A 115,343-nucleotide genomic window follows, 5' to 3' on the forward strand; every position below is an offset into this window, starting at 1 on the left:
GTCCAGACGACGTCGGCGGGGGCCAGTTCAGTCGAGGTCATGGGTGATCACCATCGTTCCGTCGGGATGGATTTCCGCGTGGTGGCCGGCATCGAGATAGGTCGTCGCCGTCTCCTCGGTGACGATCGCCGGACCGGCGAGCCGCTCGCCGGGCGCCAGCGTGTTCCTCGCCACCACCGCGAATTCGATGTTCTCGTTCCGGTGGAAGGAGAACGCGTCGGCCGTTCCCGGCCGCGGACCGCCGGTCACCGCGTGCGCACCGGGAATCCGAGGCGGGAGCAGGCACCGGCGTACCTGGCGGACAGCCACCGTCTCCACCGGGTCGTCGAGCGAATGGCCGAACGCCGTGGCGTAGGCGTTGTCGAACGCCGCGCGCACCACGGCGGGGTCGCCGGTATCGGGGAACGGGACGGTGAGCGAATGCTCCTGACCGACGTAGCGGGCATCGACCAGCCGCTCGGTGATGACGGTCTCGTCGCCGGTGCCCTGCCCGGACAACCGATCGGTCAAGCCGTCCAAAGTGGACCGCAATACCGGCATGCCGTGCTCGTCGAGCCGCGTGACGATCGTCTGCGAAGCGGCGTACACGCGGTCCTGGCCCAGCAGGCCCCACGCCGAGAAATTGCCTGCATGCACCGGGACGAGCACGTGCGAGCAACCGAGCTCGTCGGCGATCAGGCTGCCGAACAACGGCCCGGCGCCGCCGAACGCCACGAGAACGTGCTCGCGCGGGTCGTGTCCACGTTGCAGCGACATCTCCCGCACCGCGTTCGCCATCGCGGCGTTGGCGATCGTGATGATGCCGCGGGCAGTGTCCGCTGTGGACATCCCCATCTCGTTCGCGAGCTTGCCGACGGCGCGTTCGGCCGCAGCGACATCGAGGTCGAGGTTGCCGGCGAGACTGCCCGCGGCCAGCAGGCCCAGCGTCGCGGCGGCATCGGTGACCGTCGGCTCGGTGCCGCCGCGGCCGTAGCACGCCGGCCCCGGCTGGGCACCTGCGCTGCGCGGACCGACCCGCAACAGCCCACCGGCGTCGCGGTACGCGAGCGAACCACCGCCGGCACCGATCGACCGCACATCGACGAACGGTGCCTGCAGCGGCATCCCGGCGATGTGCGTCTCGTAAGTCATCGCCGGCTTGCCGTCGGCGACCAGGCACGTGTCGAAGCTGGTGCCACCGACATCAGCCGCGATCCCGCGGGGGAATCCGAGCTGTGCACACAGTTCCGCAGTCGCGACCGCACCGGCGACCGGACCCGACTGGATGGTCAGGTACGACCGCGTCTCGCCCTCGGTGAAGCTCATCGCCCCGCCGCCGGAGTTCGTGATCAAGGCCTCGCCCGCCATGCCGAGGTCGCGCAGCCCCGCCGACAACCTCTTCAGATAGCCGGCCATGATCGGGCGGATCGACGCGTCGACGACCGTCGTGGACGTGCGTTCGTACTCCTTGAACTCGCGCGAGATCGCGTGCGAGAGCACGATGTCGCCGGTGAATCCGAGGGCCCGCAACCGTTCCCCGGTGGCCACCTCGTGCTCGGGGTTGGCGTAAGCGTTGAGGTAGACGACCGCGATGACCTCCACTCCGGCGGCCGTGCACGCGGCGAAGGCGGCATCGACGTCGCCGAGACCGAGCGGGGTCGCCGCGGTGCCGTCGACGAGCATCCGCTCACGGACGTCGAACCGCAACTGGCGCGGCACCAGCGGCTCCGGCGGTCGCCAGCGGTAGTCGGTCATCCGCGCCCGGTCGCCGCGGCGCAGCTCCAGGGTGTCGCGGAACCCCGCCGTCGACAGCAGCCCCACGGTGACGCCTTTGCGTTCGAGCAATGCGTTCAGCGCGACGGTCGATCCGTGGAGGAAGTACCGGGTACGCGCGATCGCATCGGGGTCGAGCGTGTCGCCGACCACGTGCAGCACCCCCCGGTCGGGTGCGTCCGATGTGGACGGTCCCTTGGCGATCCGGACCTCACCGGTGTCACCGTCGTAGAAGACGAGGTCGGTGAACGTCCCACCGACGTCGACCCCCATCCGTGTGGCCATTTCTGCTCCTTCCGATGTTCGGTCACAAGTCGAGGACGAGCGCCGGCGTGCGGGCTCGGGAGACGCACACCATCAGCACCTCGCCCGCAGCGCGTTCCTCGTGGCTGAGAACGCTGTCGCGATGGTCCGGCTCGCCGTCGAGCACCGCGGTCTCGCACGATCCGCAGGTGCCCTGCCGGCAGGTGGACGGCACCAGAACCTCCGCGCGCTCCAGTGCCTGCAGGACGGTTTCGTCCGCGCCGACCCGCAGCCGCCGTCCGGATTCGTGCAGCACCACGTCGAAGCTCCGCTCGCCGGCGCGCAGCACGTTCTCCGCGCCGCCAGGAAGCGCGAAGCGCTCGACCCGCACCGGCGGCAAGCCGCGCGCGGCAGCGAACGCTTCGACCGCGCTCACCAGCGACGGCGGGCCACAGCAGTACACGGCGGTGCCGTCCGCCGTCACCAGCTCCTCATGCAGGTCGGGCCTGCCCCGCTCACCGGTCAGCCACACCCGCGCGTGTTCGCCGTACGCGCGCAGCTCGTCGGCGAACGGCATGCCCGACTCCCGCCCGACATACAGCAGCTGCCACGGCACACCGCGCGCGTCGGCAGCGGCGACCATCGCCCGGATCGGGGTGATGCCGATACCACCGGCGACGAACAGGTAAGCAGGGGCGTCGCCGAGCCCGAGGTGGTTGCGCGGCCCGGTAATCTCGAGGTGGTCGCCGACCCGGAGCGAGGCGTGGAGCCACGCGGAGACGCCCTTTCCGTTGTCCAGCACGGCGATGCGCCACCCACCGGCGTCCTCGGGGTCACCGCACAGTGAGTACTGCCGTACCCCGGCCGGGGTGTGGACGTCGATGTGCGCGCCCGGCGCCCATTCCGGCAACGCGGCGCCGTCCGCGGGCACCAGCCGCAAGCCGAGCACGGTCGCGCATTCGCTGGTGCGCTCGGCAACGACCATCGCGCGCGTGGCCGCAACCGGCTTCCGCTGCCGCCGAACCAGCGTCGTGGGTGGCCATCGAACAGGCAACGCCGCGCGACCGCGGAATTCCCAGCCGTGCGCCGCGCCGTCGCCGGCGAGTTCCATGTCCGGCGCCATCCGCAGCAGCGCCGCCACCGCGGTCGTCGCCTCCAGCCGGGCGAGCGGAGCGCCGACGCACGCGTGGAATCCGCCGCCGAAAGCGAGATGCCGCAGATCCTGCCGCAGTGGGTCGAACCGGTCCGGATCCACCCAGCGAGCCTCATCCCGGTTCGCCGATGCCAGCACCGCCGCCACCACCGTGCCCGGGGCCAGTTCGGTGCCGCCGATCTCGACCGGCTCGGTCACCCGCCGCGTCGCGGTGCCCACGGGCGAACCCCAGCGCAGCGCCTCCTCCACCAGATGCGCTTCGGTGGCGCTGCCGTCCGCGACGGCCGCCCGTACCCGGGAATCGGTGCAGTACGCGTACATCGCCTGCCCGATCAGGTCCCGCGGCTCCTGCATGCCGCCGACGATCAGCAGCTTGACGGTCGCGGAAATCTCGGCGCCGGTCAGTTTCCTGCCCTCGACCTCGACGCCGGGGAGGGCGGCGAGCAGGCTGTCCGGCGGCGCACCCCGGCGCAGCTGCGCGGACACCAGGTCGTCGATCTCCCCGCTCGCGGCGTCGGCCACGGCCTGTTTCCCGGCGTCCCGGTCGAAGTTCGCCGCACCCACCGCGATCGCGGTGAACCAGCCCCGCATCGTCTCGGCCGGGAGCGGCGGCAGGCCGGTGATTTCGCACAGCGCGCCGACGGAAAGCCGTTCGGCGAACTCACCGACCAGGTCGGCCTCGCCCCGTTTGCGCAGCCCGCCTGCCAGCTCCCCGGCCAGTTCCCCCACCAGCCCGGCCATCGTCTTCCGCACCCGCGACGGACGCAACGCGGCGGCCAGCGGCGCCCGGACCGCGGCATGGTAATCGCCATCGCTGTGCAGGAGATTCCTGCCGATCGTCATCGACAGCGGTGAGCCGGCCAGCTCGGCGCTGAAAACCCGGTCGTCGCCGATCACCCGGACGACGTCCGCCCAGCGGGTGACGAACACCGCGCGGGCAACCGGCACCCAGCACACCGGCTCGCCGCGCCGCAGCCTGGCGTACCAGGGATAGGGATCGGTCTCCAGATCCTCGAGGGTGATCGAACCGCCGAGCGACATCGCGGGCTCCTGTCCGGCCAGGTGACGAGATGCGAACAGCATCAGCGAGCACTGCTCCAGGTGTACAGTTCTCCGGGCGAAGTCCAGACTCAGTTCCGGAAACTTCTTCGATCGGCAGAATTCAGCCCACCAAAAGAGGACAGCGCGATGAAATTGGACGACATCGACCTCCGGCTGCTGCGTGCCCTCGAGGGCAACGGCAGGGCAACCGGCGCCGAACTCGCCGAAGAAGTCGGCATTTCCCGCGCCACCGCGTACACCCGGGTAGACCGGCTCACCCGCGAAGGCGTCATCGACACGACCACGATCCGGGTACGCCCGGAAAAACTCGGCCTCCCGCTGACCGCCCTGATCCTGTTGTCCGGCGGGCAGCAAAGCTCGGGCGACCTTCGCGAGATGCTGCCGCACATCCCCGAGATCCAGTACGCGGCCTACCTGGCAGGCTCGTTCGACATCATGGTGGTGATCAGAGCCAGGGACATGGACCACATCCGCGACCTCTGCCTGGAACGCTTCCGCGCCCTGCCCGGCATCCGCGCGACACAGACGATGTTCGTGATCGAGGAAGTGGTCAACCGGCCGAATGTCTGGCTCTGACCGGGCTCACCCATCAGCACCCCGGTGAAGCATCCGCCGCAGCCGACGATACCTGCCGGGCTGCCGTCACGCGCGAAGCCACGACGCTCACAAGCTACCTCGCCGGCGGGCAGGTCAGGCCGGATTGCCCACGGTGAACTCAGTGGCCAATTCGAACGGGTTGGTCCCGTGGGTGTCGGCGAGGGCGGAGAGGGACGGGTGGCGGAGGCGGGCAAGCGCTGCATCCCCCTGCCCTCGTTCATCCAGGGTCGCGGCCAGCATGGTCGACGACGCGGTGTCGGGATGGACGTCGTGGCGTACCTCGATTCCCATCGGCGCTGGCCCGGTCGAGCATCTCCAGCACCTGTGGCATCGAGCCCCGCTGTTGCCGTCCGGCGACCTTGAGGTGGGAGGCATGGACCGCGCCCGCTGCGAGGGCGTCCGCCAGGGCATCCATCAGCAAAGCACCTTCGCTGCACACGTGACGGATGTACGGCCGGTCCGCAGGCAGACGCCGGGCCGATGCAGCCAGCTCGCCGGAGCCGGAGAAGATTCCCGGCGGGTAAGCCAGTCCGGTGGAGAGACCAAAGGCACCGGTGTCGAGCGCTTCCTCCATCAGCGCACCCACCGCCTCGACCTCGCCGGTGAAGGTCGACATCTCGTCCGCCACCGGGCTCGCCCTCGCGCCTGCCCGAACCGGGTACCGCCCCGTGCAGCCGCAGGGTCTCGTCCACGCCGAGTTCGCGCAGTTCTGCCAGCATGCAGCCGAGTTCGGCGTCGCTCAGGCCGATCCGCAGTGTCGCTCCGAAGCACCCGGTCCGAGGCGAGCGCGGCGAGTTCGGCTGCTCCGTCGATGGAGCCACCGGCGAAATGAGCCCGGTGCACCCCGAGATTCACCGGGTGCAGCAAGAGTGCGGAAGCATCGTCGTCCGGATTGCTCCACACCAAAGCAGAAAGCCGACCGGCCCGGCGACCGATTCGCGCGCCGGTTTTCGTTCTGTCATCAGCAGCGCCTCGTTAGATACCCGGCCGCACGAGGTTCCGCCCGGCGGGAGCTGCATCGTGGAGGTCGCGTAGCAACTACGTATGCGTCGGGTGCCTCAGTGCGCCGCGGGCCAGGGCGGGCCACAGGGCATCAGCGCCGCTGTCGATCAGGTACTCGCCCAGGCGTACCGACCACATCCGGTCGCCGCCGTACTCGTCTCGCCATGACCACAGCCGTCTGGTCAGCCGGCCGAGTTCGTATTCCCGGGTCATCCCCATCGCGCCGGTTGCCTGGTGGGCGGCCGCCGCGATCAGGCCCGCCGCTTCCGACGCGACCGTCTTTGCTGCCGCAACGTCCGAAATGGACGGTTCACCGGTACCTGCATTGGCTGCGGCGGTCCGGCAGGCCATCGCGGCCGTCTCGGCGGCTTCGGCGATCCGGACCAGATGTGCCGCCACCGCCTGGAACTTCCCGATCGGACGTCCGAACTGGACTCGTTCCCCGGTGTACCGGACGGTGATCTCCCGGATCCGCGCCGCCGCACCGGCGATCAGTGCGGCCCGGCTCAACGCGCCGCGCACGAACAGGTCGTCCTCGGTGACGTCCACTGTGGACACCGCGGACGGAACGACCCCGTCGAGGACGAGCGTGTCCCGCGGCTCACCGGCCAGGTTCGCGCCTGGCCGGATGGGCACCGTCTTCGGGTCGACGGTGACGACCTGGTCACCGGTCAGCATCACGAGCTGCCCGGCTGCGCGCGCCCAGGGAACCCGGTGGACGACCCCGCGCAACCGTCCGGCCTGCAGCGTCACGCCGGGCGCGGGCGCGGTGGTCACCGGTTCCGGCGGCACGGGCAATCCCGCGGCGGCGAGGAGCCAGCCGCCCAGCAGGCCCGCTTCGGCGACGGGAAGCGGCGCTCCCGCCCGGCCGACCTGTTCGAGCACCGTGCACGCATGCGCGACCGTGCCCCCTTCGCCGCCCGCGGACTCGGGTACCCCGATCCGGCAGTAGCCGTGCGCGGACAGCTCCGCCCACAATTCCGGGGCCCAGCCGACGCGTTCGGCCTCGTCAGCCGCCTCCGCGGTACACCGGTCCCGCAGCAGCTCCCCGACCGCCTCGGCGATCAGCTCCGTCTCGCTCATCGGCCCAGTCCCTTCGCCGCGATCCCGCGCAGCACCTCGGTCGTGCCCCCGCGCAGGGTGAAGACCGGCGACGTCAGCACGCATTCCGCGAGCAGCGCCTCGAACATCCCCGCCGCGCCGGGATCGATCTCCTGGCCGGCCACGTACCGGAGCAGCTCCACCACCTCCTGCTCGAACGTGGTCCCGACGTCCTTCACCAGCGCCGCTTCGACGGCCGGCGCAGCACCGCACTCCAGCGAACGCGCGACCGCGAGCGACAGCTGCCGGATCGTCCACAGCTTGGCACCGATCCGGCCGACCGCGGCACGGGTGAAATCGTCGCGACCGGCTCCGCGCTCGGCGACGAAGTGCTTCAGCAGCCCGAAAATCGAGAGATAGCGGTCCGGGCCCGAGCGCTCGTAGGCCAGTTCCGCGGTCACCTGGTGCCAACCGGAACCGACCTGCCCGAGCACCCGCTCGTCCGGGACGAACACGTCGTCGAGCACCACCTCGTTGAAGTGGTGGGACCCGTCGGGGAACAGGATCGGCGACACCCGCACGCCGGGCGCCTGCAGGTCGACGATGAGCTGGGACAGCCCGTCGTGCCGGTCCCCGGCGGCCGAGGTACGGCACAGCACCACGAAAAAGTGGTTGACGTGCGCGCCAGTGGTCCAGACCTTTGTGCCGTTGACGACCCAGCCGCCCGTCCGGCGGGTCGCGGTGGTGCGCACCGCGGCGAGGTCCGACCCGGCGTCGGGTTCGGACATCCCGAGCGAGAACCAGCATTCACCGGCCGCGATCCGGGGCAGGAACCAGCTCCGCTGCTCGTCGGTGCCGAAAGTGAGCAGCGTCGGCGCGGTCTGCCGTTCGGCGATCCAGTGCGCGGTGATCGGTGCGCCTGCCTCGAGCAGCTCCTCGACGACGACGAACCGCTCGACCGGCGACGCGCCCGCACCGCCGTACCGCGGCGGGATCATCATCCCGACCCAGCCGCGCGCGGCCAGCTTCCGCGAGAACTCCGGGTCGTGCCTGCCGCCGAGGCCGAGCCCGGGCCGGTGCCCCGGCGGCAGCTCCTCGGCGAGGAACCGGCGGACCGCACCGCGCAGGCGTTCCTCCGCGGCAGTCAGCGGGGTGGGGCGGAAAACCATCCAGTACTCCTCGAAAACTCGCCGGGCCAACACTCGGCACTCCTGCGCTGCGACCAGATCTGACTCGCCCGCTCAAACTCCACCGCCACCTCCCACCCCAACCCAGGCGGCCCCAGCTCGATACGGAACCGCACCACCACTCACCGGCCTAACGCTCCGCACGCCGGCGTTGCGACCACATCTGCGTCGCCCGTTCGAACTCGACCGCGGCGTCCCAGCCCAGTGCCGGCGGCCCGAGTTCGGCGCGGAACGACCGCACTGCCTCCCGAGCCAACGCGGGGTCCTTCGCCGGACGGGCGGCCAGCCGCAGCGCGGTGTCCTCCACCTCGGCGTCCGGCACCGCGGCCCATGCCAGGCCGATCTCGACCGCGCGGGGGCCGTCGATTTCCTCGCCGAACAGACCCATCGCTGCGGTTGCCTCCCGTCCCGCGGTCCGGCCGGAGATCGTGAAATAGCCGCCGCCGGGGTGCAGTCCGATGCGCAGGAAACCGGCCAGCAACCGGGCATTCACCGCGACCACGCGGAGATCCGCGGCCAGTGCGAGGTTGAGCCCCGCGCCGACGGCGGCCCCGCGCACCGCGGCGACAGTCGGCACGGCCAGCTTCCCGAACCGCACGAATGCGCCATACACTGCACCGTTCTCGCGGAACGTGGTGTCCTCCGCCTGGTCCGCGCCGGGGTTCCAGCGACGGCGGTCGGCGCCGGAGCAGAAAGTGCCCGCGGCGCCGCGGATCACCGCCGCGCCGATCGCCGGGTCACCGTCGATGACGTCGCACACCTCGGCGAGCTGGAGGCCCATCTCCGGGGTGAGCCCGTTCTTCACCTCCGGCGCATCGACGGTCACGACGGCGATGCCGTCGGCGCGGTCGAGCCCGATCACGCGTCCTCCAGCGGCTGTTCCGGAGTCTGCCGCACTGCCCCGCCGCGGGCGCCGCCGCGTCCGGTCCAGGTATCGCCGAAGCCGGGACGCTCCTCGTCCGCAGGCGCCGCCGGGGAGCAGTGGAAGTGCCACAGCTTCCAGACCCGGTTGCCCTCGCCGTCGTCGCGGCGGGCGATCGACGTTTCGCGGAACCGCACCCAGGTGCCCTCCCCAGGGCCGTCGAGGTCCAGGTTGCTTGCGCCCCAGCCCTCCTCGCCATCCGCGTGCACCGGGAAGAAGCCCTCGCAGGTGAGGTACGCGAGATCCCCCTCGACGTGGATCCGGTAGTCCCACAGCTGCGAGTAGTCGGGGTGGCCGATCGCGCCGGTGTAGTAGTTCCAGCACCGGACCATCTCGCCGAGCCCGTAGTACGTGTGCCCGTTGAGGTTGAACATCAGCGTGTCCGGCGCGAAGTTCCGCCGGGCGCGGGCGACCTCCTGGGTGAAGTTCGCCGCCCACCAGTCGCGGTGCGCCTTGCGGATTTCCTCGATGTCCTCGGCGGGACCGGTGAAACGCGGCTGGTCGCTCGGGTACAGCTCGGTCGGCATCGTTTTTCCTTTCGTCTTCACGGAGTTCGGGGTTCGAGCCAGCGGGCGGCGGTCGCCGCACCCAGTGCGGACGGACCCGGCAGATCGCGGGGATCGGGCGCCGGGGAGCCGGAAAACCTGACGGCCGGCCGCGCCGCCAGATACCGCGTACCGGACTCGCCGCGGACTTCCTGAAAGAAGCCGACCTCGGCGAGATGGCGGTCGTCGAAGACCTCGTCGAGCGATTTCACCGGCACAGCAGGGACATCGATGCCCGCGAAAAGCTCGAGCCAGTCCTCCGTCGTGCGTTGCGGCAGCAGTCCGGCGAGCATCTCGTAGAGGTCGCCGATGTGGTGGTTGCGGGCTTCGGCGGTGCGGTAGCGCGGATCCGACAGCAGTTCGGCGCGGCCGACGGCCGCCAGGAACCGGCTCCAGTGCCCGTCGTGGTACACCACCACGGAAATCATGCCGTCGGCTGTCCGGTAGGGACGCCGGTGCGCAGAACGGAGCCGGGCGTACCCGGTGGGCCCGGCCGGTGGGGTCACCGCCCGGCCACCCCATTGTTCGAGCAGCGTGAAACCCACCATCGTCTCGTACATCGGCACTTCGATGCATTGCCCGCGCCCGGATTGCGCCCGCCAGTACAACGCGGCCAGCACCGCATGCGACAGCATCAGGCCCGCGACCTTGTCGGCGATCGGGGTGGCGACATACCCGGGCTCGGGTTCGTTCAGTCCCTGCAGCCACGCCAGGCCGGACATCGCCTGGATCACGTCGTCGTAGGCGGGACGATCGGCGTACGGGCCGTCCGAGCCGTAACCGGTGATGCTGGCGTACACCAGCCTCGGGTTGATCTCCGTCGCGGTGGCCGCGTCGATCCGCAGCCGCGCGGCCGCCGCCGGCCGCATGTTGTGCACCAGGCAATCCGCACGCGCGACGAGGGCGTGCGCGGTCTCCCGGCCGGCCGGGTCTTTGAGATCGAGTACCACGCTCGCCTTGTTGCGGTTGGCACCGGCGTACACGCTGCCGATGCCGGGCGCCGTCGCGGTGCCGAGTGCACGCGTGACGTCGCCGTGCGGCGCTTCGACCTTGAGGACGTCGGCACCGAGTTCGGCAAGGAGATGAGTGGCGTAGGGGCCGGAGAACGTAGTGGAGAAATCCAGTACCCGTACTCCGGCGAGCGGCCCTGCGGGATCAGGCACGTTTCAGCTCCCCGGAAACCGGCGCGGTACCCGAGACTTCCTCGAGCCGCAGCTGCAGGTGCGCGACCAGCGCGGTGGTCGGATCGGTCACGTCGAGGCCGGACAGCTCCCGGATGCGTTCGAGCCGGTACCGCACGGTGTTGCGGTGCACCCGCAACCGGTCGGCGGTGCGCTGGACGTCCTGGCGCAGACCGAAGTAGGCCCGCAGGGTCGCCAGATAGCCCGTGCCGCGCGCCGCGTCGATCCCGGCAAGCTGCCGCACCGGCCCGTCCAGCACGCCCGGATGCTGCCGGGCGAGGTCCGCGAGCTGCCCGAGGACGAGCAGGCCGCGCTGGTCCCGCACGGTCGCGGCAGCCGGCCCGCCGACCCGCTGCACGACGTCCAGCAGCCGGTCGACGTCCGCCCTCGCTTGCCCCAGGTCGTCGCTGAACGGCTCGCTCGCGGCGGACTGGGCCGACCAGGCCCGGCCGTCGAGCGGAACGCCGGCCCCGGTGAGGGCATACACCCGCCCGCCGGTCCGGGTGACGGCGATCGGCTGCCCGGTCTCCAGCCGCAGGAGCTCACCGAGCCGCCGGGCGCCGTCCCGGGAGTGCGGACGGAATGCCGTCAGCTGCATCCGCCGCGGCAGGCCGGCCGCCTCGCGGATCCGGCCGACCGGTTCGTCCCTGGTCAGCGCCGCGGCAAGCAACTCCGCCGCGGTCTGTCCCGACGTGTTTCGCGGGGTCAGATACGACGCGGCCTGGCCGACCGCCCGGCGCAGCGGCGCATCGCGCCACGCAAGCGTGTCCGCGCCGAAGGTCCAGATCGCCCCGGTGACGGCATCGCCCGCCCGGATCACCGCGACAGTCCATCGGCGGTTGCGCGGTCCGGCAAGGGCCGGGAACCCGCCCGGCGACCACAGCTCCGCCAGCCCGCCGGCAGGCAGCAGCCGGCGCACCGATTCCGGCGCAGAGCGGCGGAGAATCCACTCCCGTGCTTCGGCGGTGACGGTCCCGTCCACCACGTGATGAGCGAGCACGTCCAGCCGGGCGTCGGCGAGGATCACGGTCGCCCCGAGCGTCTCCGAAACCGCATCGGTGAGCGCACGCAGATCGTTGTCCGGGAACGGGATCACCTCGGCCGACGGCTGCTCCAGAGCCGCGCGCAGCCGGCCCAGCGCGGCCTCCCAGCCCCCGCCCGGCACGGTCAGGACCACCAGGCCGGCCTCGGCGGCCGCCGGAAGCCACGACGGGTGCAGGTCGTCCTCCCGCACGACCAGCCCGGCAGCTCGCTGCTCGATCGCCCGTGCCACCAGCTCCGGTGTCGGCGCCGCCGATGCGAAGAGCAACGTCCCCGGGCGAGCGTGGTCCCACGGCTCGACGCCGCACACCACGGCTTCCGGGTCACCGCACGCGACGCGGGCGGGCGCGAGGCTCAGGAGGGTGTCGACTCGGCTCATGGCGACACCGTGACACGGCGGGGCCGGCCAGGGCGTCGCGGTGGATACGTACCGGCTACGTACGTGGGGTCAAGCGGACTCGTGCCACCACGCGGCAATCTGCGCCCGATGGCTGAACCCGAGCTTGGCGAGGATCCGCCCGACGTGCACTTCCGCGGTACGCAGCGAGATCACCAGCCGGGCGGACACGGCCCGGTTGCTGAGCCCGGCCGCCACCAGTGCGGCCACCTCGGCCTCGCGCGGCGTGAGCAGGCCGTCGCCGGCCGCGGGGACGGTCGCGCGGCCGCCGTCCGGCTCGCCCCTGGCCAGCCGGACGATCTCGGCGACACCGCCCGCACCGCCCCCGCCGGTGACGGATTCGTACCGTGCCCGGCCGAGGCCGTCGACGATCCGCTTGCCCCACAGCGCCCGCTGCGTGGCCAGGTAGCCGAAGTCCTGCAGCGGCACAAAACTCCGCCCGCTGCGGCGCTGGATTGCCGCGTACAACTTGGCCGCCTCGGTCAATTTCCCGCCGGCGGCTCGCGTCCAGCACAGCACTTCCGCGACAAGCACGATCCCGGCACCGTCCGCGAGCGCGAGCTTGAGCTCCAAGCCTTCCCGGGCGGCCTGCTCCGCGTCGGCGTACCGGTCGCTGAGGCAGAGCGCGAGCGAGCGGACCCACAACACGCAGGAGAGACACCACAATTCGCCTGCCGAGCGGCAGACACGTTCGGCTTCGGCACAGCAGCGCAGCGCTTCCTCGATGTCGCCGCGAGCGGTATGGATCTCCGCCAGCAGCATCACCATGATCGCGAGCCCGGCCTGATCGCCCGCCGCCTCCCGGCTTCCCGCCGCGGCCCGGCAACGGCGGATTGCGTCGTCGAAGGAACCCTCGAACGCATCGGCAGCGGCGAGCAGGGCGCCGGCGAGATCGCGGGCCGCCAGGTCGGCGGCGGCTTGCCGCTGCGCGTACCGCAAGGTTTCCCTGGCACTCGCCAGTTGTTCCGCGGTCAGCTGGATCCAGCCGTGCACCCACAGCAGGCGCCCGGTCGGCGGGGCCGCCGCGCGGGCGCGGGCCATCCAGATCTCACCCTCGCGCTGGCGGCCGAGGCACACCCACAACGGCCACAGCGCGGCCGCCATCGCCAAGCCGCGCTCCGGTTCGGAGCCGCTCAGCAGGTGATCGAGCGCGACCCGCAGGTCGGGCAGCGAACTGCGCAGCTCGGCCGACACCGCCACCTGGTCCGGGCCGAACCAGCGCTCGGCCGCGCGCGTCGCGAGCCCTTCGTAATGCTGCGCATGCCGCTCCGCGAGCAGGTCATGGCGGCCGAGACGCGAGCGGCCGTACCGGCGGATCGCCGACAGCATCCGGAACCGCGGCCGGTCTCCTTGCTCGCACACCACGATCGACTTGCCCACCAGGCCGTCCAGTACGTCCGGGAGGTCGGCGGCGGCCAGGTCCGGCCCGCCGCAGACCACCTGGACCGCCTCCAGGTCGGCCCAGCCGGCGAAGACGCTCGCCATCGCCCAGAGCCGCCGTTCCTCCGGCGAGCACAGGCGGAAACTCCACGCCAGCGTGTCTTCGAGGCTCGCCTGCCGCGCCGGCTGGGCACGCGGCGCCGCTCGCAGGATCCGGTCCTGGTCCTCGAGATGATCCGCGATCTGCCCGATCGACATCGAGCTGAGCCGGGCCGCGGCCAGTTCCACGGCGAGCGGCAGACCGTCGAGGTTCCGGCACAGGCGGGCGACGTCGGCGGCGTTCGCCGCGGTGACGGCGAAGCCGGCGTGCACCGCGCGAGCACGTTCCACCAGCAGCTGGACCGAGGCGACGCCGGACAGCGCCTCCGGCGGCAGTGGGTCGAGGTCCTCGTCGGGTACCGGGAGCGGGCCGACCTGCAGCACGTGCTCGCCGATGACGCCGAGCCGTTCGCGGCTCGTGACGAGCATCCGGACCTGCGGGCAGGTCTGCAGCACCTCCTGCACCAGGTCCGAGCACGCGGCGACGAGGTGCTCGCAGTTGTCCACCACGAAAAGCGCGTGCCAGTTCCGGATCCGCTCGGCGACCCCGGCCACGCCGGGACCGTCTTCGCCGACCGCGGCGGCCAGGGTCGCGGGCACCAGCGCGGGATCGCGGACCGCCGACAGATCGAGGTACCAGACCCCGTCCGGGAACACCCGGCCCGCGGTGCGCGCGGCCTCCCACGCGACGCGGCTCTTGCCTGCCCCGCCGGGCCCGGTCACCGACACCAGCCGCGCCCGGCCGAGCGCCGTACGCACCTCACGCACTTCCCGGACCCGGCCCACCAAGCCGGTGAGGGCAGCGGGAAGGCGACCCGCACCAGCCAATGCAGTACCTCCGATCGCGGCGCCCCGCCGAGCCTACCTTCCGGTCCCGGCAGGACACCGCGGTCGGCGGGGCTACCCCGGCTGCTCCGCGGGGGCCGTCATGCCGAAGCCGGCACGGCCCGCCGTGCGGGCGATCACCATCCGGCCGAGCAGCACGCCGCACACCGACAGCGCGGCCAGCCCGAGCATCAGCACGACGATGCCGGTCGAACTGCCGGACGCGCTCTGCACCGCGACGCTGATCGTCGGCATCAGGCCGCCGGTCATCGCCCCGACGTTGTACGCGATCGACAGACCGGTGTAGCGCACGTCATCGCCGAACAGCCGCGCGACCACCATCCCGAGCACCCCGAACTGGGCAGGCAGGATCGCGACCCCCAGCACGATGCCCAACGTCACCAACGTCGGGTTGCCGGTGTTGACCAGCGCGAACATCGGGAACGGCACGACCGCGGCGACCAGGATCGCGACGAACAGGACCGTGACCGGCCGGTACCGGTCGCCGAGGAAGCCGACGACGATGATCGCGCCGGCCTGCAGCACTGTCCCGATGGCCAGGGCGGTGAGCACCACGCTCCGCGTCGCACCGGCCGTCGCGGTGGCGTAGTTGGTGAGGTAGGTCGACACGAGGTAGTAGCCGCCGAGGTCCAGCTGCACGATCAGGACCGCCGCGACGAGCGCGACCCACGACGTCTTGAGCATCGCCACCACCGGCACCTTCGCCAGCCGGGCCTCTTCCCTGGCCTGCTCGAAGACCGGCGACTCGGCGACCTTCAGCCGCATGTACAACGCGAAGAGCACGACCAGGAACGAGATCAGGAACGGAATCCGCCAGCCCCAGCTCAGCAGCTGCGCCGTCGAGAGCCCGCCCAGCGCGGCGAAGGCGCCGGTGGCCGCGAGCGACCCGATCGGCGACCCGAGCTGCACGCACATCTGCAGGCGCGACCGCTTCTCCGGCGGCGCGTGTTCGAGCACCATCGTCGTCGCCCCGCTCCACTCGCCGCCGATCGAGAACCCCTGCACGAGCCGCAGGAACACGAGCAGCAGCGGGGCGAGGTACCCGATCGAGGCGGCGGGCGGGATCAGGCCGATCGCGCCGGTCGCCAGTCCCATCCCGGTGATCGTCACGATCAGCACCCGGCGGCGGCCGTACTTGTCGCCGAAGTGCCCGAGCACGATCGCGCCGACCGGGCGCATCACGAACCCGACCGCGAAGGACGCGAACGACAGCAGCGTCCCGAGCGCCGGCGGGAGGCCGGGGAAGAAGATCTTGTCGAAGACCAGCGCCGCGGCGAGGCCGTAGACGATGAAGTCGTAGACCTCCAATGCGGTGCCGATCGTGGACGAAACCACGACCTTGCGCACGTGCGCGAAGGCCGGGCTGGTCACTCCGGGCGGCTGTCCCGTACGCACTTCCTCGGCCATGTCCTGCTCCTCCAACCTGTTCGGTGGGGGAAAGAGTCGGCGTACCCGGGGACGCGGGCAATTGGCGGATCCGTCAACTCCGGCGCGCGGCGAGGTAGGTGGTGCGTACGTAGTCGCCCTGATGCGCCGATGCGGTCGTCCGGCGAATCCTTCGCAGCATGCCGAACGGGAAAGCGTCATGACCTACTCCGTGGTGGCCAGGGACCCGGCGACCGGGGAGCTGGGGGTCGCCAGCCAGTCGCACTACTTCGCGGTCGCGCGGGCGGTGAACCACGCCGAGGCGGGCACCGGCGCGGTCGCCAACCAGTCGTTCATCGAACCGGCACACGCACAGCGTGGCCTGGCCGCGATGCGAGCCGGTGCTTCGGCCGAGGAAGCGTTGCGCGCGACGCTGGCCGCTGACCCGGAGCCGGACGTGCGGCAGGTCGCGATGGCCGACGCACGCGGCGGGCTGGCCGTGCACACCGGTGCCCGCTGCGTACCCACCGCGGGCAGCCGGGCCGGGGACGGCTATCTCGTGCAGGGGAACATGCTCGCGTCCGAAGCGGTGCTGGACGGGATGGCCCGCGCGATGGACGAAAGCGGCCCGCTCGCCGACCGCATGCTGCGGGCACTCGCGGCGGCCGACTCCGCCGGTGGCGACCTGCGCGGACGGCAGGCGGCAGGCATCCGCATCGTCAGCGGCGAGCCGGACGGGGCCGTCGTGGTTGACCTACGCGTGGATGACGCCCCCGATCCGGTCGGCGAGCTGACCCGTCTCGTCCTCGTCCAGCGATCCACCACCGCGCTCCGGCAGGCCTTGCGCGATGCCGGAGTGACCGGCGAAATCCGGCCGGACGCGGTGGATCCCGCGCTGGACACGCTCGGGGCGATCGCCGGGGAGGACTCCGAGGCCGGGGTCGAAGCCGAACTGTGGCGGTGCGTGCTGCTGGCGAGGGCCGGCCGCGACGCCGATGCGGCAGTACGAGCGCTGGTCGCCCGGCGGCCGTCGATGGAGACCTTCCTCGCCAACCTCGCCGCCGCGGGAGTCCTGCGATGACCACGCGGTTCACTGTGGACGGGCCGGCCGGGCCGATTTCCGCGCTGCACTGGCCGGGCGAGGGGACACCGGCGCTGCTGCTGCACCCGGTCAACACTGCCGCCGCCGTATGGGCCGAGGTCGCCCCGGCGTTGTCCCGCGAGGTCGTGGCACTCGACTACCGCGGCCACGGCGCTTCCGGGCCCGGACCCTCGTATCTGCCCGGGGACTACGCGGCCGACGCACTGGCCGTGCTGGATCACCTCGGCTGGGACCGGGTGCATCTGGTGGGCGGGTCGATCGGCGGTGCCGTGTGCGCCGAGGTCGCCGCCCGGCGGGCGGAGAAGGTCCGCAGCATTGCCTGTTTCGGCTCCGCCCTCCGGATCGGCATGCCGGAAACGGACCTCGAACCGCTGCTCTCCGAACTGGGCAGGCTGGGTACCGACGCCTGGTTCCGGCAGCGCGGACCCGGCATGCTCGGTCCCCTGGCCCGTCCCGGCTCCGCCGAACGGCTGGCCGCGCTGGCGGGCGGGCGCGACCCCGCGATGGTCGCGGACATCGTGCGGGCGACGTTCTGCCAGGCCGATTCCCGCGCAGTCGCCGCGTCGCTGCCCCGGTATCCGGCGTTCGTCGCCGTCGGTGCCTACGACTCGACCTGCCCGGCGCCGATGGCTTACGAGCTGGCCGGCGCGCTCGGCACCGGCGTGATGGTGCTGCCCGGGATCGGCCATCTGCCGATGCTCGAGGCACCCGAGGAGGTCGCTGCGCTGCTGACGGCGTTCCACGACCGGGTGGAAGCCGATGCCCGGCAGGCGATGGATCGTCCGGCATGAGCACCGGCGTCGGGCTCGTCCTCGCGAGCAGCACTCCCCCGGAGCTGATCGGCTCCACCGCGAAACTGGCCGAGGACCTGGGTTTCGCCGAGCTGTGGATCCCCGAGGACTACTGGTGCCTCGGTTCGGCGGCCTGCCTGGTGCGGGCGCTCGCCGCGACCGAACGGATCCCGGTTGGCGTCGGGGTGATGTCGGCGCTGGTGCGGCATCCGGCGGTCGCGGCGATGGAAATCGGCTGTGCGGAACGGATGTTCCCCGGCCGGACGCGGCTCGGGATCGGTGTCGGCGTGCCACCGCTGATGGCGCAGATGGGCTACCGGCCGCCCTCGCAGCTGGCGGCGCTGCGGGAGAGCGTCGAGATCCTGCGGACCCTGCTGTCCGGCCGGGAATGCACCACGACCGGGGTGTTCGAGGCCGACAGCATCCGGCTGGCGCACCCACCGGCCACCCCGCCCCCGATCTACACCGGGGTGCTCGGGCCGAAAATGCTCCGGCTGTCCGGGGAAATCGCCGACGGGACCGTGGTTTCCGCCATGGCGAGCCCGGCGTACCTGCGGTGGGTCCGCGAACACGTCGGCGGGCACCGGGTCCCGGCATTCGCGATGTACTGCGTCGACGACGACCGGGACAAGGCACGGGCGGCGGTCCGGCCACTGGTCGCGCGGTACCTGTCGCATCTCTCGAAAAGCCCGCTGGTCACCGTGAACGACTTCGGCGCGCAGGTCGCGCAGCTCTGCGCACGCGGCGGCGCGGACCTGATCGAACGCGAGATGCCCGACGAATGGCTCGACGAGCTGACCGTCGCCGGTGACCCGCAGACCTGCGCAGCAGGAATCAAGCGGCTGCACGAGGCAGGTGCCGATTCCGTCGTCCTGATGCCGGTGCTCGCCGAAGACGTCGAAGCGACCCTCCGGACCACTGCGGCCGACGTGCTGCCGAAGCTCGGCTGAACATGGTGTCGCTCAAGGGATTGCGTGAGGACGCAGGCGAGCTCGGGCTCACCGGGCTGCGGCACGCCCTGCACCGGGAGCCCGAGGTCGGCCTGGCTCTCCCGCGCACGCAGGAGAAAGTGCTCGCCGCGCTCGACGGACTACCGCTGGAGATCACGACCGGACGCGCACTGACGTCGATCACGGCGGTGCTGCGCGGTGCGTCGCCCGGGCCGTCCGTGCTGCTGCGCGCGGACATGGACGCACTGCCGGTCACGGAACGCAGCGGCGTCGCCTATGCGGCCGAAGGTCCGCGGATGCACGCGTGCGGGCACGACCTCCACACCACGATGCTCGTCGGTGCGGCCCGGCTGCTCGCGAGCCGCCGCGCGCAGATTTCCGGCGACGTCATCCTGATGTTCCAGCCGGGCGAGGAAGGCTTCGACGGCGCGCGGCACATGCTCGCCGAAGGGGTACTGGACGCCTCCGGCACCCGCCCGGCCGCCGCGTACGGCCTGCACGTGATCGCCGCCGGAATCCCGAACGGCGTCGTGACGACGCGGCGCGGGCCGTTCCTGGCTGCCGGAGACATCGTACGGGTGACCGTCCGCGGCGCGGGCGGGCACGGCTCGGCGCCCCATCGGGCACTGGACCCGGTTCCGGCAGCCTGCACGATGGTGACCGAGCTGCAGACCATGGTGACGCGGGGTTTCGACGTGTTCGATCCCGTCGTGGTCAGTGTGGGCCGGTTCCGCGCCGGGACGCAGTACAACATCATCCCCGATGTTGCGGAATTCGAAGCGAGCATCCGGTCGTTCTCCGCCGCCGCGCACCTGCGGGTCAAGGACGGATTCCTGCGCGTGTGCCGCAACATCGCCGCGGCGCACGGCCTCACCGTCGAGATCGAGTACACCGAAGCCTTTCCCGTGACGTCGAACGACGACCACGAGGCCGAGTTCGTCGCCGAGACAGCCGCCGAACTCCTCGGCGAGGAGCGGTTCGCCTGGGCACCACAGCCGCGTATGGGTTCCGAGGATTTCTCCTGTGTGCTCAACGAAGTGCCGGGCGCATTCGCGATGCTCGGCGCGTGCCCACCCGGCGCCGATCCGGCGGAAATGGCCAACAACCATGCGCCGGAAGCAATCTTCGACGACGGGGTACTCGCCGGCGGCGCAGCCCTGTACGCAAGCCTGGCGCTGCGGAGGCTCGGCTCGTGAGCGAGTGCCGGTTGGATCGCATCCCGGTTGATCATGAGAGCAATCGGTGATTGAGGGGGCATGGAAGAGGATCGAGCCGGTCGGCGAGCTTGGCACCCCGCCTTGTCTGCATTATCGACATCACCCAGCGCCTCGCTGGTTCAACGCCGACACCGCGGCCATCCCGCGGCTGCGACTGAACGGAGGGCCGCCGACGGCATCTCGGCTTCCCAAGGAGCCGGATCCGCGGCGCAGGTGTCAAGCTTGCCGACTGGTGGCTCTCCGCCCAGGCCGCCGGCTCATCCGAACCCACCCCGCGGCAGGCCGGGACGAACGCGGCTGCCGGCACTCGCCCGGTTGATCCCGCTGCCTGCCCCGCTCACCAGCCCGGCCTTGCCTGCGAAGCCGCTCACGTGAGTGCCTCGTGGTTCACCCAGACCACCCGGTCCCCGGTAGTCGGGTGCGTCCCGGTCACCGACCCGGACCCGGACCTCGCCTGGTCCCGGCTGGACCGCAGGCAACTGGTGGCCTCGTTCGTCGAAGCGGCCCTTTCCGCGCAGCAGCACGCGCGCCGCTGACCTCCGCGCGCACGGACCCGGCGGCGCCTGGATTTGCCGAGTGACAAGGCGGTGGCGGCACCGGAACCGTTGCCCACCGCAACCTGCCGCAGCCGCAAACGTTCTGGGTCCTCAAGAGGTGGTACCCGGCCCATCTCGCCACGAGCAGGATGGTTCCTCCGGGGCCGGGTCAGTTGCGCGGGTGCCAGCCGTCGGGGTCGATCTTCAGGTGTTTCGGGAACGCGTTCGCGACGGCTTCCCACGGCACGTACTTGAAGTTGGTGCTCGTGCGTACCTTGCCGTTCTCGTCGACCTGGTGCGGGGTGTTGTCGCCGTCCTGGACGACCATCAGGCCCTGGCGGAACTGTCCTACCGGGACGTTCGTCACGAAGAAGCTGTCGGTGTTCTGGGTTCCGTCCACGCTCGGGCCGTCGCCGATGCGGAACTGGCCGACGTAGTCGTTGTCCGGCACCCGGTCGTACACGGCAAACGTGCTGTCGCCCTGGCTGGACGCGATCAGGTAGCCCTTGCCGTCACCGCGGTGGTAGATCGACAGGCCCTCGACGTCCGCCCGCAGGTGCTTGCCTCCGTAGCCGGGATCGGTGCCGGGCACGCATTTGCGTTTCGCCGCGTCATAGGTTGCGGGTACACCGTATTCCTTGACCTTGTCGATCAGGACCGGCTCGAACGACTTCAGATCCGCGCGGGCCCGCCAAATTCCCACGCCCTCCTGGGCAAGGTAGACCAGACCGCGGTCCTCGTCGACGGCCATCCCTTCCGCCTGCGGCCCGCGGCCGGGCTTGTCGCACGGCGTCCACGAACTCCCGTCCGGCAGCGTGAACGAGGACGGCAGGGCCGCGCGGCGCACGAGCTCGTACCCGACTGTGCCGTCCTCCTTCGGAATCAGCTTGAACAGCGCCAGATCCGTGCGGTGCTCACGCGTGGCGATCACGTACACGGTGCCGTCGCCGGCTTTCCACGTGGTGACGCCGTAAGCGGTGTTCTTACTGTTCACCTCGTCCTGATCGGCGGAGAACAGGTACGGGGTGTCCGCCGCGGTGATCTCGGTGACCGGCTTGGCATGTTTCGCCTTCCGGTCGATCTTGAACACGTGCAGCTTGTCGAGACCGCGGTCGCTCACCACCGCGATGTCTTCGTGGTGGCCGCCGATCGGGACGTCGTAGAGGACGTCGAGGTTGTTCAGCCGTCCCGCCTCGTCCCCCGGCCGCGGTGGCGGGGCCGCCGGGATGTGCTGCACGACCGCGCCGTGCAGATCGAAGACGCTCATCCCGGCCGTCTTTTCCGCGCCGAGCACCAGGCTGCGCGCGGTGTCGTCCGGGTTGATCCACACCTCGGGGTCGTCGGAATCGACGTTGCCACCTGCGTCGTCGTCGAAGGTGGCCGGGGTTTCGACGGTCGGGTACGCGGTGACCACGGTGTCCGCGTGCCCGAGCGACGCGGTCAGCAGCGGCACCGCGAGAACGAGCACCGCGGGCAGGGTCCAGGATTTTCGGTACCTCATGGTAGAGCGCTCCAATCCTTGCCAGGCAACCAATGGGGAACTCCGGGTGGTGCGTTTCGCAGGCAGTGCCTACGGGTTCGTGGCACTCATGTGGACGGCATAAAGCGAGGCGCGGTAAAGATCCCGGCCGCATTCGACCGGGCGGCCCGCCGCGTCGTGGGCAGTACGCTCGACGGTGAGCAGCGTCGCGTCCCGCTCCTCACCGAGCAGGGACGCCTCGGCGACGCTCGCCTTGCGTGCGCCGATCATCTGGTCGATCGACTGCACCGCGCTCCCGAGGTCACGCAGGATCTGGTACAGCCCGCGCTCGGCCAGCGCATCCTCGGTGACGCCGAGGTCCGCCCGCAGGTGGTTGCGCAGGATGGCGAGCGGCTCCCCGTCGGCGAACCGGAGCCGCCGGATGGACAGCACCTCGGCACCGGCAGGCACGGCGAGCGCGTCGGCGATCTCGGCCGCGGCGGGCACCACCTCGTACGACAGCACCTGCGTGCTCGGGATGCGCCCGGAGCGTTCCAGATCCTCGTACAGGCTGGTGAGCGGAGTCATCCGGCGGACGCGCGCGCTGACCACCGTGGTGCCGACGCCTCGTTTGCGGCTGAGCAGCCCTTGTTCGACCAGCAGCTGCAGCGCCTGGCGCACGGTGGGCCGGGAGAGCCCGAGCTGGGTGGCGATGTCCATCTCGTTGTCGAGGCGGTAGCCCGGCTCCAGCAGGCCGGACTCGATCAGCTCGCGGATGGAGCCGGCCACCTGGAAATACAGCGGCACCGAGCTCATCCGGTCGATCTTCATCCTGCTGCTCAGTGCGGTCACCACGGCCTCCCGAGCCCGGCGCCCGCCGCCGGGCGACGGGAACCGAATGTACTGGACCGCGGCATCCGGCCTCCTCTCCACCACATGGTCAGTGCCCGCGTTTCTGCATCGCGTCGGACAAGGTCGCTGCGCATTCGCCGAGCCGGAGCCCCACGATGTCCAGGCGCCGCAGCAATTCCCGGCGCTTGAGCACGTCGTGGGTCAGCTCCGCCGAAAACAGCGCGGCCACCGAATGCTGGTAGTGCTTCCGGACCCGCACCGCGCACTTGCGCGCGGCCAGCACCTGGCCGATCACCCGGCCGGGATGCGGAATCAGGTCCTCGACGGCCCGGCGCAGATGATCGAGCCCCCCGGCGATCGCGAGCACGGCCGCGGTGTCGGCCGGGTCGGGGACCGCCTGGTAAAGATCGGTCTCCCGCACGAAATCGCGCACGTTGTCCAGCACGTCATCGACCGACCGGGACAGCCGGTAGAGATCCTCGCGGTCGATCGGCGTGGTCAGCGCCGCGGAGATCTCCGCGACCAGGCGGGCCCGCAGCGCATCGCCGGCGTGCTCGGCGTCGACCATTCCGGTTCGCGCCTGTGCCGGCGTGAGTTCCCCCGACGACATCCGCGCGGCCAGCCTCACGCCCTCCACGGTCGCCGACACCTGGTCGGCCAGCACCGCCACCGCCCGCCGCTGCGACCGGCCGGTGAGGTCGGCCAGCACCCGCCGCACGCCTGTCACGCCATCCACTGCATCATCCCTTCCAAGCCGAGACCGGCGAGCAGCCCGGCGCCGAAGCCGGCGGGCAGCGTGACCAGCCACGCGACGAACATCGGCACGGTGAACTGCCACCGCACCCGTCGAGGGCCCTCGGTGAGCGCGGTCCCCACGAGCCCGCCTGCAGCCGACTGCGTCATGCTCACCGGCATCCCGAGCATGCTGGAACCGAGGACCGCCACCGACGACGCGACCTCGGCCGACGCCACGTGCCACGGCCGGGCCGGGATGAGCGACAGCGTGGCGCCGCGCCCGATCCGGCGCAGGCTCACGATCGAGCCCGCGGTGAACACGACGGCGATCGCCAGCGACGTCGCCGCGAGCGGAATGTCGGCCGCCGAGCCGAGTGCGGCCGTCGCGACCGCCACGACAGCGAACATCTTCTGGCCGTCGTTGGCCGCGTAGGCCAGGCATTGCCCGGCGAACGCCAGCCCTTGCACCAGCCGGACCCGGCCGGGCATCGCCGCGGTGCCGGGCACGCGCCGCGCGGCGAGCCCGAGCAGGTATCCCACCAGTACTCCGCAGAACGGGGCGGCGATCCCGATGCCAAGCACCACAACGAGATGGCCCCAAGCGGGCGCGGCGCCGAGCCCGAGCGCAGCGCCGGAGAGCGCGCCGAGAAGCGCCAGCGTCATGCTCGTCGGAATACCGCGCGCGGTCAGCCGGACCACGAGCAGGGTCGCCGCCGCCACTCCCGCGAGGAACACGAGCGGCAGGTACCCGGCGGAACCGGCGAACAGCCGGTCGGTGAACGTCCGGGCGACGGTAAGCCCGAATACCGCCGGTGCCATGGCGACCGCGACCCCCAGCAGGAGGAGCACCGCGACCCGTCCCCGCGCCCGGTGCGCCACGGCGACGGCCAGCAGCGCGCCGCCGTCATTCGCCCCGCACAGGAACACGAACGCCACGGTCACGCAGAGCAGGCTCACCGGCAGCAGCACCGAACCACCTCTCTCCAGGTAAGGACATTCGAATGTCCCCTCCACGTTGTCCAACAGCAGGTTTACCAGTAGTTGGCCAGCTTGGGAAGCAGTTTGCCCGAATCATTGGAGCCCGTATGTCTTGACATATGCGCCCATGCTGGTCCATCGTTCATCCGGTCCCGGACCGCCGCACAGGAGGTGCCGATGTCCAGGTCGTCCTTCACCACTCACCGAATGCGATTCGGCGCGGCCGTGGTCCTCGCGCTCGCCGCGTCGGCGTGCGCTCCCCCGCCACCGGCGCAGGACCTTGCTGCCGAACAGGCGGCTTTGCCCGCTCCCGTCGTCGACCAGCACATCGACGTCGCCGCGCTCGTGGCGGCGGCGAAGAAGGAGGGGTCGGTCACCGTCTACGACTCCAGTGGCGACATCGTCAAGGTGGCCAAGGCATTCACCGCCAAGTACGGCATCAAGGCCACCGGCGTGAAGGCGGATGTCGGTGACACACAAGAGAAAATGACCCGCGAGGCACAAGCGGGCAAGAGCACCATCGACCTGACGCTGTACGAGAGCGGGCCGACCCTGGTCGGTGAGCTCCTGCCGCAGAAAGTGGTCTACACCTATCTTCCCAGTGACCTGCTGCCGCACCTGCCGCAGGCCAACCGCAATCCGCTGACCGTGCTGTCCAAGGCCATGGTGTGGGTCTACAACCCGCAGGTGTTCCCGCACGGCTGCCCGGTCGACAACATCTGGGACGTCACCACTCCGGAGTGGACGGGAAAAACCGTGATGCAGGACCCGCTCAGCAAGCCCTATCTCATCGAGTGGTTCACCCAGATGGCCGCCGGCTACGACAAGCAGCTGCGCGCAGCGTACGAAAAGAACTTCGGCAAGCCGCTGGACACCTCCGCGGAGTCGGCAGCACACGAGTGGGTCGCGCGGTTCGCCGGGAACCGGCCGGTGCTCACCTCCGCCGACGACGACGTCTCCGCCGCGGTCGGCGCGCCGAACCAGACCGCGCCCCGCTTCGGCTTCGTGTCCATCGCGAAGTTCCGGGATGTCCGCAACAGCGGCTACCACCTGGCGGTGTGCGACACGATGGCGCCCTTCACCGGTTTCCAGTACCCGAAGTTCGGCGCGATCGCGACCGGGTCCGCCCATCCGAACGCGGCGAAGCTCTTCCTGCACTTCGTGCTCACCGAGGAGGGCATTGCGCCGGAAATGTCGTCCGGCGGAATCTCCGGCAATGCCACCGTGCCGCCATCGAAGTACAACCCGCCGGGACTGACCGACTGGGACCGGCAGCTGGTCCGGTTCGACCGGGACCAGCTGCTGGCCGATTTCCGCGGCACCGAACCCATGCAGGACCACTGGCGGCTGAGCAGGAGCTGATCCTCCGGACACGGGAGAAGGACCGGTCATGACGCGGACACTCCGCAGCGCTGCAACCCATCCACCGTCCCGGGACGATCACCCGGCACGCACCGGCAGGCTCGCCCGGCTGCGTTACCGGCTCGGCGTCGCCCGGCACGAGCCGACGCTGTTCCTCGGCATCGGGCTCGTACTCGTGCTGCTGTACCTGGTGATCGCCCCGCTGGTGTCGATCTTCTCCGACGGTTTCACCGTCCACTTCGGCGACGCTTTCAAGGCCGGGACGTCCGTCGGCTCGATCACCAGCTACTACCTCTGGCGGGTGTTCCGCTCGCCGGTGAGCGGCCTGCTGTTCTGGCAGCCGCTGGCGAACACCCTCCTCGTCGCAGCCGGCGTGACGGTGGTGGCGCTGGTACTCGGCTGCACTGCCGCGTTCCTGCTCACCCGCACGAACGTCAAGGGACGGCAGGCACTGGCGAACGCATTGGTCGTGCCGTACATGCTGCCGTCGTGGACGTTCGCGCTGGCCTGGCTCGCGCTGTTCAAGAACGGCCGCTCCGGCGGGCAGGTCGGGTTGCTGCAGGCGTGGGGCATCGCCACCCCGGACTGGCTCGCCTACGGCGCGTTCCCGATCATCATCTGCCTCGGCCTGCACTACTTCCCGTTCGTGCTGCTGCTTTTCGGCAATGCACTGCGCCGGGTCGACTCCCAGCTGGAGGACTCGGCCCGCATCCTCGGGGCGTCCCGCGCCACAGTGCTGCGCCGGATCACCCTCCCGCTGATGCTGCCGTCCCTGTCGTCGTCGACGCTGCTGGTGTTCGGCCGCATCCTCGGCACCTTCGGCACGCCCTACATCCTCGGCCTGCCAGTCGATTTCAACCTGCTGTCCACCTCGTTGTTCTCGGCAGTGCGCAGCGGGCAGCACGGGATCACCGCAGTGGTGGCCACGGTGATCGTCGTGATCGGGGTGGCGGTGGTGTTCGCCGACTCCCGGCTGGTGCGGCAGACCCGCCGGTTCGTGACCGTGGGTGCGAAGGGCGCGATGGAGCGCACCATCGCGCTCGGCCGGTGGGGCGGGCTCGCCTCGGCCGGGGCATGGACGCTTTTCGTGCTGGCGGTCGTAGTACCGGTGGGAACGCTCGCGCTGACCACCGTGACCATCACGCCCGGGGTGTTCAGCGCGGACAACTTCACGCTCGCCTACTGGATCGGCGAGCACCTGCCCGGCGCACCCGGTTTCCCGCACGGGGTCCTGCGCGGTACCGAGTTGTGGTCGGCGGCGTGGAACAGCCTGCGGATCGTCGGCATCGCTGCCCTCATCTGCGGTTTCGCCGGGCTGCTGATCGGCTACGTCGTGGTCCGCGCCGAACACTCCCCTGTCGCCAAAGTGCTGCGGCAGGTGAGTTTCCTGCCCTACCTCGTACCCGGCATCGCGTTCGCCGCCGCATTCCTGTCGCTATTCGCGGTCCAGCGCGGGCCGGTCCCGGCGCTGTACGGTTCGGTCGCGCTGCTCGTGCTCACCCTGGCCGTCACGCACCTGCCGTACTCGTCCCGGTCCGGGATCAGCGCGATGACCCAGCTCGGCCGGGAACCGGAGGAAGCGGCGCAGGTCGCGGGTGCCCGGTGGCTGACCCGGATCCGCCGGGTGGTCGTGCCGATCCAGCGCGGCCCGCTGATCACCGGGATCGTGCTGCCGTTCGTGTCCGGGATCAAGGAGCTGAGCATCGTCATCATGCTCACCACCGGCGGCACGCAGCTGCTCACCACGCTGTCGATCAACCTGATCGACTACGCCTACACCCAGATGGCCAACGCGGTCATCCTGATCATCGCACTGCTCAGCTTCACCTTCACCTACCTGACCCAGCGGCTCACCCGGACCAACCTCGCGTCCGGCCTCGGAGGTTGACCGATGGCACCCACCATCTCGCTCAAGAGCGTCAGCAAGAGCTACGGCACCGGCCCGCTCGCCGTGGACAACCTCGACCTCGTCATGCCCGCGAGATCGTTCACCTGCCTGCTCGGCCCGTCCGGCTGCGGGAAGACCACCACGCTGCGGATGATCGCCGGACTGGAGAACCTCACCGACGGCTCGATCACGATCGGCGACCGGATCGTGGACTCCGTGCCGGACGGGGTGTTCGTGCCACCGGAGAAACGCGGCTTGGGGCTGGTGTTCCAGAACTACGCGCTGTGGCCGCACCTCACCGTGCGCGCGAATGTCGAGTTCGGGCTGCGGCTGCGGAAGATCGGTGCCGCCGAGCGCCGCAGGGTGGTGGACAAGGCGCTGGCGACGATGCAGATCGACGGCGCTGCCGACCGGTACCCGTCGCAGCTTTCCGGCGGCCAGCAGCAACGGGTGTCGCTGGCCCGGATGCTCGCGGTCAACCCCGAGGTGCTGCTGCTCGACGAACCACTGTCCAATCTGGACGCCCGGCTGCGGCTGGAGATGCGCGCGGAGCTCAAGCGGCTGCACGACGAGACCGGGCACACCGTCGTCTTCGTCACGCACGACCAGCTGGAGGCGATGACCATGGCCACCCACGTGGCCGTGATGAAAGACGGGGTGCTGCACCAGCTCGCTCCCCCACTCGAGGTGTATCACCGGCCTGCCAACACCTTTGTGGCGGCGTTCGTCGGCAGCCCGCCGATGAACCTGGTCGGCACCACCACCGCCCTCGGCGCACGACTGCGCGCGTCACTGGGCGAATCCGCCGGGATCAGCACGGTCGGGGTTCGGCCCGAGCACGTCCGCGTGCTGTCCGGGCCACCACGCGACCACGAGTTCTCCTTCGATGCCAAGGTGAAAGCAGTGCTGCCGACCGGCGCATCGTGGACGGTTTCCGTGCTGGCCGACGAAACCGAGCTTTACCTCGTCTCGGCCGAGCCGGTCACGGCACACCGCGGCGAGGTGCTCCGCTGTGCCGTCGCGGCAGGCAACCTGCACGCGTTCGACGCGGAAGGCTCGCGGCTCGCACTCGAATCGGACCCGGAACAGGAGCCGGAATGGGCGAGCTGACCCGGCCCCGCGCACTGCTGCTCGACTTCGGCGGCGTCGTCGTGACCACGACCGGGAAACCCGGCTGGCACGAACGGCTCGCCGGCGAAATCGCCGGACGGCTGGACCGGATCCCCGGCGTCGGGCTTCCGGCCGGCCGGATCGCGGTCGACATCCGGAACGGTGCGGACGCCGATTCCCGGTGGAAGGACGCGATGTCGCGGCCCGCGGAACCGCGGGAGCTCACCCACCGGGAGTTCTGGGCCGACTTCGTGGCCGCTGACTGGCCGGCCCCGGCCCGGGCATGGGTCACGGTGGAAGCCACCGCACTGTGCCGCCGGATGGGCGAGCTGCGCCGGGACCGGGAATTCCGGCCCGGCCTTGCCGGGCTGCTCGACGCGGCCGACGCGCACGGAGTGCCGGTGGGGGTGGTCAGCAACGCGCTCTGCGGGATCGTGCACCGCGACCACCTCGAGCACGGAGGGCTTTCCGGCCGCTTCGCCGTGCAGGTCTACAGCGACGAAGTAGGGATTCGCAAACCGAACCCGCGGATTCTCGGCCTCGCCGCCGAGGCACTCGGCGTGCCGGTCGGTTCCGCGTGGTACGTGGGCGACAACTACGACCGCGACGTGCTCTGCGCCCGCCGCGCCGGAGCCGGCGCGGCCATCCTCGTCGAGGACGACGGCACCTTCTGCCCGCCTTACCCACCGCAGGTGGCGCCCGACGTCCAGGTACCGGACCTGGCCGCGCTGCACCGCCTGCTCGACACCACGTGCAAGGGACGACCGTGAACGAACTGCTCGACCTGTCCACGCATCTGGCCGACGTCGCCGTGCAGGCGGCCACCTCCGTCGCCGGCCAGTTGCGCACCGCCTTCCGCAGCGACGTCTCGGTGGATTACAAGCGGGATGTCCACGATCCCGTTACCGAGCACGACAAACGAGCCGAAGAGCAGATCCGCACCCACCTTGCCACTGCGGTGCCCGACAGCGTCGTCGTCGGGGAGGAAGCGGGCGCGTCCGGCACCGACGGCCGGGTGCACTGGTATGTGGACCCCATCGACGGCACTGCCAATTTTGCCGCCGGGCTGGCGTTCTTCTGCACCTCGATCGGCGCGGTCGTCGACGACCGGGTGGTCGCCGGTGCGATCGTCGACCCGATCGCCGGCACCGTTTTCCGCGCCGACCTCACCGGCGCGACCTGCAACGGGAAACCCTTGCACACCAGCGATGTCATCGACGAGACGAAGGCATTCCTGATCACCGGCTACCCGAATGCGCGCGACCTTGCCCGCGACGGCGAGCAAGGCCTGGCCCGTTACGCCGACCTCGTCACGACCTTCGCGACCGTCCGCCGGCCCGGCAGCGCGGCGCTGTCGATCGCACACGTTGCCGCCGGATGGGCCGACGCCGCACTCGGTACCTCGGTCAGCTCCTGGGATGTCTGCGCCGCGCAGCTCATCCTGACCAACGCCGGAGGCACCTACGTGCCGTTCGGCGGCGACGGCGGCTGGGACCAGCCCGCGTACCTCGCGCACAGCCACGCACTGGAACCGACCGCACTGCGCCGCTTCGTCCGGACGCACCTCCGCGGAGGTGACGCGTGACCGACCCGGCTTTCGCTTGGCTCGTCACCGATCTGGACGGAACGCTGGTCGACCGGCAGCTGCGCATCGTGCCCCGCAGCGCGCGAGCCCTCGAACGCTTCCGCCGGGCGGGCGGCACGGTGGTGATCGCCACCGGCCGCAACGAAGAGTCAGCCGGGCGATACCACCGCGAACTCGAGCTGGACACGCCGATGATCCTCTACAACGGAGCCCGGGTCGTCGCCCCCGGCACCGGCGAACGCCTGCTCGACCTGCACCTTGGCGACCGCTGGCCCCTGCTGCGCGGATCGGTGCTCCCGGCGCTGCCACAGGGAATCGGCGCCGTCGCCTTCAGCGGGCAGACTGCCCATGTAGTCCGCTACTCGCCCGCGCTGGCCGACTACACCCGCCGCGACGGCATCGAACTGTCCGGCGCACCGGTCACCGGCCCGGTCACCAAAGTCATGCTGATCGGCTGCCCGGACGGGCTGGCCGGCTTGGTCCGCAAGCACGTGCCCGACGTGCGGCTGCTGCGATCGGAGCGCACCTACCTGGAAGTACTGCCGTGGAACGCAGGCAAGGGCGGCGCACTGCGATTCCTCGCCCGGCGCCACGGCGTCCCGCTCCACCGCATCGCCGCCATCGGAGACAACCCGAACGACCTCGACATGCTCCTGACCGCAGGACTCGGCGCAGCAGTCGGCGACGGACACCCCAGCGTCCGCGAACAAGCCGACCTGGTCGTCTCGCCCTGCGCGCAAGGCGCCGTCGCGGACCTCGTGGACCACTTGCTGGTGACAGCCTGAGGCCGTCGCGGCGTCGGAGCAACCGAACTCTCCCGGATGGCGGTTTCACCCCGTCGTCGCACCACAATGACGGATCTCATCCGGTCAGCCCGGATTCGAACCCCAGAGCCGCGGTTCGCCACCCGGGAACCCTTCGTGGCCGCCTGACGCCCGGGCCGAGGGCGTCGAGGTGCCCCGCACCGTCGTGACCGGGGGTCCGGAATCCGTCCGTATCTATACACGACGTCGTGTATAGATACGGACTTGCGCAATACACGACGTCGTGTATTGTTTTGGACCATGCCACTCGATCAAGCCGCCGCAGCCTTCATCGAGAACGCCGCAAACAAGCCGGCCAAGCCACTGTCCGAGACCTCGGTCGCCGAGATGCGCGAGTCGGTCGAGGCGCTGATCCCGCTCGGATTCGAGCGGGAGGACGTCCACGCTGTCGACGACTGGGCGGTGGACGGTGTCGCCGTGCGGAGCTACGTTCCCGGCCTTCAGCCGCTGGGGAACGTGGTCTACTTGCACGGCGGTTCGTTCACGCGATGTGGGCTGCACACCCACGACACGCTGTATCGCCGGTTCGCCAACCGCTCCGGGTGCACGGTCGTGGCCGTCGACTATTCCCTTGCCCCGGAAGAGACCTACCCTCGTCAGCTCGATGAGATCGCCGAGGTCGTGGACGCTGTCGCGCGCGCCTCCCCCGGCGCGAAGCTGTTCATCGCGGGAGAGTCCAGCGGCGGTTGCCTTGCCGCCGCGACAACGCTGCGGATGCGCGACGGCGGCCCCTCCGGCCTGGACGGTCTCGTCCTGCTGCTTCCCGTCCTCGACCGGGATTCCGCAACGGAGTCCCGGCGCACATTGGCCAAGGACTACCTGCTCACGGGCGAGCAGATGGACTGGATGTTCGAGCAGTACGCCCCGGACGCGGACAACGACGACCCTCTCGTATTCCCGTTCCGTGCCACCGATCTTCGCGGATTCCCGCCCACCGTCGTCGTCACCGCCGAGTTCGACCCGTTGCGGGACGAGGGGCACGCCTTCGCCGAACGCATCCGCGAGGCAGGCGGCCAGGCCGAGGATGTGTGCGTTCCCGGCATCATCCACCACGCGCCACTGGTGCCGAAGCGGATTCCCGCGGGTGCACGCGTCATCGACGACGCCGGCGACCTGCTCCGCAAGCTCGCGAGCTGCAGCGAGGTCGTCCGATGATGCTCGTCGACTATCTCGACCGCGGTGCAAGAACCGCTCCGGATGCACCGTGTTTCCTCGACCCGGACGGAACGACCGTCATGACACACGGCGAGTTCCGGACCCTGACCCATCGGATCGCGGGTGCGCTCATCCGGGACGGGGTGCGGCCCGGGGATCGCATCGGCATCCTCAGCACCAACCATCCGGTGGCTCTCGCGGGTGTGGCCGGGATTCTGCGGGCGGGGGCGGTCTGGACGGCGATCAACGTCGCGTCCGGATCGGCGGACCAGGCTCGGTTCCTCGCCACGGCCGGCTGCCGGCGGATCATCTACCACCAGGATCTGGCTGAGCGCGCTGGCGGGCTCGAGCGGCAGGCCGGCCTCGATCAGACCCGGTGCTTCAGCCCGGAGCCCAGCGGCGGCGACGTCTTCCTCGATTGGCTGGCGCCACCGGACTACCGCGCACCGGACCCCACCCCCGAGCCCGGACGCGTCGTCGCGATGCTCCCGACCGGCGGAACGACGGGCCTCCCGAAGGCGGTTCCCATCACCGGCCGCCAGATCCACCTCATGTGCCTGGCGTTCCAGATCCACCTGCGCGAGGCAGCTCCACCCCGATACCTCTGCGCCACCCCGATGACCCACGCCGCCGGTCTGGCCTGCCTCCCCGTCCTCGCGCAGGGCGGCGCGGTGATCGTCCACAACGGAGTGCTGCCGGAGCAGATCTTCAGCTCGATCGAGCGCAACCGGGCCTCGACGATCTTCCTGCCCCCGACCGCCCTCTACAAGCTGCTGGCCCACCCCCGCATCCGCGAGTACGACTACTCCTCCTTGCGCCGGTTCCTGATCGCCGGGGCCCCACTGGCGCCCGACCGGCTCGCCGAGGCGGTCGAGGTGTTCGGGCCGGTGATGACGCAGAGTTTCGGGCAGGCGGAGGCCCCGATGATCTGCACCGTGCACGAGGCATCGGACATCGCGGCCGCGGCTGCGGACCCTTCGCTGGCCGGACGGCTGGCTTCGTGCGGAAGGCCGTCGGCGGTCGCCAGGGTGGAGATCATGGACGACGACGGCACCCTGCTCGGGCCGGGTTTGCGGGGCGAGATCGTCGTGAAGTCGGATCTGGTGTTCGGCGGCTACTGGCAGGACCCGGAAGCGACGGCGCAGACCGTCCGGCCCGGAGGCTGGTACGGGACCGGGGACATCGGCCTGCGGGACGACGATGGCTTCCTCTACATCGTCGACCGCAAGAAGGACATGATCATCACCGGCGGATTCAACGTCTTCCCCTCCGAGGTCGAGGCGTTCCTGCACACCTTCCCGGCCGTCGGCGACTGCGCCGTCATCGGCCTGCCCGACCCGAAGTGGGGCGAGGCCGTCACCGCGGTGATCGAGCCGAAGCCCGGCTTCCGCATCGACGAGCAAGCCCTTGTCGCAGCGTGTAAAGCGCACCTCGGCCCGGTGAAGGCGCCGAAACGCATCATCGTGCGCGAACTCCCGCGCTCCGGGGTCGGCAAGGTGCTCAAGCGGACCCTGCGCGACGAGTACTGGGCGACGACCACGCGCCGGATCTGACCCGGCCGCTTCGCATTCCTGCCGCTGACCCGGCGGCATTTTCACCACCCACCACAGGAGATCAATGATGATCGACGGCAATTTCGTGATCAACGCGGTAGCGCATGCGTACAACCTCGAGCCGGCCAACATCCGGAACCGGCCGGGACAGCTGTTGTGCGACATGCTCTGGGGGCTCCACGAGTCGTGGTCCCCGCCGCACGCCCGGATGACGCTCGAGGAGTTCACCTCCGACTGGACCGTCGACGCCCTCGCGCAGGCGTTGTTCGTGGAGTCCGATGTCGATATCGCCGCGACGCACACCCTCCGCCTCGACTCGTATTTCGGCGACGGGCTTGCCGCACGGGAGAAGACCGTCGAGGCGGCGACCAAGTACCCGGACCGGTTTCTCGCCTACGTCGGAGTGGACCCGACCGCGGGCCTCGACACCTGCCTGCGTGAGCTGGACGAACAGATGGCCGAGCTGCCGCAGGCGGTCGGCCTGAAAATGTACCCGGCGCAGGTCGAGCCTGACCGGTCGTGGCGGCTCGACGACCCGGATCTCGCCTTCCCCTTGATCGAGCGGGCGATGGCGCACGGCCTGAAGACCGTCGCCATCCACAAGGCCGCACCGCTGGGGCCGGTCCCGATGAACCCGTACCGGATCGACGACGTGGACGGTGCGGCCGGGCGCTACCCCGAGATGAACTTCGAGATCATCCACGCCGGGCTGGCCTTCACCCGGGAGACCTCGCTCGCCTTGGCCCGCTTCCCCAACGTCTACGCCAACCTCGAAGTGACGAGCCTGCTGTTGCTCAAGGCGCCGCAGATGTTCGAGGAGGTCATGGCCGACTTCATCATGTGGGGCGGCCCTGACAAGATCATCTTCTCCGACGGCGCGATGTTCGCACACACCCAGCCCTTCCTCGAAGCGTTCAGCGAGTTCCAGTTCTCCGAGGAGACCTGCGCCCGGATGGGCGTCGAGCCGCTGACCCGCGAGGACAAGGCCAAGATCCTGGGGCTGAACTACGCGCGCGTAGTGAATCTCGACGTCGAAGCCGCCAAGGCGAAGATCTCCGACGACCAGTTCTCGGTCGCCCGGCGCACCCGGCCACGCCCGGAGCCCTATGCGGCGTGGAAGGACGAGTTCGCCTCCGCCCCGGCGAGGTTCCGGCGATGAGCACGACACCGGACGACGAACTCCGTACCGCGATCGAGGACGCGATCGGCAAGGTGGACGATCCCTGCAGCATCGCCGCCCATGCGCCGATGAGCGTGCGGGACATGGGCCTGGTCAGGGAATGGCGGATCGACGCAGCAGGCACGGTCGTCGTCACGGTCAGCCCGACAGCGCCGTCCTGCATCCTCATGAGCTCCATCGCCGAGGGAATCGAAGCGCGCATTGCCGAGGTCGAGGGCGTCGACCGCGTCCGCGTCGAGGTCGACACCCGCACGATGTGGACGCCGGAGCTGATGACCGAAGGCGGCAGGCGCACGCTGGACGAGCGCCGATCGGCCTCCTTGATCAGCGTGCCCGTCCGCCCCCGCCAGTGGGAACACGGGACCTGCACATGATCCGCAACGTCGTGCTCGGCAAGCTGAAGGACGGGGTCGCCCCTGCTGACCTCGAGAAGGGTCTGCAGGCGCTCCGGGAGCTACGCGTGGCCGGCGTCGAGTTCGACCTCCTCGCCGGAGCCGACCTCGGGTTGCGAGCGGGAAACGCCGATTTCGTGATCACGGCCGACTTGCCGGACGAGGACGCGTACCGGGCGTACGACGAGGACCCGGAGCACAACCGGATTCGGTCCGAGGTCTTCGCTCCCCTGTGTTCCTGGCTCGAACGGGCCCAGATCCGGCTGCCGGATGCCGCCGGTCCACGGTGAACCGACGCGATCTCGGCCGCCACCAGGGTGGCAACACACCATGTCATGGGCGGGCGGGTAGATTCGACTTCGATGTCAGGATCGCCGACCACCCAGAGCGTCACGCGGCGCACGACCCGCGCGACGCGGCGCCGGGACGAGCTCATCCTGGATGCGCTTGAGCGGCTGCTCGCCGAGACACCCCTGCGAGACCTGGGCGTCGAGCAGATCGCCGCGGAAGCCGGGATCACCCGGACCCGCTTCTACTTCTACTTCAAGTCCAAGCACGAGGCATACGCCGCTCTGCTCGCCAGGGTACGTGAGCTTCTCCTGGTCTTCTACGACACCGAGGATTCGTGGTTCCAGCGCCCCGAGTCCGTGCGGCCGCGCGAATCGATGACGGACACGATCCGCGCGGTCGTCGATTTCTGGCTCGAGCACGGAGCGGTGATGCGAGAGGGCGCGGACCTGTGGAACTCCGTCGCCGAGACTCGCAGCCTGTGGCACGACCTCATCGCGCAGCCGGTGGACCGGATGGCACGGGCGATCGAGCGGGAGCGAGAACGCGGTATCGCCCCGGACGGACCTCCCGCAGACCAGCTCGCGCACAACCTGATCTGGCACGGAGAACGCCTGCTGTTCCTCGCGCTCATCGACGCTCCCGGAACGATGTCCGTCGATGACCTCGTCGAATCGGCGACAACGGTATGGATGCGCGCCATCTACTTGGCCGACGATCCGGCCCCGGCCAAGACCGCTCAAGCCTGAAGTCACCTTCACGCCGAGGAAGCACAGGTGGCCTCGCCGCGGCGTGCGCCCTTCTCGCCCGCGACCGCGGTGGCCCCGCACTGTGCTTTCAGTACCTCGAATACCCGGAGATCGACGACCGTTTGGCGACCGCCTCGATGCTCGCGTACGAGGACACTCCATTGTGGAACAAACCCGCGGCCGACATCAGCTGGGATTACTACCTCGGTGCGGGAAAACGCGGTACGGCCGACGTTTCGCCGTCTCGATCCGGCAGGCACCGCGCACGACTCGAAGTGACCGAGCGCGGGACTGGTGCTCGCCCGATCAGGACGCCGGGCTCACCGGATCGACGGCAAAGGCTTGCCGGAGCTGCCGGTTGCTCGTCGCCAAGGCGGTCCCGATGGCGAACACTCCGACCACGATCTGCGCGGCGCGGAGCCAGAGCGGGTAACCGGGGACGATGAGCGCGACGACGAGGAATCCGATCGACTCGAGGTAGGCGACCACGGTCAGGGTCCGGTATGCCCGCCGGTCCCCTTTCCCGGCTCGGGTGGTGAGGAAGTAGATCAGGGCGGCGATCAGGGTGACCACGCCGCAGCGGATCCAGACGCCGATGGCGCTGCCTCCGGGTTCGGGCAGGACGAACGAGGCGATGAGGGCCAGCACGCTCGTGGCGAGGTAGGCCAGGTTCCACCCCTTGAGGACACGGAATGCTTTGCGTACGTGCGGCTGCTGCAAATTCCGATGGGGAACGCTTCCGGTGCCGCCGTCGCGGGTGAAGAGATGATTTCCGAGAATCACGGGTATTCCTCTCGTTCGTCGGTTCGACTCGTTCGCCGACGACGCTATTGCGCCGGTGACGCGGCGGGAATGGGCGTAGACCCACGACGTGGTGGGGCTGGACCCACTGTTCGAACGCCCCGGTTGCGCTCGGAGAGGCCGGTCGAGAGCATGAGAAAATGTCCGGAGCCCGCAGTGGATTCGCCGCCGTCATCCGATCCCTCGCCGAGGGATTCGTGCGGTCGCTGGTACTCGTGGTGCTGACCGGACTCGCTCCGCTCGGGTGGGTCTTCGCCGGGGCCGGCTTTTTCGCGCTGACGGGCAGCATCGCCGGTGCCCTCGGCTGTGCGCTCGGGGTGGTGGGCGTCAGCCTCCTGCTGCTGGCACGCCCGATGTGCGCGGCGACCCGGTCCCTGGTCGCCCGTTGGACCGGCACGGAGCTTCCGGCGGCATACCGGCCCGTCGTTCCGGTGACCCGGATGGCGACCGGCTACTGGTGGAACGGCTACGACTATCAGCGATCCCGATGGCTTTCGGGGTGCCGGCAGTGGGTCCGGCAGCGGACGAGGGATCCAGCCTCGCTGCGGGACATGCTGTGGATGCTGATCGCCCCGCTCACCGTCGGCGTCGCCGCCGCTCTTCCACTGGCGCTGATCGCGGGAGGAATCGGCTCGGCGGTGCCGCTTTCCTCAGTGGGCGCCGTCGTGGCGGCCGGGGCGGGAGTCGCGCTGCTGCCGGTGTGCTGGCGGCCGGCCGAGCCGATGGCGCGGCGCTTTCTCGGGCCGTCCGTGGTGGAGCTGCTCACCACCCGGATCGCCTCGCTGGTGCAGGGACGGGCCGACCTCACCTATACCCAGGAGGCCGAGCTGCACCGGATCGAACGCAACCTCCATGACGGCGCCCAGGCCCGGCTCGTGGCCATCGGCCTCACGCTCGGCGCGGCCGAGTCGCTCGTCGACACCGACGCCACCGAAGCCAAAGCGCTGTTGCGGCAAGCCAAGGAGACCTCGCTGGTGGCGCTGCGCGAACTTCGCGAACTCGTACACGGGATCGTCCCGCCGGTGCTTCTGGAACGCGGTCTCGTCGACGCGGTCCGCGCGCTCGCCCTCGACGCGCCGATCCCCGCTGTGGTCCACTCCACTCTCGACGACCGGCTCGAAATGCCGGTCGAATCCGCGCTGTACTTCGCGGCGGCCGAGCTCGTGACCAACGCGGTCAGGCATTCGGGGGGAACGGCCATCGAGATCACCATCGACCGCACCCGCACCGGGGTCACAGTCACCGTCACCGACGACGGGCGCGGCGGAGCCGACCGAGGCGCCGGATCGGGTCTGACCGGCATCGAAAACCGGGTCAGCGCATTCGATGGTGCCCTTCACGTCGACAGTCCCCCTGGCGGGCCGACGCGGGTCACCGTGGAGGTGCCCTGCTCCGGCTGACGGCCGACACGTGTCGCATTTTTCGATGGCGGAGCGGCGACTGCAGTCGGTCGACGGGACGTTTCACGGTCGATACGGTTTTCACGTCTCGCCGTCCCGGATCGAGGAGTGGGATTGTGAATACTGCAGGTGTTTCCGCCGATGATGCCGCGTCGCGGATGGTTCCCGGAATGCATACGGCCGGGCTGGGCGACATCGAGATGTACTACGAAGTGCATGGTTCGGGTCCGGTCGTGGTGATGCAGACGGGTTTGTGGATCGGATCGTCGACCGACTGGGCCGGTGCAACGTGGTCGCAGAATCTGCACAATGTGCGCGACGAGCTCGCGAAGCACTGCACTGTCGTCGTGATGGACGGGCGGGGCACGGGACGCACGAGCATGGGCGCCGGCCCGGTGAACTACGGGCGGTATGCCCACGACACGATCCGGCTGCTGGACCATCTCGGGCTGGATCGCGTTCACTTCTGGGGCCACAGCGACGGGGGCTGCATCATCCTGTCGCTCTTGAAGGATCACGGCCACCGCGTCACGTCCGCGGTGCTGGCCGGCACGCCGTACTCGCACGATGCCTACAGCGCGGAGGCCAGGGCCTGGTTCTCGGACGCGTTTTACCAGCAGGCGCGCGCGGCTGCACCGCCGGACCCTTTGCTGAACGACATGCGCACATCGTACGAGCGCACTTCGCCCCATCCGGAGCGGTACGCCGAAATGGTGCAGGAAATGCGTCGTTGCTGGTGCAGCGAGCCCAATTTCAGCCTCAAGCAGCTCACTCTCGTCGACGGACCCGTGCTGGTCATCGATGCCGACCAGGATCAGTTCATCCCGAGTGAGCAGTTCAAGGCGCTGGCGGAAGCCTTGCCCGGCAGTGAGATCGCGTCCGTTGCCGATACGACACACGCGCTTGAATCCTACGTCGAAATCGGCGCGGCGAGCGTGGACTTCTTCCGTCGCCACGACGGTTCGCGATGACAGCAGGGAAAGGATTGGGCGTGGACTACACGGTGTCGTGTGACGTGCCGGTTCCGATGCGGGACGGGATCGTCCTGACGACTGATGTCTGGCGGCCCGTGGTGGATGCACCGGGTCCGGTACTGCTGGTGCGCACGCCGTACACGAAGGAAATGGACATCATCCACGGTGGCGGTGCCCCGGTGACGGTGCTTCAGATGGTGCGTGCGGGATATGCCGTGGCGGTGCAGGATGTGCGTGGTACCGGGAAATCCGAGGGCGTGTTCGTCCCGAACGTGGACGAGGGGCCCGACTGTGCCGACACCATCCGCTGGCTGGCCGCGCAGGACTGGTGCGACGGAAAAGTCGGCGCCTGGGGCAATTCCTACCTCGGCATGGTGCAGCTGTGGGCGGCCGTGGAAGACGCGCCGGAACTCGCCGCCATCGCCCCCGGCACGACGTCGGGCGACCTGTACCGGGCGCCGTGGTATTCCCGCGGTGGCGCCATGTCCTTGGGCGTGGTGCTGACCTGGGGCCATTTGATGAGCCAGACTGTGTTGTCCCGGGCGCTGGCCGCCGGGACCGGCGACGACGCGGACCTCCCGAGGTTGATGGCGGCCGCGGATGACGATTCCCCGAGCCGGCTGCGCTTGCCGGTGGCTGATCAGCCACTGCTTCGGAAGTACCTGCCGTTCATGGTGGAGCGGATCATCGAACAGCCCGAGCGCGGCGGCGGCTGGACCGGGATGACCCCCATCGACCGTGCAGCCGCGATCACTGTCCCGGCGCTGCACGTCGGAGGCTGGTACGACAATTTCTGCGGCGAGACCCTCCGCACCTACGAGATCCTCAAGGCGGGCGCCGGAACCGGGCAGGCGCGCGCAGGGCAGCGGCTGATCATCGGGCCGTGGAGTCATGTCAACTGGTCCGGCATCTTCCCGGATCGCCGGTTCGGACCGGGCGCGGCGCTGGCGGCGTCCGAGGTGACCAGGTGGCATGGTGCGTTCTTCGACCGGTGGCTGCGCGACCGCGAGGACGCGCTCGACGGGCTCGCACCGGTGCGGATCTTCGTGATGGGCATCGATCAGTGGCGCGACGAGGACGACTGGCCGTTGCCGGACACGCGATATGTGTCCTTCCACCTCGACGGCAACGGACCGGCGAACACCGCAGCCGGCGCCGGGGTGCTCACTTCCGCCGAACCCGTCCACGATGCAGTCGATACCTACCTGTACAACCCACAGCAGCCCGTGCCGACCCTTGGCGGCACGTTGATGCGCATGGACGGCTACGACGGGCCGGCCGATCAGCGCCCGGTGCACGATCGCGACGACGTGCTGGTCTTCACCACCGGCATCCTGACCGAGCCGGTGGAGGTGACCGGTCCGGTCACCGCGACGTTGTTCGTGTCGTCTTCGGCAGCCGATACCGACTTCACCGTCAAGCTCGTCGACGTCCATCCGGACGGCCGGGCCATCATCCTCTGCGACGGCATCCTGCGCACCCGCTATCGCGAGGCCCTCGACCGGCCGGTCCTGATGCAGCCGGGCCGGGTCTGCGAGATCACCGTCGACCTGATCGCCACCTCGAACGTGTTCCTGCCCGGCCACCGGATTCTGGTGGAGGTCTCCAGCAGCAACTTCCCCCGCTACGACCGGAACTCCAACACCGGCGGCACCATTGCCGAAGCGGCCGCGGCGGACCTGGTCGTCGCGGCCAACCACCTCCACCGGGGCCCGGCCCACCCGAGCCGGATCACCCTGCCGATCATCGATCGGCCCCGGCCTCACGCCGGGCTGGGCCGATCCGGAAGGAGGGAAGCCACGTGACGCGGAACTTCGACTACGTCGTGATCGGTGCCGGGGTGCTCGGCACGGCCGCCGCCTACTGGCTGGCCCGGTCGGGCGAATCGAACGTGCTGGTCGTGGAACAGTTCGCGCTCGGGCACGACCGAGGCGCCTCGGAGGACCACTCCCGGATCATCCGGCACTCCTACCACAGCACCACGTACACCGCGCTCACGCACGCGATGTACGAGCATTGGTCCGAACTCGAAGCGCAGACGGGGATGCAGCTCGTGACGCGCACCGGGGGCCTCGATCTTGCCGTCACCGGGACAGCGGGAGAGGAGGAGCTGGCCAACTACCGCGCGGCACTGCGTCCCTTCGACATCCCTGCCGAAGACCTCGATGCCGCCGCGATCCGTGACCGGTGGCCGCAATGGCGGATCGACGACGACGTGATCGGTATGTACCAATCCGACAGCGGGATCCTCGACGTCCGCCGCGCCTGCGCCGCGCAGATCGCCATGGCCCGCCGGCTCGGCGTCGAATTCGCCCCGCACACCACTGTGCTCGACCTCGCTCCCACCGACGACTGTGTCGTCATCAGCACTGACCGCGGCCCGATCACCGCAGGCAACGTGGTCGTGTGCGTCGCTTCCTGGATCGAGAAGTTCCTTCCGTGCCTCGGTCTGCGGTGGAACATCTCGTTGACCCAGGAGCAGGTCGGCTATTTCGCCACGCCGAACCTCGCCGAATTCAGCCCGGACCGGTTTCCCGTCTGGATCTGGCACGGCGATACCGACCTCTTCTACGGTTTCCCGGTCTACGGTGAGGCCGCGGTGAAGATCTCACGCGATTTCAGCGGTCGCTTCATCACGTCCGACGAACGCTCCTCCCGGCCCGATCCCGAGGACACCGCGCTGTTCCGTGCGTTCCTCGAGCAACGGCTTCCCGCCGCGGCCGGACCCGAGCTGCTCAGCAAGACCTGCGTCTACGACCTGCCCCCGGACCGCGACTTCGTCATCGACCGGGTCCCCGGCCACCCCCGGGTCACGATCGGCCTCGGCGCTGCGCATGCGGCCAAGTTCGGCAACCTGCTGGGACACCTGCTCGCCGACCTCGCCCGCACCGGGACCACCGCGTTCGCCGTCGACGCCTTCCGCGCCGACCGCCCCGCGCTCGACGATCCCGCCTTCGTCTCCGCATTCCGGATGGGCCGGTGAGCATCAGCCTTCGGTTTCGAGCTCGGCCCGGTGGCTCGCCGCGAGAGCGCGCAGCTTGACTCCGAGGTGGAGGGCGAGCCGGTCGTCACCCCGGTCGAACCGGCAGCCGGTGAGCTGCTCGATCCGATGGAGGCGCTGGTAGAGGGTGGCGCGGTGGACGCACAGCAGCTCTGCGGTTTGCCTGGCGTCACAGGCATTGTCGAAATACGCTTCGAGAGTCCGGGTGAGAATCCCGCTGGAGTCACCGGTGGCCAGCGCTTCGATGGCCGGGATGGGCGTGCGCAGCATCTCGTCGATCGGCATGCGAAGAAGGATCTCGTACGGGCCGAGCTTGCCCCAGCGGGCGACGTCCTCCAGCGAGGGGACGATCAGCGCCGCCCGAGCGGCGACGGATGCCTGGTAGTGAGACGTGATGACCTCGGAGACCGCGCCGACCGGATCGCCCACCCCGACCCCGACCCGCGCCGCCGAACCGGCGATGGCCCGGTACCGCGACGTGATCCGGGCGCCGACCCGGTACAGCCGCTCGTCATCGAGGGGCTTCGCGGTGGCCAGGAGCAGCCATGCCCGGGTGCGCGCCGCGGCCATCAGGGCGGTTCCCGCCGGAAGCGCCCGCATCCCTTCCTCCGTGGCGGATTCGAGAGCGACCTGTGCCGCACTGGGCGCTTCGGCAGGCGCATGGTGCGTCGCGAGCACCTGAAAACAGGTGGCGTCGTCGGGAATCAGCTCCTCGGCGCGCAGATCACCGACTGCCCGCTGGCGTACGTCGTGATCGGATGCGACGAGCTCCGCCAAGAGGTCTTCCGTGCGGGCCCGCGACCGGGTCCGCCGGACCAGCCGCCGGTAGAGCGCGATTCCGGCGCGCCCGGCGGTTTCCACCGCCGCGTCGATTTCTTCCCGGGTCAGGGTGGCGTCGCGGTCGATCAGCCACAGAAAGCCGAGCAGGACGCCGCTGCAGCGGATCGGAACGCAGAAGCGGGCCGCCAGCCGGGTGTCGAGTCCGGGGACATGCCGGAGGTCGACCCGGTGCGGTTCGGTCCACCGGGTGATGCCGAGCCGCAGGATGGCTTCGATCGCGGGCGGCGGCGCGGATCGGTTCACCAGCGCCCTCACGCGTAACTCGTCCTCGTCCCCGAAATGCCTGCTCGCCGCCAGCAGGTGCTGCACCGTCGGGTCGTCGATGGCGACCGAACGGTGCAGCTGTTCGGCGAGCTCGTCCACGAGCTGTTGCAGATCGTCGCTGGGCACCGTGCCGGCCTCCGTGGGATTCGCGGCGCAGCCGGCTTTCGGCCGGCCCGGACCGCTGGGGTGCGTACCCGCGTCACTCCGAATCGGCAGCAGCAATTCTCGACCGCGAGCGTTGGTGGTGCCGCCCTCGGAATCACGGGCCACCACGCACCATTATGCCGGTGATATCGAATTCCGTCACGTCGGCGATCAAGTCCGGCCTCGCAGTCGACAGGTGTCGCCCTCTTCCGGGCAATTTTCCCGACAAGCGCCACTACAGGTCGAGGCGAGAGCCGCATAGCATTCGTGGTGCACCGCGGCATCTGTGCCTCTTCGCGCTCATGTTCTTCCCCAGAGAAAGGATCGCCCCACCGATGACGTCCTCCAGAATTTCCGCTGCTTCGGCAAACGTCGACGGCGACGACCTCGATATCGGGTTCACCCGGGAGCAATGCACCTCCGCGACCTGGTTCGAGCACGAGATGGCAAAGCTGTTCCGGCCGAACTGGCAGTATGCCGGGCATGTATCGGAAATTCCTCGCCCGGGAGACTGGATCACCGCGGAAATTCTCACCGAGCCGCTGGTCCTCACGCGTGACGAGGACGGCGGGATTCACGCATTGTTCAATGTCTGCCGGCACCGCGGCGCACTGATGTGCGAGCCCGGGCGCGGGTCCGGTAACCGGCTGGTCTGCCCCTACCACCAATGGTCCTACGCCCTCGACGGTTCCTTGCGCGTCGCACCCGCGATGCCCGGGGATCTGCCCCTCGGGCAGTACAGTCTCCGGAAAGTACCGGCGGAGACCTGGAACGGCTTCGTCTTCGTGAATCTCGGTGGTGCGCCATCCGCCTCCGTCGCCGACCTTGCCCGCGACCAGGAAACCCAGTTCGCCCCCTTCGGCCTTGCCGGCGCGAAGGTCGCCGCCACGATCGGCTACGACGTCGGCGCAAACTGGAAGGTCGTCTACGAGAATTTCCTGGAGTGCTACCACTGCGCCGTCAATCACCCGGAATTCACCAGAGTCTTCGACTTGCGACGGTTCTTTCAGCCGGCGTCCGCCGGGGAGCCGTACCCGCTGGTCGACGGCGCCCGTTCCCTCACGACCACCGGGGAATTCGTGAGCCGCAAGTTGCTCGGCTCGTTCGGCACGACCCCACCGGCGCCCGGGTCCGGAGATTCCGTTCCGTGTGCCTTGGCCGCGCCGTCCCTCGGGTCGGCATTCCTCGCCTTTCCCGACTATGCCATCGTCTTCGAATTCCGGCCGGTGGCGCCGGAACGGACCGTCGTCCGGTGTGATTGGCTCGTTGCGGGGGACGCGCAGGAAAAGATCGACTACGAAGTCTCGGATCTCACCCACCTGTGGGACGTGACGAACCGCCAGGACTGGGAGCTGTGCGAACGGACACAGGCCGGAATCCGGGCCGGCGGCTACGTTCCCGGACCGCGGAATCCTGACCGCGAGCCTGCGGTGGCCACGTTCACCCGGAACTATCGGGAACTGATGGCAGCGGGGAACGTGCCACTCGACGGCCACTGATTCGGTGCGGTGACACAGCTGCTCCCGGCGTGCCCCGATCGGTGCTCCGCTGACGATCGGGGCGCTCGCCGCGAGGTCAGGAGGCGCGACGTCGTCGGATTCCTGCTCATCATCCGCCAAGGCGACCGCAGCAGTGGACGGGGCCGGGCTCGGCGCTCCCGGCGACGGTCAGCTCGGGCGGATCACAACCCCGAAGGTACCTCGTTGTTCTCGTCCAGCCCCAGATCCGGCCACGAGCCCATGATGACACTTTCGAAGATTCCGTAGCCGACAGCGTCGCCTTCCCGTACGCGAACGGGCTTGTCACGAAACTGCCCGAGCCGAGGGAGGTGCTCATTGTCCCAGCAGTCGGCAATATACTCGCCCTCCACATGCCGGGCCCCCATCCACTTACCGTGGGTTCGACCGTATCCACCGGCGGCAAGGTGGAAACCCGATCCACCAAGCGCCTCTATCTCGAACACCCTCTTCTGACCGGACTCGGTTTCGAGATGAATTTCGCCGCCCTCCATGAACCGGGTCTTCTTGTCATACGAAAGGTGTGGTTCCACGCGGACCGGTTCCTGCCGCCCGTCGGGGTGGTTGAGGAAATATGAGCCGTACGAAACACCGCCCGTGCCCGTGCTGGCCGACACCTTCAAGATCCCTACCCCGTAATAGGATCCATTCGGCCGTTGCAGCCACCAGGGCGTCCAGTGCATGACGCTGTCGACGCCGCCGACCGCGAACTCGGGCCGGGGCTTCAGGTCCGGTGGAGGCATGCCGACCTGGCCGCGGACTCCCCACGAGTGATCGCGAAAACCGAACCACTCGTCCGGGTTCACCTGGTGCGTCGCCCCCTGGAGCACGAGAGTCCCGGTGATCCGGCCGCCTTGGTGGTAGCGCACGAGGTCCGTGCCCGAACGTCCGGTCGCCTGATCGAGGAACGCGTTACGGACCTCGAAGAACGGCGGCAGCACGCCTTCCAGCAGAAGGTCGAAGGAGAAGTCGAGCACATCATTCGGTTCCAGCTTGAATCGCACTGCCTTGAGCGGGTCGACGACCTCGTACACAACCGGTCCGACCGAAGTCGCCTCGGGTGCGGGGGAAAGCTCCCTGCTGGCGCGGACGGTCCATTGCTCGCGGCCGCGTGAGACGCCACCGAATCCATCCATGACGTCCCGGTTGTGATAGCGGCCGAGACCGAAGTCCACCTGCAGTGACCCGTCCATCTTCGCCAGCGATGCCCAGATCTTCTCGGTCCACGAAAAGTCCGCTTCACCGACCGCGCCGAACGTGTTCACGATCTGATGGTTCAGCCCTTCGTCGGCGGCACGAAGCGGAGCAATTCCTTGTACGACCATGGAGATCCCCTTTTCCCGGATGCGCAGCGAAATCGTGCTCACTCGGCATGCCGATCGCCGACCGGCAGCCGAACATGGTAGGTGCTATGTCCGAACATGGTAGATGCTATGTGGAGCGTGCGACCGCCGTCAAGAGACTCGGACCCCGCCCGCCATCGGACGCCGAGTGACGACGTGATCATCGAGGTCAAGCCTCGCTTGACACCCGCAACGCGCCAGGATGTAATGCCCAGCAACAGATATAGTTCAAGCTATTTGGTGTCGCGGGGTCGGCGGCACGGAACCATGCAACGCACCTCGCGCCTTGGCGTTTCGCAGCGCCGGACGGAGCTCCAGTCGAATCCGGCCCGGCCGGGTGGACGACCTGAGAGCCAGAACGATGAGGGAAAACATGGACGTCGCAGATATGCACGAGCGGCTCACCACGTGGTTCGCCGCGAAGCTCCCGGAGGCCGGGAATCTCGAGGTGACGGGCATCGACCGGCTCTCGGTGGGGCACTCGAACGAGACGGTGGGGCTGACGCTTCGGTGGACGCAGGGCGGCAAGCCGCGCACCCGCGAGGTCGTGCTCCGTACGCGGCCGGTCGGGCCGGGGCTGCTCGAGCCCTACGACCTCCCGAAGCAGTTCAACGTCATGCAGTCGCTCGAATCATCCGACGTGCCCGTGCCGAAAGTGCTCTGGCTCGAGACCGATGAGGACGTCATCGGGCGCCCCTTCTACGTCATGGAGCGGTTGCATGGCGAGGTCTACGAGCCGCGCATCCCCGAGGACGTGCTCAGCACTCCCAAGGAGCGGGTCCAGCGGATGTACACGGACCTCGTGCACAAGATCGCGGCGGTGCACAACACCGACTGGCGCGTGCTGGGCCTCGGCTTCCTCGGCAAAGGGAAAGGCCATCTCGAGCGAGAGGTCGAGAGGTGGGAAGGCGAGATGAACCGCCTGAGGCTCGCCGATCATCCGGCGCTCGACCGCGTCGTCGACTGGCTGCGCAGGAACATTCCGGCTCCGTGTCCCCGTGTCACGCTCGTGCACGGCGACTGCAAGCTGGGGAACTTCATGTTCGAAGGCGAGGAAGTCGTCGGCGTGCTCGACTGGGAGATGGCCACGGTCGGCGACCCCTTGACGGACATCGGGTGGGCGCTGGCCATGTGGGACCCGGCGGGCGCCATGTCCGCCGACGATTTCCTGGCCCTCTACGAGGAGCTCACCGGGATCGAGGTCCGGAATCGGGTGTGGTACGAGGTCCTGGCGCGGCTCAAGATGACAGTGATCATGCTCATCGGCTTCGCGCTCTTCGAAAATCGGGAGAGCGACGATCTTCGCTTTGCCTTGATGGGCATGGCCATTCCCGGCGTCATGCAGGCCGCCCTGGCGCAGATTGGTGCCGGCGAGGAACTGTCCATGGGTCCGCTCACCCCGGATCCCGAAAGGGTGGCGCAGGGGATTTCGACGCTCATCCAGGACATCGTCCTGCCGGAGCTGTCCAGCGATGCCGCCCGTGCGCAGGTGGGCGCAGCCTCGATGCTGCTGACCCTTCATGGCGCGAGCATTCTCTCCATCGGCGGCGGCGACCGAACCTCCGTCGGGAGCGCGTGAGCTCCGGTGATGAGACCGGCTCGACCCGGCAGGCCGGGTACGCACGGCGGCCTTGTTGTGCCCGCCCGGCGGTCGCCGTTAGTCTGGTGCCGCACATGGCAGTCCTCGTCGCGGCACCTGCCGGGACGGGTTCGCTGCGCCACATCGTCATTGCGAGGCCACAATGGACAACCGCAGCGGACATCGACCCCGCCCGGCCGGAAGCGTCGTCGGCCGGTGAGGGATTGAGGATGGGCCGCACCGAGTCCGCTGCACACACCCGCAGCCTTGTGATCCACGAGACGATCAAGACGATCGCCGACATCGGCTACTACCGCACCACCTCGAACGAGATCGCCCGCCGATCGGGCGTCACGTGGGGCGTCATCCAGTACCACTTCGGGTCGCGCGAGGGCCTGCTGCTGGCTGTCATCGAGGACGCCGTCGACGAAGTGATCGCCCGCTTCGCCAACGCCGTGATCAAGGGTGATACCGTGGACGAGCGACTCGATTCCTGGGTGTCGCTCATCTTCGACTACTACGGCCGAGCCGAATACATCAGCGTCCTGCAGGTCTTGCTCGACGTCGCTCGCGATCCCAATACGGCGGAAGACGCTCGAGCCACGCTCCGCCGCTTCGGCGACTCGCTGTCGTTCCACGTCGATCGGCTGCTCCACGAGATCATTCCTGGCCGGACCGCCGAGCCGGGGATGGCGGCATACCTCCACATGGCGACATGGGGCGTCGCCGTCAGCACGACGCTGGCGGTGATGATGGGTGACCGTTTCGACGACGAACACGCCGCACACGTCCGCGCCGTTCTCGTCGAAGCGGCCACCGCTCACGTCAATTCGTCCGCCAGGTCTCCTCGGGCTCGCAGGCGAACCACCCCGCCGAAGAAACGCTCCTGACGGCTGAATCACTCCCATCCGCTGCGCGTACGACCTGCTCCGTCAGCGCGGGTTGCGATGTCTCGCAAAGGCAAAGCCCTTGCGAGACATCACGTTCTCGCGGCATAGTGCGAAGTATGTGAATGACTGCGGGCACGCGCCCGCTGGTCATCCAGTTCTGATCCCGGACCAAGCTCGAACGAGAGAAGGAACGGACATCATTCATGGCAGTACAGGGCATCGGCCCCCTCCGGAAGGCAGACGAGGGCCTCAACCACCAGCTCCCGGACACGTTCGGCACGGTCGCCGATGCTGACTACTCCTGGACGGAGAAGATCTGGATGTCGATGGCCCGCATGGACGGCACCATGCAGGTCGACTTCGGGCTGGGTAAATATCACAACCGCAACGTCTTCGACGGCTTCGCGGGCGTTTCGCGGGGCAAGGAACAGTGGACGGTCCGGGCGAGCCGGGAGTTGGCCACCGCGCCGGAGGACGCATCCGTGGGTCCGATCTCGTACGAGGTCGTCGAACCCTTGAAGAAGGTCCGGGCTCGGCTGGAACCCAACGACGCTGCTCGGCTGGCATTCGACCTGACATTCGACGGGGTGCTCACGCCGTTCTTCGAGCACCGCAACGACATGCGCGACCCGCTCAGTGGGCGGATGGGGTCGAACGTGGTCCGGTACCACCAGGGCGGGCTCATTTCCGGGACCATCGAACTCGAAGGTGAGACCTACCGGGTGACGCCGGACGAGTGGTTCGGCGTGCGGGACCACTCGTGGGGTATCCGAGGGTCGCTCGTCGGATCGCCGCCCCCCGACCTCAAGCCGGCCCCTGACTACGTGCAGCAGGTCGCGAGCGCGAAGACACTGATGAACTGGACCCAGATGTTCCTCCGGGCGCCGTCCGGGTCGTACTACGAACTCTCGATCTTCCTCACGGGCTCCTCGGGTATCGGCGACTCGGCGTTCCTCAACTACCCGGACGGCCGCCAGGAGCTGGTGGGCGTCGAGTCACACATGAGGTACCACCCGCGGACCCGGTTCCTCGAATCGGGCGAGATCCACCTCAAGCACCGTTCCGGCGAGAAGCGGGTCTTCGAGGTGGAGCCGGTCGGGGAGTCGGGGTTCCACCTCGCCGCGGCCGGTTATGGCGACTGGAAGGGGCACCGCCAGGGTCGGTACCTGGGGGAGCTCGTCGTCGACGGGGAGTACATCGCCGACTGCACCACGCCGGAGGTGCTCCGGTCGTTGGGGCAGTTCCGGGACAAGCCGGTCCGGGTCCGGGAGGGCAGCGCCGAGGGGTACGGCATCTTCGAGAGCATCATCACGGGTACGTGGCCCGAGCTCGGGCTCGACGATTCGAACCACGTCCCGGGAATGGGCATCTGACATGCGAGCGGCAGTGATGTGGGAAACGGGGAAGCCGCTCGAGGTGCTCGACGACATCGAGGTGCACCCGCCCGGGCCGGGAGAGGTACGGGTTCGGCTCTTCGCCAGCGGCGTATGTCACAGCGATTTGTCGACGCGGAACGGGAAGATGGGAGAGTCCCCGTTCCTTCCGGCCATTCTCGGGCACGAGGGGGCCGGCGTCGTCGTCGAGACCGGACCCGGCGTCACCGAGGTCGCCGAGGGAGATCACGTCATTCTCTCCTGGGTCTCGGTTTGTGGCGCGTGCAAGTTCTGTCTCGGGGGCCAGCAGAATCTGTGCTCTCGCGGAAGCTTGGGACAGCCGGTCGCTCGATTCTCGATCGGCGACAGGGACTGCTACGCAGCCATCGGGCTGGCCACGTTCGGCACGGAGACCGTCGTCGGCCAGAACGCGTGCATCAAGATCGCCGGAGACGTCCCGCTCGAGGTCGGCGCGCTGATCGGATGCGGGGTGATGACCGGAGTCGGCGCCGCAATCAACACAGCGAAGGTCTGGCCTGGGGCGAACGTCGCGATCATCGGGTGCGGGGGCGTCGGCGTGAACGTGATCCAAGGCGCCCGGATCGCGGGCGCGGCGAACATTGTTGCCGTCGACACCGTGGATCGGAAGCTGAAGAGCGCACAGGAACTCGGTGCAACGCATGGCATCCACCCCCATGAGGTGCCACAGGCGATTGACGAGATCACCGGCGGCGACGGGTTTGACGTCGTTTTCGAGGCCATCGGCTCATCGACCACCGTCAAGGCCGCATGGGATGCGACCCGCCGCGGGGGAACAACCGTCATGGTGGGAATCGCTGCCGCCGACGACATGCTGGCTTTGAGCCCTCTGGAGCTGGTCGGAAGTGAGAAGCGCCTCGTCGGATCGCTCTACGGATCCGCTGATGTGCGTCGAGACTTTCCTCGCCTCGTCGAACTCTGGCGGCAGGGAAAGCTCGAAGTCGAGGCCCTGATCAGCAGGCGGATCACGCTCGATGAAATCAACGTCGCCTTCCGCGCGATGGATGCAGGCGAGGTGCTGCGAAGCGTCATCGTGTACTGACGCCAAGGCCCTGGGCCGAAGGAGACGTCGGCGACGCCACGTTCGATGACGCCCATCGCCTATCTCGGCGGGATTCGCGGGGCGGTGCGGTCCGCGAGCTCGTCGTGCAGCACCGAGAAGTACGCCGGGATCTTGGTGACATCGCCGATGATCTCGGGGGTGGGGATCTCGCCACGTGCGGCGACATCGGCCAGGTGCAGCGGGGCGGTGCGGAGGGCGGCCTCGTAGGGCAGCACCATCTTGACGTCGACGTCGTCGACCTCTCCGGCCTGGACGTCGCACTCCTTCCCATTGCTCCGCAGGTGGAAGCCGGCGCGACTGCCGGCGCCGAGGCCGACGGTGCCCGGAGGGGCATCGGTCCAGACCTCGCAGAAGGCGAACGATCCGGCGCCCGACGCATTGTCCTTCACCAACCGCTGCAAGGTCTCGCGAGCGAGGTCGAGCCACTGCTCGCCACCGAATACGACCTTGTCCTGACGCGCGTCTGTGACGGTGGACGTCGCCGTCCAGCGGTGCTGGTTGTCGAGCGTCGCCTGGACGATCGGCGTCCACTGCGCCACGGTCGTGTCCCGGACGTCGATGTCGAAGCTCGTCGTCGTCCGGAACTCGAGCACGACGACGCCGTTGTCACCGGCTCGGTAGGTGTACGGCTGGTCGGCCTTGACGAAGAAGCCGTTGCCCGCCTCGATCACGCGGTTGCCCATGATCGCCTCGCCGCTCACGACGAAGTACAGGCAGTCCGCGGAGTGGCTGTGGCGCGGAAGGCGGAAGCCCGGCTCGAAGCGCGCCCACACGAGGCTGACCGCATCTTCACCGGCACGCCCGAACAGGGCCTTGACCCGCTGCCCCGCGAGGTACGCGGAGAAGTCGAGGTTCGAGAACACCTCGGGATCGATCTCGCCCACCGGTGTCATCATGCCGGTGTCGTCGATCAGCGGGGCATCCTCGTGCGTGTAGAACGTGATGCCCGTCGACTCGCCAGTGCCTGCCATCGTCGATCCCTTCCTTCCGGTTGAGCTTGTCGGGGTACCAACGTGTGTCATCCGTCGGGTCTGGCACCGCGCCCTGCAACGCAATCTCAACCAGCAGCAGTTTGAGACAGGGCAACTGATCGGGCCTCGAAGCCGATGACCAGCGTCAGCCCAGCACGCCCCGGACGGCGGCGATCAGCCCACGCGTTCTCGGGTCGTCGGGCATCATCGCCATTTGGTTCATGACGTACCCGAAGCCGATCCCGGCGTCCCGGTCGGCGAAACCGAGCGAGCCGCCGGCGCCGGAGTGGCCGAACGAGGCCGGGCTGAGCCACTGGGTGGCCGCCGGCAGCATGAAGCCGAGGCCGAACTGCATGTCGAGGGACGCCTCCATTCCCGGCGGAGCACCGAAGATGGTGGAGTCCGCCGTCTGACGGGTGACCGCCCGTTCGAGCGCCGCCTCCGAGAGCAGCCGCACACCGGCGACGTCGCCGATGGTGGCGGCGTACATCCGGGCCACCGAGCGGGCGTCGCTCACCATGTTCGCGGCCGGCCACTCCGATGCCCGCACCTGACGGGCGTTCATGCCGCCGCGCTCGGTGACGAAAGTCGGCGGGACGGCGCCACCAAAGGCCATGGCGCGACCGAAAACGGACTCCGGCCCCGTCAGCTGCGCCATCATCTCGGCCGTGGCGGGGTCCATCTCGATCTCCGGCGGCGGCTGGAGCGGGGCCACGCGTGCCTCGGCCGCATGCGGCAGCCCGATCCACGCGTCGAGCCGGAGCGGCACGGCCACCTCCTCGGCGAATGTCTGCCCGATCGTGCGGCCGGTGGCCCGCCGCACCACCTCGCCGATCAGGAAGCCGTAGGTGAAGGCGTGGTAGGCGTGCCGGGTCCCCGGCTCCCAGAGCGGTGGTTGGGCGGCGAGCGCCTCGACGACGGGTGTCCACTCGCACGCCTGCTCGAGGGTGAGCGGGCCGTCGAGCACGGGCAGGCCGGCCTGGTGACTCAGCAGCCACCGCACTTTGGTCGCCTCCTTGCCGTTCGCCGCGAACTCGGGCCAGTACTCGGCGACTGGGGCGTCGAGGTCGATCTCGCCCCGCTCGGCCAGGCGGTTGGCGCAGATGGCCGTCGCTCCCTTGGTGGTCGACATGGCGAGGACGACGGTGTCCTCCTGCCACGGACGTCCCGTGCTCGGATCGGCGACACCACCCCACAGGTCGACGACCGGGTTCCCCTTTGCGTAGACGCTGCACGCCGCACCGACGTCGCCATGGAGCTCGAAGTTCTCGCGGAACGCGTCCGCAACCGATCCCCAGCCCTCCTCGACGTACCCGCGCACCTCCGTCGTCTTGCTCGTGCTCATCGTCACGCTCCTCGCTCGACCAGGATGGGCGTTGCATCCGCCGTCCAACTGGGAAACATTGCGGGCGCTCGAGAATCGACCGCAAGGGTCGCCGACGACCAGCACTCGGGCCGCCCGGCACCCGATGGCCGTCCAGCGCGAACGGCGCACGAAGGCGGTGCCGAGGCACGAGTGGTGAGAGTGGCGCCAAGGCGGAACGGCGCCGGACATGCCCGAGTCCTCGGCGCCGTGGCGACAATATAGTAGTTACTAGGTTTCGGTCAAGGTTCGGCCGCGTCCGGCGCCGGACGAGCGGCTCATGCTGCCGCCGGTGCGTTCAGGACGCGCTTGACGCCGGGCGGCACGCGTCCTATAAATATTCACATAGCGTTCGCTATTCCCGTTGCGCAGAAGGACATTTGGGCCCGGGGAAACCCTCTGGCTCGGTCGGGACGCCACCCGCGGCGGGACCGAAAGGAGCACGTTCATGAAGGTTGGTATCACGCTCTTCGCCCAGAACTTTCGCGATTGGGATCGATTCGAAGCACTGGAGCGGGGCGAGAAAGCAGGGACTCCGAGCTTCTCCGACACGCAGGTGTTCGAGGACGAGGTCCGCCTCGGCGAGCAGATCGAGCCGCTCGGCTTCGACTCGATCTGGAGCGTCGAGCACCATTTCACGCCGTACACCATGGTCACCAACGTCGCCCAGTTCCTCACGTTCTGGGCCGGGCGCACCAGCCGGATCGGCCTGGGGACGATGGTGGCGGTCATTCCGTGGCACCACCCGCTCCGCCTGGCGGAGGAACTGGTCATGCTCCAGCACCTCCTCGGCGACCGCGAGCTCACGGTCGGGTTCGGCCGGGGCGCCGGACGGCGGGAGTTCGGCGGCATGAGCGTTCCGATGGGCGAGTCGCGGGGGCGCTTCCTCGAGGCGCTCGAGATCATCCGGCTGGCGCTCACCGAGGAGCGGTTCTCCTTTGAGGGCGAATACTTCACGCTGCCGGACGTCCAGCAGCGTCCGGAGAGCCCGACCCTCTCGCTGCGGCCCCGGCCCCGGGACGCCGAGCGTCTGCTGGAGTCGATGCACTGCGCGTGGGGGACGCCGCAGACCGCGCCCATCGCGGCCAAGGCGGGCCTGAAGCCGCTCATCATCCCCCAGAAGTCGTTCGAGGAGTACGGCCCCGAGCTCGAGGCGTTCAACAAGACCCGGGCCGAGGCCGGCCACCAGCCCGCCGCCCCGGCCCTCGTGACTTGGTTCTACTGCGCCGAAACCGAAGACGAGGCCCGTGAGGGCGCCGTCCGTTACATGCGCGAGTACGCCGAGAGCTCCATGCGGCACTACGAACTGGCGGGCGCCCACTTCGCGAATACGAAGGGCTACGAGCACTATGCCGCGATGAGCGAGCAGATCACCGCCGCGGCAAGCGCGGGGGACGCCGCCAAGCCGGGCTTCGCCGACGCGTTCCTCCGTGACCACATCTGGGGCACGCCCGACCAGTGCATCGAGAAGCTGAAGGCGGCCAACGCATTCATGGGGCCGTCGGAGTTCATCGGCGTAGCCAAGTACGGCGGCATGCCGGTCGAGTTGGCCGAAAAGAGCCTGCAGCTGTTCGCCAAGGAGGTACTCCCGGCCGCCCACGAGCTCGAGCCTGCGGACACTCCTGTGGTCGCCACGAGCTAGTTCCCCTGGCGTCGGGGACACACGCCCGGTGTGTGTTCCCGGCGCAGTCGTCCCACTGTGGTAACGGCATCGAGTGCGGGGAGAAAACGGTGAGAGTTCCGTTCAACGTGGTGACGTCCTCCGGCGGGCACCGGGCCTGGCGACCGGCCTCGACCGACTCGACGTGGCCCAAAGGTGTCGAACTCACCCACCGGAACTGCTGGCTCAACGCCGTGCCCCTCGGCTGGCACACCAGGCCATGGGCGGCAAGCTCGACGCCGCATCCGACCGCGACCCGACATCGACCCAAAGCATCCAAGCTTTTTCAGCGAAACGACCGAGAAGTTTCACGCAGGAAGCCTGATTCGAAACATTCGGACGCCTTGCCGCTACCGAAGGAGGAAACCGTCATGGAGGAGCTGAAACCGTTCAGTGACGACCCCGTCGAGATTCGGGCAACCTACGGGTACATTCCGGCCGCAGTGGTCGCCGTCTGCGCGATCGTTGACGACAAACCGGTCGGCATGGCCGCCAGCTCGTTCACGTGTGTGTCGCTCGATCCGCCGTTGGTTTCTGTGTGCATCCAAACTGGTTCCACGACGTGGCCGAAGCTTCGCAGTCGGCCTCGGCTGGGACTGAGTGTCCTCGGCGAGCACCAGCACGACGAATGCGTTGGCCTGTCACGCAAGACCGGAAATCGTTTCGCCGCCATCGAGTGGACGGCAGTGTCGAGCGGAAGTGTCTTGATCGACGGAGCCGGCTTGTGGCTGGAGTGTTCCCTCTACGCTGAGATGCCGGCCGGCGATCACCAAATCGCCCTTTTGCGGATCCACTCCTCGTTGAGCGAGCCAGGCGTGGAGCCCATCGTCTTTCAAACCAGCAAATTTCGACGCCTTCGCGCAGCCTGACGACAATGCGCCACTCCACCACGGGAAGCAGCCCGTCTTCGATTTCGCCACCCGGCAAGAGCGGACTCGAACGGGTTCAGCGCGCGATCGTGGAACTGCAACGTGGAGCAGCTGTGGTCGTCGCTGACGATCCAGCCCGGGAGAACGAGGGCGACCTCATCTTCGCTGCAGAGGCAGCGACGACGCAGCTTGTTGCCTTCACCGTCCGGCACACCTCGGGCTTTCTGTGCGTTGCTCTCCCCGAAGAGACCTGCAGGCGTCTCTGGCTGCAACCGATCACGCACCGCAATCAGGATCGTCATGGGACTGCCTACCAGGTGCCCGTCGACCTGCGCGGCACAGGTACGGGCATTTCGGCGACCGCACGGGCACAGACGATCGTCGCGCTGAGCACCCCGGAAGCCAACGCGGAAGATTTCCTTCGGCCGGGACACGTCGTCCCACTCCAGGCGAAGGCCGGAGGTGTACGTGAGCGACCAGGCCATACGGAGGCTGCTGTCGACCTCATGCGTCTTGCCGGAATGCGGCAGGCCGCTGCGCTCTGCGAGATCGTCAGCACCGAAGACCCGACCCGGATGGCTGCGGGGTCCGAGCTGACTCGCTTCGCCACCGAACACGGACTTGTCGTCGTATACATCGCCGACATCGCCGAACATCTGCGACGAACGACCCGGCTCGACCTCACCCTCACAGATCCGGTCGCGCTGCCGACCGAGCACGGCCACCTCCGCGCGTTCGGCGTACGCGACGACGCCAGCAACGCTGAACATCTCGTTGTGTTCGGTGGTGATTCAATCGCCGAAACGGACCACTCTGAGGTCAGAGTGCATCGCGAGTGCTTACTGGGGAATACCTTCCGTTCGGCAGGATGTGAGTGTGGCCGCAGGTTAGCCGAGGAGCTTCGAAGGATAGCTGAGAACAATCGCGGCATGATTATTTATCTACGCCAAGGCAGCCGCGATATCGCCAACGGGTTCACCTGTCCATGGGGTGCCGAGGACGCTCACACCGACGCCCTCGCCCGGGCAATCCTCGCGGAACTCGGAACGCCGACTGTTCGAGACGGAACCTTCGCAGAAGGGCGGTGGCGCCCGCGGGCGCGTACGCACTCCGGGGCCACCGCCTGATGCCATCTGCGCCGTTGCCAGCTAGCCCCGATACCGTTCAGTGAAGCCGGTCTCGGTTCGTCGATTGTCGGATCTGGTGTCAGTGGGAGTGTTGACTCGGGCGTTCCCGCCAGGGGTGGTTGACGAGGTGATCGCGGCGTCGGGCCGGACCGAGCAGCGCCATCGCAGTCTGCCGGCGCGGGTGATGGCGTACTTCGCGATCGGGATGGGCCTGTACTCGGAAGGGTCGAGGTCGGTCGCGGCGGGGCGAGACCGCGTTGACGACCGACCCTTCGGGCAGCCTGAATCCGTGCCGACCGGCCTCGATACGGGATGCCTTCTCCACCAAGGTTGTCGGCCGCGCCGTACTCACGGCGCTGGACGACGCCCTGCACTCCCGTGACGTCCATGATGGACAGTTGATCCATCACAGCGACAAGGGCTGTCAAGACACGGCACTGCGGTTCACGCAGCGTCTGGCCTCCTGCACGAGCTGCTCCCCCGGCTCGCCCCGGGCGCCGTGCACGCACCGCTCTGATGATCGACCCGGCGATCCGGCACCTGAAGGACCTGGTCACGCGAACGCCGGACCACCCTGCGTACCTGCAATCCTGACCGTCAGCCGGTCCCCTCCGCCAGGTTGCGGCGCTTGGCCTCCGTCACGAAGGCTCCGGTCGCGTCCGCCACCCAGGTGCTGAACTTTGTCGGGTCGGAGAGCCCCAAGCTGAGGTTCTGCAGGGTTTCCGAGCGCCACTTCGAGAGGAACTCGTCGGACAGCCCGAACTCCTCCAGCACTGCGATGAGCTGCTCGCCCCAGTGGACGATCCGGGCGGCGGCCACCAGTGACGTCTCCTCGATCACGACCGGGCCTGCGGTGTACATCCCGGAGATGATCTCGAACAACCGGTCTTCGATTCGCGCGGTCATCAGCGTTCCACCTCGTCGTATGCGGTGCCGAAGGTGTTGTGGTGCACGTTCGGCAGGAACGTCCTGCCCTTCGCCGCCGGGAGCTTCGGGCTGGCGATCGGGTGTCCGACGACCACCGTGACGTCCGGCCGGAACCCCTCCGGGAGATCGAACAGCCGGCGCACCGCGTCGTCGCTCCAGCTCGTGACCGTGCAGATGCCCAGCCCCAGGCTGCGTGCCATCAGGCCGAGATGGGCGCACGCCGCGCCCGCGTCCAGCCGCGACGCGTGTTCCCGGCCCGCCGGTGCGTCGATGGCGGGATTGGTCAGATCCGAGCACAGCACGAGGATCAGCGAAGGATCGGCGATCGCCAGGAAACCCGGCAGCACCTGCTTCGCGGTCTTGATCAGCGCCGGATCGTCCACGACGACCAGGTGCCGCACGCCCGGCCGCCCCTGCTGCGACCGACCGGCCGCCCACACCAGCTTGTGCACGTCCTCCTTCGCCACCGGCCGCCCGTCGAACTCCCGGTGCATCCGGCGCCGCCGGATCGCCATCTCCAGATCCATTCCTGTCCTTTCTTCTCGCGAGTCAGTGGTCGGGTTTCCGGCGGAACAATTCCGGCGGCGTGGCCGGGGCGGCCGGAGCGAGGGCCGGTCCGGCGGTGGCTCGGTGCACGTGGCGTCGTCGAGCCCGTCGAGCATCGGCGCGTCCATCCACAATGGACTGTTAGCGAAGAGGAACGGCAATTCGATGCAGTGACAGGAAACGAACCGCAGGCCGCGCCAGTCGAATTCGCAGACGTAGGCAGGTTTACGGCCAGCTCGTCGTTCTGCGACCGCGGCGGCGGGGGCGCGGAAGCCGGCGTCGGTCACGATCTCGCCGAGGACTTTTCCGCGGCTGCCGGTGCGGTAATGGGCGTAGAGCGATTCGGGGTCGGCGTAGTCCCGGGCGAGGGCGGCGACCCGGTCCGCACCACCGACCGCGAGGTCCGCATCGAAGAACGCACGCATCTCCTGACCGGTGGTCCCGGCGAGCACGTCCAGCTCGGCGGCGGCATCCAGCGCGTCGAGCGGGCTCTGCAACGTGTGCCGATTGCGGGCGATCGCCCCGGCGGCGGCGACCAGATCCGCCGTGGCGACGGTACGCAGCCTGGCCGCGTCCTCGGGACGTACTCCCGGCTCGGCAAGCAGGTCGGCGGCCACCTCGGTCGCGTCCTCCGGGGAGAGCAGCGGCCACGCGTACGGCGCGCTCTGCAGCAGAACACGCACGATCAGCGGCCGGGTCTCGGGCGCGGCAGCGAGCAGCGCGGCGGAATTCCCGCCCGCGGACTGGCCGCCGACAGTGATCCGCGCCGGATCACCGCCGAACGCCGCGATTTCCCGGTGCACCCAGTGCAGTGCGGCACGCTGGTCGGCGAACCCGAGGTTCCCCTCGCCGAGTGCCGGGTCCAGCTCCCCCGGATACGCGTACCCGAGCGGCCCGAGCCGATAGCCGGCCGTGCCGACGACGATCTGCTGCGGCCGGGCCGGCCGCACACCGTCGTACGCCGGCCAGCCGCCGGACCCGGTGGCCCAGGCGCCACCGTGCAGCCGGAAAAGCACCGGCCACGATCCGTCGACGCCGGGAGTCCACCCATCGAGCGTGCGGCAGCCGTCTTCGACGGTGTCGCCGAGCGGATCCCCCATCACCGCTGCCGGTCGCGACGGTGCTTGCGGTGCGGCGGGCCCAGGCCGGGTCGCGTCCCGGACTCCCTGCCCCGACCCGGGTTCCGGCGGCGAGCCTTGCTGGGCAATGCGCATCTCTGACCTCCGTCGCAAACTCGCGATACGGCGTGAACCTGGTCCGGCCGCCGAGGGGAACGTCAAGCAAAAGCAACACCTATTCGCTTCCCCCGTCCGACGGCCGGAACCGCGAGTTCACGGCAACGCCTTTCGCAGCAAGCGGAGCATGTTGCCGCTCAGCACGGCGTCGATCTCGGCGTCGCTCAGGCCGCGGCGCTGCAGGGCCTCCGCCAGTGCCGGGAAGTGCTGCGGACCCTCGAGGCCGTCGAGCCCGGCGAACATGTCGACGCCCGGCGGGAGCCGTTCGGTGAGGTACTTGGGCGGGGAGACGACCTCGGCCGACCGCGCCATGAAGTCGGCACCGATGCCGACGTGCTCGACGCCGGCCACGTCGATCGCGTGGCAGATGTGTTCGGCCATCCGGTGCGCCGACCGGTCTGCCGAACCGAGGATCATGGGGACCGCGGCGATCCCGACGACACCGTCCACCGCCCGCAGCGCCCGGAGCTGGCTGTCGGTGAGATTGCGCGGGATGGGATTCAGTGCCGCGCAACCGGTGTGGCTGCAGAGCACCTGCCCGCCGCGCGCGCTCGTCAGCTCCAGCACGTCGTCGAACGTCCTCGCGTTGGCGTGTGCCACGTCCATGATCACCCCGAGGGCGACCAGCCGTTCGGTGAGCTCGCGGCCGAACACGCTCACCCCGCCGTGCGGCGGCTCGCTGCAGCCGTCGGCCGCGGCGTTGCGGTGGTTCCAGGTGAGCCCGACCATCCGCACCCCGGCCTCGACGAGCACCTCGGCGGCGGCGGCGTTCCGGCCGAGGCCGTCGACGCCCTCCAGCGCCAGGATCAGCCCGATCCGGCCGGACGCCAGCGCCGACTCCAGGTCCGCGGCGGTGCGGACCGGCTGCACGTGCTCGCGGTTGGCCCGGCACGCCTTGTGGAACGCAGCTGCCTGATGCAGCAGCTGGTCACCGGCAGCGCCGGGAAGCACCGCGTCCTCCGCGGACAGCGCGCACACCTGAACCCCGACGCCGCCGGCCCGCAGCGGCTCGAGCAGGTGCCGTCCGAAGGGGTTGGGCTCGTGCCTGCGCAGCCACAGCTCGACGAGCAGGTCGTTGTGCGCATCGACGATCACGGTCGCCTCCCGGTGTCGTCCGGATTCGGGGTCATCATCATCTTTTCTCCGTTCCCCGCGGCTGTGCGGACCCTGGCGGCGAGGACAGCGAGCCCGGCCACCGGCAGGACGACGAGCAAGCAGAACACCGCTGGCAGCCCGGTCACGTCCGCGAGCCCGCCGGCGAGCGCGGCGCCGATACTCGCCCCGGTCAGGAAGATCAGCGTCGCGATCCCGATCGCGACCCCCCGGTCGGTCGTCGCCACGGCCTCGTCCACGGCGGCGATCAACGCCGACTGGCCGATCCCGAACGCGACGATCAGGAGCATCATCGCCACGGCGAGCAGGACGGGCAGCCGGGTCTGCACGGCCACGGCGGCCATCGGCAGCGCCCCGGCAGTGAGCACGCAGGCCACCGCGATCGCACGGGGTGCGGCCAGCCGCCCGAGTGCCTGCCGGGCGACCCGTGGCGAAAGGAACCCGGCGAGTGCGGCAGGCACCATCAGCAGGCCGATCCGCAGCGGGGTCCAGCCCCATCCGGCCGCGGCGATCGGGACCCCGACGAGCAGGCCGAACCAGCTCGCCGGTACCGCGGCCGCAGCGAATGCGCACCGCAGCACACCCGGGTTCGTGACGACCCGGCGCGGCAGGAACCCGTCCGGACGCGCGCGCACCCAGGCGGCAATGGCCGGGGTACCCGTTGTGAGCAGCGCCAGCCCGACGACGGCCGTCACCGCACCGGACGCAGGCGACTGCAGCAGCAGTACCAGCCCCGACGCGGCCACGGCGACGAGCACGGCGCCGGTCCGGTCGATCCGCTCACCGGTGCCCCCCGCCGGGGCCAGCTTGGCGAGCACCGGAACGGCGAGCAATCCCAGCGCCGGCAATGCCATCGCCAGCCGCCAGCCGCCGAGTTGTTCCAGTCCCCCGCCCAGCACCGGGCCCAGCGCGCTGAACGTACCCGCCACCCCGGCCAGCCTGCCCAGTGCAGCACTGCGGCCGGATCCGGCCAGCAGCGTGGTGACCAGTGCCGTCGCGAGCACCGGGATACTCGCGGCACCGAAACCCTGTACGACCCGCGCGACGATCAGGAACGGAAAGCCGGGAGCGAGCGCAGACCCGATCGCCCCGGCCGCCATCACCACGATGCCGATGCACAGCGGCAGCCGGAGACCGGCAGCGTCGGCGAGCCGGCCGTGCAGCGGCGTCGCGACGGCGAGCATCACGGCGTACGAGCTGATCACCCAAGCCGCCGCGCTGTGCCCGACGCCGAACGCGGCGCCCAGCTGGGGCACGGTCACCGTCGCCGCGGACGTACCGGTAGCGGAAAGACCGTAGAGGAGACCGAGAAAAGCGCCGGTCCGCCCGGGTGGAACCCGAGATTGCCGGTGCGCGGTACGGCCCTTTCCCTCACCCACCGGTCATGACCTGCCCGTCGCGGCGGCATGCCGGCGCAGCGCCTGTACCAGCCGCTCGGTGGCGTCCAGGCAGTGCTGCCGCTCGGCGTGCGTGGCATAGACCAGCCGCAGGTGGTCACCGCTGCCGAACCGGTCCCCCTCGGTCGGGGCCACCATTGCCTCGTCGAGCAGATAGCGGGCGGCCGCAGCCGATCCGCCGTAGGCGGACACGTCGAGCCAGACGTAAAACCCTGCTTGCGGCCGGGTGTAGGGCAGGTTCGGCACCGTGTCGAGCAGCGCGCAGATCGCGTCGGCGCGGGCCATGTACTCCTGCCGGTAGTCCTCGACGAAGCCGGGGTTGCGCAGCGCGGCAACGGCGGCCGTCTGGGCGGCGGTGTTCGGAGCCCCCAGATACTCCACCGCGCACGAGTGCAGCACGTCGGTGATGTCGTCGGACGCGACGAGGTAGCCCACGCGATAACCGCACAGCCCCATCCCTTTCGACAGCGAGCAGATCGTGATCGTGCGCTCGAACATCCCGGGCAGCGCGGCGGGGGTGACCATTTCGTGGCCGTCGAAAACAGTGTCCTCGAACGACTGGTCCACCACGAGGACCAAATCGTTGCGGCGCACGAAATCCGCCAGCCGCTCCAGGGTCTGCCTGCGGTACACGGTCGCGGTCGGGTTGTTCGGGTTCGTGATCAGGACGATCTTCGTACGGGGTGTGAGCCGTTTCTCGAACTCCTCGATCCGCAGGTCGTACCCGTCCTCGGGAAAGGTCGGCACCCCGACCGTCGCCCCGCCCGCCAGCTCGCTCTCGAAATTGCACACGTAGGACGGGACCGGGGTCAGCACCTCATTGCGCGCACCCGGCGTCAGGAACGGCCGGATGCCGAACAGCAGCAACGCATCCGAGCCGCCGGAAATCGTGACGTTGCGCTCCGGGTCGACCCGGATCCCGTTGACCCGCGCGAACTTCGCCGCGACCTCGTCGCGAAGCACGCGATCACCGATCGGCAGCGTGTAGTGCGCACCCCCGCCGCGCAGGCTCGCGACGGCCGCCTCCTTCACGAAATCCGGCGTGACGTCGTCCGGCCGGAACGGGTCCGCCCAGCACATCATCGTCACGTCACCGGTCCCGCCTGCCGCACCGAGATCCAGGAACCCGGACGATTTCCGGGCCGCATACACCGGATCCATCAGATGCCGCACCGACGTCATGCGTCCGCATCCGGTGCACGGAAGGCGTGCGGATAGTCGCGCCGCGCCTGTTCTTCGCTGAGGTAACCCTCTTCGACGTCGCGGTGCACGGCTTCGGCCGGACGGTCGCCGGGCGGCCCCCATCCACCTCCGCCACCGGCCCGGATGTCGACCAGGGTGCCTGGCGGGAGTGGCAGGTCGGTCTTCTTGTAGATCTGCTCCGTGCGGCCGTCCGGGTAATGCACGAGCATCCGGTTCGGCTGCCCGTCCCCGCCGCCGGCCATCCCCCACCCCGGGCTGGTGGAACGTTCGGCCAGCCCCATCATGAGGGCGTTGCGGCGGATCTCGTAGGTGACCTGGAGACCGAGCCCGCCGCGGTGGGTCCCGGCGCCTGCCGAGTCCTCGGCGAGTGCCCATCGCCGCACGATGTTCGGGGTGCGCAGCTCGGTGGCTTCGGCAGGCATGCTCTTCTGCCCGGACATGGTCATCCACATGAGCGGAGCACCACCGTCGGCGTGCGCCATGGCGCCTTGCCCGGTCAGGTGGCTGTGGCCGGAGAACCAGTACCGGCCGTCCTCGCCGACCCCGTGCAGGGCGACCCCGCAGATGTCCCCGCCGCAGCCGGCGCGGGCGTCGTCCGGGGCGAACCCGGCGAAGGCCTTCTGCGCCAGGTCGGTGGCCACCCCCATGGCCACCTGGATGTAGACCGGCGCAGGCGACACCGGATGGAACTGCGAGCCGACCCGGGTGCGGACCCGGATCGGCCGCAGGTGCCCTTCGTTGATCAGCTCGCCGGGCACCAGCAACGGCAGCAGCGCCACCCGCGCGGCCGCCAGCGAGCTGGACAGCGGGCAGTTGGTGGGGCCGGTGGTCTGGTCGGCGGCCTTGCTGAGATCGACGACCACGTCCCGCCCGGCCTTCTCGACGATCACCGTGATCGGCACCGGATCCGCGCCGATGCCGTCGTTGTCGATCTGGCCCGACGCGGTGAACGACCCGTCCGGCAGCGCGTCGAGAGCCGCCCTGGCGAGCGCCTCGCCGTGGTCGAGCATTTCCTCGACGGCGCCGCGGTACCGGTCCAGCCCGTACTTGCCGATCAGCTTGCCCAGCACTCCCACGCCGGCGCGCAGGGCATACAGGACGGCCTTGACGTCACCCTCCAGCGAGTCGGGCATCCGGGAGTTGGCGAGCAAGGTCCGGTGGATGCCGTCGTCGAGGACGCCCCCGCGGACCAGCTTGACTCCGGGGAAGATCACCCCCTCCTGCCAGATGTCGGTGGTGTCGGTACAGAACACGGACTTGGCGCCCAGATCGGTCTGGTGGGCCTTGACCGCCGCGTACCCGACGAGCTCACCGTCGTGGAAGGCGGGCATGATCATGGCGGCGTCCTGCGGATGGGACCCGATGTCGTAGCCCGAGGTGTTGAGCAGCACATCGCCGGGTTCGAGGCGGTCCGCGCCGCCCACCGCCGCCACCGACGATTCGACGCAGTGCCCGAGCACGCCGAGGAACCCGGGCATGTGCTGGGCCTGGCCGAGCAGGCGGATGTCGGCGTCGTAGAGCGCGCAGCAGAAGTCGAGCACCTCGTAGATCCCCGGCGAAACCCCGGTGCGGACCATGGCAATGCTCATCTGCTCGGCGCCCGAGGCGAGCGCGTGCCGGATCACCTCGGTGAGCACCGGATCCCGTTCCGCCACCTGCGGGCGCCGGATGTCGTTGACGCCGGTCAGGACGATCGTGCCGGTCATCGGTTCGCCGCCTTCCTGGTCAGGACGAGACTGCCGCCGGGCTCCCGCCGGGCGCTCCAGCCGTGGTCGAGATAGGTGGTCGTGGTGTTCTCGGTGACGATTGCCGGCCCGGCCACCGGGCCGTCGCCGAGCCGGTCGTGCTCGAGCACCCGGAACCGGGTCCAGCAGTCCTGCTCGAACGAGTAGGCGTCCCTGGTCCGCGGCTCGCCGCCGGTCGCGGCAGCCGGCTCTTCGGCCGGTTCGGGCCGGTCGAGGACGATCCGGGTCCGCGCCCGGACCGTGACCGCTTCGAGCGGGGTTTCGCCGAGGTCGTAACCGAAACTCCGGCGGTGCTGCCCGGTGAATTCGCTGCGCAGGTCGTCGAGGGCCGGCACCACCGGGCGCAGCAGGTCCACCGGCACGCTGAGGGTGTGCTCCTGCCCGGCATACCGCAGCTCGACGGTCGTCTCCCGGATCAGCGAGGAGCCGTCCTCCGGTCCGGCCGCCAGCTCGGCGAACAGCTCGTCGCCAATGGCCGCGAGCTTCTCCAGGTGCTCGGCGGTCAGCGGGCCGGCCGCGGTCTGTGCCGCCTCGCTCACCACGTCCTGCATGAGCAGCCCGAGAGCGGAGAAGTTCCCCGCCGACCTCGGCACGATGATCGTGTCCATCTCCAGCTCGGCGGCGAGCAGCGTGGCGAACAGCGGGCCCGCGCCGCCGTAGGCGACCAGGGGCAGCTCCCGCGGGTCGACGCCTTCTTCGAGGGTGACCTGCCGGATCGCGCCCGCCATCATCGCCGCGGCGATCCGCATGATCCCGGCTGCTGCGTCACCGGTGTCCAGCGAGGCTTTCGCGCCGATGTCGGCGAGCGCCGACTGCGCGGCGGCGAAGTCGAGGGTCAGGTCTCCGGCCAGCTCGCCGAACCCCAGCATGCCCAGGTGCGCGGCGGCATCGGTGACCGTGGCCTGCGTCCCGCCGCGGCCGTAGGCGGCCGGGCCCGGGCTGGCCCCGGCGCTGCGCGGCCCGACCCGGACCAGCCCGCCGGCGTCGACGTGCGCAAGCGACCCGCCGCCCGCACCAATGGAGCGGACGTCCACCCAGCTCGTCTTGATCGGATGCCCGTCGACTTCCCCGAGGAACCGCACGGCCGGGACGCCGTCGGTGATCAGGCTCGTGTCGAAGCTGGTGCCGCCGACGTCGATCGCGACACCCGAGCGGTAACCGAGCTCCGCGGCGAGCACGCCGGCCCCGACGGCTCCGGCCGCCGGGCCGGACATCATCGTCTCGACCGGCCGCTGCGCCGCCGCGGCGAACGTCATCACGCCGCCACCGGACCGGGCCACCAGCGCGGTGCCGCGGAAACCCTTGTCCCGCAACCCGGCCTCCAGCCGGCCGAGGTACCCGGCGACCCGGCGCCGCACATACCCGTCGATCACGGTCGTCGACGTCCGCTCGTACTCCCGGTACTCCCGTGCCACCTGATGCGACAACGACACCTGCCCGGTAAAGCCTTCCGCGCGCAGCAACCGCTCGATCTCCAGCTCGTGCGCCGGATTCACGTACGAGTTGATCAACGCGACCGCAACCGCGTCGACGCCCTCCGCACGAAACACCGCCACGGCGTCCCGCACCGCGTCGCCGTCCAGTGGTGTGTCCACCGACCCGTCCGACAGCACCCGCTCCCGAACCTCCCGCCGCAATCGGCGCGGTACCAACGGTTCCGGCGGCGACCATTGCAACGCCAGCATCTCCGCCCTGGTGCCGCGCCGCACCTCCAGCACGTCCCGGAAACCTTCGGTGGTGATCAGCCCGACCGGATCGCCGGTCCGTTCCAGCACCGTGTTCAGCCCGACGGTCGTCCCGTGCAGGAACAGGTCGGCCTCGCTCAGCTGCTCGGCCGGCAACGCCGATCCCACCAGCGCGAGGACCCCGTCCTCCGCGGCCTGCGGGGTGGACGGGCCCTTCGCCACCGCGGTCCGGCCGCTCGCCCCGTCCGCGACGACCAGGTCGGAGAACGTCCCGCCGACATCCACCGAGAATCGAATGGCCATGATCCCTGCCTCTCCCGCCCGGCCGGAAAACCGCAGGGCGCGCCGTCTACCGCCATCTTGCTGAAGCTCGTGCCATTGGGCTATGGTCAGCTTCCTTCACAAGCTCTAGGGATCACCTATGCTTTCACTGCATCAGCTCCGGTGCTTTCTCGCCGCCTACGAGAACGGGTCCCTCACCGCGGCCGCCGCCCAGCTCGGCTACGCCCAGCCCACGCTGTCGGAGCAGGTACGGCTCCTCGAACGCACCCTCGACACCCCGCTTTTCCTGCGCCGGGGCCGGGGAATCGCGCCCACCCCGGCCGCCGACGTCCTGCGTCTCTACGCCGAACGCGCCCTCGCCGCCGTCGACGAAGCCGAGCGGGCGATCGGCTCGGTCACCCGGCTCGAATCAGGTACCGTCCGCTTCGGCGTCTTCGGCGCCGCCCACCTCTTCATCGAGGCCGACCTCATCCACGACGTCCTCCAGCAGCATCCGGGCCTGCGCATCGAGGTGATCGGCCGCAGCTCCGCCGAAGCACTGGATGCGTTGCGCCGCGGGCACATCGAGGCAGCCATCGTCGCGTTACCGGTACCGCACAACGACCTCGCCGTCCGCCCCCTCGGCCGCTTCGAGCACGTCTACATCAGCAGCAACCCCGCACACGTGACGCACCCCGTCACCGCGCAGCGCCTCACCGAAGCCAGCCTGATCCTGCCGCTGTCCCGCTCGAAGGAGCACGACACCTACCGGCTCTCGCTCGCCGAGCGCGCACAGGACCTGGGGAAGCCGCTCGGCATCCGGGTCGAGGTCGACGACGTCCGGACCGCGATCGACCTGGTCTCCCGCGGCGACGGGGACTCCGTGGTCCCGCGCGTGCTGCTGGACCTGCCGATGCCCGGCGTCCGGTCCGCGCTGCACTCGGTTTCGCTCGACCCGCCGCTGTATGACACCGTGGCCATCGTCCACCGGCGCGACGCCCGCTTGTCCACCGGCAGCAGGCTGATGATCGACCTTGCGACCAAACGGATCCACGACCTCCTGGACACGATCGCCGACGGGTGACCGCCCGGCGTCAGCCGCGCCCGGTGCCGAGATAGTCACTGAGCATCAGCGCGGCGTGCACGAACAAATGTTCGGTGCCGAGCGAGCTTCCGGAGAGCTCCTCGGCCCGGTGCACCCGGTAGGTGACGGTGTTTTTGGCGATCTGCAGGCGCTCGGCCGTCTTCGTGAGGCTCCGGCCCTCGTCCAGGTAGCAGCGGACGGTCGTGCGGATCTCGTGCATGCGCGGGTTGTCCTCCAGCAGATCCCCCAGGACCCGCCGCAGGAACACCCGCGCCGAGTCCGGGTCGGCCGCCATCAGGATCGCGAGAGCGGCGTCCCGGTGGAACGTCACGGCCGTCTTGTCCGCGCGCTCCGCCACCTGCAGCAGCCGCTCGACGGCCCGTGCCTCCCCGTGCGTGGCACGGAATCCGGCAGCTCCCTCGCCCGGCTCGCCGACGGCGATCTCCACCTCCGGCGGGAGCACCGGAGCCGCCTTGATCCGTTCCGGCGCCGTTCCCCACGCCCACATCGCACCGGCACCGACGGGCACCAGCAACGTGTGGTGCGTTCCCAGCGCTGCGAGCAGTTCCGTCACCGCGCGCCGCACTGCCGCGTCGCCGGCCGAGCCACTCTCGCCGCTGCTCCAGGCGACAATGCCGACGTGCGGCCGGTCAAGCGGATAGCCGAGCGCCCGGCTCGCCCGCGGACCGTCGAACGCACCGGACAGCACCTGATTGACCGTCTGGATCCGCGTTGCCGCGGTCGCCGCCATCCCGTTCTCGTACTCGTTCCAGAACTCGGCTTCGATCGCGCCGGTGAACGAGTCGAACGCCGCCAGGAGCACGCTCAGCACCCGCCGCATCCCGGCCGTCTCCCCCGGTGCTTCCTCCGCGGCGACGAAGTGTTCGATGATGCAGGCCTGGCCGACCCGGATCGCCCGGAAGATGCCGGTGAGCTGCAGTCCCCGGCGGACGAAGTCACGGACCGCCTCCCGCGATTCCGTCGTGATCAGCTCGACGGGCTCCCCGTCGAGAAGGAGGATGCCCCGCAGGACCGTGGACACGATCGCCCGCCGGATCAGCCGGAGATGCGCGGCGTTGCTGCCGAGGTCCGGCACGGTGCCGCTGATTCTCGCCGCGGCCTCGCACCCGACGGATTCGGCCCACCGCAAGGCGTCGGCGCCATGGCGCGACGCAACCGACTCGGCGTCCGCACCGATGGTCACCGCGGCTTCCCAGGCAGTATCGACTGGCGTCTGCTGTGACTTCTGCGTCTTCCATGAAGCGGGCATGGTCACCCCTTTGTTCCCTGGCCCAAGGTCGCGTCCGGACTCTGTGGTGCACCCCAGAGTGCGGAAGGCCACTGAAACGTAGCGTAACGCCCGTCGAGAACTTGCTTCTGGACAAGGCAATCCGAAATCGACCCCGCAATCGACACTGGAGTCCTCAATGACGAGCACCCCACCGCAGACCCGGCCTGCCGATCCGGTCGCGCGAGCGGCAACCGTGGCCGACGTCCTTGCCGCGCAGGCCGGGGAGGCCGACGCACAGCGGCGGCTGCCAGGGGACACCGTCCGGGCGCTGACCGACGCGGGCATGCTGCGGCTGATGACTCCGGCCGAGTTCGGCGGATCCGGCGCCGGCGTCAGTACGCTGTCCGAGGTCGCCAAGGTCCTCGGCCGTTCGTGTGCCTCGGCGGCCTGGGTCACCGTCATCACCAACGGTTCCAAGATGCTCGCCGCGCACTTCCCGGACGAGGCACGCCACGAAGTCTTCGGGTCCGACCCCGACGCCGGGGTCGCGTCGGTCTTCGCGGCAGGCGGCACCGCTCGCGCGGTCGACGGCGGCTACCGGGTCTCCGGCCGGTGGGCGTGGGCTTCGGGAATCCTGCACGCGGCCTGGGGAATCGGCATGGCGCCGATCGTCGACGACAGCGGCACCCCGGTGGGCGCCGGCTTCGCGCTGATGCCTGCCGGTGACCTCACGATCGAGGACACCTGGCACACCGCCGGGATGCGCGGCACCGGCAGCAACACGATGGTCGCCGACGACGTTTTCGTCCCCCGCCACCGGATGCTGCCGCCGCAAAGCCTTCTCGCGTCACCGAAGCAGACCGACCCCGGCGAACCGCAGCTGCTGCGTACCTCGCCGGTCGCCGGGCTGGTCAGCAGCCTCGCGGCCCCCATGGTCGGAGTCGCGCAAGCCGCTCTCGCTTTCGTTGCGGGGAAAGCACCTCGCCGCGCCATCAGCTACACGTCCTATGCAACGCAGGCCGACTCGCCCGCGTTCGTCAAAGGACTCGGCGAAGCCGCGATGCAGATCGACAGCGCCGAACTGCACCTGGCACGGACCGCCCGGCTGATCGACACCGCGGCCGCCGAAGCGCGTGCACTGACGTTGGAAGAGCGCCGGCTGGTGCGCGGCGACGTCGGACATGCCACGCGGCAAGTCTGCCTTTCCTTCAACCAGCTGATGGATCTGCACGGATCGTCGGCGTTCGCTGAGGCGAGCCCGCTGCAGCGGATGTGGCGGGACGCGAACACCGGTTGCCGGCACGCGACTTTCGCGTCCGCAGTCAACTACGAGGTCCACGGTGGTTCCCTCCTCGGGCTGCCGCCGATCACCGAGCTCCTTTGACCTGAAGGGAATCTGCACATGAGCAACCCGGCAGAGCGCGACCGGCAGCGCGAGGAGATCGTGAAGCGGGCACTGGGTGGCCTCGGCCACGGCGATGTCTCCGGCATGGCCGCGGCCGTCGCCGAGGACGTCGAATACCGGCTTCCCGGGAGCCATCCGCTCGCGGCGACCCACCGGGGGAAGGACACCTTCCTCGCCCTCGTCGGCGGCCTGCTCGAACAGTTCGACGGCGGCATCCACTACGACTTCCATCGGTTCGTAGTCTCCGGCGACACCGTCGTCGCGACCTTCCGGGGTACCGGGAAAACCGTGCAGGGCAAGGACTACGACAACCAGTACTGCGCGCTGTGGGACTTCGACGACGAGTCGAAGGTCGTCCGGGTCACCGAGTTCTTCGACAGCCACCACGTCGTCGCGACCCTGCTCTGACCGGAAAGGACCACGATGACCACCGAACGCATCCAGCACATCCGCAAAGCGGACCGGGATTCGCTGTGGTTTCTCGGGGACAACGTCCAGATCATCTTCGACGCTTCCCACACGGAGGGGAAACTCCTGCTGGCCTGGCAGCACATGGCCCCCGGCGCCACCCCGCCGCTGCACGAACACGCCGTCGAAGACGAGATGTTCTTCCTCCTCGAAGGCTCCATCACCTACTGGTCCGGCGACCGGGAATTCACCGCGGGCCCGGGCGATGCCGTCCTGCTCCCCGTCGGCGTACCGCACACCCTGCAAGCCGACCCTGAGGCCGGGGCCAAATTCCTCCTGCTGACCTCCCCCACCGGATTCGAAGACTTCCTCCGCGCGGTCTCGGAACCCGCCACGTATGACGGTCCCCAGCGCGGCTGGCAGATGGATGAGGAGACCGCCCGCAAGCTCGGTGCCGCCGCCGAACAGGCCAAGATCACCATCATCGCCCCGCCCGGCACCCGTCCCTGACTCCAGGTTTCCGCACCGGACAAGGAGACCCGTGACCACCGCACCCATCCACCTGCGGAAGATGTTCGGCGCCTTCCCCAGCGGAGTGGCCGCGCTCTGCGCACAGGCCGGCGGGCGGCCGATCGGCATGGCAGCCAGCACCTTCACCCCGGTCTCGCTCGACCCGCCGCTGGTGTCCGTGTGCATCCGCCGAAGCTCCGGCACCTGGGCGCGGCTCCGCCGGCTACCCAGCCTCGGCGTGAGCATCCTGGGCGCAGACCACGAGCGAGCCGCCCGGCAGCTGTCGGCGAAAGCCGGAGACCGTTTCACCGGCCTGAAGACCGTACCCACCCCGGACGGCGCACTCCACCTCGCCGAAGCCTGCGCCTGGTTCGAATGCGCTCTCGACGCGGAACTCCCCGCGGGCGATCACGTGATCGCGGTGCTGCGCATCACCCGCACGGGCCACGGCGAGGCCGGGGAGCCGCTTGTGTTCCATGCCAGCCGGTACCGCCGGCTGGCGCAAACCTGACCACACCGCCGCACTCATCGGCGGCTCGGAGGTGCTCGGTTTTGACACGAAGCAGTCCACCGACCATAACTGGGAACCGCGCCTGCACCTGTTCCGGACCGAACGCGACGCCGAACGGCACGGCTCCGCAGTCACCGAGCTGCTGGCCACGTGCCGCGCACCTTTCTCGGCTATCCCACGAATCTCGCCCCGCTCGGCGCCGACGGCACAGGCAGGCAACAACCGGGCGGGTGCTGCACGGCGTCGTCGCCGGGCTCCGGGCCGGCTCACCGGGCACCTCGGGTTCGACCCGTCGGCCGAAGTCACCACGTTCGGCTGGCTGGCCGCCCGGCGTACAGCAAGTGGCTTGGCAGCGCGTTCGCGCAGCTCCCCTGTGCCGCAACCCTGCCCCCGGCCATCGCCCGCGAAACCGTCGCCACGCTGGACCTCACCCGCACGCTGCTCGAGAGCATCAGCGACGACGCCGCACGCGAACTTCCGTTGACCGGCAACGTCGACCACCTCATCGACAGCACTGACGTTCTCTGCCACCACGAGCGCCGCCCGGCTGCCGCCCGTGCCCTTCTCAGAGCCTGAGAAGGAGAACTGACGAGCCCGATCACTCAGCGGACGGCGCGGTCTTGGATGCGCCCCGCGACGGCGAGCACGATGGGCGCCGTCAGCCAGCACAGGTATGCGCCGGTGCTCGTGGTCAGGAACGAGATCGGCACGGACAGCCCGAACACGGTGGCCAGGCAGATGCTGCGCACCAGGCTCTGGGCGAACGCCCGGGGCGGGACGTCCGTGCGGTAGAGATGACGGCGCCGGACCTCCCGGATGATCAGCGCGAACGTCGCGGACGCCAGTACCTGCACGAGCGCGTAGAAGCTGAACCGCGGCGGGAAGGCGCCGTCGGCGGTGAGGACCCGGGTGGCGAACGGCATCAGTACCTGCATGAACAGCCACGCCAGGGTCAGGCTGATCAGGCGGCTGTTCAGTGCGCCGACCGAACGGAAGATCTCGTGGTTGGCGCGCCAATGGGCGGCGATCACCACGAAGCTGAGCGCGAAAGCCAGGTACTCCTTGCCGTGCTCCGACACCGAGCTCAGGATGGCCTCGGTGGTGTCGCCGCGGGGAACTGGCAGTTCCAGCGCCAGCAAGGTGAGGGCGATCGCGATCACCGCGTCGGCGAACATGGTGAGCCGCTCGGCTGCGGTCTCCCTTGTCTCACCGTCGGTTTTGGGGTCGGCCATCGGAGTCAGACCGCAAGGCGGGGCGTGGCCACCAGGCGCCGGGACCGCACGGCCAGGATGATCATCACGGCCGGGATGAGGACGTCGCTGACGAGGACTCCGCCGGTGTTGCCGGGACTGTGCACGCCGTTGGCGAACCACTGGTAGACGTGGCCTGCCGCGGCTCCCCACAGGAACATCCCGGCGCCGAGCCCGATGGTGATGCGCTCCCGCGCGGACGCCGACGCGGCACGGAACCCCATGACGGCCAGCCCGAGGTTGGCGAAGGCGATCTCGAAGAGGAAGGGTGTCCGGCCGAACCCGATGGTGGTGGCCATGGCGTCGGGGAAGGCGAGGAACGCAACCGTCATCCACAGACTGCCGAAACCCATCGCCCCGATCGCCCACCAGCGCTGCCAGATCTCCAGCCGCTCCCTGGCCGACGTGGCACGCCGGGCCGCCACGACGGCGCCGGCGGCCGGCACCAGGATCCAGACCAACGGAAAGGCGGATCGGCCGAGGTAAGAGAGAGTGTCCATGGATTTGAGTGTTGCATGGTTAATATTAACTAGTCAACACTCTGCTATGCTGACCTCATGGACGACGGACTCGGAGATTTGCTGCACCGGGTGGTCATGCTGCTGGGCGAAGCAACCCGGCAACGCACCGACGGTCGAGACGGCTTGACCTACAGCCAGATCCGGCTGCTGGGCACCCTGGAAGACATCGAGCCGGTGACGCAGCACCGGCTGGCACAGGCTTTGTCGGTGTCCGATCCGGCAATCAGCCGCGCACTACGCCCGCTGGAAGCCGACGGCCTGGTCCACGTCACCACCGACCCCGAACACGCCCGGCGACGACTGGTCCGCCTGACCCCAGCCGGCCGGAAAGCCTTCCACACCGCGGGAAAACCGCTCTACGACGAATTCCGCACAGCCCTGCTCGCGGCGGGTTTTCCGTACGAGCGCTACCTGGAAGACACGCGCCGGCTGGCGGAACTCCTCACGTCCGGCTGAAGACGGCTCAACCGGGCCCGAAAGCATTCCGTACCGTGTGCCGCAACGAATTCGGCGGCGCCCGGGTACCCGCTGCGACTCTGCGGTGGTGGTACTCGCCGCCGACCAGGTCATCGCCATCCCGATCACCATCGAGTGAATGTCGTGCGGGTCGATGTCGGCCGCGAGGACGCCCGCAGCTTGGCAGTCCGCGATCGCGCTGATCTTCGGGGAGTCGTCGCTGCCGGGGAACAGCGGACCGGACGGGCGTTGCTCCAGGCGGTTCCACTTCGCCAGGCTACGAGGGCCGGGTTGGCCAGGTAGGCGTCGTAAAAGGCGGACGGCGTAGCCGGGCAGGGCCGTGACGTGTTCCATGAGCACTGCGCCGAACAGCTCTTCCTTGCCGAGAAGTGGGAGTACAGCTGGGATCTGCTGACCAGCGTCTGCTCCGCGATCCGGTCGACCCGTCCGCCGGCGATGCCGTGTTCGGCGAATTCCCGTGAACTCCTCGGCCAGGATCCGGTTGTAGCGCTCCACTTTTCCGTTGTGACGTGGGGGTGCAGGGCGTGATCCGCTGATGCCAGGCACGCGCAGGATGGTGACGAAGTTTTTCACGGGCATTGTCGGTGACCAGCCGGTGGATTTGACTGATGCTGTGCCGGGCGAAGAACGCCCGCGCCGGTGGACAAACCCGATCGCGGTCCGGGTTTTCTCGTCAGGCACGGCTTCGGTGCAGGCCACCCGGGAATAGCCGTCGACGGCGGCGTGCAGGTAGCTGTAGCGGGACCGCTGACCACGGGTTTTGCCTCGGGCAACGAGACGGTCCTGGTCACTGCCCCTGCCGTGGACGCGCCAGCCACCACCGTCGGCGATCTGGCCGGTGGGGTCGAGGAACCAACGCCGGGTCAGGCCCAGCTGCAGCAGATACCGGCCCACGGTCCGGACCGAGACGGTGATGCCATCGGCGGCCAGTTCGGTGGCGATGCGGCGGGCGGAGTACTTCCGTTGCCGGCGCAGCTGTTCAATCCGGGCTACCACTTCGCCGGGGTGGCAGCGGGCGAACTGGGAATGGCCGGTTCCGCTTTCCCGGAACCGACCATTCACTTCATCTGCCGAGTCTGCCGAGTATGCCGATCGCGGTCACCGGTGATTCGCGAGTGCCGCGTTCACCTCGCCGATCTGGTGCTGGAGCATTGCCGAATACGCCGTCACGCGGGAGTAGAAACCCGGCTTCTTCCCGTCTGCGCACGAGGCTGCCCAGGAGACCACGCCGGCCACTCGCCCGTCGATGATCACCGGACCGCCGGAGTCACCCTGACAGCTGTCCACTCCTCCCTCCGGGAATCCGGCGCAGAACTGCCCCTTCATCCCTTCTTTCTTGATCTCGTCCGTCGGGAACTCTTCCGGGTAGCTGTCAGTGCATTTCCGATCCGAATAGACCGAGATCAGCGCCGTTCGCAGTTCATCCGATTTCTGCATTTCCGGAGCCACTGCTCCCCAGCCAAGGATACGCGCGGACTCCCCTTCGGTGTACAAGTCAGTGTCGGCAGTTCCGGCAATGACTGCATACGGCCCGGGAAGCGACTCGCGTAACGTCAATACGGCGACATCGTGGCCGTGTACCGCCGGGGCGAAGTCCGGATGGCTCCAGATGCTGTCGATTTTGACCTTTTTCCCGCCGGCCGAACCGGTACGGTCCCGGCCCTGCACAATCCGTCCCTGTTCCGGCTTCTGCCCGAAAACACAATGTGCGGCGGTCAGCGCCTTGTTCGGCCCGACCAGCGCCGCGCCGCAGGAATGCCGCAGGCTCGGCACGGTATCCCCGTCACGCAGCCGGATCTGCTCGTAACTGAGCATCCACGGATACTTCGCGGTAGAGGTCGGATTACCACCGACGATCGCCTGGGCCGATCCCGGCATGACAAAAAAAGAAGCAAGGCCGGCCACCAGGGCGACCGTTGCCGAACGACGCCAATTCATCCTCAATCTCCCGATCCCCACCTGTGATTGACGTGCCGATTTCACTGGAAAGCTATCAGCGGAAGAACTGTTCCGCATCATCCTGCAGGATGACCGGAAAAGGCGAAAGTTTTATCTCCGAGCGGTTTCAAAGCCGGACGATATTCGACCAGCTTCCAGCGCGTCCCACAGGAACGCAAGGAACTCGGCAGCCTCCGCGGCCTGGGCGGCAACCGGTTTGCCGTGGCCGTGCCCGGCGTCCCTGCGCACGGACAGCAAAATCGGTGCGGTCCCGCCCTGCGCCTGCTGCAAGGTCGCGGCGAACTTGTACGCGTGCACTCCCGGTGGCAGCCGATCGTCGGACTCACCGGTGGTGATCAGCGTGGCGGGATAAGCGGTACCGGGCCGGACATTGTGCACCGGCGAGTACGCCTTGAGCGTCGCGAACTGGTCCGGGTCCTCGGCGGTTCCGTATTCGGAGATACCGGCATTGCTGGTGGTGAAGCGGCGGTAGCGCAGCATGTCCAGCAGAGCAACCTCCGGCACGACCGCGGCGAAGAGTTCCGGGCGCTGGACGAGCATGACACCGGCGAGCAGGCCACCGGCCGAGTGGCCGTTGAGCGCAAGCCGCCGAGGCGAGGTCCAGCCGTGCGCGAAGAGCCATTCGGCCACCGCTGCACAGTCGTCGAAGGTGTTTTGCTTGCGCTCCATCGTTCCCGCGTCGTGCCAGTCCTGCCCGCGTTCGCCACCCCCGCGTACCCCTGCGACGGCGAGTACCCCTCCGCTGTCGATCCAGCCTGCATACGGTGGGAAGAAGCTGCCCGAGCCGAAGACATAGCCGAAACTGCCATAGGCCACCAGCAGGGTGGGCCGGGCACCGTCAGGCGTGACATCACGCCGGTGCACGAGAGTCAGCGGGACAGCCGCGCCGTCCGTGCTCATGACCGCAACCATCTCGGTGACGTAGCCGTCCGGATCGTGGCCCGGCGGCGAGGTGTCGAAATCGACAGTCGTTTCGCGCGTAACGAGGTCATGGCAGACGATCGCGGCGGGCCGCGTCCACGAGGCGACCTCGAAAAACACTCTCGAGTCGGCCTCGGTGCCGCTGATCTGACACACTCCGGTTCCGTCCGGGAGCGAAACGGCGTAGGACTCGGATCCGTCGAGCGTGGTGATCCGGACGTCCGTGCCCGTGGGGTCGCGATGAAGTGTGACCAACTGGCCCCGTACAAGCACACGCTGACGTCGTCGAGAGAGAGAGTTCCCTTTCCCCCTCCGGGATGACTTCCCGCCAGCGTTCGCGCGCCGGGTCAGCGAGGTCGACCGCGACCACCCGGCCCCGGGGTGCGTCACGATGCGTCTGCAAGTAGCGGACGTCGCCGACGACCCCGAGGTAGCTGCCGGCATCGGCAGTCACGACCTGTTCGAACGAGCTCGCACTCTGGTCGAGCGGCCGGTGCAGAATCGTGTCCACCTGGGACTTCCCCGGGCTGGGCAGCTCGATGAGCAAATGCCGCCCGTTCCGGCTCACGTGCGGAACGACCATGCCGGTGCCCACCGGCGCCTCGTACACCACCGCATCGGCCGTCTCCCCACGCAGATGCAGCTTCACCTGGCACGTGATGGTGCCACCGTCCGCTTCCGCTACCGGCTCATAGACGAGGCAGAAGCCGCTGCTGTCCGGCAGCCAGGCGAAGACCGGCGGAATGAGCCGTTCGACCGCATCGGGAAGGACCACGCACGGATCGACGTCCACGATGCGCGCGGTCGCCCAGTCACTGCCCCCGCTGGTGGTCGTGTAGGCGACGAAGCGCCCGTCCGGGCTCGGCCGGAAGCCCCCGATCGCCTGCCCCTGCTCCTCGGGCCGGACGAGCACCCGGGGGCCCCGGTCGTCGATGACCCACAACGCATCCGGATCGGGCCCGCCGTCGTTGCGGGTCTCGAAACGCCTGCCTCCACGCACGATCGGAGCCGAGCGCCGCGGATACCCGGTGAGTTCCGCGACCCGCTTGCGGAAACGGGCCCACGACGGCAGCCGGTGGATCAATTCCGTGGTCAGCTCCGTCTACGCGCACGCCCACGCCTGCACTTCCGGGTCGTCCGGCGCCTCCAGCCAGCGGTAGGGGTCCGGAATCCTCGTGCCGTGCAGCAGATCGGTGGCAGCTACGGTTTTCGTGTGCGGATACTCCGGCGGACGCATGCGTACTCTCCCCTGTCGACAGACGGCTACTGCTCTTCGGTACGTCCACCCAGATTCTCGGCAAGGAACCGCTCCACGGCCGCGTACATGCGGCGCCGGTTCTCCGGCTTGGCCACCGCTCTGCGATTGCGGCACTCGCGGGTCGTTGGCCCCCTGGATGATCATCATGGGCTTGGCCACGTCATCCACCCGGGACAGCGGCGAGCGCGCCCACCGGAAGTCCGGGTCGGCCTCCGGATCACCGACCCGCATCCGGATCTGCTTGGTCACGGTGGTCCAGTACGCCGGAGTGCTCTCGATGAACGTCCGAAGGTCCGCAACTCCCATGACGTCGATCGCGCACGCGAAGACGTCCGGGGTGAAGGTGGCACCGATCAACGCCGCATAGCCGCCATTGGAATGCCCGTAGATGGCGATCTTCTCCCGGTCGGCGTAGCCCCTCGCCGACGATCCATTCGACGGTGTCGAGCAGATCGTCGTGCATCCGGCCGGCACTCCGCGGCGGCGCAACAGGATCAGTGCCGGACGGGCACCGGGTCGGCAGCGTGCCGAGACGCATCGAGCCACCTGCCGAAGGCGGCGGCCGAGTACGGGCGGCCACGAGGCCGGCGGCGTCCGCCGAGCCCCCAGGGGCGAGGACATGGTCGCGATATCGCGCTCCGGCGGCCGGATCGAGCAAGTCGGCGCGATCGAACCCGGTGAAGAGGTCCTTGGCGATCACCAAGCTCCACATGTAGGCGTAATAGGAACTTCCGTACCCGGCGAGATGCAGGAACGACGTGTGGGCATGGGTGCCGGGGAGCCGATCGAACACGTCGTATTTTTCCTGCAGTTCCTCGGCCAGCGCAGGGAGATCGTCCGGACAGCCGGCATGCATCCGGTAGGCGAGCATCGCGAGGTACATCTGCTTGCGGACGAAGCAGCCGTTGCCGAACTCCTTGGCCGCACGCATTCGCCCGACGAGGTCCTCGGGAATGGGTACCCCGCCGGCATCGGTGGCGAAGCTGCGCAGCACTTTCGCGTCCCACGCCCATTCCTCGAGCAGCTGCGACGGAGCCTCGACGAAGTCGAGTTCGGTGGCCTCACCCGAAAACCGGGCGTAGCGTTGCCTCTCGCCGCTGAACACCTGGTGCATGAGGTGCCCGAACTCGTGGAACAGCGTCACGACGTCGTCGTGCTCCATCAGCCCGCGGCTGAAGTTGCACACGAGCGCTCCTTCGGTCAGCTGCCGCCCCGCAAGCCCGGGTCGCAGTGCGGCGGCGCCCGCATGCGTGAACTTTCCCTTTCGTGGATGCAGATCGAGATAGACCCGGCCGATCCGTTCGGCTGCGCGCAGCACGTCGAACACCACGACGTCCGGGTGCCACGCGGGCACATCGACGACCCGGTACTCGACCCCGAACAGCTGTCCGGTGACATCGAGAAGTCCTTGTTGCACTTTCGCGAAGTCGAAATAGCGGCGCACTTCGCGGGCATCGACGTCGAACTGCTCCCGCCGGACCGCCTCTGCGTAGTACGCGAACTCGGAAGCGTCCAGACTCGTCGCCGCGGGATCGTCCTCGCGTTTGCGCGCCAGCAGCACCTCGGCCTCGCGACGCGCAGCGGGCTCGGCGAGTGCGCTGACCAGGCCGATCGCCGCCGCGTTCAGGTACGCCGCCTGCCGGGTGAACGGGAAGTCCTCAGCCGGCGCCGCGCCGATGCCCGCCCGCAAGCCGTCGTCCAAGGACCGCTCCGTCCGATCTGCCACGGGCCGCCTGCCCGGGACCGCCGGTCCGACCGCGTTGCCGTCAGCGCTCGTCGTCCAGCTCGTTGAGGTACTTGTAAATGGTGTACCGGCTGGAATCCAGCCATTCCGCGGCGAGTTCAGCCGCTTCGCGAATGGTGAAGAAGCCCCGTTCTTTGAGCTCCCGGACCACCGCGACCTTGTGCGCCTTCTTCATCAGTTCGACCGGGACGCCGATCGAACTGATGGCATCGTGCAGAATGCCCTCGGCCAGTGCCTCGACCGAAAGCGGGAACTTCTCGGCCATTCCGGTTGCCGGTGCCGCCGGCTCCTGCTCCGCAGGGACGTTCATCGACGCGAACGCGGCCAGGAACTGCTGGGTGCGCTCGACATCCCGCACATCGGTGTTGATGCACAGGCTGGCGACCGCCCTGCCGTCCGGTGCCTTCAGCAACAGGCTCGACGAACGCATCACGAGCCCGTCGGGCATCTCGGTGCGATACCGGATGAGATGGTCGCTCGCGCCGGACATCATCGTCTGGATCCCCAGATCGGTGGGCGGGCCACCGATCCCGCGGCCGGCGTTCGTGCCCCCGATCGCCACGATGGTGTTGGGGAACTTGGTGAAATCGTGCAGCACGACCTCGGTGCGCGGCTGCAGCACTTCCGCAAGCGGTTCCACCAGCGGCGAAATCATCTTGACGATCTTTGCCGCATACGCCTGCTCCTCGAGACTGAAGTCGACGGACTCCGATCCCTTCGACCGCTTGTTCGCTGCTGCCCTCACGGAGGTACGTCGACCGAGTTGGACCGGGCGGCTGGAACACACAACTACGGGCGTCGTGTCCTTCGCGAGTGGCGGCGGACGGGTCGCGTGGACGAATGTGATGTCACGTCAACCGAAGGACAGGATACGTTGCTGGTGGCCGGTTGATCGGTCACGGGCCGGTCGAGGCCGACCCAGCGAACAATCCGTAAACCAGTCTGGCGTGACGTGGGAGTTTGGCTCGTCCTGACCACTTGGAAGTGCTGGGCCGGGCGACCTGTCGCGGCTTGGCTTTATCGGTCATCTGCGGTGCCACCCCGGCAGCCGGCGCCCCAAACCACGCACCGATGTCCCCGCGCCGTGCCGATCGGTAGTGCCAGTCGGGGTGGTTCGAGGCCGCGACCGTCCAGCGGCATCGGCACGGCACCGTCGTCCACCAACCCACCCGCAGGACGGGCAGCCGACTCAACGAACGACCACAGAGGAACTGCCCAGCCACCAACGCGCACGCAGAGTCGGTCACCCCGCCAAGGCTCGAACCACACACCAGCAACTGACGTGCGCCTCAGCATGGTTCGTCACCCACTCCGCTAATCGAAGCATATCCGCCTGACCTCCCCGGATCGCTCGACATCGGAGATACGCCGGAGCGAGAGCGACCCGATACGTCCCCAGGGAGACCGGCGTCTTCGCGTCACCAGCGAGCAGGTGGATCCGCGCGAGGTCGAGTGCTGCACCAGCGCCGATGAGAGGGTTGCACCGGTCGCGGAGCTGGCGCTGGACGTGTCCTTCGAACGGACGCGCCCGGGACCCGACAGCTCCTTCGGTGTGCGCGTCGACCGCCGCCGCGAACAGAGGGTCGCAGGTGTCTGGTTCGATGACAGCGAAGGTCAGGATGTCGCCGGCTCGGCACGCGGATGTGCTTGTCGACGGCACTGCCAAGGGGTGCGCCAGGGCCGGCCGGAAACCTCCGGCCGGCAGACGCTCCGTCGCCGGAATGCGCTCGACAAGGCCGTCCGGGAATTCGGGACCGGCGAGATGGCCGGGGCACCGCCCGCCGCCCCGACGTCACCCACCGTAGCGGCCATGTTCACAACCTCCCCCATATCCCCTGGTCAGCGCCGTAGGTACCAAACACGGTACCTAGTCAGGTACCATACGGGTATGACAGCGTTGAACGTGCAGTTCACCGAGGACGAAATGGACCAGATCCGCGAGGCAGCCGGCAAGGAGGGCGTGTCCGTGAAGAAGATTGCCCACGACGCCGTCGTCGCCGACCTTCGCCGCCGCCGGGTCGTCGCCGCAGCTGTCCGGACCGCGCGCATCTCGGCCGAGCTCAACAAGCGGCTCGCGCAGTAACCGGTGATCCACTACCTCGACCTCGGAGACGTACAGGAGGTCATGGCAATCGTGCTGGGATCTCCGGCGCTCATCCGTGACCACGGGCTTCTGGCATCAGCCCTGGCCCGGCCCCAGTCCACGGTCTTCGGCCAGGACGCCTACCCCGACCTGTTCGACAAAGCCGCCGCCCTGCTGCACTCCCTCGCCCGCAACCATGCGATGCAAGACGGGAACAAACGCGCAGCCTGGAACTGCGCAATCGTGTTCCTGGACATCAACGGCCACCCGCTCGCCGAGCCACTGGACGTGGACAAGGCAGAGAACATGGTGCTCAACGCCTGTCAAGGCCGCATCGACGTACCGGAAATCTCCGCCGCGCTACGCGGGTTCGTCCAGGCCTGACCCCTCAGGACCAGCGCAGCCTTCCCGGTTGCTTCGGACATCCAGCCACCGGGACTTCATCAAGTAACGCCTGCCGATCTTCTGCGTCGTCCCACATGCGCGCCCCAGTCCCCTCGACTGATCCCCGACGAGGTCGGCCACGCGCACGCGCTGCGCATGGAGCTGGCCGCCGACGGGGAGGTCACACAGCGCGCCCGCCAGACCCGGTGAGTAGCTGATCATCGCGTCCCGTGAGGTGGCACCCGGCGCGGCGACGACCGCGTTCGCGCGGCTGCCTGCGGGGTAGTTCACGTTCAGGATCATGACCGGTGGCAACAGCGGCCGCCGCCCGCTCGCGTGGCGAGAGCCGTGACCAAGCGGGCAGCGAAATCGGCCGCAGCGGCGAAATGAGCGGGACTCGTGTCCGGTTGGCGAGCTGACGGCCCGCTGACCGCGATGGCAGGCACCCCGAGTTCGGCCGCCGTGATCGCCGCCGCCACGGTTCGGGAGTGGAACGCGGCAGAGCTGACGCTGTTGCCGTTGTTGATTCCCGACGCGACGAGGTCCGGCTGCGTGGCGGCGCACCCGGAACACAGTCCGACCATCGCGGCATCGGCGGGGTGGCCGCCGACCGCCCAGACTTCGGGGTCGGCGGTCGGCCGGGTCAGGCCCAGTAACCCGTGCACGGTGAGCGCGCCCCGGTGCCGCTTTCGTCACTGGCCGGGGCCACCACGACGACCGTGTTCCCTGCCCGGAGGAGCGCTGCCGGAGGGCGGCAAGCCCGGTCCCGACCATCCGGCCGCGAATCGGCCGCGACGCGGCGGACGACGTCAGCCAGCTCCGGACGGGCGCCGAAGCGAGCGACGCAAATCGCGCTGCGGCGTACGGATCGGGGCTGCTGCATGTGCCAACCGATGATGGGCAATCAGATCGTGAGATCCCCCGGCCATGTTCGTTTCAACGACGGAATCTCGCCCTGGAGAATTCTTGCCCATTCGCGCTGATCGCGGGATGATTTTGGACTGTGCTCCTGCAGCATCTCAAACTCGCCCAATGAGCCGAGCGCTCGCGCTGCGGCGATCCTCGTATCACGAAGGAGGTCCTGAAGGAGATCGACCAGCAACTCCCGAACCGGGAGCGCCCGTACGTGTTCGCGCAATCCCGCGTTGCCGAGCCGGCGGATAGCGTCCGCTCCGAGCAGTACGCACCGTAGGGGAGGTGTCCTTCAATGCCTCCATCAAGGGAACGAGAGCGTTCGCCTCTCCGGAATCACCCAGGCCTTTTGTCGCATCCATTCGCACAGTAGCGGGGTAATACCTGAGGATCGTGTCGTACTGGCCCAGTGGGTCAAGTTGGCGGAGCCGACTGAAGCCCAATTGGTATCTTGTTACTATCGGTGCCTGAATCGCGCTCCTAATCTTGCTCGACGGATTTTCGACTGCCCTGACCTGCCCGTCCGGGACGAGGTCCAACATAGGATTCGGGTCGCGATCGCGATCGCGCTCAGCAAGAATCCTCAATGCCCGGATGGGCACTTTGCCAGACCGTATTTCACGCCTCAATGACTTGAATATCACTTCGTCGATTCCTGCTTCTTCTGCTTTGACAAGATCAACTGCCATTGACGCGGCCCACGAATCAGGAGATCTCAATATCTCTTTGAGATAGCCGTGTACGTCCAGCTTGTCTCGCATTCCCGATCTCCTCGGTCTGCCAGCTTCTCCCGCGCTGGGCGGTTGACATTACAGTAGCTCGCAAACTTGGCCGTTCTCGCGTCTTGCGGGTTTCAACCGCGTCTGGTACTCAGACACCCGAGTCCCGCGTCGGCAACCCGGTAAACCCAGTTCAGCGAGCCGAGTCCGTTCCATATCGAGACTGCGCGTTCGACACACCTGGCAAGAGCCGCCCGATAGAAGATTCGCAGGTTGACGTACGACCGATAGCCGCCGTACCGAACGTAGTTGAGGGCGACTCCCGCGTGGCAGCGCGGGGCAAGGGGGGCATGGCCGACCGATCCAGCCGCCCGCATCACTGCCCGCGCCGCACCCCGACACGCACCGAACGGCGGATCGTCAAGGTCCGGGTGCTGCGCCGGTGGGGACCGGCACGGATCGCGTTCTTCCTGTGGCTGGCGCCCTCCACCGTGCATCGTGTGCTGGTCCGCTTCGGCCTGGCCCGCCTGGCCCATCTCGACCGGGCCACCGGCCGCCCGATCCGCCGTTACGAACGCGCCACCCCGGGCGAGCTGGTCCACGTCGACATCAAGAAACTGGGCAACATCCCCGACGGCGGCGGGCACCGTGTGCTCGATCGCGCCCAAGGCCGACGCAACGCCCGGGCCACCACCACCGAACGCCGCAACAACCGGGCACCGATCGGCTACGGCTACCTGCACAACGCCGTGGACGATCACTCCAGGCTGGCCTACACCGAGATCCTGCCCGACGAGAAGAAGGAAACCGCTGTCGCGTTCTGGCGGCGCTCAGGTCTTCTTTGATGTCAACGGAATCACCGTCCAGCGGGTACTTACCGACAACGGATCCTGCTACAAGTCCCGCCTCTGGCGCGACACCCTCACCAGCGCGGGCATCACCCACAAACGCACTCGCCCCTACCGGCCACAGACCAACGGCAAAGTCGAACGGTTCAACCGCACCCTGCTCGACGAATGGGCCTACGCCCGCCCCTACCGCTCCGAAACCGAACGACGCGCGGCGTTACCACGATGGCTGCACACCTACAATCACCACCACGGCCACACCGCACTCGGCGGCCACCCACCCGCCAGCCGCGTTCCCAACCTCCCAGGTCAGTACACCTAGGGCCTGACTCGACCGCGTGGCGTTGCTTGTCGATCTCCGGATCGAACGCGGTTGGCCTGCCACGGTTACGGCGATGACGGATCTGATCAGCGGGCCGGGGATCGGGCACGCGCTCCTTCGCCGCCGAAGGAAGGCCCGGTTGGCGCGGGAACTATCGGCCTTGTCCGCCAGCACGCGATCCGGCCGGGTCCACGCTCGCCCGCTGCCAGCGCCGGAACACGCCGTGGAAGGTCTGCCAGCAGCCGTAATCGGATGACACGTCGCGCCAAGGCGAGCCGACACTGACTCGCCAGGGGACACCATCGAGAAGCCGGCGGTTGGTCATATATCGGTGGGCGGAATTCGGCGGTCAGCCGGGCGACGTCGACGACCCGCTGGCCGTTGTCGTCGTGGATGTCGAGCAGGCCGCCCTGCGCGCGGGAGGCCGCGGACGGTTCGGCCTCGTAGACCGCGGCCGGGATGCCACGGACGTGCAGGACGCGGGCGAGGACGAGACCGCCGAGCCCGGGCCGACGATCGTGACGGGAGTGGTCATGAGACGGCTCCTCCGAGAGTTCTAGTACGCCGTTCCACGGTGCTCCAGATGTGTCAGGATGGGCACATGACAACGCGAACGCGCCAGGCACAACGGCGCACCAAGGCGCTTTCCCGGGAGCTGACCCCATCGGCGGTCACCCCTGCAGGCGGAAACCGCGCCAGGCCCTCTCGACGAGACCTTCGCGTCGTCGCCGGAGATCGGCTTCCGGGTCGGCCGGGCGCGTAGAACAAGCTAGCCGGTGACCCGGTGAGCGCCATCATCGCGAGGACGTTCGCCGGCGCAAGTGCCGGGTCGATGTGGCCGTCGCGCTGGGCGTCGGGGGTGGCTGTCAGCTTCTGCGCCCTCCTCGGCCATGGTGGTGACCAGGTCGCCCACAGGCAGGCGTCGTAGATACCGACAAGCGTGGCCGGGCAGATCATGGGCAGTCGTCGGCACCTCCGCTCCGGAGGGCCGGGACGGTGGTCGGCGACTCCGAATCCCGGCCCCCGGATTGGTGCAGGACCACCACGGCAGGATCAGACGGTGTCCGGTCGTTTGTTGATCGTGATGGTCTGCCAGTTCGTGTATTCCATAAGCCCGTGCAGGGAATTCTCGCAGCCGATGCCGGATTGCTTGTGCCCGCCGAAGGCCTGCGCGGGCGAATACTGATGGACCTCGTTCAGCCACACAGTCCCGGCTTCGATCCGGCGGCCGATCCGTTCCACGGCCTCCAGATCCTTGCCCCACACGCTCGCACCCAAGCCCCACTCGGTGTCGTTCGCGCGCGCGATCACGTCCTCCTCGTCGCTCCAGCGCAGCAGAGGCAGGATTGGCCCGAAAGGTTCCTCCTTGACCAGACGGGAGTCCTCGGGCGGATCGTCGACCAGGGTCACGGGCACGAACCAGCCCGGCGCGGACTCGTCGATTTCACCGCCCAGTGCGAAGGTGTAACCATTCTTGGTGCAATCGGCGAAATACTCCTTGACCTTCTCCAGCTGCGGCCGGTTCTGAATCGGGCCGAGGTCGGTGTCGGCTTCCGCACCGTTGCCGACTTTCACCGTGCGGGCGTAGGCGACCAGCGCATCACGGACCTGCTCGTAAACATCAGCGTGAATGTAAACCCGCTTGGCAGCATTGCAGAACTGCGCGTTGTTCTGGAATGCCGCCCAGAACAGCTGCGGTGCGACCTTCTCGGGGTCGACGTCGGGCAGCACGATCGCCGGGTCGTTGCCGCCGAGTTCGAGGGTGATGCGCTTGAGGTTACCCGCCGCTGAACGCATCACGTGCTTACCGGTCTCGGTGTTGCCGGTGAAGGCGATCTTGTCGATGCCCGGGTGCGCCGTGAGCCATTTCCCGAGATCGTCGTCGCCGGAAAGGACATTGAACACTCCGGGCGGGAGCAGATCGGCGACGAGCTCGGCGAGCTTCAGCGTGCACAACGGCGTGAACGGCGACGGCTTCAGCACAAGGCAGTTCCCGGCCACCAGTGCGGGGGCGATCTTCCACACCGCAAGCAGGATCGGGAAGTTCCACGGCGTGATGCCGCCGACCACCCCGAGCGGCGTGTACCGGGTGACGACGCGGTGCTCGGCGCTGTCTTCCAGCACCTCCTCCGGCAGCGACTGCCCGGCGATCGCGCGGAACCAGATCACCGACCCGCCGACCTCCCACTCGGCACCCGCCCGCGGCTTGCCCTGCTCACGCGTCAGCAGCGCCATGAACTCCTCGGCGTGCGCCTCCAGCCGGTCGCCGATCGCGGCGACCGCGGCCTGCCGTTCCTCGATCGGGGTCGCCGCCCAGCCCGGGAAAGCCGCACGGGCCGCCGCAACCGCCTCGTCGAGCTGGTCCTGGCTCGCCACCGGGACCTCGGCGATCGTCTCGCCCGTGGCCGGGTTGAAGACCGGCGTAGTCGCCCGCGAACGCGCGGGCTTCCCGTTGATGGTCATCACGTAGTCGTCTTGCCGCATTGGGGTCACAGTTGCCTCCGTCGTTGCAGTACCGCCGCCCAGCATGTCGGCGAACGATCACCGGTAACTGTGCCGATCCGGAACACCTTCACTCGATGCCGAGTTCCTTCAGCCTCCGATACAGCGTCGTGCGGCCGATGCCGAGAATCTCCGCCGCATGGACCTTGTTCCCGCGGCACCGCAGCAGCACGGAGGTGATCGCATCGAGTTCGGCTTGGGCCAGCACCGGCAGATTCCGGGCAGGACGGCGGAAAATGTCCGGCAAATGCGCTGTCGTGATCACCCCGCCGTCGCGGCCGAGCTCGCGCAGCAGAGCCGCAAGCTCGGCGAGGTTACCCGGCCAATGGTGCCGGCTCAACGCACTCACCGCGCCCGTACTCAGCCGCGCGCTGCTGCCCTGACTCCGCAGAACCTCCTGGGCCAGCAACGGAAACTCGTGCCGGCGGGCACGCAACGGCTCGGTGCGCCAACGGCCGGTACACCGCGCCGCAAGCCCGGCGTGCTCGCCGGACAGCTCGCTCTCCGGACAGCTGGTGAAGGCAAACCAGCCGGACGAGCTGTCCAGCAGATGCGCCAGCCGTACCGCAGCCGCGCTGTCGAGCAAATGAATCCCGTCAATCACGACGAGGTGATCCATTTCCCGCGCAACGATTTCCCCAGCTGCATCGAGCACCGTCACCGGATGTGGACCCGCCAGCGCCAGCGCAGCGGTGGTACGGCCGCTCCCCGGCTCACCGTGGATCAGCAGGCGGGAACGTCGGCGCCGATGCTCGGCGAGTGCCTCCACGAGACTCGGCAACTGCCGGTTCCGAGGTACCGGCGGCCGGAAAGGCTTGCTTTCGACAGCTTCGAACAGCACCGCGCGGCGCGTGCCCGGCAGGATCGTGTACGACACGTCGACCGGTTCCCCCGCACGGGCAGGCAATCGGCACGAGCCCTCGTCCCCCTGCAGCTCCCTGGCGAGTCCACGGGCCGCCGCGGGATCGAACGTGTCGGTCGCGGCCTGGTTGGCGAGCATCAGGCCCTCGTCGAGCACCAGTACGGGACGGCTGGTCCGGGCCGTCCGCGCCCGGTAAGCCGCCAGCAACCGGCGATCCCCGGCCGAACTGCCCTCCAAGAGCCGCGCCTCGATGTCGCGCACCGCCTGGGTCAGAAACGGCTGCAGCAGGTCGGTCGCGTCGGCCGCGTGCCCGGTCACGTCCAGGACGCCCGCCAGCCGCCCGGTCACCGGATGCGTGATCGGGTGCCCGTAACAGCAGAAACCCTTGAGCGGGTCCAGGAAATGCTCCGCCCCGACCACCGTGATCCCCCGCCGGATCTCGAACGCGGTCGCCAGCGCATTGGTCCCGGCGACCTCCTCCGTGTACCGGTGCCCGGGCACCGCCAGGACGTCGTCGAGCGCATCGGCCAACCGGCTCTCGCCGAACCGGCGGTCGACGATCCGCGCCTCGTGATCGGCCAGCAGCACACTGAACCGGGTCCCCCGCAGCTGCCCGGCGAGCACGTCGAGCACTGGCTCCGCGGCGACCATCAGCGTGCTGCCGCGATCGACCTCGCCGAAATCCTCCGCCGACACGCCGGACCCGGGATCCAGCCCGCTGAGCTCCGCCCGCCGCCACGCGATCGCGATCTCGGGCCGGAGATCCGCCTCCGAACCGCCCATGAGCCCTCCACGCCGAGGTTGTCATCCACCACGTTCCATCAAGCCCGGAAAACGGGGCACCCGGCACACCCGGATGGGTGTGCCGCCCCGTCAGGTGGAGCGGGGCAGTCCTCGGACGAACCCCTGCCGAGCAGCACGAGCGCACTCGGCTCGCCCCTCGCGGGTGATCGGCGGCATCACGGACCACTTCGCATCTGGAAGACCGCGCGGAGTCGTTCGCGTTGCCCAGCCGGAGCCAGTCGCCACACAAGGAGTCGACGTAGCTGTCCAATGTCGAAGCGGCCGGACGGCGCTTCACTCGAAGCGCCAACACTGGCGCCCGGAGAGGCGTGAAGGTCGGCCAGCGGCATCGACGCAGTGGTCACCTCCTCGCCGTCCGGGGTGGGCAGCCGCATCGAACGGGAAGTGATGCGGGACTTGGCGAACTGCCCCGCGACGAGGCGCTGCTCCGGAAACGTCCGGACCCGCGGCACGTCCCCGGCCACCCCCGGCGGTGATCTCCAGCGAAGGGATCATGCCGACCCGCACCGGCACGACCGGTCGCCGGTCCTGGACGAGCCAGCTCACGAGGTCGTCATCCACCACGTTCCATCAAGCCCGGAAAACGGAGCAGGCGGCACACCCGAACGGGTGTGCCGCCTCGTACCGGCGTCGCCGACGATCGGCGACAGCAGGCAGCAGACGCATGCCGGGAGACCACAAAGGAGTGTCCGTTGCACACCACAGCAGCCGTGTTACGACAAGCGCAAGCACCGCTCACGCTCGAGGAGCTCGAAATCGAGCAGCCCAGGGCCGGGGAGGTGCTGGTGCGTCTGGTGTCGTCGGGCGTCTGCCACACTGACCTCGGGGTGATCGCCACCGCGGTCGACGGGCAGCTGCCGGTGGTGCTCGGGCACGAGGGTGCCGGCATCGTCGAAGCCGTCGGGGAAGGCGTCGGTTCCCTCGCCACCGGCGATCACGTCGTCCTGACGTACAACTTCTGCGGGCAGTGTGACCACTGCAAGACCGGAGTGATGACGCACTGCCGCGATTTCGTCCCGCTGAATCTGTCCGGCGCGCGGCTGGACGGTAGCACCCCGCTGTCCTCGAAGGACGGCCCGGTGTTCGGCCACTTCTTCGGCCAGTCGTCGTTCTCCCGGAAGGTGATCGCCACCGAGCGCAACGCGATCAAGGTCGATTCGTCTTTGCCGCTGGAACTGCTCGGCCCGCTCGGCTGCGGCGTGCAGACCGGAGCAGGCGCGGTCCTCAACTCGCTGGCGCCCGAAGAAGGTTCGAGCATCGCGGTGTTCGCGGCCGGCTCGGTCGGGCTGAGCGCGATACTGGCGGCCAAGGTTGCCGGTTGCTCGACCATCATCGCGGTCGACCCCCAGGCAGCGCGCCGCGAACTGGCCACGGAACTTGGTGCCACCCATGTCGTCGACCCGGACGACGCCGACCCGGTCGAGGCGATCCGCACGATCACCGGCACGGGCGCCCGCTATTCGGTCGACTGTATCGGCCTCCCCGGCGTCGTGCGGCAAGCGCTCGAATGCCTGCAGTCGCCCGGAACTTGCGCGAGCGTGGGATACCAGGGCATGACCAATGAGCTGACGATCGACCAGGGGCACCTGCTCTTCGGCCGGTCGCTGGTCGGCGTCATCGAAGGCGACGCCATCCCCGGGCAGTTCATCCCGCACATGATCGAGCTGTATCAAAACGGCCGGTTTCCGTTCGACAAGCTGATCACCACCTTCCCGTTCGACCGGATCAACGAAGCGATCGACGCCGCCCACCACGGCAAGGTGGTCAAGGCAGTCCTGACCTTCGACTGAGGTCAGAGCAGGCCGTGGATCCGGGCGTTGGTGATCACCTGCGCCCGGTTCCGCGCACCGAGCTTCTGCATCACGTTGCGCAGATAGGTCTTCACGGTGTTCAGCGACAGGTCGAGCTGCTGCCCGATCTCGACGTTCGTGTGCCCGGCGGACACCAGCCGGAGTACATCGTACTCGCGGGGAGTGATCGGGGCCTGCGCCGGAGACGCCGGGCAGGTCGCCCGGTAGCTGCCGGTGCGAGCCACCTGGAGCAGGGCCTCTCGCAAGGCCGGGCCGGTGGCGTCTTTGACGAGCAGACCGCACGCGCCGGCCGCGAGGCTGGGAGCCACTGCCGCGTGCTCGGGGAACGCAGTGAACAACAAGACCTTGCTGGCGGGACTGACCTCGTGCAGGCGCGGAACCACCTCCGCGGCGAGCGCATCCGGAAGCCGCAGGTCAAGCAAGACGATGTCGGGTTGCTCCCGGCGGCACCCGAGGACCGCCTCCGCCGCGGTCGCGGCGTGCCCGACCACCTCGATGTCCCGGTGGCGGCCGAGCTGGGTGACGACTCCGTCGCGGACGACCGGGTGATCGTCGACCACGAACACCCCGACCCGCGGCCCGGTCAGCACGGGATCCCGACCCGGAAAGTCGTCCCGCCATACGGGTCGGTCATCATCTGCAGCACTCCGCCGAGGCGAGCCACCGCCTCCCCGGCTTTGCCGAGCCCCAGTCCCGGCCGGTAGCCGTCAGGCAACCCGGAGCCGTCGTCGGTGACCGCGATGACCACCCCGCCGCCCGGACGCTGGCCCACCGTGACCACCACCGCGGACGCACCGGCGTGTTTCTCGATGTTCAGCAGAGCTTCCCGTACCGCACCGATGAGCACCTCGGCACGCGACGGCGGCAAGGCCGGCGGGTTGTCGAGAATGATCAGCTCAGCGGCGACTCCGGTCCGATCGCTGAACGCCGAGCAGTCGGCCTGCAACGCAACTGAAAGCGCGAGCGTGGCGGGAGACGCACGCAACGTACGGAGCGAGGTGCGCAATGCAGTCGTCGCCTGTGCGACATGCGCCTGCAAGCGCTGCAGCTGCGCAGCGAACTCCGGATTGCCGGTCGCTGTCTCGGCAAGGCCGGCGACTCCGGAACCGATGGCGAACAACAGTGCCCCGACCGTGTCGTGCAGGTCCGCGGCGACGCGGCTGCGTTCCTCGTGCACCGCAGCCTCCCGCGCCATTCTCGCGCGTTCGGCTACCGCGAACGCAAGCGCTGCCTGCGCAGCGACTTCGTTGGCGCGCTCGACGGCTCGATCGCTCAAAACACCGTCGTGCCTGACCCCGGCAGCCAGGACACCGTAGCTCTGCCTGCCATGCACGATCGGCACCGCCAGGAGACTGCGGACGCGTTCGGAGCGGATTTGCCGATCGAAGGTGTGGGTGATCGCCGCAGAACGGAAATAGTCGTTCACCCAGTCCGGCACGGCCGCGCAGTGCACCTTGCCGGTCAAGCCCAGCCCTGGTGGCACGTGCAACCCGCGCAGCTGGCCGGTCAGATCGCCGTGGACAGTGCGCAACACCAGGTCGCCTGCGTCATCAGGTTCGGCGATCCACGCGATGTCGCCGTGCTCGGCAAGAAGCGCAAGCGCGGTGCGGATCGCCTCCCCGCGGTCGAGGAGCGTGACAAGATCCAAATGCTGCCCGGCCGCCTTGTCCACGGTGTGGCCCCCTCCTCACGCCGATCTCACGGCGTGAATTGCTTGATGAGCTCCCGGCGCATGATCTTCCCGGTCGAGGTCGCGGGAAGGTGATCGACGAACCGCACTGCGCGAGGACGCTTGTACGCGGCGAGATGTTCACCGGCGTAGGCGATCAGTTCCTCCTGGTTCGCTGCGGCGTTGCCGGCGAGGACGACGTAAGCACAAGCGAGCTCACCACGTACCTCATCGGCAACCGGGCCCACCGCGACCATGGCGACGGCAGGATGCCCGGCCAGCACCCGTTCGATCTCGGCCGGGTAGACGTTGTAGCCACCCGTGATGATCATGTCCTTGCGCCGGTCGACGACGAACACATGCCCCGTTTCGTCCATCGTGGCGATGTCCCCGGTGTGCAGCCAGCCATCCGGCTCGATCGCTTCCCTGGTCGCCTCGGGATTCCCGTGATAGCCGAGCATCACCAAGGGGCCGCGCACCATCAGCTCGCCCGGCTCGCCGGCAGGCACGTCCCGTTGCACGTCCTTGAGGTCGGCGATCCGGACGTCCAGCCCCGGCAGGGACACGCCGATCGAGCCCGGTACGGACGGTGCGTGCAGTGCGTGGGTGGTGCCGAGCCCGGCGATTTCCGTCATTCCCCACAGCTCGACCAGCGGTGCCCCGGAACGCTTTTCCCACCGTTCGATGGTGGGCAACGGAATCGTCTGGCCACCGACGGTGCAGCGAGTCAGCGAAGACAGGTCGGCCGTGTCCAGTTCCGCGGCAGAGAGCAGCATCGAGTACATCGCCGGTACGCCTTCGAACATCGTCGCGTGGTGCTCGCCGATCAGCCGCAGCGCCTCGTCGGCGGCGAACCGTTCCATCAGCACCACCGTGCCGCCGGCGAGGAAGGTTCCGTTGATGGCGACGTTGCCGTAGACATGCGGAGCGGGCAACGCGGTGACCACGACGTCCCGCTCGTCACGGCCGTGCATCGTCGCGGTCAACGCGCAGTTGAGCAGCACCGCCCGGTGACTTTGGACCGCGCCTTTCGGGTGGCCGGTGGTTCCCGAGGTGTACCCGATTGTGCTCGGCGCGGCGGGATCCGCGACGAACGGCGGTGCTTCGCCCGTCGACGCCAGGAGCTCGTCGAAACTCACGACCCCCTCGGCGCCGCCGAAAGCGACGACAGCCTTGAGATCGGGCAGATCCCGGGTGAGTTCGGCGACCCGGGGGGCCTGCTCGGCGCTGGTGAACACCGCGGCGGCACCGCAGTCACGCAGCACGAACGCCAGCTCTTCCATCGTCAGCATGACATTCACCGGGTTCACCACCGCACCGGCCCGCAACGCCCCGTGGTAGGCCGCGATCCACTCCCAGCGATTCTGCGAGTAGAGCGACACCGGCTGCCCGCTGCGGATCCCGCGCTCGGCGAGCCCGGCCGCAACGCGGTCGGCGAGCGCGTCGAGTTCAGCGAATGTGAGTGTCCTCGTAGCGGTGATCAATGCGATCTTGCCGCCGAAGCGCGCGGCTGCCGTCCGCAGGATGTCGCCTGGACCCTTCACCGGACCTCCTCGTCTCAAGAGGCTTTGAGGACAGCGGATCCGCCTCGGCAGTGCCACACCCGAACGGGTGGGCCGGCGCGCCGCCGAGGCCGCCCGCAGTGACCCAGACCCGCGCATGGAGTTACCCCGAAGGGCCTCAACCCCAAGTTTTGATCAAATGAAAGGCTCAGTCAAGGGCCTGCGGCACCACGGCCCAGCGGCACCAGGAGGAAGGAAGCTCCACGTCCTGGCAATGCGGAGAGCGCCCGAGCCGATCATCGAGCTGATACGGCGCATCCGCCGAAAGCCCCGGCCCGCCGAGGGGCGGCAGTGGAGTACCAGCACGCCAGGTGTCCGGCGTCGACGCACCTCCGATCTCGTCCCCGGCCGAAGTGGCAGGGTGCCCGAAGGGGGCGGTCTCTCCACCCACTCCAGGCGGGTACGCCCCGCGCTTTCTTGCATGGCCCTTCGAGAGCGTCTAGAGTACAACTAATTTTGATCAAACAATTGAGGATAGGGAGTCAGCGAACGCGCCCGGTCTCAGCCGGGTCACGCGAACGGGAGGCCTGAGGTGAGGGCAGGCGCACTGCCGGGCAGCCGCCGAGGCACGCGCTGCCTGGCTCGATTCGAGACCGGAACGCCGACGGAGAATCGGACAGGTGAATTCCCCGGCCATCATGCCCGGCCGCTCGGTACCCCGGCCCGGCCCGGCACCGCCATCTCCCTCCCGGTGGCTGCCAAGGAAAACGCACCATCGCACCCGGATCACTGGAGTTCACATGTCTGAAATCATTCCCCAAACCGGTCCATGGTGGAAAGGGAAAGTGTTCGACACCTTCGAGCCGCGGCCGGGTTCGGGTGGGCCGTTCCGGGGCCGGGTGCGGTCCCTCTCCGAGGTCGTTCCCGGAGTACCCGCGCTCACCGACGAAGCGATAGGCTGGCTCGCGCATCTGCACCGCAAGGTCGGTTTCGGTGGTACCTGGGCGAAAACTGACGTGCCGCACGAGTCGTGGGACGACCGGTCGTTCACGCCGTCCGGGAACTTCGCCCGTTACGACTTCTCCTGGAACATGTGGTCGCTGGCGTCGATGGCACAAGCGACTCCGGCGTGGCGTGAGGTGTACGGCGAGGTACTCGGCTTCATGAGCGACCGGTACCTCGAATACTGGGCACTCTACGAATGGCTCGAGTACCAGGGCGACGACCCGAACCGGGAGAACTACCCCCCGGAGTGGCAGGCCTGGATTCCGCCCGGGCTCGCCGGGAAGTACAACATGACCGGGTGGGCAGGCAACGGTTCCGGCGGGTTCGAGTTCGACCCGGACCCGGTCCGCGGCGGCGGCCAGAACCTGATGTACAAGGGATACCTCGACTTCGCCCTGTCGCTGTACGGCTACGTCACCGGCGACGACAAGTACGACCGGCCTTTCGACGTGGTCTACGACGAGGATCACCGGTTCCGCTACGACCACCGGGAACTGAACGAGCTCATTGCCCGCCAATGGCGGGAAAGCTGGCCCGGCATCGCCTGCGAGGCAGGGAAGATCTTCCCGCTGTGCAACCTGCTGACCGGCACCGCCGTGCGGTTGTTCGACGTCATGCACGGGACGACCTTGCTGACTCCCTTCCACAACTGGAACCGCTACGCGCGGCGCCATTACCACCCGGTCGACGCGGACACCGGCCGGATCACGACCACCACGAGCATCTACGACCCGGTGGTCGACGTGACCATGAACGAACCCGGCCAGCAGTCGGCGGGGATCTACGCGTCGATGGCCTGGCACGCGATCGGCCTGGACCGGCCGACCGCCGAGCGGATGTACGACGGCATGATCCACCAGTTCTTCTGCGAGCAGAAGGACGGCACGGCCTTCCTGTCCCCCGTCGCCGGGATGGAGATCGACTCCAACGCCGCGACCGGGCTGGGCGCCGCCTGCGCGCTGGAGCTCGGCGACCTGGAGACCTACAGCGCCCTGCGCGGCTGGATGGAGAACAACTACGAGCCGACCTGGGACGACGAGCACGGCGAATTCTCGCTCGGGTTCGGCCTGAGCGAGCGGTGGCCGCGCGGCCAGTACAACGGCTGGGTCATGCCCGCCTTCACCCTCAGCAATCCGGGTGACTGGCGGGACCTGCACGTCAACCCGAACACCGCCAAGTTCCTGGAGCCGACACTCGAAGGCGTCGACTATCCGACCGTCCGGGTCCGGCAGGCCTACTACACCGCAACGAACCGCACCTTGAACGTCTCGGTGACCAGCGCCGACCGGCACGCCCTCGGCCGTCCGACCTCGCTCACTGTCTCGAACCTGATCGACCAGGCGACCTATCAGGTGCTGCTCGACGGGAAGCAGGTGGACGGAGCAGCTCCCCGCGGCGGGCGGATCGAGGTCACGACCACGGTCGGGCCGCATACTCTGATCGTCCGGCAAGTCTGAGGCAGGGAGGACCCGACATGTACACGCAGACCCCCGCCGAAGCCCTCGTCACCCGCCTGCTGATCGCGCTCGACCGCACAGAGCTGGACGACTGGGGCCACCGGTTGTTCGCCACGGACGCGACCTTGCACGTGGACGGCGGCCACGAGCGGATCGACCTGCACGGTCCCGCCGAAATCATCGCGAAGTACCTGAGCCGGCTGCCCGAAACGGCCGATGGCCCGTCGATACTGGCCGGGGTCGGCGTCGCGCTCGCCGATACCGGGGCGACTCTCGCCTTCGCGCAAGCCGGTGAGCCGCACGAGTTGTTCCTTCACGTCGACGGCGGGAAAATCGACGAGCTCTGGTCCTACCCGGCCGGCGCGATGCCGAGGGAAGCCGCGGAAGCGCGAGAGGCCCCGGCAGCCGCGCACCACGGCGGATCGTGCTGCGGTTGAAGACCACGAACGCAAGGAGCACCCACCCGTTGACTGCCACGAAATCACCCAGCGCCCGGGAACCGGGCGAAGAAGCGGACCGCAAGCGGAGCGTCGCAATCGTCGGGGCCGGTCCCGTCGGGCTCTGCGCGGCGGCTTGGCTTGCCTACCACGGAATCGCGGTGACCGTCTTCGAGCGGAACCCGGCCACGTCCACCGCGCCCAAAGCGGGCACGGTGGTGCCGCGGACCCTGGAGATCTTCGACCGGCTCGGGGTGATCGACCGCGTGCGGGAGGAAGGCATCCGCATCGAGAGCCTCGATTTCCTCCACAAGAGCACCGAAGAACCGCTGATGCGGATCGACATGTCCGAGCTGATGACGGAAACAGCGTTCCCGTACTTCCTGAACCTGCCCCAGCACGAGTTCGAACCGATCCTTCTCGCCCGGGCGCAGGAACTGGGCGTGGAGGTGCGCTTCGGCCACCGGCTCGCGTCGCTCGAGCAGGACGGCGAGCGGTGCTTGCTGAAGTTCGAAACCGACGGTGGCAGCGCGGATTTCGAGGCATCGTACGTCGTCGGCTGCGACGGCGGGCACAGCACGGTACGCCGTCAGCTCGACCTTCGGCTGCAGGAGCTGACGCCGCCCGAGCAGTTCGTGGTGGTCAACATCGAAGCCGACCTCCCGGCCGGTCCGCTGTCGTATGTGTGCGATGCCGACGGGTTCTTCACGCGCGTCCGGCTGCCGAAATTCTGGCGGGTGGGCTGGGCCGCGCCGAACGACGCGCCCCAGGCCACCGAAGCGGAGGTCCGGGAACGGGTTCAGCAGGAAATCGGTCCTGGACAGCACTTCACCGTCCTGGACTGGGCCCAGTACAGCGCACAGGGCCGGGTCGCGGATCGCTTCGGCGACGGGCGCGTGTTCCTCCTCGGGGATGCCGCCCACCTCATCACCCCGATCGGCGGCCTCGGCCTCAACTCCGGCTTCGAGGACGCGTTCAACTTCGGCTGGAAACTCGCGTGGGTCCTGCGCGGGTGGGCCGGGCCGGGATTGCTGGACTCCTACAGCTCCGAACGCCAGCCGGTGATCGCGGTGACCGCCGACGCGATGTCGAAGCGGTCCCGCGGTTTCATGGAGTTCTCCGCCAACCCGCTCGTCAACGCGGCGCGCTCGCGCCGGCGCAAACGGAGCCTGCGCGATCCCCGCAGCCGATGGCTCAGCGCGTACAACGGCGCGCTGTTCGGACTCACTTACGGCGCCCCTGCGCCGCCGGGGCAAGGGCTCCGGCCTCCGGTCGCGGTCGGCACCCGGGTACCGGACGGCACGCTGGTCGGCCCGGACGGCTGCACCCGGCGGCTGCACGAACTGCTCGGCAAGGAGTTCGCCGCGCTCACCTTCACGGGCAGGCCGGACTCGGTGCCGCTGCTCGGGGATCTGCCACCGGGGCTCAACCAGCTCGTGATCAGCGCTCGGGACGCGCCGGTCGATTCCCCGGCCCGCGCCCGGACGTACTTCGACGTCCGCGGCGACCTGACGGCACGGTTCGGCGCGACCGGCGAAACCACCTACCTGGTGCGGCCGGACGACTTCACCGCAGCCATCACGCCCACCGCGCCGGGGGAAATCCTTGCGGCGTACGCCGACGCAGTAGACCAGGCGGCACTCGTCCCGGTGCCGTAACCAGCGAGCTGCCCCGGTCCACTTCGGACCGGGGCAGCTTCGCCGGGTGTCTCAGAACAGGTCCTCCGCGTCGAACTGGCGGCGCGCCACCAGGTTGGCGGCACGGGCCAGGTGCGAATGCAGCTCCCGGACCGCGACGTTGGGGTTGTGCCGGGTGCAGGCGTCGATGATCCGCTCGTGCTCCCGCTGGCCTTCCTCGGATCCCCTGGTGGAGTTCGTCAGGATCCAGTACCGCTCGCTGTTCGCCCACAACGGCTTGATCAGCCGGGTGAGCCAATCCGACCCGGCTGCCTCGTAAATCGCCATGTGCAGCTCGGTGTGCGCCTCTCGGGCATCGGCCACGCGGCCGTCCGCGACGGCGGCCATCTGGTCCTCCAGGGCACGCTGGGCCCGCTTCGTGTCCTCCTCGGTGAACCGCTCGGCCGCGCGACGGACAGCCAGCTCCTCGAGCGGCAGCCGGGCCTCGTAGGTGTCGTACAGGTCCTCCACCGAATAGATGCCGACGCGGGCCCCGCGCCGGGGCAGCTGCTCGACCAGGCCGAGGGATTCGAGTCCGCGCAAGGCTTCCCGGACCGGCATCATGCTCATCCCCAGACGTTCGGCCAGCGCCTCCAGCCGCAGCGGAGTGCCCGGGGCGAGCTTCCCGGTGATGATTTCCTCTCGCAGGGCCGCAATGGCCGCTTCGACTCGCGTCGGCCCCGTGCTGTTCCGCTTCCGTGCCCCCGCCACCACATCAGCCTCCATACCCGGTTCGTCGCCGCGCACCGTGATGCGCAAGGATGGACGTATCCTCCGACCGGCCGTCGTGCCACCGGATTTGATCAACTATCCCGACCAATTCCGGCTTTCCTGGGTCGTGAGGCCTTGATTATATCAATCTGCAACCTGGGGTAAAGGGCCACCGGCGTGACGTGGCCGGTCCGGGTCCCCCTTCCGCGGCGGCGCACCCCCCGGAAATCCGGCGGCCTCAGGATAGGACACGGCATCCTAGTTTGATCAAACTATCGCCGAAGTGCTTTGATGGAAGCTCATTGACGCCACTTCTGATCAAAATTCGTTGACAGATCGGAAGCAACGGCCGAGGATGGCGGGGCGGGACGAACAGATCGGAGCCCGATTGAGCGAGACACGAGACGGGATGCGGATCGACTGGGACATCCCGGTGGTGATGGACGATGGGCTCGCCCTGCGCGCGGACGTCTTCCGCCCGGTTCCCGGCGGCCGGTACCCGGTGCTGCTCAGCTGCGGCCCGTACGGCAAGGGATTGCGCTTCGAGGAAGGCCGCCCCGAGCAGTGGCGCCGCCTGTGCCAGGACCATCCCGACGTCCCTGCGGGCACCAGCAGCAAGTACGCCAACTGGGAAGTGGCCGACCCGGAGAAGTGGGTGCCGCACGGCTACGCGATGGTGCGCATCGACTCCCGGGGCATGGGCCGCTCCCCCGGCTATGTCGACCAGTTCTCCCCGCGGGAAACCCGGGACCTCTACGACTGCGTCGCCTGGGCGGCCGCGCAACCGTGGTGCACCGGGAAAGTAGGCCTGCAGGGCATCTCGTATTCCGCGATGAACCAATGGCAGGTCGCGGCGCTGAACCCACCGGGCCTCGCCGCGATCTGCCCGTGGGAGGGCGCCGCCGACCACTACCGTGAGGTGCGCCGGAACGGCGGGATACTGACGAACTTCCTCATGCGCTGGTTCGAAAACCGGATTCCGAAGGCCCAGCACGGGATTGCCGGGCGCGGCGAACGCAATCCGGTCACCGGTGTCCTCGCGTTCGGCGACGAGCTGCGGACCGAGGAAGAGCGTGCGGCGAGCCGGGCCGACCTCATCGCCGAGATACGTGACCATCCGCTGATCGACGACTACCTGCGCGAGCGGAACGCCGACCTTTCCCGGATCACCGTGCCCGTGCTGTCGGCCGGGAACCTGGGCGGGCAGGGCCTGCACCTGCGCGGCAACGTCGAAGGGTTCCTCCGCGCCGGTTCGCCGCGGAAATGGCTGGAGCTGCACGTCGGGGAGCATTGGGCGCACTTCTACACCGACTACGGCCGGGAACTGCAGCTGCGCTTCTTCGACCATTTCCTCAAAGGCGAGGACAACGGCTGGGACGCGACCCCGCCGGTACTGCTCAACGTCCGCCACATCGACGGCACCACCACGTTCCGGCACGAGGACGGCTGGCCGATCCCGCGCACCCGGTGGACGCGGCTCTACCTGGACCTCGCCGCACGCACTCTCACGCCGGAGCCGCCCGCCGAGGACCAGTGCCTGGATTACCGTGCACTCGAAGAAGAAATCACCTTCTGCACCGTGGTCTCGGCGGACACCGAGATCACCGGCCCGGCCGCCGCGTCGCTCTTCGTCTCGTCGTCGACCACCGATGCCGATCTTTTCCTGACGTTACGGGTGTACGCTCCCGACGGCCGCGAGATCACGTTCGCCGGCGCCAACGATCCGCACATGCCGGTCTCCCAGGGCTGGCTGCGTGCGTCCCACCGCAAGCTCGACCCGGACCTCAGCACCCCGTGGCGTCCCTTCCACACTCACGACGAAGCACAGCCGCTGGCCCCGGGCGAGAGGTACGGCCTGGAGGTCGAGATCTGGCCGACCTCGGTCGTCGTGCCGAAGGGATACACGCTGGCACTGACCGTCGCGGGACGGGATGACGGCAAACACTCCGATCCGTTGGACCGTCCGGCCGAGGTGTTCGGCGGCACCGTCACGCTCTATGCCGGGAAGGCCCGCCCGGCGTCCATCCTGCTCCCTATCGTCCCGGAGGCATGACCCGTGGTTCCCAAAACGCACAAGATCGAGCACGTCGAGTTCAGCGTGGCGGATCTCGGCCGCACGCTCGATTTCTACCTCAACGTCGTCGGCATGGTCGAGCTCGCCCGCGAGGACGGCACCGTGTACCTCGGCTGCGGCCTTGACGACAACTGGGACGTTGCGTTCCGCGAGGGTCCACCACGGATCGAGCACGTTGCCTTCCGCGTCGACCATGTGGACGAGATCGACCAGACCGCACGCCGCCTTGCCGACCACGGGATCGCCGTCCGGCGCTGCGACGGTACCGAGCCCGGCCAGGAGCAAGGGATCCGGTTCACCCTGCCCAGCGGGCTCGACATGGAGTACGTCTCGGTAGCCGACAAGCGCTATCCCGTACTGGCCGCACCGGCCCATCCTCGGCTGCGCGGGTTCCACCCGCTCGATCTCGACCACATCGCCATCCAGGCCCCCGATGTCTCCGAAATATCGCGGTTCTTCCTCGATGTGCTGGGGTGGAAGGAAACCGAGCACATCGAGCTCAACCCGGGGTCCGGGGTGTGGGAGGGCGCCTTCATGCGGAAGGGCTCGCTGCACCACGACGTGACGGTGAACAGCGGTACCGGCCGCCTGCACCACTGGGCGCTGGCGCTGTCCAGTTTCGAACACCTCAAGCTCGCCTGCGACACGCTCGCCAGTGCAGGCCTCGCCATCGAACTCGGACCAGGACGGCACCTTCTGGGCGGCAACATCTTCGTCTACTACCGCACGCCCGACGGCAACCGGCTCGAACTCTCGCTCGAGATGGCGGTCATCGACGGCGACATGCCCCCGAAGGCATGGCACGACCGCTCCGGATTCGACGCCTGGGGAGCCTGCCGCCCCACCCCGGAATTCTTCATCGGCACCTGACCACCCGCTTCCCCGAGCCACCCGGAGCGACGAAATGCTCTTACCCCAGTTCGAATATCGGCGAGCCGAGACGGTCGAGGAGGCCGTCGAGCTGCTCTCCGAAACGGCCGGCGCGCGGGCGCTGGCCGGCGGTGCCTCGCTCATCAACTTCCTCAAGCTGCGGGTGGCCCCACCGGATCGGCTCGTCGACATCAGCCGGGTGGGCTCCCTGAAAACCATCGAGGTGCACCCCGACGGGGCCCTCGAACTGGGTGCCGGGGTCACTTTCGCCGAGCTGCTCGCCTCGCCGGCCGCCGGTGCGGCGCGGCCGATCGTCGCGCAGGTCGCCGCCACGCTGGCCGACGCCCAGGTACGCAATCGCGCCACCGTCGGCGGAAACATCTGCAACCACGACCTCAACAACAATCTCCCGCCGCTGTTTTCCGCGCTGCAGGCCGAGATGACCATCATGGGCACCGGCGGGCAACGCACCGTCCCCGCCGCGGAGTTCTTCCGCGGCCCGTTCACCACCGCGATCGGGCACGGCGAACTGCTCACTCGCGTCCGCATCCCCGCCCGGGCCGCCGGGGAAGGCGACGGCTGGGCCGCAGTCCGGATCGGCGCGGACGGTCCCGGCATCGTCAACGTTGCCGCGACCACGCGCGACGGCCGGGCCCGGATCGCGCTCGGGGCGGTGGCGGGAAAACCGGTCGTCCTGACCTGCGCGGCCGAAGAAGACGCCGTGCGTGAAGCAGTACGGACGGCAGAGCTCACGCCCCCCGCGGACGTGCATGCATCGAGCGAGTACCGGCGGCATCTGGCCGAGGTCCTCGCCGTGCGGGCCGTTCGCGATGCCAACCACGACGGCGGAGGAACCCATGCCGGCTGACCGGGAACCACAGCACCCCGTGCACGTCACCGTGAACGGGAAAGCCGAGGAGTGCGAAGTCCCGGCCCGGCGGCTGCTCGTGCATTTGCTGCGCGACGACCTCGACCTCACCGGCACCCACGTCGGCTGCGACACCGGAACCTGCGGGGCCTGCACCGTTCTGGTCGACGGCAAGGCGATGAAGTCCTGTTCGATGCTCGCCGTCCAGGCGGACGGCACGGAGATCGTGACGGTCGAAGGCCTGGCCGACGGGCCGGAGCCCACCGAGCTGCAGCAAGCGTTTTCCGAGCACCACGCCCTGCAGTGCGGCTACTGCACGCCCGGGATGCTCATCAGCGCCACCCATCTGCTCGAGCGCAACCCGGCCCCGGCACGGGACGAAATCAAGCGGGCGCTGAAGGGCAACATCTGCCGGTGCACCGGGTATTGGAACATCGTCGACGCGATCCAGTCGGTCGCCGAGCGGACGGGAGATGCCCATGCCTGAGCCTGAACCGCGCACCTCGGTGGGGCAAAGCATCCGCCGCAAGGAAGACGACCGGCTGATCCGCGGCGAAGGCGTCTTCGTCGATGACGTGAAGCGCCACGGAATGGGATACGTGCATTTCGTCCGCTCCCCCTACGCGCACGCCCGGATCGTGTCTGTCGACGTGGCGAAGGCGGCGGCGCTGAAAGGGGTGTACGGCACGCTGACCGGGGAAGAGGTCGCCACGCTGTCCAACCCGTTCGCGCAGAGCGCACCCGGCGCCGCCAACACGATCACCGACTACTGCCTCGCCGTCGGGAAAGTCCGCTGGGCAGGCGAACCGGTGGCCGCGGTCGTGGCCGCGACCCGGGAACTCGCCCGCGATGCCGCCGATCTCGTCGAGGTCGAGTACGAGAGTCTCGAGCCGGTACTCGACGCCCGCCGTGCCGTTGCCGAAACCGCCACGCTGCTGCACGAACAGGTCGGCAGCAACGTCATTTTCTCGGGTCTTTTCGACTACGGCGACATCGAGGCGGCGATTGCTGCCGCCGACCATGTCGTGCGCATTCCGGAACTGTACTTCCACCGGTTTTCCTCGACCCCGCTGGAATGTTCGGGAGCGGTCGCGGAATGGGACCGGGCCAGCGGCGAATTCACCGTCGTCTCGAACATGCACTCCCCCGGGCCGAACGCCACGTGGATGTCCATCGCCCTTGGCGTACCCACCTCCCAACTGCGCCTGGTCAGCCGCGACATCGGCGGCGGATTCGGCAACAAGGGAGCGCTGTACCCGTATCTCACCGCGGCGTGCCTGCTCGCCCGCAAGCTGCGCCGTCCGGTGAAATGGACGGAGTGGCGGACAGACCAGCACATCGGCAACGTCCACGGCTCGGACCGCTGGTTCGAGGACATCGTGGTCCCGGTCCGCCGCGACGGCACCATCCTCGGGTTCTCCGTTACCGCAATCGACGACTGCGGGGCATTCCCGCGCTACGAACCGGCCGGTGCCGTCCTGTGGAGCCAAGTGACACCGGGCTGCTACCGGTGGCGTGATATCCGTGTCAATTTCACTCAGGTCGCGACGAACAAGCCGCCCAGCGGCGCCAACCGCGGCTACTCACGCATGCAGCACCTCTGGCTGATCGAGCGCATCATCGACATTGTCGCGCACGAATTGGGACTGGACCCGATCGAGATCCGCAAGCGGAACTACATCACCGCGGAGGAAATGCCGTACGAGACGCCGAGCGGCGGCATCTACGACTCCGGCGACTACTCCCGCTGCCTCGATCGGGTCCTGGAGCTGATCGACTATCCCGAGGCCAGGAAGCGCCGCGGCGAACACGACGGGAAGCTGATCGGTATCGGCATCGGCTCCACCCTGGATTCGGGAACGCAGAACTACGCCCAGATCCGGATGGCGAACCCGTACGCCCCCGTATCGGGGAACAACCAGGTCGCGGTGATCAAGCTCGACCTCACGGGCGAGGTCGTGCTGAGTCTCGGCACCGCACCGCAAGGCCAGGGGCACGAAACCACCGCCGCCCAGGTCGCCGCCGACATCCTCGGCATCTCGCCGGACGACATCACCGTCCATCAGGGACACGATTCCCGGCGCAACTCGCACGCCGGCTGGTCGGCCACCGTGGCCAGCCAATTTGCGGTGACCGGCCTCGGGGCCACGAAAGGTGCGGCAGAGCGGCTTTCCCTCGAGATCCGCCAGCTCGCCGCCGCGGTGCTCGAAGCGGATCTCGACGACATCGTGCTCGAAAACGGGAATGCCGGGGTCAAGGGAGTACCGGACCGGCAACGCAGCTTCGGCGAACTCTCCGCACTCGTCAACAGTGACACGGTCGCTTACCCGAGCGATCTCGACGTGACGTTGAACTGCCGCTATGTGTACCGGCCGCCGTTCACGATGCCCGACGCGGAACGCCGATTCGGCAATATCGCCTTGACGTACGCGACGCAGATCCATGCTTGCGTCGTCGAAATCGACCGCGAGACGGGCGAGCTTTCCATCGAACGCTACGCGGTTGTCGACGACTGCGGGGTCCGCATCAACCCCCGGATCGTGGAGGGCCAAGTGCACGGCGCACTCGCGCACGGCCTCGGCGGTTCGCTCACCGAGTCCTACGAATTCGACGAGGACGGCCAGCCGCTGAACGCGAACTTCTTCGACTACCACGTGCCGACCGCGCTGGACATGCCGGATTTGCGCACGGATGCCATCGAATCACCGTCCCCGGTGGCCCCGCTCGACGCGAAAGGCATGGGCGAAGGCGGCGGCGGCGCGTTCCATGCGATTTCGGCAGCGGTCGAGGATGCCTTGCGCGCGGCAGGGATCGAGCGCCACGTCGGGCACAGTCACCACAACACCGAACGCCTCTGGCGCCTCATCCATGACCCGGAGTCCGGCGCCCGGGCCGAAGTGGAGACCCGATGAACATCACCGGTACCCGAGAGTTCGCCGCTCCCCCGGACGCGCTCTGGCGGGCCCTGACTGATCCGCAGTCCGTGGCCGGAATCCTGCCGGCGGCCCATGATTTCCAGGTCGAGGACGACGGCCGCTGGCGCGTGCAGGTCGTCGTCCCGCTCGGGCTGGGCACCCTGCCGCTCGCCCTCACCATCACGCCGGAAGTGCTCGCGCCGTACCGCGAAGTCCGCTACACCGCACGCGGACGCGGGACCGGCGTACTGATCGAGGTGACGGCCGAGCTGCGGATTGCTTCCGCCGCAACGGGTTCGCACCTCAGCTGGGAAGCGTCCGCCCTGCTGCGCGGCGCGGTCGCGAGTATCGGCAGGCACGTCCTGGACCCGATGGTCGAGTACCAGATCTCCGGGTTCCTCGAGACACTCGACGGGCACCCGCGGGCAACTGCCGCGGGATGAGCCGCAAGATTTATCAATTACTCGGTCATCTCCACTAGTCATGTCCATTGAGTGCCATTTTTTGATCAAAATTACTGGCCTTGGCGCCACGAACGGGCTACCCTGAAAGTAGCGGCACACTTCACCGGCGAACGGATGCCGCCCGGTGGAATCCCCGGGATCGCCCGGCGCAGTCCAGCCCGGGGCGCACCACCGGTCCCGCCGGGCAAGCCGGTCACCGAACGGTTCACCACGAGTGGGGAGACAGACATGCAGCACACCCGCCATCCGGACGGCTGCGGACGACGCCGGTTCGCTGCTCGGCCAGGGCAGCGGCGAAGCGCCGGCCCCGCTTCCCCGGCCCGAGGGTCGTGAAGCCGTGCAGTCCGGAATGACCGTCGGGGCCGACCGGGTGCTGGTCTCCCCGGCTTGGCTCCGCAGGGCGGCCACGAGCATCCTCACCGGAGCGGGCGTGCCCTCCTCCGCCGCCGCGACAGTCGCCGAAGCACTGGTCGATGCCGACATGCGAGGGATCTCGTCCCACGGGGTCATGCTCCTGCCGATGTACGTCGAACGGATCTTGGCCGGCTCGGTCTCGCGCGCCACCGAGGCCCGGGTGGCCACCGATTTCGGGGCCATCGCGGTGCTCGACGCGGAGCATGCCCTCGGCGTTCTCACCGCCGACCAGGCGATGACCATCGCCCTCGGCAAAGCCCGAACCCACGGCATCGGCCTCGTGACGGTCCGGCACGCATTCCACTTCGGCGCGGCCTTCCGCTACGTGCAGCAAGCGGCGCGCAGCGGCTGCATCGGCGTCGCCGCGTGCAACACCAGGCCGATGATGCCGGCCCCGGGCGGGGCGAAAGCAGTGGTGGGCAACAACCCACTCGCGATCGGCGCGCCGCTCGGCGGCGAGGACGCCGTCATCCTCGACATGGCTCTTTCCGAGGGCGCGCTCGGCAAGATCCGGCTGGCGGCCGACGAGGGCCGGGCCATCCCGGAGAATTGGGCCACCGACGGGTCCGGCATCCCGACGACCGATCCCGCGGCCGCCATTCGTGGCTTGCTGCTCCCGATCGCCGGGCCGAAGGGCTACGGGCTGGCGCTGATGCTCGACGTCCTCAGCGGTGTCCTCTCCGACGGCAGTTACGGGTCCGCGGTGCGCGGGCTCTACACCGATCCCGCGATCGCCAACGACTGCGCGCACGTCTTCCTGGCGATCGATCCCCGGGTGTTCGGCGACCGCTCGTTCGCGTCCCGGGTCGCCGCGCTCACCACCGAGGTGACGAGTTCTCCGGTCGCCCCGGACGCCACCCGGGTGCTGCACCCCGGGCAGCTGGAGGCCGAACGCCACCGGCACGCCCAGCGGCACGGCATTGCAGTTCCTGCCGCCGTGCTCGAAAAGCTCGCCGAAACAGCCGCGAAGCTGGGGGTGACCCGGGCGCCGAAGACCTCGCTGCGGAACGGGAACGGCGTACCCGCCACTCGCGATCCCGTTGCGCGCAACGATCCTCGCCACCGCAGCCCGTCCGAACGGCGCCGGGCATGAAACGTCATCCGGGCCAGGAGGTGCCATGAAGGACAACAGGATCGCGGCCGCGCAGCCGGAGCTGCAAAGTGCCTTCCGTGAGGTCATGGCCGCGGTTTGCACGCCGGTCTCGGTGGTCACCGCGATGGCGGCCGACCGTCCACATGGGACGACCGTGAGCGCGTTCGCGTCCCTGTCGATGGACCCGCCGATGGTGCTCGTCTCGCTGGATCGCACCTCCAACCTGCTGGACCTGGTCCGCCAGACCGGACTCTTCGGCCTCAACGTGCTCAGCAGTGGCCAAGCCACCCTCGCCGCGAACTTCGCCCGCAAGGACGAAGGAAAATTCGAGCGCGTCGACTGGGTTGCCGAAGCAGGAGTGCCGCGGCTTCCCGGCACCTGTGGCTTCGTGGCGTGCACGGTGACCCAGCTCGTCGACGGCGGGGACCACGTCGTCCTCCTCGGCCGCGTCCAGGTTGCCGAACCAGCCTCCGGAGCACCCTTGACCTACCGCGCCCGGGTATTCGGCACCCACTCCGCACTGGGCGAGGTGCCGGCGTGAACCGCGTCCTCCCGGCCGAGGCGGTCGGCACCGCGGTGGCTGCGCTCGCCGCGGGCCGGATGATCGTGGTCACCGATGACGCCGATCGCGAGAACGAGGGCGACCTGGTCGTCGCCGCGGAGCTCGTCACCGAAACCCAGATGGCGTTCCTGGTCCGGCACACCACCGGGATCGTCTGTGCTCCGATGTCCGCGGAGCGCGCCGACGATCTCCGGCTGCCCCCGATGGTCGCCGACAACACCGATGCGCACGGCACCGCGTTCACCGTGAGCGTCGACCTGGCCGGCACGGGCACCGGGGTGTCCGCGCAAGCCCGCACCGCGACCGTGCGCGGCCTCGCCGATCCGGCGCTGCGCCCCGGGCAGCTTCGCCGTCCGGGCCATGTCTTTCCCTTGCGCGCACGGGACGGCGGAGTTCTCGTCCGCGCCGGGCACACCGAAGCGGCCGTCGATCTGCTGTCGCTGGCCGGGCTGTCCGGTGTGGGGGTGATCAGCGAACTGGTCGCCGACGACGGCACGATGCGCCGCGGGGCCGGCCTTGCCGATTTCGCCGCCGAGCACGATCTGCCGGTGCTGGCCATCGCCGACCTGGTCCGGTACCGGCGGGCGACCGAACGGCTCGTCGAGCCGGTCGCGAGTGCCACCATGCCGGCCGAGACGGGCGACTTCCGGGCGGTGGCCTACCGCAACACCCTCGATGGAACCGAGCACCTCGCGCTCGTGCTCGGCGACGTCGCCGCGGCGGGGGCGAGCTCCCGGGGCGCGCTCGTGCGGGTGCACAGCGAATGCCTCACCGGCGACATCCTCGGTTCCCTGCGCTGTGACTGTGGGGCCCAACTGCAAGCAGCCCTCGACGAGATTGCCGCCGAGGGCTGCGGCGCGGTGGTGTACCTGCGCGGGCACGAAGGCCGCGGGATCGGCCTCGCCCACAAGATCCGCGCCTACGCACTGCAGGACCAAGGACTGGACACGGTGGACGCCAACACCGCCCAGGGCCTGCCAGTCGACTCGCGCAGTTACGGGGTCGGCGCGCAGATCCTCGCCGACCTCGGCATCCGCCGGATCCGGCTGATCACCAACAACCCGGCCAAATACAGTGGTCTCGACGGGTACGGGCTCGAGCTCGCCGGCCGCGTCGCACTGCCGACGGTGCCGAATCCGCACAACGTCCACTACCTGCGCACGAAACGCGACCGGCTCGACCACGCACTGGGCTTCTGACCACCCATCACAAGGAATCCACGATGACCGAATCGACCGACAACGTGTCCGATCCCGCTGCCTACTCCGGTGCCGCGGCGGATCTCGCCCGGTTGCCCGGTGAGGGGCCGCTGGCCCGATTCCGCGAGATCCTCGTCGCGGTGCCGGAGCTGGCGTTCGAGGACAAGACGCTGCCCGGGCTGTCCCACAAGATGCTCTGGCGGGACGACGACACCGGCGGCTCGATCGCGATCGTCCGCTTCCTCGCCGGGTCCGGCATCCCGGACCAGCATGCCCACGCGTCCAACCAGTTCATGTACTGCCTGCAGGGTCGGTACCGCTACACCTCGACCGGGCTCACGCTCACCCCCGGCAGCTTCTACTGGAACCCGAAGGGATGCCTGCACGGCCCGACCTACGCCGACGAGGACTCCCTGCTGCTGGAAATCTACGACGGCCCGCACTACCCCACGCAACCGTCGTGGTACTCCGACCCCGAGGATGCCCGCTGATGCCCAAACACGAAGTGATCTCGCCGGACCTCGCCGCCCCCAACGGACATTTCTCCCAGGCGACCCGCACCACCGCCGAAGGAACCCTCGTCTTCATTTCCGGGATGACAGCCCGCCGGGCGGACGGCACCGTGGCCGGCATCGGCGACATCGCCGGGCAAACCCGCCAGGTCTGCCGGAACCTCGAGGCGGCGGTGCAGGCCGCGGGCGGCACGCTCGACGACATCGTCCGCCTCGACGTGTACGTCACCGACATCCGCCACTTCGACGAGATCCACGCGGTCCGGCGCGAGTTCTTCACCGGGGTCGCCCCGGCCTCGACCATGGTGGAGGTCTCCAAGTTCGTCCGGCCGGAGTACCTCATCGAGATCAACGCGATCGCGGTGGTCCGGTGAAGCTCGCAAGCGTGTGGCACGAAGGACGACGGCGAGCCGCCGTCGTCCTCGACGGTTCGCTGGCGCTCGTCCCCGAGGACCTCGGGCAGCTGGAGGACATCGTCCGGTCGTCCACTGTGGACGAGGTCCGGCGGGCCCTGCCCGGGTACCCGCGCATCCCGCTCGACCCGAGCTCACTCGACGCCCCGCTCCGCCGGTTCCGCCGGGACGTCCTCTGCGTCGGCTGGAACTACTGGGATCACTTCGAGGAATCCAAGGGCAGACGCGAGGGCCAGGAGCCCCCGGCCCGGCCGGACCACCCGACGTTCTTCACCAAGGGCCCGGACACCGTGCTGCCGCCCGCCGCGGCCATCCCGTACGACCCGGTCCTGTCCCGCAAGTGGGACTACGAGGCCGAACTCGCGATCGTGTTCGGCCGGACCGGGCGGAACATCCCGGAGGAAAAGGCGTGGGACCACGTCTTCGGCGTCTGCGTCGCCAACGACGTGTCCCTGCGCGACCTTCAGCGCGCGCACGGCGGGCAGTGGTTCAAAGGCAAATCCGTCGACGGGACCTTGCCGCTCGGCCCGTGGATCACCACCCTCGACGAACTTCCCGACAAGACGGACCTGCACATCGAATGCGTCCTGAACGGCACGGTCATGCAGTCCGCCTCGACCCGGTCCATGGCCTTCCCGATCGAGCGGCTGATCGCCGAACTCAGCCGCGGGATGACCGTCCGGGCAGGCGACCTGCTGCTCACCGGAACCCCGAGCGGCGTCGGCAACGCCCGTGACCCCCAGGTCTTCCTCCGCGACGGCGACGTGCTGACCACCCGGATTTCCGGACTGGGCAGCCTGGTCAACGAAATCCGGGCCGTCGAACGGCCCGGCGCGGCCACCTGAGCCGGTGCAGGGTGCGGTCCGGACAGGACCGCACCCTGGCCTGCCGCCGCTCAGCTCCCGATGCTCCCGATTCCCTCGATGAGCACGACCTGGCTCCGCGCGGTCCGGTCCCGGATTTCGCGGAACGGCCGGTACTCCTCGGAATCGTGCCACCGCTTCGCCTCCTCGAGCGTCGCGGTTCGCCACTTTCAGCCCGGCTGCCGGGCAACCCCCACGGCTCGGCCTCGTCGTCGACGTGCGAGCAGAGCTGGGCGGCACGGTGCCCGGTGACCTGCGCACCCTCATCGAGGCCGGGCCGGAGGTGCTCGGCTCGTTGCACGTGGCGGATTGGACGGCGGACCCATGGGCGCGGGGTGCGGTGAGCGTCGCCCCGGTCGGGGCGTACTTCCAGCACACGGATCTCGCCGCGCCGACGACACCCTGCTCTGGGCGGGCGAAGCATGTTCGGCCGACGGCAACGCCGAAACGGTCCACGTCACTCAGAGAAGGACGGCGGGCAGCGATCGAAGCGCTCCATCTGCTCCGCCCGCTTACCGCCCGGTGATCCGGACAGCCGGATCGACTGGTCGTATTTCACCAGCCCGATCTGATCTGCCGTGCCGGAATGCCGCTGCCCGGCGTTCCGGCTCGCCTGCTGTTCGCGGGCGAACTCCGCTTGCGCCGGGGTCAGAGTGAAGGCACCAGGCCGCCGTCACAGCGCAGCGTGGTGCCGGTGACATAGGCGGCTTGAGCGCTGCACAGGAATGCGGCGGCGGCGCCGAACTCAGCGGGGTCCCCGTACCTGCCAGCCGGGATCGAAGCTCGTGATTCCCGTTCGATTTCCTGGGCACTGCGGCCGGATTGCTTCGCGACCTCGGCGTCGAGAGCGGCCGTCCGAGCGGTCCGGATCCAGCCGGGGAGCATCATGTTCACTGTGACGCCGTCGGCGGCGACCTCGGTCGCGAGTGTCTTCAGGTAGGCAGCGAGCGCCGCGCGACCGAGATTGGATTGGACCAGCCCAGGAAGCGGCGTCGCGACGCTGATCGACCCGATGGCGAGAATTCGGCCCCAGCCTCGGCTCCGCATTCCGCCGAGCACCAGCGAGGTGAGCTCGACATGGGGGCGGACAAGGGCACTGATCGAGGCGCTGACTCCGACGAGGTCGAGATCCGCTGCAGTGCCCGGCGAGGGGCCCGGACCGTTGAGCACCAAGATGTCGACCGGCCCGAATACCCGGGCGGCTTCGAGTAACTGCTCAGGCCCACCGCTTGCCGTCAAATCGATGCCGACCCCCACCGCGCTCGGAAGCTCGGCAGCAATGGCTGCGGCCCGATCGCCGCGCCGGCCACACACCACGAGGTGCGCACCCTCCGCGGCCAGTGCCCGAGCGGTGGCCTCACCCAAGCCGCTGGTCGACGCGCATACCACCGCCGTGCGCCCGCGTAACCCGAAATCCATCAGCGACCTCCACGTCGTGACAGGGCATTGTCGTGATCCGGTTGCTCGCCGGCCGGCGCGACCGACGGCTCCGGCCCGAACAGCCCGGGCTGCAGCCCCGGATCGCCGGGGATCCAGGTGCCGAACCGTTGCGCACGCTCACTGAGCTCGCGTGCGCGCGCGACGACCGCGCGGCCGATGGCCACCTGGCTTCCGTTCCACGCGGTGAGGTCCGGCTGGCCCGGGCTGCGTTTCCCCACCGCTTCGGCAAGGGTCCACGCGTTGTGGCATACCTTGGCCGTCCGAACGCGGGTGTCTCCACCGACGATAGCCCGGTCGACGAGTACGACGAGGCAGCGTTCGACACCGTGATGTCCGTCAACATGAAGAGTGTCTGGTACGGGGTCCGGGCGGCCGTGCCGTATCTGCGCAAGCGCGGCGGCGGCATCGTGATCACCTCGTCCACACACGGGATCTCCGGGCGCGATCGACACGGAGCTGACGCAAGCCCGGTCAGCCACGGCGAACCCGGACGACCCCCGGGCGGCCATGGCGGCATGGGCGTCCTACGTCCCGATGAAGCGTTGGGCTCAACCGGTCGGGAGCGGATGGCGTCGGCCACCCCTTCGACGATCTTCGGCACGGTCTCCTCGTACCATCGTGCTCAAGGTTGCCGGGTCATCCTTGGGCGCCGTCGATGAGGACGACTTGGCTCGTCGCGGTGCGCTCGCGCAGCTCTCGCAGCGGCTGGTAGTCCTCATCTGCGTGCCAGCGCTTGGCGTCCTCGTAGGTCGGGAACTCGGCGATGACGAGGCCGGTGGGGTTCCATGCGCCTTCCAGGACCTCGAACCGGCCGTAGGCCGCAA

General features: G+C 68.9%; 103 protein-coding genes and 8 pseudogenes (2 of these 111 only partly in view). 61 read left to right on the forward strand and 50 right to left on the reverse strand.

The annotated features are described in order from the left end of the window. The 3 genes in view from OO71_RS22110 to OO71_RS22120 are tightly spaced (at most 22 nt apart) and all read right to left on the reverse strand, a layout consistent with a single transcriptional unit that may run on beyond the window. Positions 1-41, reverse strand: the start of a protein-coding gene (locus OO71_RS22110; RefSeq protein ID WP_033291747.1) for a hydantoinase B/oxoprolinase family protein. Its footprint begins 1,690 nt before the window's first position; only the first 41 of its 1,731 coding nucleotides appear in the window; the start codon lies at positions 39-41; the stop codon falls past the left edge of the window. Next, positions 28-2,037, reverse strand: a complete 2,010-nt coding sequence (locus OO71_RS22115; protein WP_033291748.1) for a hydantoinase/oxoprolinase family protein — start codon at positions 2,035-2,037, stop codon at positions 28-30. The genes OO71_RS22110 and OO71_RS22115 overlap by 14 nt, the downstream gene beginning before the upstream one ends. A gap of 22 nt (positions 2,038-2,059) precedes the next feature. Next, a complete protein-coding gene (locus OO71_RS22120; protein WP_156096474.1) occupies positions 2,060-4,231 on the reverse strand; it encodes a cytochrome P450 in 2,172 nt (723 codons plus the stop codon). 105 nt (positions 4,232-4,336) lie between these two features. Here OO71_RS22120 and OO71_RS22125 point away from each other — a divergent pair, with 105 nt between their 5' ends. Further along, on the forward strand, positions 4,337-4,786 hold the full coding sequence (locus tag OO71_RS22125) for an Lrp/AsnC family transcriptional regulator (RefSeq protein WP_033291749.1): 450 nt from the start codon (positions 4,337-4,339) through the stop codon (positions 4,784-4,786). Positions 4,787-5,024: 238 nt separating this feature from the next. Here OO71_RS22125 and OO71_RS22130 read toward each other — a convergent pair whose 3' ends face one another. The 9 genes from OO71_RS22130 to OO71_RS22170 form a co-directional block, all read right to left on the reverse strand. Then, positions 5,025-5,423, reverse strand: coding sequence for a hypothetical protein (locus OO71_RS22130; protein ID WP_156096475.1), 399 nt, complete (start codon positions 5,421-5,423; stop codon positions 5,025-5,027). Between the two features lie 422 nt (positions 5,424-5,845). Continuing rightward, complete coding sequence (locus OO71_RS22135; RefSeq protein WP_033291751.1) at positions 5,846-6,892, reverse strand: acyl-CoA dehydrogenase family protein; 1,047 nt, start codon at positions 6,890-6,892, stop codon at positions 5,846-5,848. Further along, complete coding sequence (locus OO71_RS22140; protein ID WP_033291843.1) at positions 6,889-8,019, reverse strand: acyl-CoA dehydrogenase family protein; 1,131 nt, start codon at positions 8,017-8,019, stop codon at positions 6,889-6,891. Before OO71_RS22140 ends, OO71_RS22135 begins: the two co-directional genes overlap by 4 nt. A gap of 148 nt (positions 8,020-8,167) precedes the next feature. After that, entirely contained in the window at positions 8,168-8,899 is a 732-nt protein-coding gene (locus OO71_RS22145) for an enoyl-CoA hydratase-related protein (protein WP_033291752.1), read from the reverse strand. Next, complete coding sequence (locus OO71_RS22150) at positions 8,896-9,486, reverse strand: YybH family protein (RefSeq protein ID WP_033291753.1); 591 nt, start codon at positions 9,484-9,486, stop codon at positions 8,896-8,898. Before OO71_RS22150 ends, OO71_RS22145 begins: the two co-directional genes overlap by 4 nt. A 17-nt stretch (positions 9,487-9,503) precedes the next feature. Beyond that, a complete protein-coding gene (locus tag OO71_RS22155) occupies positions 9,504-10,667 on the reverse strand; it encodes a CaiB/BaiF CoA transferase family protein (protein WP_063740093.1) in 1,164 nt (387 codons plus the stop codon). After that, a complete protein-coding gene (locus OO71_RS22160) occupies positions 10,660-12,105 on the reverse strand; it encodes a helix-turn-helix domain-containing protein (protein ID WP_033291754.1) in 1,446 nt (481 codons plus the stop codon). Before OO71_RS22160 ends, OO71_RS22155 begins: the two co-directional genes overlap by 8 nt. A gap of 69 nt (positions 12,106-12,174) precedes the next feature. Next, positions 12,175-14,370, reverse strand: a complete 2,196-nt coding sequence (locus OO71_RS22165; protein WP_156096476.1) for an ATP-binding protein — start codon at positions 14,368-14,370, stop codon at positions 12,175-12,177. Positions 14,371-14,502: 132 nt separating this feature from the next. After that, a complete protein-coding gene (locus tag OO71_RS22170) occupies positions 14,503-15,855 on the reverse strand; it encodes an MFS transporter (RefSeq protein WP_051791880.1) in 1,353 nt (450 codons plus the stop codon). Between the two features lie 178 nt (positions 15,856-16,033). Here OO71_RS22170 and OO71_RS22175 point away from each other — a divergent pair, with 178 nt between their 5' ends. From OO71_RS22175 to OO71_RS50245, 5 genes are all read left to right on the forward strand, one after another. Continuing rightward, the gene (locus tag OO71_RS22175; RefSeq protein ID WP_033291756.1) at positions 16,034-16,894 is read left to right on the forward strand and encodes a DUF1028 domain-containing protein; all 861 of its coding nucleotides are present in this window, start codon (positions 16,034-16,036) and stop codon (positions 16,892-16,894) included. Then, the gene (locus tag OO71_RS22180) at positions 16,891-17,706 is read left to right on the forward strand and encodes an alpha/beta fold hydrolase (protein WP_051791883.1); all 816 of its coding nucleotides are present in this window, start codon (positions 16,891-16,893) and stop codon (positions 17,704-17,706) included. The genes OO71_RS22175 and OO71_RS22180 overlap by 4 nt, the downstream gene beginning before the upstream one ends. After that, complete coding sequence (locus tag OO71_RS22185) at positions 17,703-18,656, forward strand: LLM class flavin-dependent oxidoreductase (RefSeq protein WP_033291757.1); 954 nt, start codon at positions 17,703-17,705, stop codon at positions 18,654-18,656. The genes OO71_RS22180 and OO71_RS22185 overlap by 4 nt, the downstream gene beginning before the upstream one ends. Before the next feature lie 2 nt (positions 18,657-18,658). After that, positions 18,659-19,852: a M20 metallopeptidase family protein gene (locus tag OO71_RS22190; RefSeq protein ID WP_033291758.1), complete on the forward strand. Its 1,194-nt coding sequence runs from the start codon at positions 18,659-18,661 to the stop codon at positions 19,850-19,852. Between the two features lie 392 nt (positions 19,853-20,244). Further along, the gene (locus OO71_RS50245) at positions 20,245-20,409 is read left to right on the forward strand and encodes a hypothetical protein (protein WP_156096477.1); all 165 of its coding nucleotides are present in this window, start codon (positions 20,245-20,247) and stop codon (positions 20,407-20,409) included. Positions 20,410-20,578: 169 nt separating this feature from the next. Here the strand turns inward: OO71_RS50245 and OO71_RS22195 are convergent, their stop codons facing one another. From OO71_RS22195 to OO71_RS51675, 4 genes are all read right to left on the reverse strand, one after another. After that, a complete protein-coding gene (locus tag OO71_RS22195; RefSeq protein ID WP_033291759.1) occupies positions 20,579-21,910 on the reverse strand; it encodes a phytase in 1,332 nt (443 codons plus the stop codon). A 69-nt stretch (positions 21,911-21,979) separates the two neighbouring features. Further along, positions 21,980-22,720, reverse strand: a complete 741-nt coding sequence (locus OO71_RS22200; protein ID WP_156096478.1) for a GntR family transcriptional regulator — start codon at positions 22,718-22,720, stop codon at positions 21,980-21,982. An 88-nt stretch (positions 22,721-22,808) separates the two neighbouring features. Then, positions 22,809-23,447, reverse strand: a complete 639-nt coding sequence (locus OO71_RS51670) for a DUF47 domain-containing protein (RefSeq protein ID WP_033291847.1) — start codon at positions 23,445-23,447, stop codon at positions 22,809-22,811. Next, the gene (locus OO71_RS51675) at positions 23,444-24,424 is read right to left on the reverse strand and encodes an inorganic phosphate transporter (protein ID WP_033291761.1); all 981 of its coding nucleotides are present in this window, start codon (positions 24,422-24,424) and stop codon (positions 23,444-23,446) included. The genes OO71_RS51670 and OO71_RS51675 overlap by 4 nt, the downstream gene beginning before the upstream one ends. A 186-nt stretch (positions 24,425-24,610) precedes the next feature. On the opposite strand from OO71_RS51675, the gene OO71_RS22215 reads away from it, so the two are divergent. The 13 genes and pseudogenes from OO71_RS22215 to OO71_RS52300 all read left to right on the forward strand — a co-directional run. Further along, the gene (locus OO71_RS22215; protein ID WP_033291762.1) at positions 24,611-25,795 is read left to right on the forward strand and encodes an ABC transporter substrate-binding protein; all 1,185 of its coding nucleotides are present in this window, start codon (positions 24,611-24,613) and stop codon (positions 25,793-25,795) included. A 28-nt stretch (positions 25,796-25,823) separates the two neighbouring features. Next, on the forward strand, positions 25,824-27,683 hold the full coding sequence (locus tag OO71_RS22220) for an ABC transporter permease (RefSeq protein WP_033291763.1): 1,860 nt from the start codon (positions 25,824-25,826) through the stop codon (positions 27,681-27,683). Between the two features lie 3 nt (positions 27,684-27,686). After that, entirely contained in the window at positions 27,687-28,793 is a 1,107-nt protein-coding gene (locus OO71_RS22225; protein WP_033291764.1) for an ABC transporter ATP-binding protein, read from the forward strand. After that, positions 28,781-29,563, forward strand: a complete 783-nt coding sequence (locus OO71_RS22230) for an HAD family hydrolase (RefSeq protein WP_033291765.1) — start codon at positions 28,781-28,783, stop codon at positions 29,561-29,563. The genes OO71_RS22225 and OO71_RS22230 overlap by 13 nt, the downstream gene beginning before the upstream one ends. Beyond that, positions 29,560-30,378: an inositol monophosphatase family protein gene (locus tag OO71_RS22235; RefSeq protein ID WP_033291766.1), complete on the forward strand. Its 819-nt coding sequence runs from the start codon at positions 29,560-29,562 to the stop codon at positions 30,376-30,378. Before OO71_RS22230 ends, OO71_RS22235 begins: the two co-directional genes overlap by 4 nt. Continuing rightward, positions 30,375-31,163, forward strand: a complete 789-nt coding sequence (locus tag OO71_RS22240) for an HAD family hydrolase (protein ID WP_033291767.1) — start codon at positions 30,375-30,377, stop codon at positions 31,161-31,163. Before OO71_RS22235 ends, OO71_RS22240 begins: the two co-directional genes overlap by 4 nt. 279 nt (positions 31,164-31,442) lie before the next feature. Beyond that, positions 31,443-32,357, forward strand: coding sequence for an alpha/beta hydrolase (locus tag OO71_RS22245; protein WP_051791885.1), 915 nt, complete (start codon positions 31,443-31,445; stop codon positions 32,355-32,357). Further along, complete coding sequence (locus tag OO71_RS22250; RefSeq protein WP_033291768.1) at positions 32,354-33,910, forward strand: class I adenylate-forming enzyme family protein; 1,557 nt, start codon at positions 32,354-32,356, stop codon at positions 33,908-33,910. Before OO71_RS22245 ends, OO71_RS22250 begins: the two co-directional genes overlap by 4 nt. 67 nt (positions 33,911-33,977) lie before the next feature. Next, a complete protein-coding gene (locus tag OO71_RS22255; RefSeq protein WP_063740099.1) occupies positions 33,978-35,069 on the forward strand; it encodes an amidohydrolase family protein in 1,092 nt (363 codons plus the stop codon). Next, positions 35,066-35,464: a metal-sulfur cluster assembly factor gene (locus OO71_RS22260; protein WP_051791890.1), complete on the forward strand. Its 399-nt coding sequence runs from the start codon at positions 35,066-35,068 to the stop codon at positions 35,462-35,464. Before OO71_RS22255 ends, OO71_RS22260 begins: the two co-directional genes overlap by 4 nt. After that, positions 35,461-35,772: a Dabb family protein gene (locus OO71_RS22265; protein WP_033291769.1), complete on the forward strand. Its 312-nt coding sequence runs from the start codon at positions 35,461-35,463 to the stop codon at positions 35,770-35,772. The genes OO71_RS22260 and OO71_RS22265 overlap by 4 nt, the downstream gene beginning before the upstream one ends. 72 nt (positions 35,773-35,844) lie before the next feature. Continuing rightward, on the forward strand, positions 35,845-36,519 hold the full coding sequence (locus OO71_RS22270) for a TetR/AcrR family transcriptional regulator (RefSeq protein ID WP_162186095.1): 675 nt from the start codon (positions 35,845-35,847) through the stop codon (positions 36,517-36,519). Beyond that, positions 36,459-36,710, forward strand: a pseudogene (locus OO71_RS52300) (hypothetical protein); the annotation flags it as partial. The gene OO71_RS22270 and the pseudogene OO71_RS52300, both read left to right, overlap by 61 nt. A 115-nt stretch (positions 36,711-36,825) precedes the next feature. On the opposite strand, the gene OO71_RS52305 reads toward OO71_RS52300, so the two are convergent. Next, positions 36,826-37,302, reverse strand: a complete 477-nt coding sequence (locus OO71_RS52305; protein ID WP_033291771.1) for a hypothetical protein — start codon at positions 37,300-37,302, stop codon at positions 36,826-36,828. Between the two features lie 158 nt (positions 37,303-37,460). Here OO71_RS52305 and OO71_RS22280 point away from each other — a divergent pair, with 158 nt between their 5' ends. The 4 genes from OO71_RS22280 (at position 37,461) to solA (ending at position 42,677) form a co-directional block, all read left to right on the forward strand. Further along, entirely contained in the window at positions 37,461-38,720 is a 1,260-nt protein-coding gene (locus OO71_RS22280) for a sensor histidine kinase (RefSeq protein WP_051791892.1), read from the forward strand. A gap of 116 nt (positions 38,721-38,836) precedes the next feature. Next, positions 38,837-39,691 carry an alpha/beta fold hydrolase gene (locus OO71_RS22285; RefSeq protein WP_156096479.1) on the forward strand — a complete coding sequence of 285 codons (855 nt, stop codon included), beginning with the start codon at positions 38,837-38,839 and terminating at the stop codon, positions 39,689-39,691. A gap of 20 nt (positions 39,692-39,711) precedes the next feature. Continuing rightward, on the forward strand, positions 39,712-41,499 hold the full coding sequence (locus OO71_RS22290) for a CocE/NonD family hydrolase (RefSeq protein WP_211260578.1): 1,788 nt from the start codon (positions 39,712-39,714) through the stop codon (positions 41,497-41,499). Then, positions 41,496-42,677 carry an N-methyl-L-tryptophan oxidase gene (gene solA / locus OO71_RS50955; protein WP_033291773.1) on the forward strand — a complete coding sequence of 394 codons (1,182 nt, stop codon included), beginning with the start codon at positions 41,496-41,498 and terminating at the stop codon, positions 42,675-42,677. The genes OO71_RS22290 and solA overlap by 4 nt, the downstream gene beginning before the upstream one ends. Before the next feature lie 3 nt (positions 42,678-42,680). Here the strand turns inward: solA and OO71_RS22300 are convergent, their stop codons facing one another. Next, on the reverse strand, positions 42,681-43,925 hold the full coding sequence (locus OO71_RS22300; RefSeq protein WP_033291853.1) for a helix-turn-helix domain-containing protein: 1,245 nt from the start codon (positions 43,923-43,925) through the stop codon (positions 42,681-42,683). Between the two features lie 353 nt (positions 43,926-44,278). Between OO71_RS22300 and OO71_RS22305 the strand changes: the two genes are divergently transcribed. Then, positions 44,279-45,442, forward strand: coding sequence for an aromatic ring-hydroxylating oxygenase subunit alpha (locus tag OO71_RS22305; protein ID WP_033291774.1), 1,164 nt, complete (start codon positions 44,279-44,281; stop codon positions 45,440-45,442). Between the two features lie 182 nt (positions 45,443-45,624). Here the strand turns inward: OO71_RS22305 and OO71_RS22310 are convergent, their stop codons facing one another. Further along, positions 45,625-46,827 carry an Rv3169 family protein gene (locus OO71_RS22310; RefSeq protein WP_211260579.1) on the reverse strand — a complete coding sequence of 401 codons (1,203 nt, stop codon included), beginning with the start codon at positions 46,825-46,827 and terminating at the stop codon, positions 45,625-45,627. Positions 46,828-47,191: 364 nt separating this feature from the next. Between OO71_RS22310 and OO71_RS22315 the strand changes: the two genes are divergently transcribed. The 4 genes from OO71_RS22315 to OO71_RS22330 all read left to right on the forward strand — a co-directional run bounded on the left by OO71_RS22315 (position 47,192) and on the right by OO71_RS22330 (position 51,726). Further along, positions 47,192-48,382 carry a phosphotransferase family protein gene (locus tag OO71_RS22315; protein WP_051791896.1) on the forward strand — a complete coding sequence of 397 codons (1,191 nt, stop codon included), beginning with the start codon at positions 47,192-47,194 and terminating at the stop codon, positions 48,380-48,382. A gap of 95 nt (positions 48,383-48,477) precedes the next feature. Further along, on the forward strand, positions 48,478-49,272 hold the full coding sequence (locus OO71_RS47625) for a TetR/AcrR family transcriptional regulator (RefSeq protein WP_084145157.1): 795 nt from the start codon (positions 48,478-48,480) through the stop codon (positions 49,270-49,272). Between the two features lie 203 nt (positions 49,273-49,475). Continuing rightward, on the forward strand, positions 49,476-50,645 hold the full coding sequence (locus OO71_RS22325) for an Rv3169 family protein (RefSeq protein ID WP_033291775.1): 1,170 nt from the start codon (positions 49,476-49,478) through the stop codon (positions 50,643-50,645). 43 nt (positions 50,646-50,688) lie between these two features. Beyond that, on the forward strand, positions 50,689-51,726 hold the full coding sequence (locus OO71_RS22330) for a Zn-dependent alcohol dehydrogenase (RefSeq protein ID WP_211260580.1): 1,038 nt from the start codon (positions 50,689-50,691) through the stop codon (positions 51,724-51,726). Positions 51,727-51,785: 59 nt separating this feature from the next. Here OO71_RS22330 and OO71_RS51680 read toward each other — a convergent pair whose 3' ends face one another. Continuing rightward, the gene (locus OO71_RS51680; protein WP_063740094.1) at positions 51,786-52,718 is read right to left on the reverse strand and encodes a cupin domain-containing protein; all 933 of its coding nucleotides are present in this window, start codon (positions 52,716-52,718) and stop codon (positions 51,786-51,788) included. Positions 52,719-52,863: 145 nt separating this feature from the next. Next, a complete protein-coding gene (locus OO71_RS22340; protein ID WP_033291777.1) occupies positions 52,864-54,063 on the reverse strand; it encodes a serine hydrolase domain-containing protein in 1,200 nt (399 codons plus the stop codon). A gap of 466 nt (positions 54,064-54,529) precedes the next feature. Between OO71_RS22340 and OO71_RS22345 the strand changes: the two genes are divergently transcribed. The 4 genes and pseudogenes from OO71_RS22345 to OO71_RS49060 all read left to right on the forward strand — a co-directional run. Beyond that, positions 54,530-55,723 carry an LLM class flavin-dependent oxidoreductase gene (locus tag OO71_RS22345; protein ID WP_033291778.1) on the forward strand — a complete coding sequence of 398 codons (1,194 nt, stop codon included), beginning with the start codon at positions 54,530-54,532 and terminating at the stop codon, positions 55,721-55,723. Positions 55,724-56,112: 389 nt separating this feature from the next. Further along, positions 56,113-56,610, forward strand: a complete 498-nt coding sequence (locus OO71_RS22350; RefSeq protein ID WP_033291779.1) for a flavin reductase family protein — start codon at positions 56,113-56,115, stop codon at positions 56,608-56,610. A 5-nt stretch (positions 56,611-56,615) separates the two neighbouring features. After that, positions 56,616-57,737 (forward strand): 3,4-dihydroxy-2-butanone-4-phosphate synthase, encoded by a 1,122-nt coding sequence (ribB, locus tag OO71_RS22355; RefSeq protein ID WP_084145159.1) that lies wholly within the window; start codon positions 56,616-56,618, stop codon positions 57,735-57,737. 40 nt (positions 57,738-57,777) lie between these two features. Then, positions 57,778-57,966: pseudogene (locus OO71_RS49060) on the forward strand (transposase domain-containing protein); the annotation flags it as partial. 368 nt (positions 57,967-58,334) lie between these two features. Here OO71_RS49060 and OO71_RS22360 read toward each other — a convergent pair. From OO71_RS22360 to OO71_RS22395, 7 genes are all read right to left on the reverse strand, one after another. Next, positions 58,335-58,643, reverse strand: a complete 309-nt coding sequence (locus tag OO71_RS22360) for a hypothetical protein (protein WP_033291780.1) — start codon at positions 58,641-58,643, stop codon at positions 58,335-58,337. Beyond that, the gene (locus OO71_RS47630) at positions 58,643-60,424 is read right to left on the reverse strand and encodes a carboxylesterase family protein (RefSeq protein WP_084145161.1); all 1,782 of its coding nucleotides are present in this window, start codon (positions 60,422-60,424) and stop codon (positions 58,643-58,645) included. The genes OO71_RS22360 and OO71_RS47630 overlap by 1 nt, the downstream gene beginning before the upstream one ends. Positions 60,425-60,541: 117 nt before the next feature. Beyond that, entirely contained in the window at positions 60,542-61,540 is a 999-nt protein-coding gene (locus OO71_RS22370) for a dipeptidase (RefSeq protein ID WP_051791906.1), read from the reverse strand. Next, entirely contained in the window at positions 61,537-62,937 is a 1,401-nt protein-coding gene (locus OO71_RS22375) for an MFS transporter (protein WP_084145165.1), read from the reverse strand. Before OO71_RS22375 ends, OO71_RS22370 begins: the two co-directional genes overlap by 4 nt. Before the next feature lie 3 nt (positions 62,938-62,940). Continuing rightward, a complete protein-coding gene (locus tag OO71_RS22385; protein ID WP_051791911.1) occupies positions 62,941-64,137 on the reverse strand; it encodes a pyridoxal phosphate-dependent aminotransferase in 1,197 nt (398 codons plus the stop codon). Then, entirely contained in the window at positions 64,134-65,864 is a 1,731-nt protein-coding gene (locus OO71_RS22390; RefSeq protein WP_051791913.1) for a hydantoinase B/oxoprolinase family protein, read from the reverse strand. Before OO71_RS22390 ends, OO71_RS22385 begins: the two co-directional genes overlap by 4 nt. Then, a complete protein-coding gene (locus OO71_RS22395) occupies positions 65,861-67,891 on the reverse strand; it encodes a hydantoinase/oxoprolinase family protein (protein ID WP_033291782.1) in 2,031 nt (676 codons plus the stop codon). The genes OO71_RS22390 and OO71_RS22395 overlap by 4 nt, the downstream gene beginning before the upstream one ends. A gap of 118 nt (positions 67,892-68,009) precedes the next feature. Here OO71_RS22395 and OO71_RS22400 point away from each other — a divergent pair, with 118 nt between their 5' ends. After that, positions 68,010-68,933, forward strand: coding sequence for a LysR family transcriptional regulator (locus OO71_RS22400; protein WP_033291783.1), 924 nt, complete (start codon positions 68,010-68,012; stop codon positions 68,931-68,933). 10 nt (positions 68,934-68,943) lie between these two features. On the opposite strand, the gene OO71_RS22405 is transcribed toward OO71_RS22400, so the two are convergent. Next, on the reverse strand, positions 68,944-70,203 hold the full coding sequence (locus OO71_RS22405; RefSeq protein ID WP_162186096.1) for a PucR family transcriptional regulator: 1,260 nt from the start codon (positions 70,201-70,203) through the stop codon (positions 68,944-68,946). A gap of 157 nt (positions 70,204-70,360) precedes the next feature. Between OO71_RS22405 and OO71_RS22410 the strand changes: the two genes are divergently transcribed. The 5 genes from OO71_RS22410 to OO71_RS22430 all read left to right on the forward strand — a co-directional run bounded on the left by OO71_RS22410 (position 70,361) and on the right by OO71_RS22430 (position 73,574). Then, entirely contained in the window at positions 70,361-71,548 is a 1,188-nt protein-coding gene (locus OO71_RS22410) for an acyl-CoA dehydrogenase family protein (RefSeq protein WP_033291784.1), read from the forward strand. 18 nt (positions 71,549-71,566) lie between these two features. Next, the gene (locus OO71_RS22415; RefSeq protein WP_033291785.1) at positions 71,567-71,977 is read left to right on the forward strand and encodes a nuclear transport factor 2 family protein; all 411 of its coding nucleotides are present in this window, start codon (positions 71,567-71,569) and stop codon (positions 71,975-71,977) included. A 15-nt stretch (positions 71,978-71,992) separates the two neighbouring features. Beyond that, positions 71,993-72,487: a cupin domain-containing protein gene (locus OO71_RS22420; protein WP_051791919.1), complete on the forward strand. Its 495-nt coding sequence runs from the start codon at positions 71,993-71,995 to the stop codon at positions 72,485-72,487. A gap of 31 nt (positions 72,488-72,518) precedes the next feature. After that, complete coding sequence (locus OO71_RS22425; protein WP_033291786.1) at positions 72,519-72,998, forward strand: flavin reductase family protein; 480 nt, start codon at positions 72,519-72,521, stop codon at positions 72,996-72,998. Between the two features lie 150 nt (positions 72,999-73,148). Next, a complete protein-coding gene (locus tag OO71_RS22430) occupies positions 73,149-73,574 on the forward strand; it encodes a hypothetical protein (protein ID WP_033291787.1) in 426 nt (141 codons plus the stop codon). A gap of 26 nt (positions 73,575-73,600) precedes the next feature. Here the strand turns inward: OO71_RS22430 and OO71_RS22435 are convergent, their stop codons facing one another. Beyond that, the gene (locus tag OO71_RS22435; RefSeq protein ID WP_033291788.1) at positions 73,601-74,230 is read right to left on the reverse strand and encodes a TMEM175 family protein; all 630 of its coding nucleotides are present in this window, start codon (positions 74,228-74,230) and stop codon (positions 73,601-73,603) included. A 5-nt stretch (positions 74,231-74,235) separates the two neighbouring features. Beyond that, entirely contained in the window at positions 74,236-74,748 is a 513-nt protein-coding gene (locus tag OO71_RS22440) for a DUF6790 family protein (RefSeq protein WP_033291789.1), read from the reverse strand. 57 nt (positions 74,749-74,805) lie between these two features. Between OO71_RS22440 and OO71_RS22445 the strand changes: the two genes are divergently transcribed. After that, the gene (locus OO71_RS22445; protein WP_033291790.1) at positions 74,806-75,225 is read left to right on the forward strand and encodes a MarR family winged helix-turn-helix transcriptional regulator; all 420 of its coding nucleotides are present in this window, start codon (positions 74,806-74,808) and stop codon (positions 75,223-75,225) included. A gap of 111 nt (positions 75,226-75,336) precedes the next feature. Here the strand turns inward: OO71_RS22445 and OO71_RS53365 are convergent. The 7 genes and pseudogenes from OO71_RS53365 to OO71_RS22475 all read right to left on the reverse strand — a co-directional run. Then, positions 75,337-75,579 (reverse strand): annotated as a pseudogene (locus OO71_RS53365) (TetR/AcrR family transcriptional regulator); the annotation flags it as partial. Positions 75,580-75,705: 126 nt separating this feature from the next. Next, positions 75,706-76,251: pseudogene (locus tag OO71_RS52310) on the reverse strand (transposase family protein); the annotation flags it as partial. Between the two features lie 93 nt (positions 76,252-76,344). Then, a complete protein-coding gene (locus tag OO71_RS22450; protein WP_162186098.1) occupies positions 76,345-77,184 on the reverse strand; it encodes a S1 family peptidase in 840 nt (279 codons plus the stop codon). 111 nt (positions 77,185-77,295) lie between these two features. Next, on the reverse strand, positions 77,296-78,246 hold the full coding sequence (locus tag OO71_RS22455) for a prolyl oligopeptidase family serine peptidase (protein ID WP_051791922.1): 951 nt from the start codon (positions 78,244-78,246) through the stop codon (positions 77,296-77,298). Next, positions 78,194-80,005, reverse strand: a pseudogene (locus OO71_RS22460) (prolyl oligopeptidase family serine peptidase). Before OO71_RS22460 ends, OO71_RS22455 begins: the two are co-directional and overlap by 53 nt. Beyond that, a pseudogene (locus OO71_RS52315) lies at positions 79,968-81,110 on the reverse strand (M3 family metallopeptidase); the annotation flags it as partial. The pseudogenes OO71_RS22460 and OO71_RS52315, both read right to left, overlap by 38 nt. 40 nt (positions 81,111-81,150) lie before the next feature. Continuing rightward, the gene (locus OO71_RS22475) at positions 81,151-81,873 is read right to left on the reverse strand and encodes a helix-turn-helix transcriptional regulator (RefSeq protein ID WP_051791926.1); all 723 of its coding nucleotides are present in this window, start codon (positions 81,871-81,873) and stop codon (positions 81,151-81,153) included. A gap of 1,143 nt (positions 81,874-83,016) precedes the next feature. On the opposite strand from OO71_RS22475, the gene OO71_RS22480 reads away from it, so the two are divergent. Then, positions 83,017-83,211, forward strand: a complete 195-nt coding sequence (locus OO71_RS22480) for a hypothetical protein (RefSeq protein WP_033291793.1) — start codon at positions 83,017-83,019, stop codon at positions 83,209-83,211. A 3-nt stretch (positions 83,212-83,214) separates the two neighbouring features. Next, a complete protein-coding gene (locus tag OO71_RS22485) occupies positions 83,215-83,595 on the forward strand; it encodes a type II toxin-antitoxin system death-on-curing family toxin (RefSeq protein ID WP_245633748.1) in 381 nt (126 codons plus the stop codon). Here OO71_RS22485 and OO71_RS50265 read toward each other — a convergent pair. Together OO71_RS50265 and OO71_RS46570 are read right to left on the reverse strand one after the other, a co-directional pair. Further along, positions 83,572-83,886: a hypothetical protein gene (locus OO71_RS50265; RefSeq protein ID WP_156096485.1), complete on the reverse strand. Its 315-nt coding sequence runs from the start codon at positions 83,884-83,886 to the stop codon at positions 83,572-83,574. The genes OO71_RS22485 and OO71_RS50265 overlap by 24 nt on opposite strands. An 8-nt stretch (positions 83,887-83,894) precedes the next feature. Beyond that, positions 83,895-84,260 (reverse strand): 5'/3'-nucleotidase SurE, encoded by a 366-nt coding sequence (locus OO71_RS46570; RefSeq protein WP_051791928.1) that lies wholly within the window; start codon positions 84,258-84,260, stop codon positions 83,895-83,897. A gap of 1,286 nt (positions 84,261-85,546) precedes the next feature. Between OO71_RS46570 and OO71_RS52320 the strand changes: the two are divergent. Next, positions 85,547-86,396, forward strand: a pseudogene (locus OO71_RS52320) (IS481 family transposase); the annotation flags it as partial. A 151-nt stretch (positions 86,397-86,547) separates the two neighbouring features. On the opposite strand, the gene OO71_RS52330 reads toward OO71_RS52320, so the two are convergent. Beyond that, positions 86,548-86,721, reverse strand: a complete 174-nt coding sequence (locus OO71_RS52330) for a transposase (RefSeq protein WP_245633749.1) — start codon at positions 86,719-86,721, stop codon at positions 86,548-86,550. On the opposite strand from OO71_RS52330, the gene OO71_RS53370 reads away from it, so the two are divergent. Further along, entirely contained in the window at positions 86,714-86,956 is a 243-nt protein-coding gene (locus OO71_RS53370; RefSeq protein WP_033291794.1) for a hypothetical protein, read from the forward strand. The genes OO71_RS52330 and OO71_RS53370 overlap by 8 nt on opposite strands. A 493-nt stretch (positions 86,957-87,449) precedes the next feature. On the opposite strand, the gene OO71_RS22505 is transcribed toward OO71_RS53370, so the two are convergent. After that, positions 87,450-88,880 carry an aldehyde dehydrogenase family protein gene (locus tag OO71_RS22505; protein WP_033291795.1) on the reverse strand — a complete coding sequence of 477 codons (1,431 nt, stop codon included), beginning with the start codon at positions 88,878-88,880 and terminating at the stop codon, positions 87,450-87,452. Positions 88,881-88,968: 88 nt separating this feature from the next. Beyond that, complete coding sequence (locus tag OO71_RS22510) at positions 88,969-90,543, reverse strand: sigma-54-dependent Fis family transcriptional regulator (RefSeq protein WP_033291796.1); 1,575 nt, start codon at positions 90,541-90,543, stop codon at positions 88,969-88,971. A gap of 713 nt (positions 90,544-91,256) precedes the next feature. Here OO71_RS22510 and OO71_RS22515 point away from each other — a divergent pair. Then, positions 91,257-92,354 (forward strand): NAD(P)-dependent alcohol dehydrogenase, encoded by a 1,098-nt coding sequence (locus OO71_RS22515; RefSeq protein WP_033291797.1) that lies wholly within the window; start codon positions 91,257-91,259, stop codon positions 92,352-92,354. Positions 92,355-92,356: 2 nt separating this feature from the next. Here OO71_RS22515 and OO71_RS22520 read toward each other — a convergent pair whose 3' ends face one another. The 3 genes from OO71_RS22520 to OO71_RS22530 are packed head-to-tail and all read right to left on the reverse strand — an operon-like array spanning position 92,357 to position 95,588. Further along, positions 92,357-92,965 carry a response regulator transcription factor gene (locus tag OO71_RS22520; RefSeq protein WP_033291798.1) on the reverse strand — a complete coding sequence of 203 codons (609 nt, stop codon included), beginning with the start codon at positions 92,963-92,965 and terminating at the stop codon, positions 92,357-92,359. Next, entirely contained in the window at positions 92,959-94,047 is a 1,089-nt protein-coding gene (locus OO71_RS22525) for a GAF domain-containing sensor histidine kinase (RefSeq protein WP_033291799.1), read from the reverse strand. The genes OO71_RS22520 and OO71_RS22525 overlap by 7 nt, the downstream gene beginning before the upstream one ends. 26 nt (positions 94,048-94,073) lie before the next feature. Next, positions 94,074-95,588 carry a class I adenylate-forming enzyme family protein gene (locus tag OO71_RS22530; protein ID WP_033291800.1) on the reverse strand — a complete coding sequence of 505 codons (1,515 nt, stop codon included), beginning with the start codon at positions 95,586-95,588 and terminating at the stop codon, positions 94,074-94,076. A 758-nt stretch (positions 95,589-96,346) separates the two neighbouring features. Between OO71_RS22530 and OO71_RS22535 the strand changes: the two genes are divergently transcribed. From OO71_RS22535 to OO71_RS22545, 3 genes are read left to right on the forward strand one after another with little or no spacing between them, the layout of a single operon-like run. Beyond that, the gene (locus OO71_RS22535; RefSeq protein WP_033291801.1) at positions 96,347-98,008 is read left to right on the forward strand and encodes a linalool dehydratase/isomerase domain-containing protein; all 1,662 of its coding nucleotides are present in this window, start codon (positions 96,347-96,349) and stop codon (positions 98,006-98,008) included. A 17-nt stretch (positions 98,009-98,025) separates the two neighbouring features. Continuing rightward, a complete protein-coding gene (locus OO71_RS22540; protein ID WP_033291802.1) occupies positions 98,026-98,445 on the forward strand; it encodes a nuclear transport factor 2-like protein in 420 nt (139 codons plus the stop codon). A 29-nt stretch (positions 98,446-98,474) separates the two neighbouring features. Then, positions 98,475-100,103: an FAD-dependent monooxygenase gene (locus tag OO71_RS22545; RefSeq protein WP_033291803.1), complete on the forward strand. Its 1,629-nt coding sequence runs from the start codon at positions 98,475-98,477 to the stop codon at positions 100,101-100,103. A 51-nt stretch (positions 100,104-100,154) separates the two neighbouring features. Here OO71_RS22545 and OO71_RS22550 read toward each other — a convergent pair whose 3' ends face one another. Further along, on the reverse strand, positions 100,155-100,880 hold the full coding sequence (locus OO71_RS22550) for a GntR family transcriptional regulator (RefSeq protein ID WP_051791930.1): 726 nt from the start codon (positions 100,878-100,880) through the stop codon (positions 100,155-100,157). A 340-nt stretch (positions 100,881-101,220) separates the two neighbouring features. Here OO71_RS22550 and OO71_RS22555 point away from each other — a divergent pair, with 340 nt between their 5' ends. From OO71_RS22555 to OO71_RS22610, 12 genes are all read left to right on the forward strand, one after another. Continuing rightward, positions 101,221-102,885 (forward strand): CocE/NonD family hydrolase, encoded by a 1,665-nt coding sequence (locus OO71_RS22555; RefSeq protein WP_211260582.1) that lies wholly within the window; start codon positions 101,221-101,223, stop codon positions 102,883-102,885. Between the two features lie 3 nt (positions 102,886-102,888). After that, a complete protein-coding gene (locus OO71_RS22560; protein ID WP_033291804.1) occupies positions 102,889-103,776 on the forward strand; it encodes a VOC family protein in 888 nt (295 codons plus the stop codon). A 34-nt stretch (positions 103,777-103,810) separates the two neighbouring features. Beyond that, a complete protein-coding gene (locus OO71_RS22565; protein ID WP_051791935.1) occupies positions 103,811-104,644 on the forward strand; it encodes an FAD binding domain-containing protein in 834 nt (277 codons plus the stop codon). Beyond that, positions 104,634-105,131 (forward strand): (2Fe-2S)-binding protein, encoded by a 498-nt coding sequence (locus OO71_RS22570; protein ID WP_033291805.1) that lies wholly within the window; start codon positions 104,634-104,636, stop codon positions 105,129-105,131. Before OO71_RS22565 ends, OO71_RS22570 begins: the two co-directional genes overlap by 11 nt. Next, positions 105,124-107,556, forward strand: coding sequence for a xanthine dehydrogenase family protein molybdopterin-binding subunit (locus OO71_RS22575; RefSeq protein WP_211260583.1), 2,433 nt, complete (start codon positions 105,124-105,126; stop codon positions 107,554-107,556). Before OO71_RS22570 ends, OO71_RS22575 begins: the two co-directional genes overlap by 8 nt. Then, a complete protein-coding gene (locus OO71_RS22580) occupies positions 107,553-108,002 on the forward strand; it encodes an SRPBCC family protein (RefSeq protein ID WP_033291806.1) in 450 nt (149 codons plus the stop codon). The genes OO71_RS22575 and OO71_RS22580 overlap by 4 nt, the downstream gene beginning before the upstream one ends. A 370-nt stretch (positions 108,003-108,372) precedes the next feature. Further along, positions 108,373-109,530 carry an Ldh family oxidoreductase gene (locus OO71_RS22585; RefSeq protein WP_084145196.1) on the forward strand — a complete coding sequence of 386 codons (1,158 nt, stop codon included), beginning with the start codon at positions 108,373-108,375 and terminating at the stop codon, positions 109,528-109,530. 25 nt (positions 109,531-109,555) lie between these two features. Then, entirely contained in the window at positions 109,556-110,071 is a 516-nt protein-coding gene (locus OO71_RS22590) for a flavin reductase family protein (RefSeq protein WP_051791942.1), read from the forward strand. Continuing rightward, positions 110,068-111,291 (forward strand): bifunctional 3,4-dihydroxy-2-butanone-4-phosphate synthase/GTP cyclohydrolase II, encoded by a 1,224-nt coding sequence (locus OO71_RS22595; RefSeq protein WP_033291807.1) that lies wholly within the window; start codon positions 110,068-110,070, stop codon positions 111,289-111,291. Before OO71_RS22590 ends, OO71_RS22595 begins: the two co-directional genes overlap by 4 nt. A 23-nt stretch (positions 111,292-111,314) precedes the next feature. After that, the gene (locus tag OO71_RS52340; RefSeq protein ID WP_245633750.1) at positions 111,315-111,782 is read left to right on the forward strand and encodes a cupin domain-containing protein; all 468 of its coding nucleotides are present in this window, start codon (positions 111,315-111,317) and stop codon (positions 111,780-111,782) included. Continuing rightward, positions 111,782-112,177: a RidA family protein gene (locus OO71_RS22605; protein ID WP_033291808.1), complete on the forward strand. Its 396-nt coding sequence runs from the start codon at positions 111,782-111,784 to the stop codon at positions 112,175-112,177. The genes OO71_RS52340 and OO71_RS22605 overlap by 1 nt, the downstream gene beginning before the upstream one ends. Further along, positions 112,174-113,061 (forward strand): fumarylacetoacetate hydrolase family protein, encoded by an 888-nt coding sequence (locus OO71_RS22610; protein WP_033291809.1) that lies wholly within the window; start codon positions 112,174-112,176, stop codon positions 113,059-113,061. Before OO71_RS22605 ends, OO71_RS22610 begins: the two co-directional genes overlap by 4 nt. 50 nt (positions 113,062-113,111) lie before the next feature. Here OO71_RS22610 and OO71_RS53375 read toward each other — a convergent pair. Continuing rightward, positions 113,112-113,219, reverse strand: a pseudogene (locus OO71_RS53375) (hypothetical protein); the annotation flags it as partial. A 77-nt stretch (positions 113,220-113,296) separates the two neighbouring features. On the opposite strand from OO71_RS53375, the gene OO71_RS50275 reads away from it, so the two are divergent. Then, entirely contained in the window at positions 113,297-113,605 is a 309-nt protein-coding gene (locus OO71_RS50275; protein ID WP_156096486.1) for a hypothetical protein, read from the forward strand. A 122-nt stretch (positions 113,606-113,727) separates the two neighbouring features. Here OO71_RS50275 and OO71_RS22615 read toward each other — a convergent pair whose 3' ends face one another. Next, positions 113,728-114,498, reverse strand: coding sequence for an SDR family oxidoreductase (locus OO71_RS22615; protein ID WP_033291810.1), 771 nt, complete (start codon positions 114,496-114,498; stop codon positions 113,728-113,730). A gap of 128 nt (positions 114,499-114,626) precedes the next feature. Here OO71_RS22615 and OO71_RS49095 point away from each other — a divergent pair, with 128 nt between their 5' ends. Continuing rightward, complete coding sequence (locus OO71_RS49095; protein WP_162186100.1) at positions 114,627-115,178, forward strand: SDR family NAD(P)-dependent oxidoreductase; 552 nt, start codon at positions 114,627-114,629, stop codon at positions 115,176-115,178. Here OO71_RS49095 and OO71_RS22625 read toward each other — a convergent pair. After that, positions 115,156-115,343: the 3' portion of a DUF1330 domain-containing protein gene (locus OO71_RS22625; protein ID WP_033291812.1), read on the reverse strand. 106 nt of this gene lie beyond the right edge of the window; only the last 188 of its 294 coding nucleotides appear in the window; its start codon lies off the right edge, out of view — the gene reads right to left on this strand; its stop codon occupies positions 115,156-115,158. The genes OO71_RS49095 and OO71_RS22625 overlap by 23 nt on opposite strands.

Origin of the sequence: Amycolatopsis jejuensis, from assembly GCF_000717335.1 — a bacterium.
Taxonomy (GTDB): Bacteria; Actinomycetota; Actinomycetes; order Mycobacteriales; family Pseudonocardiaceae; genus Amycolatopsis; species Amycolatopsis jejuensis.

Bases quoted from the DNA above. Each gene is read 5' to 3' on its own strand.
- OO71_RS22440 (WP_033291789.1), bottom strand. From the start codon at position 74,748: ATGGACACTCTCTCTTACCTCGGCCGATCCGCCTTTCCGTTGGTCTGG.
- OO71_RS22265 (WP_033291769.1), top strand. From the start codon at position 35,461: ATGATCCGCAACGTCGTGCTCGGCAAGCTGAAGGACGGGGTCGCCCCT.
- OO71_RS22405 (WP_162186096.1), bottom strand. From the start codon at position 70,203: ATGCCCGCTTCATGGAAGACGCAGAAGTCACAGCAGACGCCAGTCGAT.
- OO71_RS22400 (WP_033291783.1), top strand. From the start codon at position 68,010: ATGCTTTCACTGCATCAGCTCCGGTGCTTTCTCGCCGCCTACGAGAAC.
- ribB (WP_084145159.1), top strand. From the start codon at position 56,616: ATGCGCCACTCCACCACGGGAAGCAGCCCGTCTTCGATTTCGCCACCC.
- OO71_RS22150 (WP_033291753.1), bottom strand. From the start codon at position 9,486: ATGCCGACCGAGCTGTACCCGAGCGACCAGCCGCGTTTCACCGGTCCC.
- OO71_RS22215 (WP_033291762.1), top strand. From the start codon at position 24,611: ATGTCCAGGTCGTCCTTCACCACTCACCGAATGCGATTCGGCGCGGCC.
- OO71_RS22130 (WP_156096475.1), bottom strand. From the start codon at position 5,423: ATGTCGACCTTCACCGGCGAGGTCGAGGCGGTGGGTGCGCTGATGGAG.
- OO71_RS22190 (WP_033291758.1), top strand. From the start codon at position 18,659: ATGGTGTCGCTCAAGGGATTGCGTGAGGACGCAGGCGAGCTCGGGCTC.
- OO71_RS22510 (WP_033291796.1), bottom strand. From the start codon at position 90,543: ATGGGCGGTTCGGAGGCGGATCTCCGGCCCGAGATCGCGATCGCGTGG.
- OO71_RS22195 (WP_033291759.1), bottom strand. From the start codon at position 21,910: ATGAGGTACCGAAAATCCTGGACCCTGCCCGCGGTGCTCGTTCTCGCG.
- OO71_RS22360 (WP_033291780.1), bottom strand. From the start codon at position 58,643: ATGACCGCGCGAATCGAAGACCGGTTGTTCGAGATCATCTCCGGGATG.
- OO71_RS22255 (WP_063740099.1), top strand. From the start codon at position 33,978: ATGATCGACGGCAATTTCGTGATCAACGCGGTAGCGCATGCGTACAAC.
- OO71_RS47625 (WP_084145157.1), top strand. From the start codon at position 48,478: ATGGCAGTCCTCGTCGCGGCACCTGCCGGGACGGGTTCGCTGCGCCAC.
- OO71_RS22125 (WP_033291749.1), top strand. From the start codon at position 4,337: ATGAAATTGGACGACATCGACCTCCGGCTGCTGCGTGCCCTCGAGGGC.
- OO71_RS22315 (WP_051791896.1), top strand. From the start codon at position 47,192: ATGCACGAGCGGCTCACCACGTGGTTCGCCGCGAAGCTCCCGGAGGCC.
- OO71_RS22480 (WP_033291793.1), top strand. From the start codon at position 83,017: ATGACAGCGTTGAACGTGCAGTTCACCGAGGACGAAATGGACCAGATC.
- OO71_RS51680 (WP_063740094.1), bottom strand. From the start codon at position 52,718: ATGGCAGGCACTGGCGAGTCGACGGGCATCACGTTCTACACGCACGAG.
- OO71_RS22280 (WP_051791892.1), top strand. From the start codon at position 37,461: ATGTCCGGAGCCCGCAGTGGATTCGCCGCCGTCATCCGATCCCTCGCC.
- OO71_RS22170 (WP_051791880.1), bottom strand. From the start codon at position 15,855: ATGGCCGAGGAAGTGCGTACGGGACAGCCGCCCGGAGTGACCAGCCCG.
- OO71_RS22220 (WP_033291763.1), top strand. From the start codon at position 25,824: ATGACGCGGACACTCCGCAGCGCTGCAACCCATCCACCGTCCCGGGAC.
- OO71_RS22585 (WP_084145196.1), top strand. From the start codon at position 108,373: ATGACCGTCGGGGCCGACCGGGTGCTGGTCTCCCCGGCTTGGCTCCGC.
- OO71_RS22575 (WP_211260583.1), top strand. From the start codon at position 105,124: ATGCCTGAGCCTGAACCGCGCACCTCGGTGGGGCAAAGCATCCGCCGC.
- OO71_RS22390 (WP_051791913.1), bottom strand. From the start codon at position 65,864: ATGACCGGCACGATCGTCCTGACCGGCGTCAACGACATCCGGCGCCCG.
- OO71_RS22590 (WP_051791942.1), top strand. From the start codon at position 109,556: ATGAAGGACAACAGGATCGCGGCCGCGCAGCCGGAGCTGCAAAGTGCC.
- OO71_RS22445 (WP_033291790.1), top strand. From the start codon at position 74,806: ATGGACGACGGACTCGGAGATTTGCTGCACCGGGTGGTCATGCTGCTG.
- OO71_RS22225 (WP_033291764.1), top strand. From the start codon at position 27,687: ATGGCACCCACCATCTCGCTCAAGAGCGTCAGCAAGAGCTACGGCACC.
- OO71_RS22120 (WP_156096474.1), bottom strand. From the start codon at position 4,231: ATGCTGTTCGCATCTCGTCACCTGGCCGGACAGGAGCCCGCGATGTCG.
- OO71_RS22385 (WP_051791911.1), bottom strand. From the start codon at position 64,137: ATGACGTCGGTGCGGCATCTGATGGATCCGGTGTATGCGGCCCGGAAA.
- OO71_RS22535 (WP_033291801.1), top strand. From the start codon at position 96,347: ATGTCTGAAATCATTCCCCAAACCGGTCCATGGTGGAAAGGGAAAGTG.
- OO71_RS22345 (WP_033291778.1), top strand. From the start codon at position 54,530: ATGAAGGTTGGTATCACGCTCTTCGCCCAGAACTTTCGCGATTGGGAT.
- OO71_RS22615 (WP_033291810.1), bottom strand. From the start codon at position 114,498: ATGGATTTCGGGTTACGCGGGCGCACGGCGGTGGTATGCGCGTCGACC.
- OO71_RS22570 (WP_033291805.1), top strand. From the start codon at position 104,634: ATGCCGGCTGACCGGGAACCACAGCACCCCGTGCACGTCACCGTGAAC.
- OO71_RS47630 (WP_084145161.1), bottom strand. From the start codon at position 60,424: ATGCGCATTGCCCAGCAAGGCTCGCCGCCGGAACCCGGGTCGGGGCAG.
- OO71_RS22605 (WP_033291808.1), top strand. From the start codon at position 111,782: ATGCCCAAACACGAAGTGATCTCGCCGGACCTCGCCGCCCCCAACGGA.
- OO71_RS22420 (WP_051791919.1), top strand. From the start codon at position 71,993: ATGACCACCGAACGCATCCAGCACATCCGCAAAGCGGACCGGGATTCG.
- OO71_RS22245 (WP_051791885.1), top strand. From the start codon at position 31,443: ATGCCACTCGATCAAGCCGCCGCAGCCTTCATCGAGAACGCCGCAAAC.
- OO71_RS22140 (WP_033291843.1), bottom strand. From the start codon at position 8,019: ATGGTTTTCCGCCCCACCCCGCTGACTGCCGCGGAGGAACGCCTGCGC.
- OO71_RS22565 (WP_051791935.1), top strand. From the start codon at position 103,811: ATGCTCTTACCCCAGTTCGAATATCGGCGAGCCGAGACGGTCGAGGAG.
- OO71_RS22115 (WP_033291748.1), bottom strand. From the start codon at position 2,037: ATGGCCACACGGATGGGGGTCGACGTCGGTGGGACGTTCACCGACCTC.
- OO71_RS22185 (WP_033291757.1), top strand. From the start codon at position 17,703: ATGAGCACCGGCGTCGGGCTCGTCCTCGCGAGCAGCACTCCCCCGGAG.
- OO71_RS22180 (WP_051791883.1), top strand. From the start codon at position 16,891: ATGACCACGCGGTTCACTGTGGACGGGCCGGCCGGGCCGATTTCCGCG.
- OO71_RS22305 (WP_033291774.1), top strand. From the start codon at position 44,279: ATGACGTCCTCCAGAATTTCCGCTGCTTCGGCAAACGTCGACGGCGAC.
- OO71_RS52340 (WP_245633750.1), top strand. From the start codon at position 111,315: ATGACCGAATCGACCGACAACGTGTCCGATCCCGCTGCCTACTCCGGT.
- OO71_RS22160 (WP_033291754.1), bottom strand. From the start codon at position 12,105: ATGAGCCGAGTCGACACCCTCCTGAGCCTCGCGCCCGCCCGCGTCGCG.
- OO71_RS22135 (WP_033291751.1), bottom strand. From the start codon at position 6,892: ATGAGCGAGACGGAGCTGATCGCCGAGGCGGTCGGGGAGCTGCTGCGG.
- OO71_RS52330 (WP_245633749.1), bottom strand. From the start codon at position 86,721: ATGACCAACCGCCGGCTTCTCGATGGTGTCCCCTGGCGAGTCAGTGTC.
- OO71_RS22580 (WP_033291806.1), top strand. From the start codon at position 107,553: ATGAACATCACCGGTACCCGAGAGTTCGCCGCTCCCCCGGACGCGCTC.
- OO71_RS22175 (WP_033291756.1), top strand. From the start codon at position 16,034: ATGACCTACTCCGTGGTGGCCAGGGACCCGGCGACCGGGGAGCTGGGG.
- OO71_RS22250 (WP_033291768.1), top strand. From the start codon at position 32,354: ATGATGCTCGTCGACTATCTCGACCGCGGTGCAAGAACCGCTCCGGAT.
- OO71_RS22450 (WP_162186098.1), bottom strand. From the start codon at position 77,184: ATGAATTGGCGTCGTTCGGCAACGGTCGCCCTGGTGGCCGGCCTTGCT.
- OO71_RS22410 (WP_033291784.1), top strand. From the start codon at position 70,361: ATGACGAGCACCCCACCGCAGACCCGGCCTGCCGATCCGGTCGCGCGA.
- OO71_RS22395 (WP_033291782.1), bottom strand. From the start codon at position 67,891: ATGGCCATTCGATTCTCGGTGGATGTCGGCGGGACGTTCTCCGACCTG.
- OO71_RS22260 (WP_051791890.1), top strand. From the start codon at position 35,066: ATGAGCACGACACCGGACGACGAACTCCGTACCGCGATCGAGGACGCG.
- OO71_RS22540 (WP_033291802.1), top strand. From the start codon at position 98,026: ATGTACACGCAGACCCCCGCCGAAGCCCTCGTCACCCGCCTGCTGATC.
- OO71_RS22505 (WP_033291795.1), bottom strand. From the start codon at position 88,880: ATGCGGCAAGACGACTACGTGATGACCATCAACGGGAAGCCCGCGCGT.
- OO71_RS22270 (WP_162186095.1), top strand. From the start codon at position 35,845: ATGTCAGGATCGCCGACCACCCAGAGCGTCACGCGGCGCACGACCCGC.
- OO71_RS22325 (WP_033291775.1), top strand. From the start codon at position 49,476: ATGGCAGTACAGGGCATCGGCCCCCTCCGGAAGGCAGACGAGGGCCTC.
- OO71_RS22230 (WP_033291765.1), top strand. From the start codon at position 28,781: ATGGGCGAGCTGACCCGGCCCCGCGCACTGCTGCTCGACTTCGGCGGC.
- OO71_RS22415 (WP_033291785.1), top strand. From the start codon at position 71,567: ATGAGCAACCCGGCAGAGCGCGACCGGCAGCGCGAGGAGATCGTGAAG.
- OO71_RS22340 (WP_033291777.1), bottom strand. From the start codon at position 54,063: ATGAGCACGAGCAAGACGACGGAGGTGCGCGGGTACGTCGAGGAGGGC.
- OO71_RS22350 (WP_033291779.1), top strand. From the start codon at position 56,113: ATGGAGGAGCTGAAACCGTTCAGTGACGACCCCGTCGAGATTCGGGCA.
- OO71_RS22435 (WP_033291788.1), bottom strand. From the start codon at position 74,230: ATGGCCGACCCCAAAACCGACGGTGAGACAAGGGAGACCGCAGCCGAG.